Below are 90591 nucleotides of genomic sequence, written 5' to 3' on the forward strand. Positions count from 1 at the left end.
CATGCCTAAAGGCGAGGGCTTTCTCGGCTAAAATCTGTAATTGACGAAAGATTCTTTAGGTACTGCCTGATACAGCAAAATCGCGGGAATATAACTGAGCACGCCCTGCAGCATCCCGAACAAAAACCACCCCCACAATGAGCGGCCGTACGCCGGATGCTTGCGCATCATCGGGAGAGCGTATTTTAAGTAGTACGTTTTGTGATGGGTCGCTGCGGTTTCATCTTTAAACTGTTAGCGGCCGCGAAGGCAAACATCATGAACGCAACCGAATAGACGTACGTGTACCCTTGAAGACCGTCCGACCATTCGACCAGCGCCCCGGCCGCCGCCGGCCCGGCCAGCATCGCGATATTCGTAATGATCAGATTCAAGCCCAGATACCAATGGCGGTTGGCGTTGTCGGTGACGTCCGTGATCATTGTGAAATGGCCTAGCAAATAAAACGAGTTCGAGACTCCCTTGAGCACCGCGAAAGCAATGTAATATTGTACCATTCGCTCCCCGGCGACAACGATCAGTAAATAGAAGACCGCCGTTAAATATATGCCTGCGCGATATGCGAACAGACGGTCTTTCAGCTTTGCGATTTTTCCGATGTATATCAATCGCCAGCGGGGCCGCGCACAGCGTAATGAAATTGTAAGCGCCGTTGATCCATAGATCGTTCGTCAACCGCCATAAATACAAATTTACGAGAATCGCCGACAGCGCGCTGCCGAACTGGTATATCCCGTGATTGAAGCGCGTGATGTTCGCATCTTCGGAAAGCTTCGGCGCCGCGGCCTTTCCGTTCGAATCGCTCATTCCCCGACGCCGGCCCTCTCGATAAACAAATGTCCGGCCGCCTGAAGGTGAGTCGGCGGAAGTCCCGCAAGCTCCCTCAGGGTATACCGGATCAACACCGCCTGCGTGCCCGCATTCATGTCGCCTTCCTTCTCGCCAAGCCCGATCGGCACGGCGGCCGGCATATCGGGATACGTCTCGCCCTCTTTCACTTGCGCCACATTGGGAGCCGGCGGGGAGCGGTCGATTTCCCGCGAAAAGCCGCCGTCCTCGCGTTTGAGCTTCGCCATATTGGAAAGCGTAATGTCCGCAATCTCCTCCATCTCGGCGCCGGATATCTCCGGTTTCATCGACGACAGCAGGCTGATCGGATTGCGGATATAGCACATATCCGTGGCGTCGTCGTTTCGGAGCGCATTGAGCAGGGAACGGTAGATGGCTTCTTTGCGCGGTATCGGAACCTGAAACCGGTTATAGAACTGGTGCAGCTTAAACGTGCCGGATATTTGCACGTAACGCGATCCTTCCCCCCACAGTCCGCTTTCCGGGTGCTGGATGCCGTTTAAATAAGCGAACGCTTCCATCACGTAAGACTCCCGCTCATTCGGGCCGAGCGCCAGTAAATGGGGCGCCGAATTGGACAGCCTGTCGCAGCCGCGCCAGCTGTTGGCCAGGCTCACCGAGCGGAGCCATTGCCCGTAAGCTTCCGAAGAAGCCATATACTCAGGCGTCGCTTCGCTTTGCTCCGGCAGCGGGTAAAGCGGCTTGGCGGTGAATTTGTGAAGCGCCCCCAGGCTGTACCCGATCGCCCGGCCGACCATGACGTCGTCCAAGCGCATATTCGGGTCATCATCATAGAAGAAACCCGTCGCGGGATCTTGCTTGGACTGGAAAAACCGGACCGCCTTCTCCTTCAAGCGGCCGCTCCATCTGTCGAGCAAATTGCTGCGCTCCAATATATTTAACGCCTGCGCGGTCGATTCGATATCCGGCGTAAACTTGCCCGAGCGCTTCGAGCTCCTCGCATAATAAAATCCGCCGCTCGCCTCGTCGTATTGCCCGTCCAGCCATTCGAAGAAACCGTCGAACTGCCGGTCTCCGGCCTCTAATATTTGCTCGAATCTACGTGTCATAGACGATCCCCACCCTCTGCCGACCGGTAAATAAACCGCCGGAAGACAACCTCGCCGCTGCCGGCGGCGTCAAGCCCGATTCGCAAGCTTTGGAATCCCCCGAACGTATTATGATGAAATCCGGATGCGTCGATCACTTTATCGTATTTGGCCCATGACTTCCCGTCGAAGCTGTAGTGAAACGAAACGATGTGACGGTCGTTGCGGATTCGGACCCATGCTTTTCGCCCGTCGCCAGGCACGGTGTAATAATTTTTGAACGAGCGGAAATGCCGCACGCCCCGCGCGCTCACGCCCATCCCGAAATAGGCCGTGTCATTGTAATACAAGAGGACTCTCCCTTCGGCGTCTCCAGCGGCGCTCGCTTCGACTTCGACCTCGGCCTCGTACCGTTCGTGGGAAGGCATGAATAACAGCGGCGAAGAAGGCGCGTCTTCCGGTGCGCCGGCTGCCGTAAGCGCACCGCGCGCGCAGCTGAACCGCTCCTCCCGTCCGACGCCTTCACACTGCCAATGCAGCCCGAGCGCGTCGCCGTCGAACTCGTCGACGAACGGTTCCTCCGGCGGACGACGCTCCAATTCGCTGTCCCCCGTCTTAAACCAGCCGTCCTCCGTCCATTCGATCGGTTGGATCAGCGTTTGCCTGCCGAGCGTATGAAAGCCGTTCAAATAAGCGTGGTAGACGATCCACCACCTTCCGTCCTCCGAATCGATCAGCGAACCGTGCCCTTTCGACCACCACCGTTCGGCGGCGGAGTACGTATGAACGATCGGGTTGTACGGCGAATGCTCCCACGGACCGAACGGGGTACGGGACCGGGACGACACCGCCATATGACTCGTCGGCGGGCCCGCGGTGCCGCCGACAGCGACCGTTAAATAATAGTAGCCGTCACGATATGTCACTTTCGGCCCTTCCAGGCTGTATGCCTCGACTACCCAATCGTCAGGATACCTCCAGCCCTCATACACGCGGCGCGGCTCGCCGGTCACGGACAGACCGTCATCGGCAAGCTCCACGATATAACCTCCGGACATGTGCAAATAGCGCTTCCCGTCCGGGCCGGCCGTATGTCCCGGATCGATGCCGCTTATGCCCAAGTTGACCGGACGGCTCCATGGACCCGTAGGGCTTGGCGCCGTGACGACCCAGTTGGAGCGGTTAGCGGGGAAGTAAATATAATACGTGCCCTTATGCTCAACAAAATCCGGCGCCCATACGTCCCCGAGAAACTCGGTCAACGCGGCGGAAACGGGCTTCCATTGAAGCAAATCGCATGAATGCCAAATAATCAATCCCGGCGTCAGCTTGTAAGAAGAATGAGTCATATAATAGTCTGCGCCGACCCGTATAACGGACGGGTCGGCGTAGTTACCCCCGATAACGGGGGCGTATATGTTCGTTTGCAATGCAGTTCTCTCCCTATGCATATGACTGGACTATCTGTTTTTACTGGTTTAGCGGGACGATTACAGTCTCCTCGACAATCGTCTCGTTGCCCGCGAAGTCTCTCACCGCGTAGCGAATCGTATAGATCCGCCCATTCCCCGTACCGGAACGTTCCGCGCGCAGTTCGAATTCCGTGTCGAACGTTCCGTAATCGGCACCTTGAATATCGTTTTTCATATCCCCGTCTCCCAATCCGTCATCCGGTTCGTTGCTCACGATCGAAAGAAGCGCAATTTCCGCAACGCCTGATTCATCATCTTCCGCAACGACGGTCGCTTGAATCGGAACGAGCTCATGATTCGGCGCCCACAGTTCGGTCTTATCGAGCGTCAGGGAGACATTCGGCTTCACCGCTTCGAGCAGCCGGACCGGACGCACCGGGTTCCAGCCGTCCGCGCCGCCGAGTGTCCGTTCAACGGTGTACAGCTTTGCTTCTTCCACAGTCAGCTGCTTCGACCAACTGAACCGGCCTTGCGGATTCGCGCCGGCGCCGTAGCTGTTGTATTCCCCGTAGGAGGCGGTAGCTTCATTGTCCGGGTTGCCCCAGTTATCCCAACCGGTTGCGGCAATATGGCCGTCCATGTAACTGTTGATGAACGTGACGTTCGAATACGGCCTCCACGGCCGTCCGAGCGCGACCCGTCCTTCCAATCCCGGTTCGGCGGTAATCCGGCTGTTCAGGAATACGTATCCCGGCCGGTCTTTTTCGGTAGAAGCCGCCGTTACATACCCTCCGCTTAAGCTGTGGATCACGCAATTGTCGAACACGACAGCCGCACGACCGAAGATGAAATCGACGTCGCCTTCGATATAGCTGTCTACAAAATACTGCCGGCCGTCGTTTGCGTAGAACGTATCCTGCCATCCGAGCAAGTTGACGCCGCGGAACTCCATCCGTTCGCCTCTCGCGTACAAAGCAACCGCTTGCCCGACATTGTCGCCGGCATCGTTGGCGATCGTCAAGTTTTCGGCGATAAAATCGTCGGCGGTAACCGTCACACTGGCGCTTCTCGATGTGCCGAGCGGGCGGCCGTCCGGTCCCGGCGTGCTTGCGGTATCGTTATATACGAGCAGGGTGTCCTCGCGGCTTTCGCCGATCATTCGAATGTCCCGTTTCGAAGACGGCACATTCAGCTTTTCGCGATATTCGCCGTTTTTGATTTTTATAATGGTTTGCTGTTCGCTGTTGTCCGGTACGGCATTGATCGCGTCCTGCACTGTCGCGAACATGCCGCTGCCGTCCGCGGCGACGGTGAATACAGTGGCCGGAGATTCGTCTACGACGATCGACGAACCGCTCTCTCCGGCATCGTTCACGGCGGTCACGACGTAATAATACGTGTTGCCGTTAGTTAGACCGCTATCCGTATAGCTTGTGCCGTACACGTCGGAAACGACGGAATACGGTCCCTCGACATTTTCGCTGCGCTTGACTTTAAACTTGTCTGCCCCGGTAGAAGCGATCCAACTCAGTTCAATCTCGGTATCGCCCGGCGACGCCTTGACGAGCTGCGGCGGCTGCGGAGTGCCGTCTTCCGCCCGCGGACGCGCAGCCGCAATATTCGAATCGAGGCTGTACGTTACCCCGTTCGACGCAACGATGCGATAATAATAGGGGTATCCGTTCTCGACGCCGGTATCGGTATACTCCGTGTCGCTTACTCCTTGGGCGATGGAAACGAACGGTCCCTCAGGATCGGTTGCCCGCTTCACCTCATATTCGTGAGCTCCGGCGGCTTGCTCCCAGCGGAGCGCAATCTTTCCGTCGCCGCCTTCGGCGGTAATAACCGGGGTGGAAAGCGTACCGTACGGTTTCACGCCGACAGGAGCGGAGTCATCGCCTTCGCCCGCAACGCTCGTCGCGGATACGACATAGAAGTATTCCGTCCCGTTGGTCAATCCTCCGTCCCGATACGACGTATTCGTCAGCTTGTCGGCGACAGTCGTGAACGGTCCTTGCGGATCCGTACCGCGCTTGACGGAATATGAAACCGCATGTTCCACCGCTTCCCACGTCAAATCGGCTTGCGTGCTGCGCGCCTTCGCCTGCAGGCCGCGCGGCGCCTCAGGCTTGACTGCGTTCTCGGACGGAGTAACGATCACTTGGTTCGATGGACCGCTTTCGCCCGTCGGCCCGACCGCGGTCACGACATAATAGTAAGTCGTACCGTTCGTTACCGTCTCATCAATGTAGCTCACATCCGTAATTCCGGAAGCGACCGTCGTATACGGTCCGCCATCGGCTTCACTGCGCTTTACATTGTAAGATGCCGCTCCCGCCGCGGCGTTCCAATCGAGCTTGACTTTTCCGTTGCCCGGCATCGCGATTAGCCCTTTCGGCGATTCGACCGGCTCGACGTACACTTTAATGTTGTCGTACCACATCGTGCCGCTGCCCGTTCCCGGCATATAAGCGATCAATCGGCCGATGCCGTCCGATGTCATATCGTTCTGCAGCGGAATATCGTCGGCCGCCAGCGTATGATCGACATAAATGTCCGCCGTCGATGACGGCACATTGACGACCGCCTTCACATTGATCCATTCGTTCACGGGCGGCGTGTCAACCAGCTTATGGTCGCCGCTGCCGTCGCGATAAACGAAGGTGTAGCTCGTTTCGGGAACCGGCTGCGTCGGCTTCCGGATTTCGAGCGACAATGCGCGCCGGGTGCCCGTATCGTTCTGCAGCTGCATGATGGCGGACGTACCGGGCCAACGTTCCGCCATCATATCGGCTTCTACGACGAACGTGCCGTATTGAGGCGTGAATTTACGGATAAATTGCGTATTGCCCGGAGCCGCATCGTACACGATCAACGCCTGTGCCGAATCGTTGCCGACAGAGCCGGCAGGCACTTCTGCGACCGCAACCTTATGATCGGCGTCCTCGATGCTGCTCGTATATCCCTCCGGCAGCGTATTTAACGGCAGCCCTTCAAAGTCGTCATCCGCCAAATAAATCGTCTCGGCTTCGCCGGTCGGCTCGGCCGACACCTCCGCGGACAAGAAACTTTCGCCGTGAGCATTAACGGCCGAAACGACATAATAGTAGGTTTGCCCCGCCGTCAAGCCGGTATCGGTATAGGAAGTTCCCGTTACGCCCTCGGCAACGACCGCATACGGTCCTCCCGGAACGGCGCTTCTTTTCACATTGTAGCTTTCCGCTACCGGTACGGCGTTCCAGGTTAAGGCAACGCTTTTGTTCTCTCCGGCAGCCGTCACGCCGGTCGGCGCCGTCGGGAAATCTGCCGGCAATGCGTTTACTGCGGCTCCTGTAAAGAATGACGTATTGTATTTGTTAACATCGTCATCCGCTTTCGAAGCATCCGCCGCCAAACCGAAGTAAACCGTCTCGCCCATAGGGATCTGTTGGCTGCCGGCAACCTTCCATTCGGCGCCGTCTTTCGACAGAAGCGCGGTAAATTGATCGCCGATACGGATCAGCTTCACCCAAACGGGAATGTCCGTAAACTCCTCCGGTTCCGTCGTTACCGCATTGGCTCCGTCCGCCGTCCGTGTCATCAATACGCTCTTCATTCCGCCCTTGACGTACCGAATGAAGAACGCGGCCATCGGCGAACTGCCGGTCAATCGTTCCCGGATCATGACGCCGGCTTCGGCACCGTCGTCCGTAGCCGTTATGCGTTCGACTCGCGCAACGACTTCCCCGTTGCCGGTCAACGTTTGATACGCAAAATGGAAATCGTCGCTCGTTCCCGCAATGTCGCCGGCCGCTTTGACCGTCACCCGGTCCGGAGCCCCTTCCAGCTGCGTATGTCCGGCCACGCCCGGACTTCCGATATCGGAGGATGCCCAAGGAGCTGTTTCCCCTGTACGGTTCACATGTACGGCGACATTCGAAGATTGCGTCGAAGTGCCCGTATCGTCGGTCGCTTTCACAATGAGATAATGGGTTCCGTCCTGCACGTTCTCCCATGTAAACTCGTACGGCGCTTCCGTATCTTCTCCCAACCGTTCGTCGTTGCGGTAAAACTCGACTTTCACGATGTGTCCGTCGCTGTCATACGTGTCGGCCGTAATCGTCACATCGGAGCCTTCTTCGACAATGCTGTTATAAGCCGGAGATGTGATCGCAACGGCCGGGTTCGCCGAGCCGTTCCCAACAATGGAGTTCAGATATATTTCGAGATTCGTATACCCTTCCGCCGTTACGCCGTTTCGGTCCGCCGCGTCGTTCGGATTCAATCCGTGCGCCAGCTCCCATTCGTTCGGCATTCCGTCGTGATCGTCGTCCGGAACGTTCGAGACGACGGTTTCGAATTCCAAATAGCCGCCGACTTCCCGTTGGCTGTTTATGTACTGCCCCGTACCGTTCTTTACGTCATTTACGACCCGGGCGTCAATCGCGTCCCGCTTCGGCAAAACGGCCCCCGCTTTCGCCAGAACTTGTTCGTAAGCGCTTTCCGCAGGCTCCGGATTGCCCGGGTATTGCGCAACGGCCGGCGCATCGAGCCGCGCATCGGGGTTGGCGATGGACCGCACCCCTTTCCAGTTATCCGCCGTCACTTCGGGATCGCCGTACATAAAATTGCCGTTAATATAAATTTTCGATTCCGGATTCACGTCGGCAAACACGCTGTTCCGCATGTCCCTAAGCGTGTTCGCTCCGTATTTGTAGTAATTGTTCATCAGGTTGAATTGGCCTTTCTCCCCGCCGTATGCGGACAAGATGCCCCAGTTGTAGATGACGTTGTTATAGCTCTCAACGATGTCCAGCGGATTCGTGCCCGCAAAACGCGGCACCCTGCTCAAGTTGTGCGCAAACAGGTTGTGATGGAACGTTGCATTGACGCCGCCCCAGATGCCACCGTAACCGTGACGTCCTTTCGAATGCGTCGTCATCAGCATCGCTTCCGATATGACGGACCATTGGACGGTCGTATTTTCGTTCTCATACAGACTCAACACTTCATCTACCGACCAACTGAACGAGCAATGGTCGATAATGATGTTTTTATGGTACCGGCCGCCGAACGCATCCGCCTCGGTAAAATTACGGTCACCCAGCCTAAAACGCATATAGCGGATAATTAAATTGTCCGCATCGATCGTCACCGGATAGCCGGCTACTGTAATTCCGTCGCCGGGAGCCGTTTGTCCCGCTATCGTCAAATTCGACCCGGTAATTTTAAGAGGCGATTCGAGATGTATCGTGCCTCCCACTTTAAAAACGACCGTACGGTTGCTGTCGCTCACGGCATCCCGGAACGACCCTGCTCCCGAATCGGCTAACGTCGTTACTTCGTATACGTCGCCGAAACGTCCCCCGGTCGTATACATGCCTCCCCCTTCCGCTCCGGGAAACGCCGGCACCGACGCGACGGTATCCTCCGCCGCTTGCGCCGGAATCATGGAAACAAACAGCGACAATGCCAACAACAAGCTAAAAACCTTCCTCAATTGCAACTCCTCCTATGAATTGAATTGACACTTGGTTGTAGTCGCTGTGCTGTAGTCGTCAAATTGTTCTACTCGCCTAACAAATCGCGTCTTAACGGGGTAAATGCGTCCAAGAGCACAGACGGCTCAAGCGCCTTTACTCCGTGCTGCGCTCCGCCCGGAATGCTGATTGTATCCCCTTGACGAACAATCGTGACGCGGCCGTCGATGGAAAATTCGAAGCTGCCTTTGACGCAATAGCTCATTTGCTCATGAGGGTGGCTGTGCAAATACCCTTCCGCCCCTTCTTCGAAATGAACCTCCATCATCATCAATTGCTCCCCGGGCGCGAACACTTTTCGTTTTACTCCCGGTTCCGCATTTTCCCATTCCCCTACATTAGCCATCTCATTCTCCTTTCCGCTGACCGGCAGCCTCCATTTTAGCCCAATGCAGCGGGGTTTGTATTTTCGTTTCCAATATATCACTCCTCAATATTACGTACTACCCTTTGATCGAACCGAGCAGCGCGCCCTTGGCGAAATGCTTTTGCAGAAACGGATAAACGATAAGAATAGGCAGCGTAGCCACAACGATGACCGCCATCTTCACCGTTTGCTCCGGCGGCCTTACGTAATCGTCTCCGAATCCGGAGGTGTCGGCCGCCAGTCCGCTCGCCAGCACCACGATTTGGCGCAAAATGACCTGCACCGGCCACTTCGACGCATCGTTCAAGTACAATATCGCTTGGAAGTACGTATTCCAATACGTAACGGCGTAGAATAGAGAAATCGTGGCGATCGCGGGCATCGAGAGCGGGATGACGATTCTAAACAATATCCCCCAGTCGCCGCAGCCGTCAATCTTCGCGGATTCCTCCAACCCTTCCGGCAAGTTCTGGAAGAAGTTGCGCATAATAATCAAATTGAACGCATTGATCGCGGTCGGAACGATGAGGGCGGCATAGCTGTCAATCAACCCCATCTCTTTCACTACAAGGAAAGTCGGAATCATGCCTCCGCTGAACAGCATCGTGAACAGCACCATGAACATGATCGTCTTGCGGCCGTCCAAGTCTCTGCGGGACAGTCCGTATGCCATAAGCGCAGTCAAGAACATGCTGAACAGCGTACCGAATAAAGTGACGCCCACGGAAACGCCGAGCGATTTAAAGATGACGTTGGTCGAGAAAATGTACTTATAAGCATCAAGGGACCAAACGGTCGGTATAATAACGAATTGTTTTTGCGCAAGCTCCGTAACGGTCGTGAACGAACCGGCGATGACATGCACGAACGGCAAAATCGTAACCAATGCGATCAAAAGTAACAACGTATAATTGATGCCGTCAAATATGCGGCTTCCCAACGACTTGTCTTGAATCATCGAACCGTCACCTCCTGATGTTCAGATTAATAGATGCCTTCTTCTCCGGCTTTCTTGGCTAACCAATTCGCGGTAATTACCAGAATGAGTCCGACGATCGATTTGAAAAATCCGACGGCCGTACTAAAGCTGAACTGGCCTTGCTTCAAACCCGCCGTGTAGACGTACGTATCGAAAATTTCCGCCACTTCCCGATTCATCGAGTTCAGCAGGAGAAATACATGTTCGAATCCAAGCTCCAGCACGTCTCCGATTTTCAGAATGAGCAGCACCACAATGACGCTTCGAATCGACGGGAGCGTAATGTGCCATATTTGGCGGAGCCGGTTGGCGCCGTCCATGCGGGCCGCTTCATACAGCTGCGGATCGATCGATGCCATGGCTGCCAAATAAATGATGGTCCCCCAGCCCGCTTCTCTCCAAATGATTTGGAAAATGTACATCGGCCGAAACCATTCCGTGCTCATTAAAAAGTTGATTTTTTCAAAGCCCGCCATGACTAACAATTCATTGATCAGCCCGCGGTCCATCGACAGCATGACGAAAGAAATGGACACGATGATGACCCAGGACATGAAATGCGGAATGTAAACTACGGTTTGGACGAAACGCTTATAGAACGAGTGACGCACTTCGTTCAGCATTAACGCGAGAATAATCGGTACCGGAAAAAAGAGTATAAGATTCATAGAAAACAAGACGAGCGTATTGCGAAGAATGGTGAAAAACATCGGCTCGGCGAATAATCGTTCGAAATGCGCGAATCCGACCCACGGACTGTTCAAGATTCCCAAATAGGGCTGGTAATCCTGAAAAGCTATCGCCAGACCTGTCATAGGAATATATTTAAATATCAGGAAATAAAGGAAGCCGGGAAGAATCATAAGATAGATGGCCCGATTTTTCACGACTCTCCCCATTAATGTGCTGCTGCTCATGATATGATACTTCCTTCCCTCGCCTTTAATAGGGGGAGGCTGTTGAACGTTCAACAGCCTCCGATTGAATCCGATTTACAAGCGTTATTTCGATTGCTCGTATGAGGCGTTAAATTCATCGATGATTTGCTGCCCGCCGCTGTTCAGCCAATTGTTTACCGCCGCCTGGAAGCCGGCCTCGTCGATGTCGCTCAGCATGAACTTGTATGTGGCGTCCTTGATGATTTCTTGCAATTGCGCGCCCTTTTCGCTGAACGTCTTGGAATCGAGCGGCGCCGTCGGATCCTGGATCAAATAATCGTTGTTTTGCACAATGAGCTCTTCCGCTTTCGCTTTGGCCGGAAGCACGTGCTTTGCCTCGAGGAACCCGTCGATCGTCAGCGGTCCGCCTACCAGCAGCGATTGATACGGCTTCACTTCGCGGTCGGTCAATTGCGTGTCTTCAGACGGAATGACTTTGCCGTCTTCCATCGTGTAATGCTTGTCTTCGACTCCCCAATAGATCAAGTTCGCCAGCTCGGAGCTCATTAACTGGTCGTAGAATGCAAGCACGTCTTTCAGTTCCTCTTCGGATTTGATGGCCGATTTCGGGAACAGGACTACGGAACCGTAACCTGGAACGGACCAAACCCCGTATCCATTAGGTCCGCCTTCTATTTTGTTTTGTACGTCCAATACGGCGTTAGGGTTGACGTCGGTCAACTTCTTGTCCAAGCTCGAAACGTCTCCCATCGAACCGACATAAACGCCGGCTTTTTCCGTAATCAACAAGTTTTGCTGATCCGTCTTGCTCGTTACCGGGAAGTCTTGGTTGATCAAGCCTTCCTTATGAAGCTTCTGGAAATATTTCATCGTCGCCAAATATTCCGGGAACATGAATTCCGGCATGAGCGTGCCGTCTTTCACTCCCCAATTGTTCGGCGTACCGAACCACGAGCTTACCGTCTTGAATGCGCCGTAAATCAAGTCGCTCCTGTCGGTCAAACCGATCGTGTCGTGTTTTCCGTTTCCGTCAGGATCGTTTTCCTTGAACTGTTTGAGCATATCGTAAAACTCATCGATGGTTGTCGGCGCTTTCAGTCCCAGCGCATCCGCCCAGTCTTTCCGGAAGATGATCCCTTGACGCGACAACGGCACTTCCCGGTACAGGGCATATATTTTTCCGTCGACCGAAGTGTTCTTTAGAACTTCCGGCTTCAACTTGCTCAAGTTCGGATATTGGTCGAGCAGCGGACCGATTTCCCAGAACTGTCCGCTCCGGATGGCGCCGCGCATGTTGAGGAGCGATGCCGCGTTTTTCAAATTCGTCGCTTGCGGCAGCGTGCCCGTTGCGAACGAAGCGTTCACTTTCTCGTCATACGTACCGTCGGGAACCCACTGGATTTCTAGCTGAGTGTTCGTTTTCTCTTCAACCATCTTTTCAATCATGTCGGAAGGGACTTCCGGCGTATGCAAGTTCGCCATCATTGTAATTTTTACCGGCTGTTTCTTTGTTTCCGTTTCCTTCTGTTCCGTCCCGCCGGTTTGACCCGAACTTTGGTTTGACGGTTGCTCATTGCCGGAATCGGTTGCGTTATTGCCGCCGCATCCCGCCAATAAGGCGATTGCCGTTACGATTGCCAGCATGGTGCCGGCCTTCTTCTTTGCCATGTTTACGACCTCCGTTTGTTTAAATCAGTGTCATATGCAGCGTGCGTTGCAACGTCATCGTAAAACAGCGGGCCTCATTACGTACATAATCCTAGGATTAGGGACTCAACAATTCTCCTTCGCGATTACCGGTTACAGGCATATCAAATCTAATGATTATGGATGTTATGCAGCAAAAAAACCGCCCTTTTGCTTTAAAGGAGCGGAAGTGTATAACCGAATTTTCAGTTGGCAGCGTTTGTGTACGAGGCGTTATATTCCTCGATGATTTTGCTTCCCCCTTGCTCCAGCCATCTTTCGATTTCGGATTGGAAGGCCTGCTCGTCGATCAAGCCCAGCATGAACTTGTAGGTGGCGTCTTTTATAGTTTCTTGCAGTCTTACGCCCTTCTCATTATAAGTATCCGATTCGAGAAAAGCCGTCGGGTCGTGGATCAGCATGCTTTCATTGTCTTTAGTAAGCGCCTCCGCCTTCTCCTTGGCCCGAAGCGGAAATTCCGGTTCAAGCATTCCTGAGATCGTGCTTGGGCCGCCGATCAGGAGAGACTGGTACGGTTTCACTTCCTTATGGGTCAGTTTCGTATTATCCGTCGGCACCACTTTGCCCTTCTTCAATTCGTAGTGCGAGCCTTCAATACCCCAATAGATAAGATTGCTGATTTCGGCGCTCATCAACCGGTCAAAAAATGCAAGCACGTCCTTCAATTCGGCTTCCGTGTGAATTGCGGATTTAGGAAACAGCACGACCGTGCCATACCCTTGATTGGCCCACACCCCGTAACCTTTCGGGCCCTTGATCCTGTTATGCACGTCCAAGGCCGCTTCCGGAACGGCCGCCTTCAGTCTCGATTCCAACGATATTACATCGCCCATTGCTCCGATGTACATGCCGGCTTTCCCGTTTAGAAGCAAAGCCTGTTGGTCCACTTTTCCGGTTACCGGGAAATCCCGGTTGACGAGCCCTTCTTGATGGAGCTTACGGAAAAATTTCATCGTTTCCATATACTCGGGGAACATGAATTCCGGCAGCAATTTGCCGTCTTGTTCACCCCAACCGTTCGGAGTTCCGAAGTAGGTGCTCACCGTCTTGAACGCGCCGTAAACCAAATCGCCGCGATCCGTCAAACCGAAAGTATCGTCCTTGCCGTTGCGGTCCGGGTCATTATGCGTGAACTGTTTCAGCATGACGTACAATTCATCGAGAGTCGCCGGCGCCTTCAGCTTCAGAGTATCCGCCCAGTCTTTGCGGTAGATGATACCTTGGCGGGACAACGGCCGCTCCTGGTACAAACCATAGAGCTTTCCGTTGACCGATATATTGTTCAGAACTTCCGTCTTCAACCTGCTCAAATTCGGATAATCGTCGAGCAGAGAGCCTATTTCCCAGAACAAGCCGTTGCGGATTTGATCGCGGAACAGCGGGAAGGAGGCGGCATTTTTCAAATAAAGCGCTTTCGGAAGCGTGCCGGTTGAGATCGCGGCGTTGACTTTCTCGTCGTTACTGCCGTCCGGAATCCATTGTATATCCAGTTCCGTACCCGTCTTTTCTTCAACAAGCTTTTCAATCTTATCCGACGGAACCTCCAGCGAATGAAGATTTGCCATGATCGTTATATGTGTCCGATTCTGTGACGCTGCCGTTCCGGATGTATATGCGCATCCGGCCAATGCGGCGGCAGACATGACGACTGACAGCACGCAAAGTAACAATTTCGCAAACATTTTACCGCCCCCCGGTTCGTTGCTTTATATGGCGATTATAACCTACAATGTTATTATTGAACCTTCTGTTTTTTACCACTAGAATGATAGTACATCATGGATTTGGAAGGTGGAAGGTGGGGCCGCATGAGCAAATACAGCCTTTATACGAAAATGATCATATTCGGATGCGCCATCAGCATCATCCCCCTTCTAGCGCTCGGTTTTTTTTCATATATGAAATCGTCGACATCGATCCAAAACCATGTGAACGAAAGCAACGTTCAAATTATGAGACAAATGAACGGCAACATGGAACAAGTGCTGCGTACGGTAGACTATACTCTTAACTACGTCATCAGCACGAACCAATTGCAGGAAGCGCTATACCGTCCTTTAACTTATTACGATTTCCAGCTATATAACAAATTGAAAGAGGAGCTCAGCCTGCTGCAATCTCCAGATACGAAGGTGACGGACGTCATACTGGCAAATGCGGTTTCGGGCTGGGTCGTCAACAACCGTGGGTTATACGCCTTCGATAAATACGGCTCCAAAGATACTTTGCTTTCATTAATGGATTTTGACGGAAGTACGAAATGGGTCATACTTGAAACGGAATCTCTGGTAGACAGCGACAACCTAAGTTATGCTTGCCCGTACACGATTGCCTTGGTCAAGAAGATGCCTCTCCATACATCCAACACGCGCGGCGTTGCGTTGGCGACCATTCCGAGCTGCAGCATGGCGGACATGATGGACAGCCGGACGGCTTCCCGGGAAGTGATGGTGTTGGATCACGAGTTTCGGATCATCGTTCACTCCGACCAAAGCAAAATCGGAACGCTGTTGACGGATGCGGGGTATGTGAAGAATGACGATCTGTCCCGGTTCGAATCGAAATCCGGACAATTCGAGACGAACGTTGGAAACGCTTCCGTATCGGTCACTTATGTCCGTTCCGCGTTTAACGGCTGGACTTACGTATCCTTCACGGAAATGTCCAAAATTACGGAAGAATCGAGATCGATCGGATGGTTCACCTTCTATGTCTGCATGCTGATCATCGGACTTAGCGTTCTATTTGTTTGGCTGGGCAGCGTCAGGGTATATATGCCGATTCGTCACATATTCCAAAGCATCGCCGAGCGTCTGCCCGAAATGCAAGCAAACAAAAAGAACGAGCTGCAAATCATCGACGAGCATATCCGGGAACTGTTCGCTTCGAACACGAAGCTGCGCAGCGAGCTGCACCAAAACAGCCGGCAAGTCCGCACATTTTTCCTTCATAAGCTGTTTCAGGGTCAAATCGATCCGTTCGAAATCAAGGAGAAGATCGAGCAATTCGGTTACGACGAACAAGTCGAAGCTTGGGAGCATCTCGCCGTATTCACTCTGCAAATCGATATATTGGAAGAAACCCGGTACGATCAGAAAGATCTGGATCTGCTGTTATTTGCGATAAACAATATTATCGAAGAGTCGGTGCCTGCAGCGGACCGGCTGCCTCCCGTCATTCTCGACCAAACCCAAGTCACGCTTATAGGACGCGGCGGCATGACGTTGGATGAATTTAACGACTATATGTACAAGCTGACCGAACAAATCCAAAAAAACATGAGACATTATCTGGATTTGGAGGTCAGCATAGGGATCAGCTTGCCGTTCCAGAGCTTGAGGAAGGCGTCGAGGGCGTACCAGGAAGGCATGGAAGCGCTGAAGCACCGGTTGAAGCTTGGGAAAGGGGTGATCATCCCTTATTTCAGCTTGAACTCAGGCCAGCATTCGCGAGTATATTTCTATCCGATGCAAGCGGAGAACGAACTGATCGATGCGATCAAGCTGGCGGACGAGCCGCGGGCATGCGAGCTGCTGAAACAATGGATTGAAGAAGTTTTCCGCAAAGACCGGACGCCTCACGAGTATCAAATATCGCTCATCCGCTTGTTGAACGATTTGATGATCGTCATGCAAGAAGCCGGAATCCCGCTGGAGCAAATCAAAATCCGGGAAAGCTCTATATACGAAGAACTGCTGCAGCTTTACGTCAGCTCCGAAATCGAGAGTTGGTTTAAGTCCCGGCTTATCTCTCCGATGATTCAGGTTTTCCGGGACCGTCAACAATCCCAGTACCAAAATATATCCGAACAGATCATCGAAATCATCCGGAACGAATATGATACGGATCTTACACTCGAAGAAGTCGCCTCGCGGCTGCATTACAACAATTTTTACTTGAGCAGCGTGTTCAAGAAAGAGACGAATATGTCCTTCAGCGAGTATTTATCGATGTACCGGTTCAACATTTCGAAGAAATGGCTGATCGAAACGGACATGCCGATCAAGGATATCGCGGAGAAATTAACGTATAACAATCCGCAAAATTTCATCCGCTCCTTCCGGAAGCTCGAGGGGATGACTCCGGGGCAATACAGGAGCAAGTACGGAAACGCCAGCGGTTAGCGGCTGTTTTTCCTTGTGATTACGAGTGCCGTCTGCGTTATCCTGTCTCATTGCGGACCTCCTTTGATGACATAAGGGATTTTGCGGTACTTATTTACGATCGTCGAAGCGTCTTGAAAGCGGTTAAGGGATTTTGAGGTACTTATTGTGACATGCTGCCGCTATGTTTGCCCTTTAAGAAGAAAAATAAGTACTCCAAAATCCCCTATCGCCTTTGTTGAAGTCACACACACCAACATATAAGTACGTGAAAATCCCTTATTTCACAACCAAATGTCCCCCGATTCGAACTCGTACTCGAATAAAGCGCGCTCCAGCATCCTTGCGCCCGTCTTGATGAAACTCCGGACTCTTTCGCATTGTTCAAAAGATAACTTCTTCATCTGTTAACAACCTCCAACCCCAATTTTTTCGCAAAAAACGCATACGATTTATTTGACGTGCAGAACTTCTCCAATTCCGTTTGCAGTACTTCCTTTGCTTCGGATACGGAGATCGAAAAATCTTCGTCACTAATCCATGAATCCACTAATTCGTAACACATGCTGCTCCAGCCGGAATCATTTTCATTCCCTTTCGCTCCGGTTATTACAACATCGCCGTAATTTTGAAGCTCGACTAGCGCTTTCTCGTACTCTTTTTTGTGCTCTTTGTCACCCAAACCTGCTAGTTTGCGAAGAGTCCGGGAATCGACGCTGCCGTGCTCCAGTAATATTTTATAAATATGAAAAGCCGTTCTCGACATAAGTCCGACGTTGTACCGATCTTCTGCCGGTCTGCCGGATGTAAGGATGGTCTTTACTAACGGAAAGAGAGAAATATGTATGAAACATGCTTTGCTGCCGAAAAATTTGCCGTATGCCGCAACTCCGTCCTCCACGATACGAACGCGCCATAACCACGGGTCCGATTCCGCCCCCGAATGCCATTGAAGATGTGCGGCAACCGCGGTTAGCGACGGATATTCCGGGACGAAATCCGAAAATGGGAAGATTTTATATTTCTCGAATATTTGGACAAACTCCTGGTAGTTGGAAATCTTCACGTTGTTTTGACTCCTTTCGTGTTCCTGCGTTGATAACGTTCGCACATTTGCACCGCCATATCATGAATGCTCTCCCGCAAAGACTCAGGTTCAACGACCTCCGCTTCCATCCCAAGAGAATAGAAGTAACGAATAAACCATTTCCACTCGGAAGGCGGACAAATAAAATCGAGTTCCCATTCTTCATCGGACACCGCTCGAATACGTTCGCCAATGTGCTCGTCCTGCTCGACTTGAAGCATACCCTTGTAGGTCAATATGGCTCTGATGCGGGTCGGCTGCATTTGCGGTTGTTCCGGGACAACGCGTTCCGTTTCCGGCTGTTCAGGCGGGGCGGTCACTTCGATGGAATCGATCCGGTCGATCCGGAATGTCCGGTCCTCTCCGTGAGTGTGGGAATATGCATCGCAATACCAGAACCCGTTGGCTATCACAACCCGATTCGGCTTAATCTGCAGCCAACGCCGATGACGCTGCGACCGGTAAAAAATGTTCAGCCATTTGCCCTCTGAAGTGTAGTTGAACGGCACGCCTATCTCTGCTAACGACTGCATGTCGCGAAGAATCGTGCGCTTGGACACTTCAAATTTTGCCGCAAGAGATTGCGCCGTTTCTTGCCGCTGCTGCAGCGCCAACAATATCGCAAACAGCCTGTCCTTTCGCTTCACGCTCAGCGCCCCCGTCCGTTTCTTACAATATAGCATAGTATTGGTGACACTTTGTTTGTCACCAATTCGAAAAGCTGCTATCGAACAAAATACTCTTCATAGCGAAGCGGTTTCATAGTACAATTTGTTAAATATCAATGAGGGAGACGGTGACTTTCAGTGGAAACGAAAAAAGAATACAAATTTGCCTTGGTGCAGATGAAAAGTGAAAAAGCGGCCGTCGACCGTAATCTGCAATCGATGAGCGAATATATCGCCGCAGCGCAAGCCAATAATGTTGATTTCATATGTTTTCCCGAAATGAACATCACCGGTTACATTGATCCCGCGAAATTTCCGAATGCCGTTATATCCATTGATCACCAAGCGGTCAGCGAAGTCATCCGTTTAAGCGGCCACTATTCTATTTGCGTCATTGCCGGATTTGTGGAATATAACCCGAACGGCAAGCCGTATATCAATCAATTTGTTGCTCACAACGGGACATTGCTGGGATCGTATAGAAAGAAAACCATTAAAGACGGAGAGGAGTATTGGTTCACTCCCGGCGATCAACAACCGATATTTAATGTATCCGGACTCACATTCGGTTTATCCGTCTGCGCCGACATAGACGATCCGGACATATTTCGTGAATATGCTCGGAAAGGCGCCGATATCGTATTTGAAAGCGCCGCTCCCGGTTTGTACGGGGAACAGGAAACACGGAATTGGTCATCCGGTTTTAACTGGTGGAGAAGCAACTGCATGGAGAAATTGGGGAAGTACGCTGCCGATAATTCAATGTTTATTGGAGTTTCCACACAGGCAGGGCGTACAATCGACGAAGACTTTCCCGGTGGAGGATATCTCTTCGATCCGAGAGGGAAATGTACGGCTGAATCGGGAAACTGGAGTGAAGGCGTTCTTCATACGCAAATTCTAACCTGATCGGATAAAGGCTGCCGGCCGGCAGCCTTCCTGTGTTAGCCAGTTGCTTTAGCGTGAATAAGATAGAAAAAATTCGTAACCTTGATTCCCTTGCCGGCCGCATGCCGTTCAAAGAGGGTATTGACACCGTTAAAACACGTCTCCCGAACGTATTGGGCGAACCGTTCGCTTTGTCCGAAGCTTAACATGATTAGTATGTCTTCGGGTGTCGGTATCCATATAATTTCCTTCAGCTTTCTCAAGCGAATGTCAGATAAGCCGCTTAATTCCAGCCGTTCTTCGATCTTATCCAATATCGGCGTTCCTCTAGCCGGCGGCGGAAACAAGCCGGGAAAGCAAAGTCCAAGTTCGCCTTCTTCGCCGTCGCCGTCTCCGGGATGGTATAACAATATGTCGCCTCCCGGCCGGACAATCCGATTCCCTTCCCGATACCAACTGCTCGGACCTTTCTTCGTATATGCAACGTCGAAATAATGATCCGGAAACGGCAGTCCGTCATGCGTTCGCCCGGTAACAAACCGTACATTCGGTTTTCGGTACCGGTTCGCAGTCGCGATAAATCCTTCCGTCATGTCGTAACCGACCACTTCTTCCGCAGCATCCGCCCATCGGTTCGTGTACTCACCGTGGCCGCAGCCCACATCAAGCACTTTCCCGTGCAACAGCTTCGAAAGCTCTTCGGTCAAAATGTCCTCAGACGCAGTTCCTTCGTGGTAATATTTCCAGGTGAATTCGTACTTCCCGGTTTGAGCGGCCAATTGACTGCACCATTCTTTGGTTTGCCCTCTCAAATAATCCGCATGCAGAGTCAGATCGGGAAACATGTTTTCGTATCAGCACCTCCACAATGGGTTTTGCCGGCCGGCTTATATACAATAAAGAAAATTTTTCCGAAAGTATAGACTTATATTAGCGTCCACACCAAAGGACACCGTTTCGGTGTCTTGTTTGTGTTAAAATTTATCATCGTTTCTTAATCTGATTTTCAGGTTTCTCGTGTATGATAGCGGTATCACAGCAACCGACGACGAAGAAAGGATGGTGCCGGATGATACATGCCAAAAGGATGCTCATGCTCGGTACATTGGCCGTAGCGGTTGCGCTGGGGTCTCAAGTTACGGAGAGGGATACCGCGAAGGCGGATCCGTCTTCGAAGACGATGAACCCGGGCACCGAAGAGGACGAATTTCTCCAAGTGCTGGGGGCATCTTCAGAGGAGGAAGTCAGGGAAGCATTATACAAAGGGGCTACGCTGGCAGAGATCGCCAGAAACAACGACCGCGATCCGCAAGACGTCGTATGTCTGCAGATGCGCGAATTAATGCGGCAGCTGGAACTACGACTCGAGCGCGGGAGCATTTCGCCGGAGACGTTCGCTCTTCAGATGGATGAGATCGAAGAAATCGTCAAACATAGCGTGTACGGTGCGCAACCGGAGATTGCTTGATCGCCGCATTTCGAGCCGGTACATAGCCATCCGGTCATTAACATAGTTTTAAGGGAAATCGCGGTCATATGGATGGCTCAAGCCGGCCAATCGATGAACAATAGAAGATAAAAGCTTGTCATCTTTCTTTGAGGGAGCACTTGAATATTCATTTACGGCGACATATAATTCTTCAACCGCATAGCGCGGATCCCGCTCCCGGTACGGTTCCTCAGAGGCAGGATGACTTACGGCTCCGTTCGTCAGCTTGCTGAAGTCGTCGTCGTTCATCTCGAGGATATACCCCCTAAGTTCGCGTACCTTCTCCTGTACCTGATGAGGTAAGTCATCAATTTTCCCAAGATCATCGAGGATAGCTTTCACTTCATTTTTTTCCATTCGTTGATGTTCTCCTCTAATCGTAGTTCATGTATGTAAACTTTTGATGCGTTCCTTTTTCATCTTTTCCGATATTTTCTAATTATTTCCCAAATCGCCTGTTATGATAAGTCAGAGCAACCATCTTAGATATCAATATTCCCTTTCGCAGGTACTTGTTCTGCGCTCCCTTTCAATCTGTACCGGTACAGATGCATAAAACAATCGAAAATCACCGCAAATTTATCGTTATCTTAAAGATCTGTATCGGTCAACCGCCTATATTTCCCCAATTATTTTACAAAATACAACATTAATTTATAATCTGTACCGGTACAGATTGAAAGAGTCGGGGAGATGAATATCAGGGGAGGACGGTGGCAAGAAATCGGATGAACATTAAGCATGAAATTGCCGTGCTGCCGGATACAGGCAATCAAAAAAGACACCATTTTCGGTGTCTTTTTGTTCAAGGGTTAAGTATTTGTGCTTGTGCCGGTTGCATCGCCGGCGCCTGCATCAACCGGAGGAATTTCGCGGCCAGGACCGCCGAACCCTTTATGTCCCCTGCCGCCCATAAAGCCGGTTCCGTTCACCATGTCTTCCACCTTCTCGGTCAGCTTCGAAATTTGCTCCTCTGCCTGTTCTGCCGTTAGCTTGCCGTCCGTTACCGCTTGATTGATTCGTTCGGTAAGGGCTTTGACCTGCGCGTCAATAACTTTTTGCACTTCAACGCCTTTTTCCTTCGCCACATCAGCGAGCGATTTCCCTGAGATTAACGCCTCTTTCAATTCCTCGTTCGTCAACCCGAGCACTTCCGCCGCCGCGCTCAAATCGCCCCCTCCAAACATATGACCGCCGAATCCCCGATGCTTGCCGAATCCTATTTCCTGAAACTTCGAATCGATCATCGTGTCGAGATTTTCGCCGAACTGTTTCTTCTGCTCCTCGATTTTCGCGTTGAACGATTCGGAGAGCGCCTGTTTTAGGCTGTCGCGGGACACTCCTTGCTCTTCGGCGATTTCGGCGAGCGTTTTGCCCTCTTTCACCTTTGCTTGAAATGCCGCCTGATCAAGCTTCAGCACATCCAGCACTTCTTGGCTGACAATTCCAAAATGTCCCCAGCCGCGGTAGTCGATCTTGCTTTCAACAGTTGCACTGCCGGACTGCGTTCCTGAAGCCGCATCCGAACTCGTTCCAGAGCTCGTGGCCGCGTAGGCGGTAAGCGGGATTACGGCCGCAAGCGCTGCGGCAATTCCAAGGGTCTTGACTGACTTCTTCATCTTCTCATTCCTCCTATATCTGATTGGTATTACAAGATCCAGTATAGGCAGACTTCCTTAAAGTGAGATGAGTCCAAGCTGAAAGAAAAATGAGGCAAAGCTGAAAGTTTGCTGAACGGATGAAAGCCTCCGTTGCGGCTTAGAATATCGAATAAATCAGTTTGGCGGCAAAATAGTTGAACGGAATGCCGATCGAGAGATTGAGCGGGAAAGTGATTCCCAACGCGAGTCCGAGGTATGTGGACGGATTTGCCTGCGGGACGGCCGATCTTAACGCAGCCGGGGCCGCTATGTAGGAAGCGCTGCCGGACAGCACCCCCATTAGCGCGGCGCCTCCAAGCGACAGACCTGTCCATTTGCCGCAAAGCACCCCCAACAAGCCGTAAACTAAGGGAGCCAGCAATGCAAACCCGATAAGTGCAGAGTTCTTTGTTCCCGCTTCCCTTAATTGAGCGCCGCAGACGATCCCCATAGTCAATAAAAACAGGATTAATACCCCTCTGTACAAATCAATAAACAAAGGTTGTATAACGGACCTCGCCTCCACACCGCACGCCCATCCTATGAGCAGTCCGCCAAGAAGAAGCAAGATGCTCTTGCTGATGAGCGTTTCGCGGACGATGCGAAGATCGACATGCTTCATGGATACAGGAATCCACCGGGAATGAAACGTAGCCGAGCTTGCTTGTTTACCCGTCGACGTTCCTGACTTGAAGGCGTTTAGGACCATTAAGGATATCATGATTGCAGGAACTTCCATCACCGCGACAACCGCGCTCATAAATCCTTCGTAAGGCACCCCCGTTCCTTGCAAAAAATCCGCCCCCGCACCATATGTGACAATACTGACCGAACCGTAAGTCGCGGCGATCGCCACAGCATGATATTCGTCAATGTTGCGTTTCAATAAAAACAAGATCGTAACGAGCGGGATAAAGCAGCCGAGCAGTACTCCCCCCAACAGCGGTTTCACCAACTCCGTTACCGGGTATTTCGACAGCTCTATTCCTCCTTTAAGCCCGATCGCCAATAGCAAATAGATGCTTAAAGAATCGCTTAATCCTTTCGGCACGGCCAGATCCGATTTCAAAAGCGAGGCCGCCAAACCAAGCATAAACACTAATACTGCCGGAGAAATAATATTGCTGATCAGAATGTCCGACATGCTCGTTCCCCTTTCTAAATTAAAAACCGGCAATTACCCGAACCGCGGAAGCGAATTCCTTCCATAGTTCCGAATAATTGCCGGTTTATTCACAACTCGTCGTTTTGACGCTTTGTTAGTCTCCTGGCATGCAGCTAATGCAGCTATTTGTTTATTAAGCGTTCTTCGAGGTTGCCGTCCAATATAAATACCATCATCCGTTCGCCGCTGCGTGTCGATATATCCGTATGGAACGAGACGACACGCTGGCCCGTCACCTCAAAAATCAACTCTCCAAGCTGATCGCGGCCGGCCTCCACCAAATCGGAGCGAATCCGCTTGATCGAAAGCATCCCGTCTTTCTCGGAAGAGAGCAGCTTTTCCGCAGGCGTAAGAACGCCCTTGAGCAAGACAACGACCATATTCCGGACGATATCCGCCTTGACCACTACCGATCCGCGGCCGAGAAAGTCCTTCTCCCATTGGGTTAATGCTTTGCTGACTTCGGCTTCAACCATTCCCTTGGTCTTCATCGCATTCCCCCGGTACAAATGTTCTAAGCCATTATACCGAAAAAATTATCTTTGTCAAACTCGCTGCCGCTAGAAACGGAAATATTCCTTCGCGTTGTTATAGCAAATGTTTTGCACAATCTCGCCCAGCAGTTCCATATCGTCAGGGAACTCTCCGTTCTCGACCCATTCGCCGATCAGGTTGCAAAGAATTCTTCGGAAGTACTCGTGTCTCGTGTACGACAAGAAACTTCTCGAATCCGTCAGCATGCCGACGAACCGGCTGAGCAGCCCGACATCGGCAAGCGTCTTGAGCTGCGCGATCATGCCTTCTTTCGTATCGTTGAACCACCAGGCAGAGCCGAATTGCATTTTACCCGGAATGCCGCCGCCTTGATAGCTGCCGATGATCGTCGCAAGAAGATGGTTCTGCGTTGGGTTCAAAGAATAAAGTATCGTCTTCGGGAGCGCGTTTTCTTTGTCTAGCGAATCGAGCAGCCGGGATAACGGATACGCGATCGTACTGTCGTTCATCGAATCGTACCCGGTATCCGGACCGAGTGTTGCAAACATACGGCTGTTGTTGTTCCGGGCGGCGTTGATATGGTACTGCATCGCCCATCCCCGCTCCGCATACAGCTTGCCCAAGAACAACAGCGTATGCGTCTTGTATTTCTGCTCGTCCTCCAAGCTGACGGTTTCGCCTTTCAGCGCCCTGGCGAAAATACCCGCCGCTTCTTCCTTCGTCGATTCCGCATACGGCACATAATCGAGCGCATGGTCGGACACCCGGCCGCCGACGGAATGGAAAAATTCAACTCGCGACTCCAAGGCGGCAAGAAAATCATCATACCCGCCGATCGATAGGGCGGAAACTTCCTCGAGTTTACGCAACCAATCTTGAAATCCTTTGCGGTTGATTTCCAACCCTTTATCCGGGCGGAACGACGGAAGCACCGCTACAGGAAAATCGCCCTCACCTTTGAGCTTTACATGATACTCCAACGAATCGGCAGGATCGTCGGTGGTGCAAACGACCTTCACGTTGGACTTCGTAATCAGGTCACGCGCCCCGAACCCTTCGCCGTTGAGTTGAGCGTTGACCTTGTCCCATATGACAGGAGCGTTCTTTTCGTTAATCAGCTCTTGTACTCCGAAATATGTTCTCAACTCAAGATGCGACCAATGGTACAGAGGATTGCCGATCGTCATCGGCATCGTCTTCGCATACGCCACAAACTTATCGTAGTCGCTCGCGTCGCCGGTAATGTACTTCTCCTCGACGCCGTTGGCGCGCATCGCTCTCCACTTGTAATGGTCCCCGTATAACCATACTTCCGTTATGTTTTTATACGTCTTATTCTCGTATATTTCTTTCGGGCTCAAGTGGCAGTGATAGTCTATGATCGGCATCTGCTTGGCGTAATCGTGATAAAGGGTTTTCGCAGTCTTGTTCGATAATAGAAAATGTTCGTTCATAAAAGCCGCCGTTGCCGTTGCCATATGTTCATCCACCTTTCTTGTATCCGTCTAAATCGTCATCGCTCCGAATCCGCCGTCCACCCGCAAGAAAGTGCCTGTAACGAATCCGGACGCACGTTCGGAAGCGAGATAAACCGCAGCTCCCTGCAGCTCTTCCGGTGCGCCGAACCGGTTCATCGGCGTGTGCCCCATTATGCTGCGGATGCGTTCCTCGGAAAGAATCTTCTTGTTTTGCTCGGCCGGGAAAAACCCGGGAATAATGCCGTTGACGCGCACACGGTGCGGCGCAAATTCGCGCGCCAGAAATTGCGTGACGGAGTTCACTCCGGCCTTCGAGGCGGAATAGGTGAACACGCGCGAAAGCGGCGGCCCGGACGAAACGGAGGAAATGTTGATAATGCTTCCGCCTTCTCCTTGGTCGATCATTTGCTTGCCGAACACTTGGCTCGCAAGGACGACGCTTTTCAAATTGACGTCCATAATGCTGTCCCATTCTTCTTCCGTAATTTCGAAAAATGAGGTGGCGCTGTTTTTGCCGGGGCAGTTCATCAGAATATCGACGCGTCCCGTCCAAGCCAGCACTTCCTCCAATACGCGCTGCAAATCTTCTTTGCTAGTCGCATCCGCTTGGAATACCGCCGCTTTGCCGCCTCCGGCTTGTTCAATGCGCGCTTTCGCAGCCTCCGCCGTTTCCGCGTTGCGCCCGACGACGGCGACATTCGCGCCGTGCGCCCCGAGCGCCTCGCCCATTACGGAGCCGAGCGTGCTGTTGCCGCCGATGATGACGGCGGTTTTGCCCGTCAGATCAAATAAATTCATATTACATTCCCCTCGCTGTCGAATGTCCAATGGTACGGCTCCGACACGATGTCGATGTCGGGATGTTTGCGCGCTTCCTCGAGAAGCGGCACCGATATTTCGATTTCGCCCAGATGCAGCGTGTCGCGGATGCGTACCAAACGGCAAGTGTGAAATTCGAGCACATTGCACGTCTTGACCGCCGCCTTGATCGCCAGCTCGTCGCTTTCCAGCGTCGTGGCAAGCTTCGTCGGAGCGCAGACGGTGGATGTCAATCCGTTCAAATACGTTGCCGTGAAATCCATCTTGTCGGCGAGTCTCCGCGTCGTGAAATCCGCCGTACCGACGCCGTTCGCGTTGCCCTTCGACTCCTTCGTGACGTCGAGGACGACCATCTTGTTCACATCCGGCCCGCCTGACGCATACGGAGTCGGGTACCTGCCGGTCACATTCGGATCCATGCCGTCCCCGCTTATGTTCTTGCCGATATAATCGATGACGAGCACGTCGATTTGATCAAACAGCAGCCGCGGCATGCGCGCTTTTGCCATGCGCAGCAGCTCGACCTCCCGTTCGTACACCAGCTCCGCCGGCAGCACTTCGACATGGCACGTTTCGTCATACGCGTTCTCCACGGCCGCGACCCCGAACACGATCGGCAGCTTCTTCATCATCACCTGCGCCATCTCAGGCACAAACTCGGCCATATATTTGAAGCCGAGCTGATGGCATGCTTCGGCGCCCTTCTGCTTGCCGAGGCCGATCGCGATCATCTTCATGATGCCGCTCTCGATGTTTCCGCGGAATGCGGTATGCGGCTTGACTCGGTTGATGACGATGATCGCGTCGGCCCCTGACGCGATTTTGTCGGCGTACACCGGCAGCCCGTTTGGCAGACGGTCAAGCTCTACCACTTCCATGGAGGACTCGACCGGCGCGCCCATCGTCTGCTCGTCTATGCCCAGATGCTTCAACACCTCCGCCTGTCCTTCCGCCGTCGCGCCGCCGTGGCTGCCCATGCACGGCACGATGAACGGCGCGGCGCCGGCCACTTTCACGGCATCGACCACCGCGCGCGTCATTCCGGCGATGTTCGCCACGCCCCGGCTGCCGACGCAGACGGCAACCCGCTGGCCCGGCCGAATGCGGTCGATCGCGCCCGGATTAGCCAGCTCGGCCCGCAGCACGCCGACCGGGTCTTCCAGCTTCGAGGCGTCGAACCGCTGCCTGATGCGCACTACGGGCGGAATCGGAATCGGCTGCAGCATTCGTCGAATGATTTCACTCATGCGTCTTCACTTCCTTAGTAGGTGCGGATCATTTTCCAAGCAGTTGCAAATGTTTGCCGATATGTGTAATGAGTGCGTCTTCGTACGATTTCTCGTGCTCGCGAAGCGTCCGGTAAAACTCGTCTTTAAACAACAGACGTCCGTTCGCGTCCTTCGCGGTCAGCAATATGCCGTACGTGATATGGATCAACTGCCGCGCGTCGTTGTCGTTCATATACTCGGGTAGCTCGGCGTCGGCTGTATCGGATAACGGGCGAATGCGGCCGAAGTCCGCCGTAATGTGGTAATACTTCAGCGCCTCTTCGACCCGCTCCAGAGCGTAAGCGTGCATTCTCCGGTAAAGATCCGGATTGACGCGCGCCACCGTCCGCACCGCTTCCAGCCAGTTGGTGCCGGCGGTCTTCAAGTGGAAGCGGCCGCCCGTATATTTCGCCACCAACGGGAATACGCTGAACTTGTCGCTTCCGGAATGGACGCTCAGCTTGTAGCCGAAATGATCCGCGATCTTCGCATGAACGGCCAGCTCTTGCTCGAATTGGGCGATGTCGCCGATGTAATCGATGCCCTTCTGAAACTCGCCGCAAAATCTCGGCGCAATGCTGTATACTTGAACGCCTTCGCGGCGAAGCTCGCTTGCGACGTACCAGTGAGCGGCAGGGTCGGTTGGGGTGAGCGTCTCGTCGATCGAAATTTCAAAATCGATATCCCGTCCGGCCGGTTCAATATAAGTACGATAGATGTCGAGCATAAATTGAATCGCTTGACCATATACGAGTGCATAACGCATCAAGCTGGTTCGGGACATTGATATTTCCGTCCCGTCCACATTAAAGGTTCGGTCGGCGTAATCCGACTCCAGGCGCTCCCTGAAATTCGCTTCGAGAGCTCCGTACCTGCGGGACACCTCCGACTCATCGGCGGAAGCGGCGTCGTTGTCGATATGCTCGGAGGCGTCCAGCGTCAGCATCGAAAATCCGAGCCGAAGCGCCATCTCGATGTCCGACGTCGTCTTCAGATGGTCGCCGTCCGCGCCCCAACCGTCCTTGTATCCTTCCTGGAACACCGCGAAAGCGGCCGCGTCAAGCACATCCTCATATGTTCGTTCGGTCAGCGTCAATTCGCGAATGCTTTGCTGCGCCAAGATCGGCCGGACGTCGCGGCCGGCGACCGTCTTAATGTGACCGGGCGAAGCGAGACCGAGGCGGTCACCCAAACCGATCGTCGCAATTTTCGTTCCGAACGCGCGGGGCTTCGTATACTCGAAATACTTGTTGAGCACAAGACGGTTACTGCGGGACAGCGGGCACATTTTGAACGTCGTCTGTTCCTCCGTTCTTTCTTCGCCCTCCAGCTCGGAGTACAGCGATCCGCCGCCGGTAACGAGCAGCTTCCGCTCTCCGTTCTCTCTTACCATAACGATACGGTCAGCGCCGGATTCCGTGAACGACTTGATAAAGACGTTATCCGCCCCGGTTAATGCGCTTCCGCCGGCCAGCAGCCGTGCGACTGCCGGCATGTTTGTTGTAGTAGACATGAGCATTACCTCCTCAAAATAACAACGTTGTTATTAACCATTACAACTATAATAAGTTGAAAACATGCTTTCATCAATGATATTTTTACAATACGAGTCATTTTTTTAGGAAAACGTTTTTCATAGGAGCATCGATGCGATGAACGTAACGATTAAAGATATCGCCCGATTGGCGGGAGTCAGCTATTCCACCGTTTCCAAGGCGCTGAACGACAGCCCGTTGGTGAAACCCGACACGAAGAAACGAATCGTGGAGCTGGCCGCGCAGCTCGGCTATCAACCGAATATCGCCGCCAAGAGTCTCGTCTCCCGCCGGAGCATGACGGTCGGAGTCGTGCTGCCTTCATTGGAGCGGGTCGCTCTATCGGCCCTTGTCGGACGGATTAACGACGAGCTTGCGGGGCGCGGATATGAAGTGATTTTGTCGATTCTTCCGCCTACTTCCGCCGTCAAGCTGTTTCAACGGCTCCAGATGGACGGCATCGTTGTGTTTGAGGATATTTCGCCGGAAGAGAAATATGTCGAACCCGCTGCGACCGAAATCCCCGTTGTCTCGATTGGTTCTTCTCACGTGACAAGCTCCCGATATGCCATCGTTGACGTCAAGCGCAAAGAAGCCTTGAAGGAAGCGGTCCGCTATTTGGCGGGTCTTGGCCATGCGCGAATCGCCTATATCGGGGACGCCAGGGAGTCGGACAGCAAACAGCAGCAAAAGGTGGCGGGTTTCATGGAAGGCGCGTTCGAATGCGGACTGACATCCGAGTCGGCGTTCATTATGAACTCCGACGGAAACACGTGGCGCCACGGATACGAGGCCGGCCGGAGATTGTTGGTGCTGGACAAGCGGCCGAGCGCGGTAATTACCGGCGCGTTCGATGTGACCGCCGGCTTCTTGCGGGCGGTGCAGGACGGCGGGCTTAGCATCCCGGACGATCTTTCGCTGCTCAGCTATGACAATGTTCCTCAGCTGGCCGAACTGGATGTACCGGTTTCGGCCGTAGGAGCGCCTGTTTCGCTATTGGCGGATCGGATCGCCTCAAGGCTGGTTGATATTATGGGATCGGCCAACGCCATCCGGATGTCCGAGCTGCTGGATGCTTGTATCGAGGAGAGAGCTTCGTGCCGGAACGTGTGAGTGCTAACATTATGGCAATGTTTATACAAATAAGGCAAAAAGTTTGCCATATTAAGACCAAACGTTGCCGATCGAACGACCCTTGCGGCTTCATCGTCAACCGTCTATCATAGCGGTACCGAACAAACGGAGGTTAACACGAGTGAGAAATACACTTTTGACCGCAATGTGTTTAATGATAATTTTGGCAGGATGCTCCGCCCCTTCGCCTGCAGAACAAGCTGTGGAGACCCCGCCCGTGACGAATACCGGAAAAGAAGTGACCCTGCCGAAGTCTGAAGAACCTCCGGGTAAAAGTTCCCTTCCGATTTCCGAACAAGCACCGGAAGAAGCTTCTTTCACCAAAGGCATTCTAACGGGGCTGCCCGAATATTTCAGTTTCGTCGATCGTTTGGATGAATACCGAATCTTGGGGCTGGCCGCCGGCAAACCTTTTATCTATTCAGTATCCGAACACAAATACGATATCGTGTCGGAAACCGTATGCTGGAACGTCCGGCTCTCTCCCGATAAACAAAGGATCGGATACAACAACGAAGACGGCATCGGGATTATCAATATTGAAGACGGAACCGGAAGGATCGTTTTTTCAAAGGAACAGAGCGATCAAATCAATCAAGACGGGTCCATGTACTTTCAGTGGGGAACTCTCCCGAACCAACTGCTGTTGATACATCAGGGGGAGTGGGACTCATTTTATTATCTGTTGGATTTGGAAACCGGGAAATATACCCCGCTTCAGGTGAAAATGGACAGCTATTTCTTGTCGGAGCCGATTCAATGGATTGACGAGCATCGGATTTTGTTCAGCTTCCGGGCGAGCAAGAAGAAGGACGGCACGATGGAGTACGGTTCGGGATACCGGTCTGACTTGGCCGTCTATGATTTGAGAACAGGAACAACAGAGAAAGTTACAGATACGGATGACGGATATTTTGTAAATTTTGTTTCCATGCAAGCAGATACGGCGTATTACCAGGAGATGGATCCGGAACAAAGGAGAAGTTACTATTCGGTAGATGTGACAAATAAAAAATCCGAACGTATCGACATTGCCGATGAACATAACGATATATACGTCTTCTGGTCACCGGACACCTACCTGATGGGTAATGTCGACCCCGAGATACAAGAGATGAACCATGTTATGAATGTGAGTTACGTATCCCGCGGTACCACCCGAACCATTGACGCAATTCTTTTCGAATCTTCGACGCCGGCATGGGTCCGCCTGGGGAGCCATCTCGCCGTCTCGTTCGGTCATGCGGAGAAAGCGGACGATAACCTCGGTTATATTACAAAATCACAGGCACATGTGTTCACGTTCAAATGAAAATAAAGGGGCTGCCTCTGTTCAAGATGACTGTGAAGCAGCCTCTCGTTCTAACGGAACATTTACGGAATACGTATGGCTTGAGATGAGGCCGTTGGGAAGCCGCACGCGTTATGCGAACGAAAAAAACGCCCTATAACAGCCCCCAGTACACCTCTGTCTCATAGTCGAAGGACACCGTCCCGTTCCTTTCATTGCGTTCGAACAGTTTCCGCAGCTCCTCCAGCATCGGTTCATAAGTCGGGTGGCCAGGTACGGGACTGTAGGATGAAGACCGCAGCCGTCCGAGCAAACCCTCAAAATCGAACAACTGCTTGTACGGGAACCGGGCTTCCCTCAGCGATCCTTCCTTGAAGAAAGATGCCAGTATCTCACTTGAAATATTCTTGTGATTGACGCTCGCGTAATCGGTGCCGAACGTATGCAGCAGACTTTCATACTGTTCCAGAAACGGTGTGCCGTGCGTCAGCCGTGAATTCCAGATCAGCACCGTCTTCCCGCCTGGCTTCAGAATACGCCCGAACTCGGTTTTAGCCGCATCGCGGTCAAACCAATGAAACGCCTGCGCACAGACGATAAAATCTACGGAATGATCGGGCAATCCGGTCGCTTCCGCTGATCCCGGGATAGCGCGAAACTTCGATTCCCCGCTTAATGCTTTCTCTGCGGCCTCCCTCATCGCCTGATTCGGCTCGACAGCCGTCACGCCGCTCCCCTGCTCCAGCAACAACCGTGAAAAAATACCGGTCCCCGCACCGATGTCCGCTATTTCCGAACCCGCTCGCAAGCCCACGGAATCATACAAGTAATCAATGGCTTCCTTCGGGTAGCTCGGCCTGTACTTCACATATGTATCGACCCTGTCGGAAAATCGTTCCTTACTGTCCATTACGAACCACTCCCATCAAGCTTTTTTTCTCCCAATGTAAAGCAAATGGGATGCAGTGCCTAACAAATACGAATCGGCTGCGGATTTATAAATTAGTTCCATAAGTGAGTCCAGTTCTCCACGTTCTCTCCAATAATTCCAATTCTCAGGCGTTAATCGGGCACCAATGCCGTTTGACGACAATAGCTCCAGTGTCTCAAACCCATTCTGCTCCATGAACGGTCTGATGTCTTCAATTTTGTAAAAATAAGCCCCGGTGAACCTTCCGGGATCCGAATGGTTAAATATCCCGGTCTGCCCGGACCCGCGCCATTATCTAATATTTGCCCTGATTCAGGAAGGTGTTTTTTTATAAAATGCCAATTAACCAGAAATTCCAGAGGTTCTCTCTCAAGCCTTCCCCACTCATCAAATGACGAATAATAATTTACAATGTCTTGCATACGGTCACCCGCCCTACCGTTTTTTCTCCTTGCTCTCCACAACTATATTTCTTCCAACTTATTCCTGTCAATCAACTCAGCATTACTTATAGTCCAAATTCAGCATTTTAATCATATATTCGATGCCATCCACAGGACTGGGTATGCGGACATCCAATAGCTGCAATAAAGCCAGAATAAACGCATGGCGCTCAACTTATTCCGTTAATTACTGCTATTTGTTTGCTTCATATGGAAACAGGCGATAATGATATGTATGCATCGCAAATCTTTTTTCGGTTGATCAGCCCCGAAGGTGGAAATCGCTGCGAAGAATTGGTGGATCGGAAAATATTATGGAAAAGGCGAAAATCAGCGCCGGGCAGTTGTTTGCGTTAATTTTTTTGTTCGAGATGGGTACGGCGCTTGTCGTCAGTTTAGGGTTGAAGGCGGAAAAGGATGCCTGGCTGGCCATACTTCTTGGGTTAGCGGGCGGATTGCTCCTGTTTCTTGTCTACACCTCTTTATACAAGCTATATCCGGCGCTTCCGCTTACCGGGTACTTAAGAGCGATTTTGGGAAAATGGATCGGATGGCCGGCATGCTTGCTTTACATTATATTTTTTCTCTATGGGGCGGCAAGGGATTTACGGGACGGAGGAGAGCTGCTCACCGCTTCATTTTTGGATCAGACACCCGTATTTGTAAATCTTGCAATTATGATCTTATCGGTCGGTTACGTATTGAATAAAGGGATCGAAGTATTCTCAAGAACCGCACAAATCTGCATGGTCGTAATGTTCGCGGCGGGATTCATCAGCAACTTCCTGATGTACGCTTCCGGAATCGCCGATTATCACCAGCTGCTTCCGGTATTGGCCAAAGGATGGGAGCCTGTCGTTAATACGGCTGCGACCCAAACCTTCGAATTCCCATTCAGCGAATTGATTTGCTTTACGATGCTGTTTCCTTATTTGAATGATCCGAAAAACGGTGTTCGCGCGGGATTTGCTGCAGTGTTGTTCAGCGGGCTTACTCTAAGTTTTTCGATTGCCATGTATATCGCCGTACTGGGAGTCGATATTGCCGGAAGAGCAACTTTTCCCTTGCTGTCGGCAATCAGTATGATTAATATCGGTGAATTCATTCAGAGATTGGATGTGTTCGCCGTTCTTACATTGATCATCGGGGATTTTTTTAAGGTCGGAATTTTTTTTTACGCTGCAGTTATCGGTGGGGCCGATCTGTTCCGTATACAGGATTACCGGAAGCTGGTGTATCCGTTTGCTCTTCTCATTTTGATCATTTCGATGATCATCGCGTCCAACTTCGCGGAGCATATCGAGGAGGGAAACTTTGCGCTGCGGACCGTTTTTCTATTGTTCGGCGTGGCGATTCCGCTTTTGCTGTGGGCGGCGGCACGGTTTCGCAGGCTCGTTGAAAAAAAGAATCCCCCGCCTTTCGAGTAATCAACGCAGGCGGGGGTGTCTGTCATGGCTTCCATTCCAATGCTTTGTCCGTATCGACCAACGGCTTGCCGTAATAATGCTTTGCCCTGAAATTATGGATTTCGTCGCAAGCTTTCTCCATCTTTTCCATTACAATGGCTTGAGGCATCCCTTGAGGCGACCAATATAAGATGTGCATCTGATACTGCCTGTTTTCTTCGTCTACTCGCGTATACCGGATAAGATCCGCTTTTTTGAACCCGTTCCTGGCATAAAATGCAAGCCGCTTCTGTGAATCCGTGTCACCCTGAGTTCGAGGTTCCGCTTCGAGGATGATCAGCTTTTCCTTCTCCTTCAGCTTGTCGAGAATCGACGAGCCGATCCCCTTCCCTCTGGATTTGGATGTAACCAATAAGTAATCAATGAAAAGAAAAGTCGGGAATTCCGCATAAAGTAAAATGTAGTCTTCCGTCTCCTCTTTGTGGTAAACATCCTTTTCTTTAATCAGATCTTTCAGATGCTCCCGGTCTTTCATTTCATGCTCCGGAAAATATTCGTTCAGTTTGTCATACCATTCCATCCGCCGTTCCTTCTTCCAGTCATAGTGATGAACATAATTTTCCATGATGGTTTAAAACTTATGCATTCGTTCATCGCTTCGGCTCTTGATTACTGCATGCTGCACGAATATGTTTGTCCCTTGGACATGTAGCGTTCCCAGACACCAGGCTCAGCCTGTGTCCACCCACTGTCCGAAAGACGCTGCGGTTCCGCTATTCTAATTCTGCACACTCCGTCAAAATCAGGCGTAATAACCGCTTCCTTCAACCTGCCCTCGGACCATTCGATGCTTACGGTGAACCCGCCGCGGGCGCGCAAGCCTGTAGCTGCTCCTTTGTTCCAAGCTTTAGGAAGCGCCGGCAGCAGATGCAATTCTCCTGCATGGCTTTGCAGCAGCATTTCGGCGATCCCCGCAGTTCCTCCGAAATTGCCGTCAATCTGAAACGGCGGGTGATTGTCGAACATATTCGGAAGTGTTGATTTGGCCAACAGCGCCATCACGTTCTCATACGCCCGCTCCCCGTCTTCCAGCCTCGCCCAGAAATTGATGATCCACGCCCGGCTCCAACCGGTGTGTCCGCCGCCGTGAGCCAGCCTTCGTTCGAGCGTAGTCCGGGCCGCCGCGGCCAGTTCGGGAGTTTTGCGCACGCTGATTTGATCGCCGGGATGCAGCGCGAACAGATGCGAAATATGCCGGTGCCCCGGTTCCTTCTCTTCGTAATCTTCCAGCCACTCTTGAAGCTGGCGGTACTTCCCGATTTGCGGCTTCGGAAGGCGCGCCCGCTTCTCGATAAGCTCGCCGCGGAAATCGTCATCGACGGCGAGGCGCTCGCTCGCCTCGATACAAGCGCTGAACAACGCGTATATAATTTGGCTGTCCATGGACGGCGCAACGCAAAGCACGCCGGATTGCCCGTTCGGTAATATGTACGTGTTCTCTGGTGAAACGGAAGGACAAGTGACGAGATGCCCGTCTTTGCCTTCGACTAGGTAGTCAAGGAAAAACAGAGCCGATTCTTTCATCGTTTCATACGCCTTCGATAGAAAGACGTCATTTCTATTAAATAAGTAGTGCTCCCACAAGTGCAAACACAGCCAACCCGCTCCGATCGGCCAATACGATGCCGGCAAATAACTGTCCTGAGGCGCGGTGTCCGCCCAAATATCGGTATTATGGTGTGCGGTGAAGCCCCGGCAGCCGTACATCGCTTCCGCCGTGCGCCGTCCCGGTTCCCTCATTCTTTCAATTAATTCGAACAACGGTTCATGGCATTCCGAAAGATTGCATGTTTCGGCGGGCCAATAGTTCATCTGCGCGTTAATATTGATCGTGTATTTGCTGTCCCACGGAGGAAGAAACTTGTCGTTCCATATGCCCTGCAAGTTCGCCGGAAGGGACCCCGGCCTGCTGGACGAGATGAGAAGATATCGCCCGAATTGAAAGTAGAGCTCGACAAGTCCGGGATCGTCGCCGCCGCGCTTCACCCGCTGCAGCCGCTCTTCGACGGTCAACGCGTTCAATTCCTGCTTCGCTTCGCCCAGCGTAAGAGTAAGCCGGTCGTAAAGTGAGCTGTAATCCTCAATATGTTTACTGCGAAGCTGCCGGTAAGGTTGAATTATTGCGGCTCCGGCCGTTTCCCGGCAGTACGCCTCAGGATCATCGAATCGGAAAGAGGTACCGGCGGACAATACGAGCGTAACCGAATCCGCCCCGTCTATCGTCAAATATTCGCCTATTGTCGCTATTGTTCCGCCTTGCGCCGCCCCCTGGAGAACGGCGTAAAAATCGCATCCTCCTTCTCCGCCGCCGTTTCCTCGCATCATAATGCTGTCGTGGCCTTTTTTCTCAACCCGCTCCACATACCTCCATCTCGCCCGGCTCAACCTCGCGCTTAATGACAACGCTTTCGGCCGGTCCGCTCCGAAACGGAACACGATCGCTTGATCGGGGTAGCTTGCGAACATTTCCCGAGTATAGGTCGTTCCGCCCCGTTTATAAGTTATATTCACAATTCCCGTATTCAAATCGAGCTCCCGGCGATATTCGGTTACGGCGCCTTGCTGCTCCGCAAACTCCAGAAACAGTTCCCCAAGCGGCGTGTAGTGTCTCTGCGATTCGGGAAGTCCCGTGAAGGCCATCTTCGCCAGCCTCTCCGCTTCTTTTAATTTACCGGCAAACAACAGCTCGCGTATTTTCGGAAGATTAGGCAGCGCATCCGGATTGTTCCGGTCTCTCGGGCCGCCGTACCAGACCGAATCTTCGTTGAGCTGAATCGTTTCGTTGCCCGGTTTGCCGTAAATCATTGCGCCTAACCGTCCGTTTCCTACCGGTATCGCTTCGTTCCATTCGTCCGCCGGCTTGTCGAACCAATAAGGCGAGACCGCCGTTTTTGTCCCCTTCATCGATCGCTTGCCCCCAAATACAATAATATCGTTCGCCGCATCGCCAACCTTTTGCAGCCCGGTCATGTCGCTGACCCCTTCCCTTCGAACAGCACATTCTTTAGCCAATCGTAAGCATGCCTGCCGCTAATTTCGTGAACGCCCGGAAACAGGTCGGTCTGGAGTTGATCGCCAGCCTCTTCCCTGTCATATATCGCCCGCACCTCCTCCGCCGCCTTCAGGAAGCCTTCCCGAGGGAAGATCGGATCGTCATAACCGGATTCAAGAAATAACGGCTTTGGCGCGAACAACCCGATCAGCTCGGGCAATTCCGCGTGAACAAGCAGCCCCGGCGTGTAGTTGTCGATACAATGATGAACGGCAAAAATGCTGTCTTTAAACGTGTTCGGAAATCCGGTAAGCACCATGGCGCCAATTCGCTCGTCAAGCACAGACAAAGCGTTGGCAATTAATGCTCCGCCGGAGAACCCCATCGCGCCGATCCTGCCGCCGTCAACCTCCGGTCTTGAAATCAAATAATCGAGCGCCCGGCGCACTTCATGCACGCGAAGGCCGGTCAGCGTCTTGCCAAGCATCATGAGCTGTGTGGACAGCTTCTCGCACGAACTCGGCGCGTCGGGTTTCTTCTTCAGATCCGCAGCCAGCCTGCGCTCGCCGAAGCCGATCACATCGGGCGCGATAACCGCCAACCCCCGCTTGACCAGTTGGATAGCAAAATGCTGATGAATCCCCGGTTTGCCCTCGTCCGGCGACCCGTCCGGCAGCAGCCCGACAATTTCCCGGCTGCCGTAACCGTGGCCGTGCAGCGCCAATACGCCCGGCAGCGGCGTACCGGCTCCCTTCGGAAGCAGCACGTAAGCCGCGAATGACAGACCCGGCGTCGCCGACAATTCCACCCGCTCACGAATATAGCCGTCGCATTCGACCCGTTCCAGCAGGACCGGTTCGTGCGCAGGAGTTGATTCGAATTCGCCGATCGCATCGCGAAAAGCCCTTCTCAGCTTCTCTTTGCTCTCCTGCCGGGACTGCTTCGACGCCGATAAGCCGTGCATGCGAATCGCTTCTTCGTAACAGCGCTCCAAAAATGCGTCCCCTTGCCACCTTCCGTTCATCGCCCGCTCTCCTCACCGCAATTCATTTTCATTCAACCTCAATATATATACGTCAAACGGATGAAATTTCCTTGATGTGGGGCGGCCCTATTTTTGAAGTTCCTGTGCCTTTACGAGTCTGTATTTGAGCGGTGTTAAGCCGACGACCTTTTTGAACGTATGTATAAAGTGCGAAGTGTTCGGCAGTCCGACTTCAACGCCGATCCGCTCGACGGGAAGCGCGGAAGTGTCCAACAGATGACAAGCTTGCATAATTCTTCGCGCAGTTAAATATTCCGTTATGCTGCTCCCGGTTTCCTCTCGAAATAAACGGGATACGTAAAACTTTGAAAGATGGAGATCCGCCGCCAACCGGTCCAGGACGAATTCGTCCTGATAGTGGGTGCCCAACCAGTTCATAATTCTCTCGGAATACCTTCCCGGCCTTCGTTCCGTCTGTTTACCGTACTCCGCATCTTGAGCGTCATATTGGATCGAGCTGAGAAGCTGAAGAATAAGGAGACTGATTTCTTCCATTTGGTTTCCTATCCCGTTCTTGCACGCTCTGTCGTATAAGCCGCACAACTCTTCCACGGGGCCGATCCCTTCCGTCAAATCGAACGCCCGATTCGCCGCCGGCGCTTTCCATAATTGTACGAACAAATCGTATCTCCGGGGAAATACCCTGAGATGATTGGCCAAGATGACGGGGTCCAAGTGAATGACGGTTCGCACATACGGCTTGTCCTTCTTTATATGGGCATACACTTTGTGCAGTTCGAACGGTTGGAAGAAGAAAAGCATGCCCCGTCGGATTTCATAGCTTTGGCTGTTTACGCAAACCACTCCGCAGCCTTGATGAACAATCAATATTTCGCAGCACTGATGCCAGTGGTAGTAGCATTGCATCGGTTCCCTGCAAACATTGCCGTAACTCCATACGAGCGGTTTGTTACTGAAAGCAACGGGTTCGAAAAGAAGGCTCATCCCGATCCCCTCTCATTAGCGCAATATAGCGTTATTTTCAGATATTGTACCACAACTCAGTTAAACGGGACGGACCTATAATGTTAACAGCATCCCGATGGTTAACTGCAAGGAGGCAACCGAAGGTTGTCCGCGGATTGATGCTCAGAACGAGCAAGGAGGCAACCGAAGGTTGTCCGCGGATTGATGCTCAGAACGAGCAAAGGAGGCAATTATTATGAAATACAGAAGAGTCGGAAACAGCGGGTTGAAGATCAGCGAAATCGGTTTGGGAAGTTGGCTAACCTATGGGACGGCGGCCGAACAGGAAGCGGCGGACGCATGCATCAGGAAGGCGTTCGATTTGGGCATCAATTTCTTCGATACGGCTAACGCATACAACCGCGGAGAAGGGGAGAAAGCGATCGGCGCGGCGTTAAAACCTTACCGCCGATCCAGTTACGTGCTTTCGACGAAGGTGTTCTTTCCGATGGATTCCGGCCCGAACGACCGCGGTTTGTCCCGCAAACATATTATGGAGCAGTGCGAAGCGAGTTTGCGCCGGTTGGGAACAGACTATATCGACATCTACTTCTGCCACCGCTATGATCAACAAACCCCGTTGGAGGAGACGCTGCGTGCGCTGGACGATTTGCAAACCCAAGGCAAAATATTGTACGCCGCCGTCAGCGAGTGGAGCGCCGCGCAAATTGCGGATGCCGCCGGGATCGGGCGGAGACTGAACCTGCGTCCCTTGATTTCCAATCAGCCGATCTACAACATGTTCGAGCGGTATATCGAGCAAGAGATATTGCATGTTTCCGGACAAGCGGGAATCGGTCAAATTGTGTTTTCCCCGCTTGCGCAGGGAGTTTTGACCGGCAAATATAAGCCGGGGCAGCCGAAGCCCGAGGACAGCCGGGCGGCGAACAGCAACGTGAACCATGTAATCAACAGCTATATGAACGACCGCGTGCTGCAATGTGTTCAAGATTTGAACGATCTGGCGCAGCAAATGGGTGTAACTCTCGCCCAGCTGTCGTTGGCTTGGGTGCTGCGCCATCCGGGGGTCAGCTCCGCGTTGATCGGCGCCACGAAGCCTCATCAGTTGGAAGAAAACGTGAAGGCCGTGAATGTCGTGCTGGATCAGGACACGCTGGAACGGATCGAAAGCATTTTGAAGCAGGTCGAAGGATTCGCCCCATTGCGGTAACGCATCATATCGACGAATTATCGCATTGTGAAACAGGAGGATCTCATGAAGATCATTACATATTCCGCTCCGGCCGTTATTCCGAAGCGGAACGATTTTTCGGTGCGCGTCCGGGTGCCGGGAGGCAAATGGGAACCGCTTGAAGTGTACGAAGTGAAGGTGGACATGCATCAGGTGAGGGAAGCTTCGATGGCTTATTTCGACATGGAAGGCGCCGTTGAAACGGAGATCACATACCATGCGGGAACGGTCGAAAGCGCAGTCATACGTCCGTTGTCGTTCAATATTCCGTTCGAATAAGACGGGAATACGATTCGAATGACGCTTGAGACCGTCCGTGCAAGCTATCCGTCGAGATCAACGGCGAGCGATTCCGTAATTTGCACTTGTTCGCGAATCCGTTGGAGGACAATCCGCCGAACCCGGAAGACGACAATGTGTTCGTCGTCAAGCCGGGCATCCACCGGCTCGAACATCTACTGGATCCACTAACTTCACCGGCGTCGCCGCACGGTAAGGCGCCCGACGTCCTATATTTCGCGCCGGGCATGCATTATATAGAGGAAACAATCCTCCCCATCCCGTCGGGCAAAACGGTGTACATCGCCGGAGGAGCGGCGGTGGCGGGCTCAATGGTGTGCGATTCTGTGGAAAACGTCACGGTTCGCGGAAGGGGGATGCTTTACTTGGCGGATTTTCATCGCTTCTCCGCTTTCCGGGGGGTTCGAATCCGGTTTTCGAAACAGATCGCCGTCGAAGGCGTCATACTTCTGGACCCGCCGCATTACAGCATTTATATCGGCGGCTCGGAGCACGTGAACATCCGGAATTTCAAATCGTTCAGCACGAAGGGCTGGTCGGACGGCATCGATATCATGTCCAGCTCCCATATCGATATCGATGCCGTGTTTCTAAGGACTTCGGACGACTGCATCGCCGTATACGGGAGCCGATGGCAGTATTACGGCGATTCCAAGGATATTACGGTGAGAAATTCCGTATTCTGGGCCGACGTTGCGCACGCCCTCAATGTCGGTATCCACGGCGACCATCACCGGAATGGCGATGTCATTGAAAACATTCGCTTCGAGAATATCGATATATTGGAGCATCACGAGCCTCAACCCAACTACTGGGGAGCGATGGCCATCTGCGCGGGCGACAAAAATATCGTCCGAAACGTGACATTCGACAACATCCGTGTGGAGCATATCGAGCTCGGCCAGTTGTTCGACATCCGGGTCGTGTGGAACAAGGACTACAATCCGGTTGCCGGTAAACGGGTGGAAAATATTTTGTTCAAAAATATCGTATATAACGGCGATAATCCCAATCCCTCGCGGATTTACGGCTTTGACGGGGAACGTGCTGTGGAGGGCGTGACCTTCGTCAATCTGCGGATCAATGGACAGACCGTGATGCAGGCGGATCATCCGGCTCTTGACGTTAACGAATTCGCCCGCAATATCGTGTTTCGGGCGGAATGAGGAATTGAAACCCAACCGAAGAAATTGCTTTGCCCGATCGGGATTCAATATTTGAACAATCGCAACGCGATTTTTTACGTATATCCTTCGGAACGATGGATATACGTTTTTGTTTCGATGGAGGACGCAGCCTAAGCGAAGTGTTTCGTTAGAACTACTCTTGGGCGCGTACCAAGCACAAAAACTGCCGCTCTAACCGGAGTTTCTCCGGTTAGGATGGCGCAGCAGTCCCAAATTCAGCGCTCTATCCGGAGTTCTCCGGTTAGGAGGTCGTAGCAGTCCCAAATTCAGCGCTCTATCCGGAGTTTCTCCGGTTAGAAGGTCGTAACGGGCCGAAATTCAGCGCTCTATCCGGAGTTTCTCCGGTTAGGAGGTCGTAGCAGCCCGAAATTCAGCGCTCTAACCGGAGTATCTCCGGTTAAAAGGGTGCAAAGTGCCAAAAATGAGCGCTGTAACTGGAGTTTCTCCGGTTAGGAGGTCGTAGCAGCCCGAAATTCAGCGCTCTAACCGGAGTATCTCCGGTTAAAAGGGTGCAAAGTGCCAAAAATGAGCGCTGTAACTGGAGTTTCTCCGGTTAGGAGGTCGTAGCAGCCCGAAATTCAGCGCTCTAACCGGAGTATCTCCGGTTAAAAGGGTGCAAAGTGCCAAAAATGAGCGCTGTAACCGGAGTTTCTCCGGTTAAAAGTCGTCCTGGAGAGCCCCCTTGAAATGGTATTCATCCAATTTCAAGGGGGCTTTGTTTTAACGATATAGAATTTATAAGTTTTGTGCCACAACATGAAACGAGTAAATTCTATACCAAGAAAAACTTCCTCTACATCGCGGTCGCTCATCCTTGAATGTACTTCGATAGAAGTTTTTCTTATATTTGCATCGAAGGATAAATTGCGGAATAAGGTGCAAAATAATGAACGACTGCGGTCCTTAACCATACATCTATCGGGAGGTATAACCTTGTCTAAAGAACTGCGTCAAGCTTTGATGCCGATTATGGTCAAAGAAGAAATTGCATCGGAACTGGGCCCTCTACATAGTCAACTGAACCAAATGCAGCAAACCTTGTCGCAGTTTCAAAATCATGAACAAGGTTCGTCTTCTTCTCAAAATCAGCAGCAAAATCAACAGCAACCCAACCAGCTTGTACAGCAAATCAATCAATTCGGCAATCAAATCCAGGACCAGAAAAAACGCGCGTTCCAACAGCTTCAGCAATCCATCCAACAAGCGGTACAAACGTTGAACGACGCGAACCAAAACCTTCAAGCCTTTCAAGTGTTAACACAAATGCAGGATTTGGCGTCTCAAGCGCAGCGGCAGCTGCAGCAAATGGAAAAGCAATCTCAACAGTCACAGCAATCCCAACAACAATCGCAGCAACAATCGCAGCAACAATCCCAGCAACAGCCCCAGCAGCAGTCCCAACAATCTCAGCAATCGCAAAACAACAACAACAACAACTTTGCTAACAATAGTAACAACAAAAACAATAGCAATGACACTAATGCGCTGTTGCAATGAACTGATACTCGAAGCGCCGCCCCCTTGCGAACGTACCCGTATACCGTATCGTGTAGGGGATTTTTTGTGCGTACAAACAAGCCGCTCTTATATCGGCGAGTTGTACTCCGGCCTTCCGCTCTTCCAGGTGCGGTTACGAACCGGCGCAAGCAGCTCGAGCACTTCTTGCAGCAGCTGCTCATTCAGCGGCTCTTCCGTCCAGCGGATGTTCTTAACAATATTGTCCACGCTGGCAGTGCTTACCAACGTAGTTGGAATCCGCTCATCGGCCACCGCATACTGAATTGCCAGTTTTGACAGCTCTTCTCTTTTTCCCGCGCAGTATTCATACGCAAGCTTGCAGCGTTCCCGAATATCCGCCGGCGCAGGATGCCAATCCGGAACAGGTCTTCCGTTCAGCAATCCCATTGATAGCGGAGAAGCGTTAATAAGGCCCACCCTCTTATCTTGCAGCAAGGGCACAAGCTCAAGAAGCGAGCAATCGTTCAAGGCGTAATGACAATATGATAAAATGACATCCAATTCTTCTACCGAAAGCGTCTTACGAAATACGTCCAGCGGCAAGCCCGATACGCCGATAAACCTCGCTTTCCCCTGCTGCTTTATTTTTCTGAGCGCGGGCAATGCTTCGTGAACGACTTGCTCGAACGGAACGAACTCCATATCATGCAGAAGCAGGATGTCGACATATTCGGTCTGCAGCCGCTGCAGACTCTCATCTATGCTTGCAAGGATGCGCGCTTCCGAGTAATCGAATTGATCCGCACCGTACCGGCCGGCTTTCGTCGACAGGATGAAAGAATCGCGAGGAAGCTGACGGATCGCTTTGCCCAACACCGTCTCCGCTTTCGTCAAACCGTAATACGGCGACACATCGATGAGATTGATGCCTCCGTCGACGGCTGCGTGCACGGTCCGTATCCCTTCCCCCTCGTCGATGTCTCTGAATACGGAACCCAGAGAGGATGCTCCGAAACTAAGAACGGAAACGTCTAACCCGGTTTTTCCAAGCTTTCTATACTTCAAGATGCGTCACCCCCGTTTTACCCGTCTATGGAAACCACGGCTTTGATCACTTTCGATTCCGGCTTCAACCATGTTTCGAACGAGTCGATCGCATTCTCGAATGAAGCCCGATGCGTAATATACCGGTCGAGGTCGACCGATTTCGTCTTCACCATCCGGATCACTTGTCGGAAGTCCTCTTTCGTGGCGTTACGGCTGGCCAGCAAAGTCAATTCCTTCTTATGGAAATCCGGATCATGGAAAGTAATGTCCGATTTAACGAGGCCTACGTAGACGAGCTTTCCGCCGTGAGCCGCATAATCGAATGCGCTCGTCATGGAACGGGCGTTGCCCGTCGCATCGAAGACGACGGTAGGCAACTCGCCGCCGGTAACCGACTCCAACTGCTTGAGCGGTTCGTTCGCCGCGTTCACCGCATGCGCCGCGCCGGCCCAATCTTTGCAAAATTGCAGCCGCTCCTCATTAATGTCCATGGCGATAACGTTCGCGCCGCGATCCTTCGCACATGCCATCACGCCGAGTCCGATCGGCCCGGCTCCGATGACGAGCACATTCTCGCCCGGCTCCAAATCCGCCCTGCGCACCGCATGCGCGCCGATGCTGAGCGGTTCAAGCATGGCCGCGTGTTCGATCGGTATACCGCCCGTCTTGATGAGATGATCGGCAGGCACGGCGATGTACTCCCTCATTCCTCCGTCTTCATGAACGCCGAGCACTTTCATCTTGGTGCAGCAGTTCGTCTTCCCTCTTCTGCACGCTATGCAAGTCCCGCATTCCAAATAAGGAATAACCGCCACTTCATCGCCGTTCGCCAATCCGTATTCGTTATCGCCAATGCTCTCTATGACACCCGACAGCTCATGCCCCAAAATACGAGGATAAGTGAAGAAAGGCTGGTTGCCTTGGAATGCATGAATATCCGTTCCGCATATGCCGATCCGCCGGATGCGGATCAGCGCTTCGCCCGGCTTCGTAACCGGACGGTCCGTTTCGGTCATTGCAAACCGAAACGGAGTTTCACAAACAATCGTTCTTGACTTCGTCACTTGCACATCGCTCCCCGACTATCGAATATACAATGTTAACGGTTGAAGCCGAAGCTCCTTTAACCCTTCTACGACGAGCTCGGCCACCTTGATCGCGCCATGCTCTTGGAAGTATGCAGAAGTCGCGGCGCAGTCCCGCTTCCCCAGGCTCTCCGCGGTCCTTCGCCGAAACGCGGGACACGCTATCGAAGCCGAACCCGGTCTCCGCATCATAAACCGTATTCTCCGTCACCTTCACATATCCTTCTTCCGCTTCAGCCGTGCCGAAATCGAATTTATAGCTTTCCGGCATCCTTTTCTCCTCCTCTCCTCTTTCGGAACATTTTACCATTCCCATTATCCGTCAGGAGCCTCGGGTTGACAACGCTTACTTTCGGGTGACATACTTTGGACACATTCCTCTGCTACAAGGAGCCCATCGTAAGATTGGCGCGCAGCGCTCAAACACAAGCATGGAGAAGGTGACACCCTTGCAGTCATGGTTCGATGCCTTTAAGCACATGAAAATCAAAAACAAGATCTCCCTCCTCATCGCATTTATCGTAGCCGTGACCTTCTCTTTTACCGTGATCGTCCAACAATACGCATTTTCCATTTATGACCGTCAATTATATGAAAAATCGTCCCAAGTTTTGAACCTGTCCTCTTCCGCCATCGAAACGGAGCTGAAGCGGATCGGTCAAATTTCGTACAAAATTATCGCCGACGCCCAAATCCAGAAGCTGCTGCTGTCCGTCAAGACGAGCGAATCGGATTACGAGCGGCTCGTCGTCCACCAAGATGTCATCGACCGTCTGTTCAATTATGCCGGCCTGGAGCCGTTCCTTCACTCCATTCATTTGTTCGACTCGCGCGGAACGGAACACGCCGCGGGCAACCTCACCGTTATCCATCCGTCGAAGAAGGAGCGCATCATGCAGGCGGCGAAAGAAGCGAAAGGCGGCATCGCTTGGATATTTCCGGACGAACAAGACAATGCTCTTATCTTAGCGAGGGATATACGTTCGTTTCACAAGACGAACATCTACCTTCAGCATGTGGGAACAATGGCCGTCCGAATCAATATTCAAGAAATCGTGCGCTATATTGCGAAGGAAAAATTCGAAGGCGATCTGGTCATGCTTTCCGGTTCCGAGATCATCCACCCGTTGAACCCGTCGTTCGATCCGGTTCTCGCGAACGGTCCGTTCTCAGGCAGTACCGGATATTTCACGCGTTCCACCGGCTCCAGATCATATTTCATCTCCTACCATAAATCGTCCGGCAGCGGCTGGACGTACGTAAATATGACTCCGTACGATGAAATATTCAAGCGGGTTTTGTTTGTCAAAGAGCTTGTCGTAGCGGTGTTCATAGCGATCTTTGCGGCCGTCATTTTGCTGGGAGTCCGCTTCTCGAGAAGCTTGACTCGTCCGATCGAGCTGCTGATGTGGCGCATGAAGCTGGCCGAGAAAGGCAACTTTGCCGAAGCGAATTTGCTCCAGCCGGATAAATCGCCGATGGCGATGGACGAAATCGGGTTGCTTCACCGGACGTTCCGGCTTATGATCGAGCGGATCAATACGCTCATTACCGAGAATTACGCCAACCGGCTACTGCTCAAGGAAACGGAATTCAAGGCGCTGCAAGCGCAGATCAATCCGCATTTTTTATACAACACGCTCGACTCCATCAACTGGCTGGCCAGGACGAACGGGCAGAAACAAATATCGCAGATGGTCGAATCGCTCGGTTTTCTGCTTCGGAATGCCGTCCAATTGAATGAACCGCTTGTTTCTTTGGCGGAGGAGCTCGAGATCGTTGAAAATTATGTTACGATTCAGAAATACCGCTTCGAGGAACGGCTCGAATTTATTATGGATGTTCCGGAACAACTGCGGCACCGTAAAATTCCAAAGCTCACGCTTCAGCCCTTGGTGGAGAACGCCATGCACTATGCGCTGGAACCCGGAATCGGCACATGCACGATAGCCGTAAGGGCATGGGAGACGGCGGAAGCGATCTGCATCACCGTAGAAGACGACGGTCCGGGTATACCGGAGGATACGCTCGACCGGCTGCGCCGCGGGGAATTGAAGACGAAAGGCAAAGGAATCGGCTTGCTGAACATTGACGAGCGTATCAAGATCGCTTTCGGTGACGATTACGGAATCCGGATCGGCGGCACCGCCGGCGGCGGCGCCCGGATCACGATTGCACTGCCTGTGGAAACGGAGGAAACGAACGATGTATAAAGTGCTTCTGGTCGATGATGAACGAATTATATTGGACGGAATTTCCCGGATGGTCGACTGGTCCGCATACCGGACCGAATTGGCCGGAACCGCAAGGAACGGCCTGGAAGCATACGAGCGAATCGTGGAAGAGACGCCCGATATCGTGATCAGCGACATCAAGATGCCCGGAATGGACGGCTTGGAATTGGTCGCCAAGACGCATGCGTCCAATCCGCACATCAAATTTTTGATTCTTTCCGGCTTCGGCGAATTCAATTATGCCAGCCAAGCGATGCAATACGGCGTCAAGCATTATCTGCTTAAACCGACGAACCAAACCAAAATTGCGGGCGCGCTCGCCGAAATTGTGGAAGAGCTCGACAGGAACGAACGGCGGGAAGCATTCGTCAGCCGGATGAAGGAACGGCTGGATAAAGCGCTTCCGCACGTCAAAGAACAGGTTCTTAAGGAATTTGTCACCAATAAGACGTATGGGAGAAGAGACAGGGAAATCATCCAAGACTTATTCGGAATATCGCTTGACAATCTCAAGGTCCGCTTGCTCGTATTCCAGCCGGAAGGAGCCGTGGAATATGAGCATTTATTCGCCTTAACGAACATTGCGGAAGATATTATGGGAAAGCCCCTTTTGCTGCTGAGCACGACAATCGGCGAACGGGTGCTGCTTCTTATTCGGGACGAATCCGACGAGGACGCTTTGTATGGAATGATCGGAAAGATTCGTGAGACCTTCTTCCAATTTTATAAGACGGATACGACGATCGCGCTCAGCGGCTTCGGCGATATCGCCGAAGCCCGGAGGCTTTACAGAGAAACCCTCGAATGCTTGAATCACCGGTTTTATTTGGGAGAAGGAGGCCTGATCACGAAGCAGGATATCGCGGATCAACCGAAAACCGCCGCCGATTTCATCTTCGACGAGGAAAGGCTCGTGCTGTTGGTTAAATCCGGGCGAGCCGACGATGTGAGCAAAGAGCTCGACGATTTGTTCGAGGCGATGACCGGAATCCGTTTCCCCTCGGAAATGATCAAGTCCCATGTCATTACGATGTATATGGCGATCATCCGTCAAGGCAGCTCGCAGCACTTGCACTCGTATCTTAAGGATTTGGCGAAGCTGATCGGTCTGGACACGTTCCCGTTGATGAAGGAATTCGTCACGTCGGCGGCAATGGAAATCACCGCTTACCATTACGAGACGAATCGGAACAAGCATTCCGCCATCATCGGCAAAGTTCTGGATATTATCCGCGACAATCTCGGCAATCCGATGCTGTCGCTGCATTGGGTCGCCCGCGAAATGTTATACATGAACGCGGATTATTTGGGGAAATTGTTTAAAAAGGAAGTCGGCGACAAGTTTTCCAACCATGTGACGAAGCTTCGAATGGAGAAGGCGATTGAGTTGATCGGCGAGATGGACGACGTGAAGGTGTTCGAGCTGGCCGGAATGCTTGGTTTCGGCGATAACCCGCAGTATTTCAGCCAAGTGTTCAAGAAATACACAGGATGCACGCCAACGGAATATAAGAAAACCTCTTCTTACGACGAGTCCTAGTCCCGGCCGGTTATTCAAAAGAAATTTCGTTATTACCATACCGAATGACCGCCCTTCGCTGCATAGTTGTCTGGCCATTGCTGTACGCACCGCTACAACGGACAATGTAAATTCGGCCACTCTCTAACGGTAACTGTTGCCGCTATACAACCGCCTAATAGCGCTTTTCACACGATCCTTCGAATGCAGAGGTAGTTTTTGCCGTTACAATTCGACGAATATTCGAATTCTTCGTCTAGCGGCAATTTTTGCCGTTGCATTCTTTTCATTGTCGTTAAACTTAATAATTCTAGAGTTATAAAAGAGCCCTTTAATGAACACTCTGTTTTTTGAACAAACACGTCTGATTTTTGCGTTCATTAAGCCTCTCCCTTTTATTTATAATGAAAACGCACACATTAGATACCCAAAAAGGGAGGACAAGCGAAAATGAAAAAATGGATGTTGCTGGTTCTCGCGTTCGCTCTCGTGTTCACGCTTGCCGCTTGCGGCGGCAGCGGCGGCGAGACGCCGGATAACGGTGCAGCGAACGGGACGGCCGGTTCCGGAACCGATACCGGAAACGCGGACGACGCGAAGAAGGAAGAAAAGAAAGAAGACGTCACTCTTCGCATCGCATGGTGGGGCGGTCAGCCTAGACACGATTACACGCTGAAAGTCATTGAAATGTATCAACAGCAAAACCCGCACGTGAAAATCGAACCGGAATACGCAAGTTGGGACGATTACTGGAAGAAGCTTGCACCGCAAGCCGCGGCTAACGAGCTGCCGGACATCGTGCAGATGGACTTGTCCTACTTGACGCAATACGGCGAGAAGGGACAGCTGGCGGATTTGACGCCGTTCATCGGCAGCGAAATCGACACTTCGAACATCAGCCAGGGGATCGTTGACGGCGGCAAGCTTGGCGATAAGATCTACGGCTTCAACTTAGGCGTCAACGCGCTCGGCTTCCAATACGATCCGGCGCTGCTGCAGAAAATCAACGGCCAGACGGCGATCGATCCGAACTGGACGTGGGACGACTACATGGCCTTGGCCGAGAAAGCGAAAGCCGCCAATTTGTACGTCGATACGGGCATGAGACCGGAAGTGTTCTTCAGCTACTATCTCCGCACGCAAGGCAAATCGTTGTTCAGCGCGGACGGAACTTCGCTCGGTTACGAAGACGATCAATTGTTCATCGATCACTTCTCCCGCCTGATCAACATCGTCCATATGGGCGCAGGCATGACGGCGGACCAGAAGGCGCAGTTGAAAGGACCGGAAGACGATCCGGCGGTCAAAGGCGAGGCGCTCGGCATATGGCAGTGGTCGAATCAATTCGTAGGCTACCAACAGTTGGCGAAGCGCGAGCTGGCGATGGCGCCGATGGTCGGACCGAATGCGAAGCAAGGTTTGTTTCTGAAGCCGAGCATGTTCTTCTCGATTTCCGAACACTCGAAGCAGAAAGCCGAAGCCGCCAAGTTCATCAGCTTCTTCGTGAACGACATCGAAGCGAATAAGCTCATTCTCGGCGACCGCGGCGTACCCGGCTCCAGCGCAGTGAAAGAGGCGCTTAAGCCGATATTGTCTCCGCAGCAAGCGCAAGTGTTCGATTATGTGGCATGGGCCGAAGAGAACAGCAGCCAGATGGATCCGCCGGACCCGATCGGTGCGGCACAAGTGTTCGAAGCGCTCAAAACAATCACCGAGGAAGTCGAGTACAAGAAAATCTCGATTGAAGAAGGCGCCAAGAAGTTTAGAGACGAAGCGAACAAAATATTGGCGCAGAACAAAAAGTAATAGCTAATTAACGACTCCATTAATCGTGTACGATAGCTGATCGACGGATCAGCTATCGTACTTTAAAGACATAACAGGCATTCAGAGAGAGTATGGGAGTTGGAATCGATGAGAATGAGCGTTTTCCGGCAAAATTTGACCGGGTATCTTTTTATAAGTCCGTTTATCATCGGATTTCTGGTTTTTACGGCGGTTCCGTTTTTCTCGTCGTTGTATTTGGCTTTTACCGATTTCGACATGTTCAGCACGCCGAGATGGATCGGACTCGAGAACTTCAAGGAAATGTTCACCGCCGACACGAAATATTTTCAATCCGTGAAAGTAACCGCTATGTACGTGCTCGGCAGCGTTCCGCTGCGGCTCGCGTTCGCTTTGTTCGTGGCGATGGTGTTAAATACAGTCTCCAAAGCGGTCGGTCTTTACCGGACGCTGTTATACCTGCCTTCCATCATCGGCGGCAGCGTCGCCGTCGGCATCATGTGGCGCAACGTGTTCGGGGACGAGGGAATCGTCAATCTGCTGCTTGAGTTTCTCGGCATCGGCGCGTTCCGTTGGTTCGGCGATCCGCTGCTCGCGCTCTGGATGATCATTTTCTTGTCGGTTTGGCAGTTCGGGTCGTCGATGCTCATCTTTTTGGCCGGCCTGAAAAACATTCCCGCGAGTTATTACGAGGCTGCCAGTGTCGACGGGGCGAACGCGTTTTCCAAGTTTTTCAGGATCACGCTGCCCCTTCTTACGCCGGTCATTTTATTCAATACGATCATGCAGACGATCGCCGCGTTCCAAAGCTTCGTCCCAGCTTATATCATTATGAAGGGCGGCAACGGGCCGCTCGACGGCACGCTCGTTTATGCGCTTTATCTGTTTAAGCAGGCGTTCGAGTTTTTCAGCATGGGTTACGCGTCCGCAATGGCGTGGGTGCTGCTCATCGTCATCGCGCTGCTATCCGCGGTCATCTTTATGACGTCGAAGTTTTGGGTGCATTACGAATCGAAGGGGGACAACTGATCATGGGCTTGAAATCCGTGAAGTGGGGCATCTACCATCTGTTTGTGGCCGGCTTCTGCCTCTTGATGCTGTACCCCGTCATCTGGCTTATTATGAGCTCGTTTAAACCAAGCGATACAATCTTTCTGACGGCGAATTCATTGATTCCCAATCCGTGGGTTTGGGACAATTATACGATCGGTTGGGCGGGAATCGGCGGCCGGAGCTTTGCCGTATTTATCAAAAATTCCCTGGTGATCGTCGTATTATCGACGATAGGCGCCGTTTTGTCTTCAGCGCTTGTCGCATTCGGCTTCGCACGGCTTAAATTCGCCGGGAAAGCGTTCTGGTTCTCCATCCTGATGCTTACGATGATGCTGCCTTGGGAAGTTACCATGATTCCGCAATATGTGCTGTTCAGCAAGCTGGGTTGGCTGAACTCGATCAAACCGCTCGTAATACCGACTTATTTCGGGCATGCGTTTTTTATTTTCCTGATGATCCAATTCATCCGCACGATTCCCGTCGAGATGGATGAAGCCGCGCATATCGACGGCTGCAACAAATTCCGATTGTTTTATCAAATTATATTGCCGCTCATCATGCCTGCTGTCGCTACGGCTGCCATATTCTCGTTTTATTGGAAGTGGGACGATCTGCTCGGTCCCGTGCTGTACTTGAACAGTCCTTCGAAATATCCGGTGTCCATGGCGCTGAAGATGTTTTTGGACAATGAAACGATTTCCAACTGGGGAGCGATGTTTGCCATGTCGGTCGTCACGCTGCTTCCCGTATTCCTGATCTTCTTCTTCTTCCAAAAATATATCGTCGAAGGCATCAGCACCAGCGGTTTGAAAGGTTAGTTTTTGTATGTTGAAAGGAGAACAACTCATGCCTGCGCTCGTAATTGATGAAAACCGGATCCTCAACGTCATCGACCGGATCGTGGACCGTACTTTCCGGATGGACTTCAGCTGGGACTGGCCCGGCGGCGTCGCATTCTACGGCGTGTGCGAAGCGTATGCGGCCACCGGAAAAGCGGAATATTTGGACCGTCTGAAAGCTTGGGTAGACGAAAACATGGAGGACGGGCTTCCGAAGCTGTCGGTAAACGGCGTCTCGATCGGCCACTCCCTCATGACCTTATATGGAGCAACGAAGGATGAGCGTTACATCGAAACCGCTACGGAGATGGCCGAGTTCTTATTGCATGACGCGGAACGGTTCGGGGACGGTATACTGCAGCATACCGTGAATTCGGAAACGTACAACTTCCCGGAACAAGCTTGGGTGGACACGATGTTTATGGCCGGCTACTTTCTGCTTCGGATCGGGAAGCTGTTGGACCGGAGCGACTATTTCGAGGACGGGTTAAAGCAGTATCACGGGCACGAGAATGTGCTGCAGGACCCGGTAACCAATTTGTACTATCACGGATGGGACAATATAAACCGGAATCACATGTCCGGCATCCACTGGGCGCGCGGTAACGCTTGGGCCGCCTTGACGATGGCGCGGGCGCTGGAGATCGTGCCGGTCACCCACCCGTCGTTCATGATCATCGAAGGCTCGCTGCGCGACCAGCTAAGTGCGCTCGTCCGTCTTCAGAACGATTCGGGCTTGTGGCACACGGTGTTGGACGATCCGTCTTCGCCGTTGGAAACGTCCGGTTCCGCTGGCATCGCCACCGCATTGCTTACCAAAGGGCGTATCTACAACAAGTATACGCAGCGCTCGATTGACGGCATTCTCGCGCGGATTACCGAAGACGGCGCCGTGACCGGCGTGTCGGCGGGCACGGCCGTCATGAAGGACGCCGAAGGCTACAAGAACGTGCCGGACAAGCGTATCCAAGGCTGGGGACAAGGGTTGACGCTGGCGTTCTTATCGGAAGTACTGAAGGTGAAACATAATCCGTATTGATCCATCGAGCGGTGACACGGTGAACTGTGCGCAATAAGCACATTACTGAGGGCATGCCGGCTCAGCTAACAGGAGCTACAGATCATTATGGCAATACGATGTCTATGATCGGCTACCGGATTGCCTTAATTTCGTTCAAGTGTATTAGTTCGCGGCGATTATGGCAATCTTGTGTTCACAAATTGTCGCCCGAACAACGGTTTATGAACAATGTTTCGCCATAATGAATTCGGACCGAAGGCAAACACTAAAATTTCGGCAGTCCAAGCACCATTTGCGTACAAACCTTTTCCAAATGCGACTCTATTCAATCTCTGCAACAAAGTCACAGGACCACCCTTTGAGCGGGTGGTCCTGTAAATATTCCTACAAACATGATTCTTTGCCCAACAATTCGGCGGCAAACCGCTGATCGAATATTTCCGCCAGCGTCTCCAATACCGTCAAATAAATCAGCCCGTTCCCTACAAGCTTCTGAGAATACCCTAACGGTACCGTTCGTTTTGTCAATTGGGCGTAAAGCTCGCTTTCCGTCATATTCCGTTCGAAGCTTGTATTGGCAATAACCTTAATGAGAGCCATCGCTCCGGAAACGTGCGGCGTTGCCATGGAGGTCCCGCTAAAAGCGGCGTATTTCCCGTTCAAGTATGTGGACAAAATATTCTCCCCGGGTCCGACCAGATCTATCTCGTTGTTTGAATTCGAAAAGCGCGATGACCGTCTTTCCAGGTCGATTGCGCCTACGCTAATCACTTCGTTATAGGCGCCGGGATAATCGAATTCGTTCGTCGATTCGTCGCCGTCACCGGCGTTTCCGGCCGCGCAAATGACAAGGATGTCAGAGGCGACGGCTTTCTGAATCGCTTCGTGCAGTTCAGGAACGTCTGCAGGACCGCCTAGCGACATTGAGATTATATCCGCTTTCTGCTCGATTGCATAGTAAATCCCGTTAATGATCCATTCGTATTCTCCGGAACCGTTCTTGTCAAGAACTTTAACGATGAGCAGGTTCGCCTCAGGGGCTACCCCCACGACGCCCGAACCGTTCTGCGATGCCGCGATCGTCCCTGCGACATGAGTGCCGTGGCCATTGTAATCGATGTACATTTCTGGGTTCCCGCAGTCATCGTCCGTGAAATTTTTGCCGCCGACGATCCGGTCTTTGAGATCCGGGTGCGTGATATCGCAGCCGGTATCCAAGATGGCGACCGTTACACCCTTGCCTTTCGTTTGGCTCCATATTTTCGGGGCTTGAATCATCTCTACCCCATTGGGAACTTCATTAACCTCCTCCGCCTGCTCGATAACGCTATACGGGTACACCTTCACTTTGGGCATCATTTGAACTACCTCCCAAAAAGATATTGGCGCAGCTTAAGCGGCGTATCATAATTCTACCAGTTTCGGCCAGGCAGCGATACATACAAATTTGCTAATCTTCATCTATTTCCCTTTTCGCTCCATTCTAATGATTCTTCTTAATTCAGGCATCTTCTTCTCTATCCTGTACTCTTACATTCTCATTCCCTACTCCTTTTAGCGTAATAGCCGTCTTCCCCAAGCCAGCGAATTGTCAACTTAACCATATAATGGATGAATCCGGATGTCCAGAACAGCAACTTTTTCCATTCCATCGGACGCGCAGGAGAAAGAATACCGCTCCGGTTGGATCAATAAATTCGCCGTCGGAAGAAACTTCTTGCTATTAAGCTGCCTAATTCCTTGAGTGAGCGGAGAGAAACCCAGACCTATTCAGGCCTGGGTTTCTCTATATCATCCATTCGCAAGATCAGGGCTCATGAATAAAGGATATGGCATCTTGCAGGTGTTCGGGGCGAACGAGCGATGGAGCAGTGGAGCGGTATTTTTTACCGCTGTATACAAGAATCCGCAATCGGCGGCACTCCAGCGGCAACTTTTACCTCTACAATGTACCTAACCACCTTATTCCTTCGAAGTTCTGAAATGCAGCGGTATCTTCTACCGCTGCACGCATCGAATCAGCAATCGTTGTTCTGCAGCGGCAATTATTGCCGCTAATGGCGACAACATTTTATACCGAGAACGTTTTATCTTGATTCCGTTGAGGATCGACAGGTAGTTCCGGCTGATATTCTTTCGACCAGAATTCAGCGTCCGGTATGCCGGCCTGCACCGGGTCGAATACAGGGTCTATTCCCTCTTTACGCTGTCTTTCATAATCCTTCAATATTTTTAATGCAGGCTTTGTCAGAAGGAGGATCGCGATGATGTTCAGCCACGCCATGCTGCCTACGCCGATATCGCCCAAGCCCCAAGCGAGATCGGCTGTTTTCACGGAGCCGTAAAAGACGATCCCCAGCACCGCAATTTTCAACAGGTACTCGGACCAGATACGTCTCTTCTTGCGATTGAGATACGCGAGATTTGTCTCGGCCTGATAGTAATATGCCATAATAGTCGTAAAGGCAAAGAACAGCAGCGCAACGGCTACAAACGCCGGTCCGAAACCGGGGAACAGCGTTTCAACCGCCTTCTGCGTATACTCCGGACCCGCTTTGACGTCTCCCAGATTGTTGACGATCGGAGCCGCCCCTTCCGGCGTTACATTGTACATGCCGGTAATAAGAATCATAAATGCGGTCGCCGAACAAACGAACAATGTGTCGATATAAACCGAGAAGGCCTGTACGAGTCCCTGCTTCGCAGGATGCGATACCTCGGCGGCCGCGGCGGCATGCGGCGCCGTGCCTTGGCCGGCCTCGTTCGAGTAAATGCCGCGTTTGACCCCCCAGCTGATCGCCGCTCCGAGGATGCCTCCGAAGGCTGCATCCGCACCGAACGCGCTTCTGAAGATAAGAGCGATCATGGCCGGCAGTTCCGAAATATTCACCAAGATAATCAGGATCGCAATCAAAATATACCCTACGGCCATAAACGGCACCGCGAACTGAGCGACTTTCGCGATGCGTTTCACGCCGCCGAAAATAATGGCAGCGAGAATGACGACGAGCCCGATGCCGGTAATCGCGGGATTGATACCGAACGCGTTCTGCATTCCCGCGCCGATGCTGTTCGCCTGCACGCCAGGCAGAAGTACACCCATCGCTATGACCGTAACGAACGCAAATAACACGGCGTACCACTTGAGTCTAAGACCTTTCTCGATATAATAGGCTGGCCCTCCGCGGTACTGTCCGTCTTGTTTGATTTTATATACTTGCCCAAGAGCGGCTTCAACGAACGCGGAGCCGGCGCCCAAGAAGGCGATCAGCCACATCCAGAAAACCGCCCCCGGTCCTCCCATCGCGATCGCGGTCGCCACCCCCGCGATATTGCCCGTGCCCACCCGGCCCGCGAGCGCTATCGATAACGCTTGGAAAGAGGAGACCCCGGCGTCGGAGCTCCTGCCTTGGAACATCAACGCCATCATATGCTTGATGTACCTCACCTGCAGGAACCGGGTCGCAATCGTAAAGAACAATCCGGCCCCTAAACAAAGATAGATTAATGCTTGACTCCAAATGATCCCGTTTAACCAATTCACAAATGCCTCCATTATATACCTCCCATTAAATGTAAAATAACATTCCGTGATCCAAATCACATAACTACAATATATTATATATTAAGATCAACTTCTATAATATATTGCAAATGAAGCGAATTATGTCAATCAAAAAGTAATGTTGATGTTATATATATGTAAATTTAAATCACGTTGTAATTCCATAAGTTAGATCTAAAGCGGCAAGCTGGCGACGGAATACCTATATCCTTTCACATTGTAACAAGATAAAACGGAAATTGAAAGCGTTATCATTAGCCGATATGTGCCATGTTGACGATTTTCCTTAACGGAAATAACCCAGACTACGGTGGTCTGGGTTATTTCATTTACTTTAAATTTTCTTAGCGAAACGCGATTTCAGCAGGTGTCACCCCTTTAACGCTCCGATCATTACACCTTTAACAAAATATTTCTGCACGAACGGATAGACACAAAGAATCGGAACCGAAGCCACCATGATCGTCGCGTATTTAATCGTCTCCCCGATTTGGTGGCGGTCGGCGGCGGCGGCACCCTCGGCCATGCTGTCCGTCGAATTGGCGATCAAAATTTCCCGAAGCGTCAGCTGAAGCGGGAATAAATCGCGGTCCTTAATAAAGATCGAAGCATAGAACCAGCCGTTCCATTTCTCCACCGCATAATACAAAATCATGACCGCGATCACAGGCATCGACAGCGGCAAAATAATGCGGAACAAAATAGTGAAATGATTGGCGCCGTCCATCTTCGCCGATTCTTCCAGACTGTCAGGCACCGCCATAAACGCCGTCCGCATAATAATCAGATTGAACGTGTTAATGGCAAACGGAATGATCGTCGCGAGCAAGTTATCGATGAGGCCGACACCTTTGACGACCAGATAGAACGGAATGAGGCCGCCGTGGAAAAACATCGTAAACACGATAAAGAAAATAAACAGCTTATTCCACATGACCTGTTTCCGGGAAAGGACATAGGCTCCTAGAGATGTCATGAACAGATTGATCGTAACGCCGACAACCAGAATGAACAGAGTGTTGCGGTACCCGGTCAGGATGCCCGGATTTTTAAAGACGCTCTTGTAGGCCTCGAGACTGAATCCAAGCGGTCTGAGCAGCGCTCCTTTATGGGCGATGAGCTGGCCCGGTTCGCTAAACGATGCGAATGTCACATAAAGCAGCGGGTATAACGTAACGATCATTAAGGCTGTGAGAACCGTATAGATCAGAACGTCAAACAATCTGTCGCCGAAACCGGTATGGTTCATCTTAGCTCCTCCTTGCTTCGGTGCTACCTGCGCGGACAACCTTCGGTTGCCTCTTTACCATAAACTGCTCTCGTTCACCTTACGGCTGATATAGTTCGCGGAAATGAGCAGAATGAGGTTAATCACGGAGTTAAACAGACCAACCGCCGAGCTGAAGCTCCAGCCGAACTCCAACAAGCCGACCCGGTAAACGAAAGAGGAAATGACATCCGCCGTTTCATACGTCACCGGATTGTAGAGCAGGATGATTTTCTCAAAACCCACATTCAACAGATTGCCCATACGCAATATAAACAAGATCGTAATGACCGGCATAATTCCAGGCAGGGTAATGTAAAGCATTTGCTTGATCCGCCCTGCTCCGTCCATGCGAGCCGCTTCGTACTGCTCTTGATCGATGCTCATAAGCGCCGCAATGTATATAATCGATTCCCAACCGATCTTCTGCCAAATTTCAGATAAAATGTAGATCGGCCTGAACAGCCCCGGTTTCTGAAGCATGGCCTGTCCGTCGTAACCGAATTGCGTCAGCAACGTATTAATCAGACCGTCACTGTTCGTAAAGTCCGTAATCATGCCGCAGATGACGACAAGGGAAATAAAATACGGCATATAAGTAATTGTCTGTACGACGCGTTTAAACAACTGGTGCCTTACTTCGTTGATAAGCAGGGCCAGCAATATGGGCGCCGGAAATTCAAAAAGCAGAGAATAGATGCTTATCAGCAGCGTGTTCTTCAAAATGCGCCAAAAGTAAAAGCTGCCGAAAAAATCTTGGAAATGCTTGAACCCGACCCAGTCGCTGCCGAGCACCCCTTTCATTGGGGTATAGTCCTTGAAGGCGATGATCGCCCCGTACATAGGTGCGTAATGAAAGATGACATAATACGCAATAACGGGAATCATCATGAGGTATAAATATTTATTCAATATAAAATCCCGGATGAACCGTCTCTTGAAGCTGGGCGTATTTAGTACAACCGTTCCGGCAGCTTTCGCTGCCGGCGCTGATTTTTCCATTCGCCGCTCTCCTTCCCGTTAACGGCTGTTGTACCGGTCCAATGCCGCCTTCTGAATTTCAATCGCGCGGTCCAGCTTCAACGATTTCATCTTAGCGACATAGCCTTCGAAGCTGTCGACCGGATCGGTACCAAGAATGATCTTTAATGTCATTTCATCCACCAGCGTATTAATGTCGGTCATAATTTTCGCATATTCGGAGCTTTCTTCCGGCGTCGGCGTGATCGGCGGCAGCTGGTGTTTATCGATATCGGTCTTCTGCCAGATTTGCACCGCTTCCCGCTGCGTATCCAAAGCCAAATATTGCTCGAGATACCTCTTGTCCTGAACGAACGGTCCGTTATAATTGCCCCGGATGTACAATGACATGGATTGGGCCGGAGCCAGCTTATCCGGGTTTTTCATGATGAGATCGGTATATTTCGGGTAACCGTCCACCATATTGTAGCTGACGCCTTCAGTGCCGAAATTAAAGAACATACGGCCTTCTTCGCTGTAGCCGTAGTCCAGCAGCTTGGCGGCGAGCTCGGGGTCTTTCGACATGGTCGTGATGGCGACCATTCCGCCGGTTGAGAAAGGAAACTCCTTCTGGCCGAATTTCGAGACGTCGCCTTTGTTCAGCACCGGGTATGGAGCGGCCACGAGGACAGCATCCGGATCATGCTCCGACACCATCGGCTGCCATTTGCCGATGCCTCCCCCCGCATTGCCTACCGTAGCGCCGGTTGCACCGGTGGCCATGTTCGCATCCATCGCTTTGCTGTCCAGCGTTGCGATGTTCTTATCGATTAAGCCTTTGGCGTACCAGTCGCGGAACAAGGCCAGAAATTGCTTGTACCCTTCCTCAGCCGGGCCGAATTTGATCTCGCCGTTCTCGAGATAGAACGTTCGGGCAACGCCGTACGCGCCGGAGAACGCCCCGCTGTTGAAATCGTTCAATATTCTCGGCTTGCTGTTGACCGCAAACGGGGCTGCAGCGCCTTTCTTCTCCTTAAAGGCGGTCAGCATCGCCGTCCAATCGTCAATCGTTTCCGGGATCGGAAGACCTAGCTCGTCCAGCCAGTCCTTTCGGACGATCGGGCCTTGGTATACGCGCAAAGAGTCGTCCCCCCGAATAAACGGGAAGGAGTAATAGCTGCCGCTGTCCGTCTTCACCATTTTGTCGATTTCCGGATGCTCCTGCAGATACTTCTTCAGATTGGGCGCGTGCTTATCGATGAGATCGTTCAACTTCAAAATATAACCGTCACTAATCGCTTTCTCCGGCCCGCCCGGGAAACTGAGGAAATTGTATTCGATCATATCCGGAAGGTCGCCGGAAGCGAGCATGACGTTAAGCGTTTCTTTCCCCTGGTTCGTCGGCGGCGCCGTAAACTCCAGCTGTACGCCTGTTTTCTTTTGCCATTCCTGGAAGAAAGGCACGTCGTCATGAGAAGATTTGACGCCGGTCAGGTTGCCCGGCAGTTCACCCCAATACTTCAATTTCTTGTCGGTTTTAATCGGATAAACCGTTTCGCCGCTTTCCGATCCTGTTTCATCCGCGCCATTGTCTGCATTTGACTGCGCAGGCGGTTCATTTTCAGCGGTATTGTCCGTTGGCGTTTCGGAAGAACAGGCCATAACCAGTGAACTCATCAATAGAATGACTAGCATGATGCAAGACCAATACTTCCTCTTTAAGCGTTCCACAATAATTGCCTCCTTTATTGTTCCGTCAAAGCCGGCATCGTATGATGATTTGCCGCTTGCCCACACTTTATGGCAACGCTTACAAAATATCGATCCGCAAAACCTCCATTTCGATCGCGAATTTCGAAATCCGGATATTGAAAATATCCAAATCAATCTTGAAAATATCCACGGCTATTCTTCGCCCAACAACTCTTTATATTTTCCCGGCGTGATCCCTTCATATTTCTTGAATGTACGTATTAGAGCATTGACGTCGTTAAATCCGACATTGCCGGCGATGTGGTTGAGACTTTTATCATTATCGCTTCCGGAGATCAGCTTCTTCGCCTGTTCGACCCTTGTTTTATTAATGAAATCAAGCAGCCCTTCGCCATTGTGATCTTTGAACAGCTTGGACAAATAAGTCGCCTTCATTCCGAACCGGTCTCCGATCATTGAAATATTCAGGTTTGGATCATGATAGTTTTCCGTAATAAAGACGGTAACGGACCGCACCAGCTCATCCAGAGCGCGCTTCTTGGACTGTTGAATATTCAACTGCCTCTTCGACGAGGTAAACTCGCAAACCAAACGAAGCATTTCCGTCATCTGGGCTTGCATCTCATGCACCGTGTCGCACGCAGTCAGGCGTTCGATTTTTTTCGGGTTCCGGATGAGGAAGCTTTCCTGCACATCGCCGATTTCACTTATCGTTTTGATCAAAGTGCTTACCATATTGAGCATCAGGCAACGTGCAATCGGGACGGAGACGACCGGCGGCCGGAAATTGCGTTCGATAACCTCTTCAAGCGTCTGCTTCGCTTTATCGAAGTCGCCGATTTTCACGTAATTCATCAGCTGCTGTTCGACTTGGATCGGATAATAATAATAGCCGGCTTCCGCGTCGTCGTCCGCTTCTTTGCGAATCTGCTCGTAGCTTAGAATTTCTTTGGCTCCCATGACAAGCTTGTACTCCATCGCATCCAGCGCCTCCACGTATGCCTGCGGGATGTCCTCGACACCCTCGTGGATTGCGCTGACGGATAAGGTCAAATATATGCCGAACTTCGACCGAAGGAAAGATTGCGCTTCCCTTGCAATGCGGAGCAAGTCGGCCATACGTTCATCTTCTTCGGAACGGCTGAAATTGATCAGGCACACCATGGAATCGCCAATCTCCGTCACGTATCCCTGGTACTGCTGCGCCGCCAGCTCCTCCACCACATTCGTGATGATAAAATGCAGCAGCTTCAGCACCTCGTCCGCTTGCATCCCTTCATAGCGCTCGAAGAAAGGCTCGCTTTCCTCGACATACATCAATAGAACGGCGAAGGCATTGGACTGAAACCGGATACGGTGGGTAGTCAACGCTTCATCGAACGGAATCCGGCGGTCAAGCCTTCCCTTTAGCAGCTTGGCAATAAAATTCGCTTGCAGCAGATGATGCTGCTGATCGATTTGAAGCGCTATTTTTTCCATTTCGGACAATGTGGTATCCACTGCGTACTGAAGGTAATGGAATTCGTTGTCCGGAACGGTGGTTCCGATGTGGGACTTGCCGGAAAAAGTCTGAACGAGCCTGCGGACCGGATTATAGTTTCTCCTGAGAAAGAAGTACGATAATACCATGCCGCCTAGCAGGCTGATGCCTATGCTCATATAAGTCAGTTTCCGGATCCGTTCCGCCTTTTCCCAATACAGGCTGCTGGGTATGACTGAAACGTATTTCAACGGAGAATGTTTCGATGACAGATAGAATACCTCGTATTTCCGACCTCCCTGAACAATATAGAAAAAACCCGAGGAACGGTCCAGTTTCCCGAAAGGAAAATCATCAATCCACGTATCCGAAGAATTGGTAACGAGGAGTTGGTTGTCTTCATTCAAAATACCGACGTGGCCCTGATTGAACAGCTCCATATTTTCGATCGCATGGAATATTCTCCGGTTATCGATCATAATGACGTTCGTGGCGACAGGCGTTCCTTTGTCTGATTCATAGGAGCTGATATAAGCGGCGGTTCGGTGAATTTTGCCGTCGTCATCGATCCGCGTCATCGGAATAAAACCTTTGGCATCTTTTCGCTCTACGACGGAGAGCCATTGCTCGTACCTGAAGGAATCGGTTTTGTGCGTCAATTGATAGGCGAACCGCCCCTCCCGATAAACATTCGGCTGGATGACGATATTGTCCGGTGCGTAATAAATATAGAAATGATCGATCGAGGTATAAGCGGTTTGGAACAGCTTCAAATCCTGCGTAATCATATGCAAATCATAGCGGAATTCGTTCGGATACGTTTCATACTTATTGGAATATAACAATTCGCGTACCCGGACATTCCATGTCAGCTCGAGATTTAACCGTTCCATTGCCTGGAACTGGTTGTCCATCGTTTCACGCAGCTGCTTCAGCAGGGATTTGTTCGCTTCGTGTATTTCGGCCTCAAGCGTACGGCTGGATTCGATGTATACGATAATACTCATCCCGATGGGGAGAAACAGGATGCACATATAGGTGATAAACCAAGTCAATAAAATGCTGTGGCGGTTGAAGCGGAGCTTGCCTAGAAACAATAGATTTCGCCTCCCGAAGCATTATAAAGTAATTTTTTACCAGACTCGCCTAAACATTTGTATTCGCGCTTGCCTCCGAATCCCCTCTTCATCGAACAAAAGGACCAGGCCGCAGCTGCGGCCTGATCCTTCGAGCAATAGTTTCGTCTTATGCGGACACACCGGGTACAATGGGTGCATATCTGGCGAAGCCTTCCTCCTCATACCTGTATCTTTCGCCGATGATGTACAATGCGCTGCCTGCTCCAATTTTCAGCCCCTTCTCCTGCACATACCGATCGATGATTGAACCGGCTTCGTCCCAATTGCCTTCGTTATTTGCGACGGCAACATATTCACGCTGCGGCAATACGGTTTTAAAAAACCACTCGGGAATACCTTCAAAAGAATCCACTTCCACACACAGTAAATAGGCATGAGTTTCCGGATTGTCTTGCGACTCCGTTTGAGGGCACACTCCATAGTGCACATTCCGGTTGACAACATTGGGCAAATATTTGCTTGCCGACAGAAGCCCTTCTTTGGCGTGCCGATATTTGCTCCCCATCTCGTTCAAGCCGATGCAAGGGATGCCGATCAGCTTCATCTCATCATGTTTAACAATGTACGGTTTCATGTTTTCCAGCATAGAAAATACACCTCTTTGCACCAAAATTAACATCTATTTAGTCTGATGCTAACCGGCAGCCGATTCTCCCATGTTTTTCGAAAAAATTTATCCGAACGATTACCAGTTAGTTTGCCGATTCATCCTCACGGTCGTAATCTCTTCTTGCCTGTTCGACAAGCGGATAATAACCGTCTGCCCACTCCTTCATCTGATGCAAAAGCGGAACTAACGTTTCACCCAACGGGGTCAAAGTATAATCGACGGTTGGAGGTACCGACGGGTGAACGTCGCGCTTGACGAGGCCTTCTCGTTCCAGATGGCGAAGCGTTTGGGTCAACATCTTCTGGGAAATGCCGAAGATGCGCCTCCTCACTTCCCCGTAACGCATGCTCCCGTTTGCCAACGCGGTAATGACTAGAACCGTCCACTTGTTGGAAATGATCTCGAGAACTCGCCGGTACGCACATTCTTCTATTGAAAGATCGGGTTTTAGTTTTTTGGATTTCGTCATATGAACCGCTCCTCCTGCGCACCTTTAGGTTCGTATTGCACCCGAAAGTGCCTTCTTACCTAATCTTAGTGCGTGTATTATTGTATGTCTATCACTTATATGAGGAGAGATGGAAATATGAAAGCATTCGAAATCCGAAACGGCTTCGGCCTCGATCATATCGTAATGACGGAGAGGCCGGTTCCCGTTCCCGGACAAGGCGAAGTGTTGGTCAAAATGCGCGCGGTATCGCTCAACAGCAGAGATCTGGGCGTTATCGACGGGTTTTATTATCCGAATCTGAAGCTGCCGCTCATCCCGGTCTCCGACGGCGTCGGCGAGGTTGTCGCGACAGGTGAACAGACGTCCCGGTTTCAGGTCGGCGACCGTGTAAGCGGCACTTTCTCACAGAAGTGGATTTCCGGCGAACCGACCGAAGCGTGGCTGCACGGATTGCTTGGCGGCCCGTTGGACGGTATGCTTGCGGAATTTGCCGTTTTGCATGAAGACGGTCTTGTTCGAGTACCGGAGCACTTGACGGATGAAGAAGCCGCGGCTCTCCCTTGCGCGGGAGTGACGGCTTGGCAGGCGATCGTTACGGAAGGCAAAGTGAAAGCCGGCGACACCGTCGTCGTCCAAGGAACCGGCGGCGTCGCGTTGTTCGCGCTGCAATTCGCCAAGCTTCACGGCGCCAGCGTGATTGTTACTTCAAGCAGCGACGAGAAGCTGGAACGGGCCAAGCAGCTCGGCGCCTCTTACGGCATCAACTACCGGCAAATCCCGGATTGGGACAAAGCGGTGCTCGAATGGACGAACGGACGCGGAGCGGACCATGTGGTGGATCTCGGCGGCGCATCCACGCTGAACCGCTCGATTGCCGCCGTCCGGATCGGCGGCCGCATTAGCTTGGTTGGAATCTTATCGGGCCCGACAGTGGAGGGAGTGAATTTAATTCCGACCTTTCAGAAAAGAATTCGACTTCAAGGAATCAACGTCGGCAACCGCGACATGTTCGAAGCGATGAACCGAGCGATCACCCATAACAAACTGCGCCCCGTCATCGGCCGTATTTTCCCGTTCGACAAGTCCGTTGAAGCGCTGAATTACATGGCAAAGGGAACTCATTTCGGAAAAGTATGCATTACGCTATAACTCTTCGACGATATCGCCGGCAATTAGAGAAGCCGGTGCCGTCCTTCGTGCTGCGGCCCGGGCTCCCGCCGCTCCGTGCAGCCAAACGCCGAAGGCTGCGGCTTGCTCGGCGGACAGGCCTTGCGCGCATAAGCCGCCTATAAGTCCGGCGAGCACGTCTCCCGCTCCGGCGGTGGCCATCCCTGCGTTCCCAGTACTGTTGACGTACACATCGCCTGCCGGCGTCGCCACCACGGTTCGGGCTCCCTTCAACACGAGAGTTACGCCATGTTGAACGGCATAATTGCGTGCTGCGCTGATTCGGTCCCGTTGAACCTCTTTCACGGGGATGCCTGCAAGGCGGGCCATTTCCCCCGGGTGCGGCGTGAACACCGGCATGCTTTGCCGCCGCGGCCACTCTGCGAAATCTGGCGCGTCCGCCATCAGGTTAAGGGCGTCGGCGTCCACGACAAGCGGCACGCTTCCGTCGGCGGCCGTCCACAGCTCGCGCAGCCAGGCAGTGCCTCCGTCCCAGCGTCCGAGACCAGGCCCGATCACGAGCGCGTCTTTACCGGCGGTGATCCGAGCCACGTCTCCGGGTGCGACTTTGCTCCACTCGCAAGTGCCTCCGTCCGGCAAACCGGCAAGCATCGCCTCGGGGAAGCGACCCGATAACGGATCGACGAGCCGGTCGGGCACCGCCCACGTGACGAGACCGCAGCCGCCGCGCAGCGCCGCCCGGGCGCTCAGCAAGCCCGCCCCGCTCATCGGGCGGCTGCCGGCGGTGATCAACACGTGGCCGTAAGTACCCTTATGCGTGTCTTCCAACCGGGTCCGCTCCGGATCGACGCCGAGGCATTCGCGCAAAGTCCGCTCATTGAGCTCGTATGTACGTACTCCGCCACTTTTAGCCAGCGCAGCGGGGATGCCGATCGACCGAACGACAACCTCGCCGGCGATCCCCGCTCCAGGGTGCTGCACGAGACCACGCTTGGTAAACGCGAGCGCTACCGTACGCACTGCTCTTATACATGGGTCGTTGATTTCGCCGGTGTCTGCGTCAAGCCCGCTCGGGATGTCGACGGAGACGATCGGCAGATCGCTGTTGTTTGCTTGGCGGATCAGCTCGGCGTAGACGCCTTGCGGCGCACCGCGGGTTCCCGTGCCTAGCAACGCGTCGATAATGCCGTCGAATCGGCCCCAGTCGATTGTTCCGCTTCCGGGTCCGCAAGCGGCAGACGGCAGTCCGAGCCGCGTTGCGATATCGCGCTGCACCGCCGCCTCTCCGGCAAACATTGCGGGAGAGGCGGCATACAGTACGAACGGCTCATAACCCGCTTCCGCCAAGTGCCTGGCCGCGACGACACCGTCCGCTCCGTTGTTGCCTTTGCCAGCCAGAATAAGCCACCGTTTCATAGCTGAACCTGCCGGAGCATTCTTGACCAGCGCGATAACTTCCTCGGCTACCGCCCGTCCTGCATTCTCCATCAGCACGAGGGCAGGGATGCCGATTTGTTCGATAGCCGCCCGGTCGATGCGGCGCATTTCCTCCGACGTGACTATGTACATACTCATCCTCCCCGCTTGAATCCGCTAAACGAGTTTCAACGAACGATAGTTATTTCTTATGTAGTTATAGCCCGAATACACGGTAATGATCAGTGCAATGTACATTAGTATTTGATCTATCTGGACGCCCGACGTGATGTTTGAATGGCCGTTACTCAATAGCATCGCTGCAACTGCCGCAACTTGAAATGCCATCTTAATCTTGCCGTAGCGGTCAGCTTGCAAAGCAATTTTTCGGGATGAAGCGACAAGCCTAATAGCAGTTATAATGATTTCTCTACTTATTATGACCATAGCAATCCAGGCCGGTAGCCACTGCTGGCTAACCATGAGAATGAGCGCCGTTGAAATAAGCAATTTATCCGCCAAAGGATCGAGCAGCTTGCCCAGGTTCGTAATTTGATTGTATTTTCGGGCAATATAGCCGTCTAATTTATCTGTGGCGGATGCAAGGAGGAACACCGCTGCCGCATAATACGGGTTTGTCGGGAAAAGCAGGATTAATAAAGGAATCAATAATATCCTTGCAACGGTGATCTTATTAGCAAGATTCATCGGTGTCCTCCCTAATCGGCGTATCTGCCGTTCTTATTGATTATTTCGCGCCGTATTCCTCAGGTTCCTTCCACGTAAAACATAGAAAAGAAACTTCTGCAAAATACATTCAAGGATGAGTGACCGTTTTGGATCCACTTGCGCACACTATCCCGTTTACTCATATTTGTAAATTAATATAGTCATATCACAACTTTTCGATCATGGACGCTCTTTGCGCAATCTGTCCTATGAGGCTAGGAGAAACTAGATCCTGGCTTTTTTTCCATACTTCCTTCGTGTCGGCTGCGGCCATTGCCTTTTTCTGAACGAGGGGGAGGGTAGTTGCTAGGCTTGCATTATCTGAACCAGAAGGATAGTGCGCGCAAGAGTGTTAGAATTGGGACGGAGCGGCCGCCACGCCAAATATTTTTAGGCCCTGCTGACGGGAGTCGAAATAGTGGTCATGATCCAATCGGTCATTCGGTTTATCTGAACCATGGGTATAGTGCACGCAAGTGAGTCGGAACGGATTTGTCTCACCTTTCTGTAATTCTCCCTCAAGCCACGCCCTAATAACAAAAACCCGTCTTGCGACAGGTTCTCGTCCTTGTATCGGCCATATTCCCATGAGCCGTATTATGAATCTTTAAGTCCCGATCCAAATCCGATAACATATCCGTCAGGGTCTTTAACCGAGAACTCTTTCCATGCGCCCCAGTCGTGCTCGGTTAGCTCCGGTTCCTGCGCAATGAACGCTCCATTCGCTTTAAACTCTTCGTATAGAGCATCCAATTCCTTGTGCGTCTTTACATATGCGTAAGTATTCCATGTGTTTTTGTTCGGCTTGACATCAGCGGGGTCGTCAGCCTGAATTAACTTGAAACCAAGGCCAAAATTGTCTCGAACCGCCCACCACTCGTTAACATCGCACCCTAGCACATTTTGATAGTAGGATTTGGACTTTTCAAAGTCGGAAACCAACAGCACCGTCAGACTGTTTTCAATTTTTGCTTTCACTTCATGATTCGACATCTAATCCGCTCCTTATTAAGAAAGCTAATTTTGATTAGGCGGTAAATTCTAACTATGAACTTGCTATTCTCCTTACATTCTTTGAGTTGCCAACAATCTATTCCCACTCGAGTCCATGAACCAGAATTCTTTTCCTATTCCATTTGTTCGCACCTGATCTTCAACAATTACGCTATTATTTGACAGAACCCTATGTAATTTTTCAGCGTCATCAACTCGAAAGGATAAAATCGCACACTCATTCCCATTTACGTCTTTGAAATTCCAATTACCACTTGATTCGACAAAAAATAATGGAGCTCCGTTGAATATGGTAACATCAATTGTTTCCTACCGGCGTTCGATCAAGCCGAATTCCCGGCCTTCAGGATCAACAAACGCGAATGTACGCAAACCGTCCGTTTCCGAAAAATCAGTAACCGCGACGCCTTTTTCCAATAAGTATTCATAATCCGCCCGTGCGTCGCTTGTCAGGAAATCACAATATCTGCCGTGGACAACGGAAGCCGGAGAGTCGAAAACCGTGACCGGAACACCGCGGAGGCAGCACATACGCGCTTCCGGAGAAGACGGGGTCTCCACCGTAAAATCGTACTCAATTTCCGTCCCCAACACGTCCTGAAACCACGCCAGCGTCGAATCGAATGACGCGGCTCCAAGGAATATTCCGTCAAGCCGAAAATAGTTGTTCGGATGCGGCGCCCATGCCGGATCGCTGATCACGCCAACCCGGTTACCGTCGGGATCTTTAAAGCCGAAATCGACGTAATGGTGCCAGTTCACCGGCTCCGTCGCGAAGACATCGCTTTTGTCCAATTCGGCGTGGGCCTTGCGGGCATCGTTACATTTAAGATGAAACGGGTTGCATTCATAGGTGTTCAGCCGCTCCGACTCCACCAAAACCAATGAAGCCCCTTCCTCCAGACGCAATGTGACTTGCCCGGCGGTTCTTGCAATCTCTTGGAATCGAAAATGCCGCTTATACCAATCCGCCGATTTGCCTGCATCGCGCACGGGCACAAACATCTCATGAAGCGAAATGATGTGCAGCTTCGGTCCTGCATCTGCCATGAAAATCTACTCCCTTATTCTTTCAAATGTATGAGTCATGACGGGAACCATCAGCGTATAACGATCATTCGCCGACGGTATGATTTTTCTCAGTTCGTTTTCGATGTTCGTTGAATCCAGGTTTAATAAATCGGAAGAAATATTGAGCAGTTGCCGGTCATACAGGTTGAAAGCCAGACTTAACGCGGCCATGGAAAGCAGAAAGACGAATAAAATAATCCCGGTTAATATCCAGATTAGCTTCCATTTAATTGAAAGCCGACGATAATACGACCGCAATACCATCTTGAGAATACCTTCATCCTATTACCACGCGCAGACACATAACCGTAATTTATAAGCTTTCTATTTTTCGAGTTGGTTGTCAATATAAAAAACCTGGGGATTGGTTAAAATGAAGTCCGCCTGAGTATGGAGGATGCCAAGATGCACCAAAGAGCCGCTTATAGCTGCTAATTGGCAGCATGCTCGTTATCTTCCCTACGAAAAACCCGAACCGTTATTCGGTCCGGGCTTCCACTAATTATCTATTACTTTTTGCGTCCATCGTCCGCAGCCGCCATATATGGCTATTGAAATCCCCGCGCTTCGCCGGCACACGAAGCCCTACCGCCATCAACTCGTCGCCGCCGAACGTTTCCCCGCTCTCGACCAGTTCATAATCCGCGTCCGAGTTCAGTCCTTGCAACCGGACCGAACGAAACCCCGAATTCGGCTGCTCCAACACCTTGCAGTAGAAAACGATGGCTTCGGAGCGATTATCCGATACGATCATCCATGCCGCTTCGTTCCCCTCAAACGGACTCAGCAGACGATACAAGTCGCCGAATTGGATCAATTTCCGCACTTCCTTAAACCATGCGACTTGTCCTTTAGCGATACCCATATCCTGTTCGGTGAACCGGGTCAAATCCAGCTCGTAACCGAACGCGCCAAAGAACGCTACATTCCCCCGCGTCTCCAGCGACGTTACTCGCCCGACCATGTGATTCGGAACATCCGATACATGCGCCCCGATCGTGCTGACCGGGTAGACGATGCTGGTTCCGTATTGAATCTTCAGCCTGCTGATCGCATCCGTGTTATCGCTGGCCCATGTCTGAGGCATGTAATAAAGGATGCCGGGGTCAAACCGTCCGCCGCCGCTGGAGCAGCTCTCGAACAGAACATGAGGGAAGGCCGTTGTCAGCCGCTCCATCACCTGATATACCCCAAGCATATACCGGTGGGCCGTCTCGCGTTGGCGCTCCGAAGGAAGCGCTTCGGAACCGACCTCGGTCATATGCCGGTTCATATCCCATTTCACATACGCAATCGGCGTACTTCCTAGAATGTCCGACAGCTGCTCCACAATTGCATCGCATACTTCCTGCCGCGAAAAATCGAGAATCAACTGGCTCCGGCTCAACGTACGGTGCCGCCCTTTGACATGGATGCACCAATCCGGATGTTTCCGGTAGAGCTCGCTATCCTCGGAGACCATCTCCGGCTCGAACCACAAGCCGAATTGCAAGCCGAGCTTATTGATCCGTTCTGCCAAATTATCCAGACCGCCCGGAAGCTTCTCCCGGTAAACGAACCAATCGCCAAGCGAGCTTTTGTCGTCGTTTCGTTTGCCGAACCAACCGTCGTCCAATACTAGCAACTCGATGCCAAGCTCACTCCCTTTGGCTGCGATCTGCTCGATCTTATCCGCCGTGAAGTTAAAGTAGGTACCTTCCCAGTTGTTGACAAGCACAGGTCTTTCCTTATCCCGATACTCCCCTCTGCACAATCGGGAACGATAGAGTCTGTGGTATATCCGGGACATCCCTCCCAACCCCTCGTCCGAGTATACCATCACCGCCTCCGGCGTCTGAAAGGCTTCACCCGGCTCCAAAAGCCAAGAAAAGTCAAACGGGTTAATCCCCATAACGACACGCGTCGTATCGTATTGGTCCACTTCCACGTTCGCAATGAAGTTCCCGCTGTATACGAGACTGAAGCCGTACACTTCCCCCGCCTGCTCGCCAGCTTCCTTCCGCATGAGCGCAAGGAAGGGGTTGTGCTGCGGGCTGCTTGCTCCCCGCTTGCTCTCGACGGACTGGTTCCCCGGAAACAACGGTCTCCGGTACATATTTCGTTCGTTCGCCCATGCTCCGGAGAGGTGAAGCATGTCATAATCCGCATCGTCGAAGTCCATACTTAGACTTGCCGCCTGAAGTAGCTTCACCTTTATTTGGTCCTTGTTGACGAATCTGACGGAACGCGTCATCGCGTCCCATTGATGAAATACGGTGTACGAAAGAATCACGTGAATATCCAACAGAGTGTCCCTGAGTTCGATTTCCAGCGTTTCGGCTTCATCATCGCTTTCCGTATATGTGGCGGGAAGCCCTTCCAGCTTTGGCTTCCCTTGCACGATCCGATAGGAATGAAACCGCAAATCGCATGTCGTCGAGCCGTCCTCCTGACTGATCTGAAACGCCGGTGTGCGGAAATCGCCCGTACCGAAGCTCGGATACTCCTGCGGCAGCATATCTAACGAAAAATTCCAATCCCCGTCCGGGTTAGGCGATAGTGGACGGCCCTTAAAAACAATCGGCCTTGAATCTCGAAACCTGTTGACCCTCTTACCCCAATAGCGATGCGTTACATATCCTTCCCGTACAATTTGCAGCACATAGCTAGTATTCTTGGTCGTTAAGTGAAATATTCGGCTCTTTTCGTCGTAATGAATCGTCATTTTACCTAATCCTCCCTAAGTATTGTACTTGATACGCTAATCTTATAAACTGTTGAGTCGGAGTTGCGACAGGATGTACCGCCTGTGCATCTTCAGGAACAATATTGGCTGTCACATCCCGATCCAGCACATTAACCGCTTTAATAATAATATCCCCTGTAACATAATCATAGCGTCAGCGTTGAACGTCGATCCCAACCCGTTCTGGGCATATGGCGATACAGGGAAGCGGCGTTCAACGCGCTCCTGGATGAGCCGTTCCGTTCTAGTATAACGGCAAGTACCTCCCGACAACTTCCGAAAGAGCCTCTCAATACAAGAGGCTCCTGCGGCTTAATCCGTTATTTCGTAATCGAATCACGGTGTCGGAAGACTAATTCCCCAGAACTAAATAATCCACATTGCCGCCGCTTGATCCGATTGCGGTTGCTCGAACGGTATTATTTCCAGCGTTCAAAGAAGCAGTAAAACTTACCGTCGACCATGTGCTCCAGCTGCCTGTTGGCGGAAAGGACAAGCTGCTGACGACTACATTTCCATTCACCTTGATTTCCAGTGGACGATCCGTGCTGCCGCCGTTGGCATAACCGATGGTGATCGTATAAGTTCCGGCTGTGCTTGCATTTACCGTCCATTCCACATAATCTCCGCTTGCATTGGTATAGTCTGCATACCCTGTTCCTGAATACCCGGAATTCTGGTTCGATACAACGGCTCCGCTTAATACTGCATCTTCTGCTTCATAAAACGTTGTCGCAGTTGCGGTAATGCTCGCCTTTGACAAGTTTCCTTCGGCGTCATACGCTTTTACCGTGTAGTTGTAAGCCGTTGATGCGGCAAGTCCGGTATCGCTGTAAGACGTCGTCGTCGAAGACCCGACTTCCACGCCGTCACGGTACACCTTATAGCCGGCAACGCCCCCATTATCCGTTGAGGCATCCCAAGTCAAGTCGATTTGGCTGCTGGAAACGGCCGTAGCAGACAGATTGGCCGGTGCCGTCGGGGCTTCGGTGTAAGAAGCCAAATAATCCACATTACCGCCGCTGTATCCGATTGCGGTTGCTCGCACCGTATTATCTCCAGCGTTCAAAGAAGCTGTAACACTTACCGTCGATATTGTGCTCCAGTCGCCTGTCGGCGGGAAGGACAAGCTGCTGTCGACTACATTTCCATTCACCTTGATTTCCAGTGGGCGATCCGAGGTGCTGCCGTTGACATAGCCGAAGGTGAGCGTATAAGTTCCGGCTGCGCTTGCATTTACCGTCCATTCCACATAATCCCCGCTAGCATTAACGTAGTCTACATACCCTGTTCCTGAATACGAACTATCGGTTACTACCATGGCACCGCTTAATACAGCATCTTCTGCTTCATAAATCCATGAGGGGTCCATCAACGTTGTCGCAGTTGCGGTATTGCTCGCCATTGACAAGTTTCCTGCGGCGTCATACGCTTTTACCGTGTAGTTGTAAGCCGTATATGCGGCAATTCCGGTGTCGCTGTAAGACGTCGTCGTCGAAGACCCGACTTCCACGCCGTCACGGTACACCTTATAGCCGTCAACGCCCTCACTATCTGTTGAGGCATCCCAAGTCAAGTCGATTTGGCTGCTGGAAACGGCCGCAGCGGACAGATTGGCCGGTACCGTGGGGCCTTCGGTGTAAGAACCCAGAACTAAATAATCCACATTGCCGCCGCTGGATCCGATTGCGGTTGCTCGCACGGTATTATTTCCAGCGTTCAAAGAAGCTGCAACCCTTACCGTCGATATTGTGCTCCAGTCGCCTGTCGGCGGGAAAGACAAGCTGCTGTCGACTACATTTCCATTCACCTTGATTTCAAGTGGACGATCCGAGGTGCTGCCGTTGACATAGCCGAAGGTGAGCGTATAAGTTCCGGCTTCGCTTGCATTTACCGTCCATTCCACATAATCCCCGCTGTCATTGACATAGTCTGCGTACCCTGTTCCTGAATACGAACTATCGTTTACTACCTTGGCACCGCTTAATTCAGCATCTTCTGCTTCATAATACGCTTGCACGAGCAGCTCTCCCCCCTGCGCAAGCTCAGCCACAAGCTGCCCTGACATCGATCCTCCAGCGACCTCTACCTTATAATAGTAACTCGTATTTAGAGTAAGTCCCGCGTCTGTATATGATGTGCCAGTAACTGGCGCATCTGTAATTTTTGTAAAGCCCGAGTCTGGCGACGTAGTTCTGTAAATGTTGTAGCCCAATGCATCCGGTACGGCCGTCCAGCTCAAGTTTATCGCATTCGAATCTGCTTTGGACGCTGTCAGTCCTGAAACCTTGCCCAAGACGATCCTGTTGCTCAACCCGTCGGCCTTGGCTGCATCCGGTGTGTACAACAAAGTCGCAAGCGGATAGTCCTTCCCGGAGACTTCCGGCATTCTCGTCTCGTAAGCATAGGCTAAGTATTTATATTTTTCCTGGGTCATATCCTGTGGATCAATATATTTGTAATAATTGTACAAAACACTTAAGTAAGGATCGAATCTACCCCTGCCCGGCCATGGGTTGATCTTCTCAAAATATTGAATAGTGCTGCTTTGGTTTGCCCATGCAGGCGTCCATAACACTTCATACCCCAGATGATATTTTAGAGCATAAGTCGTCCCTTCCAGCAAGCGGTCATCGAGGAAATTGAATGCATTCACCGCATTAGCGGCAGTAGACATCGCTCCGGTTACCGGGTCAACCTTCGTGCCTTGGGCATTGATGGTTTGCGCCAATGTAGACAGTCCGGCGATATCGGCGTACGTATGTCCCTGATCGCGTCCCATTTCTACTAACTGCACATGGTAATCCGACGGGTCGAGCGGTTCTCCTGTCATTTCATTTTCCGTCATCCATCGCATCTGATGCTTGATCGAACCATTTCTTCCTCCATCATTGCCTTGTGCATTCACTGTCGCCGCTTCTACGGCCTCCGCATACAGTTCCAGGTCATTGGTGAAGATGGCTCTTCCTATCGTTCCCATCACGGTAAACTGGTGCTGGTTCATGAAAAAAGAATGCGCGTTATAAGTGACCGAGCAAAGATCCATCATATTGGTCAGATTCTGAGTATCGCTTTCCGTCCATTTCTCACTTTCCGTTGGCGTATCGGAATAACGCAAAATTTCTGCCGCTGCCGCCAACAAATACGTCACCGTTGCAAGGCGAAAATTCGTATGCTCAACAACAGACTGGATGCCGGAATAAGCTCTTATGATATACATCGCTTTCGAACGATACGTTTCATCACCGGTAATATACCACATAATGGCTTGATGAAAAGCCGTTTTAGCATCCGTATTCGCGCGCGTTGTTGCATATTCGCTGGGATTTTCATAATATACGCCGTCTACCGTTTCAGGCCAAGGACCGCGAATATTGATGAAGATGTCATTTCCTTCTTCGTAATATATGCGTGGGTCTTTACTGGATTGAGAGTCGCTGGCAAAAGCGTTAAATGCCGTATTCCAGGGCTCATCCCCTGCTCTTACATGATCACGCATATTGTCCAAATCCACCTGTCTCATTGCAATGCCCGGATGGTGGATGGTGGCCGTAATCGTATTCCCGTTAGCATCCGTATAGGAAGCCTCGACATCGGTGTTCACCACCTGCGGTTTGTACGACGTGATCAACGGAGAAATTTCCGCTCTTGCTGTCTCAACAGGCCCAAATCCGATAAAACCTGTCATTGCTACCATGAAACAAAGAATACTGAAAAGAATCGTTCTACCGTGGCTTCCTTTTTTAAAGTAATCCATTAAAATTTCCTCCTTATAATTGACCCTTTTCGCTGTAACTCTACAGGAGTTCACCTTAGTTGTCGGATTGATCATGAGCACTATGACGGTATTTCGCCGGTTGGCGATTCAATGTCTTAGATTTGTGGACTTGGCCTCACCTCCATAACAATTTGGTTGCGAAACGTCATGAATTATTTCGCTTGCACCACCTCCTTTGTGCCCACAAATGTTGGTAATTTTGTAAACGCTCCCAATGATGATCTGTGGAAAGGCCGACAAAGAGCTTTGTCGGCCTTCACTCTTGCTGTTATGATTTGATCAAATTACAATTTCTGCCCACCGGATCAGAATAGCAGCTTGCTCGGAAGTGAAGAATTTCCCAGCTTGGTCCTTTACCTGCTCGATATAGTCGGCCATCATGCTCTTCGCAGCGTCTATTTTTCCATCATCTGCAGCAGCTTTCGCCTGATCCAGCTTTTGATTCAGCGAAACGGCCATCGTTTCCCACGTCTTGGTATTCGTCTCCTGCAGGAACGCATTCGTCACGGTCTTTAAGCTGTCGAACGTTACCGTCACCGTAAACGTATGACTGACCGTCGTTTGCTGGCCTGCCGCGTCCTCCGCTGTCGCTGTTACCGTATGCTGTCCGGACTCCAGCGTATACGCCTTGGTCTGAAGCAGCGGTACGTTGCAAGGCGAATACGTTATGCCCGACACAGTGTCGGCTGCGCTGCACGTAATCAAGATGTCTTGATCAATCAAGAAGTACGTGTCCCCGGTAACCGTTACTTCAGGAGCCGTCAAATCAATGTTAATCGCAAGCGTTCTCGTTTCTCCCGTATCCACGGAACGGCGGTACTGAACCTGATGCGTTCCCTCTTGGTCCAGAATCACAGGCTCACTGTAAGCTAACCAGGTGTTTCCGCCGTCCAGACTGTATTCCGCAATTTTCGCAGGAGATAGCGTTACCGTGACAGGAGACGTATACCATCCGTTCTTGCCGTTGGGCACCTCAGGGTCCAGGGATGCGGTGATGTCTTTCCACTGCAGTCCTTCGAGCGCCGCAAGCAGACTTGCTGATGCCGCATCGATCTCCGCCTGGGTTGCCTCTGCATTGTTGTACACCGATTGAGCGTTCGATACTTCCGTTAGAAGCGCTTGTACGCTTTCCTCTTTGTACAGCTCGGTGTCGATCGCCGCGGCTTCTTCCAGCAGCAGCGTGATCAAGCTATTATCTAACCATGTTAACGTATGATTATAAAGCGCTTTGATTTCGTCAGCGCTCAAGACGGAGTTCTTAATGCGGAACTCGTCAATTTTGCCGCTAAACAACGGATCTGCTGAATTGTTGCTCTCGCCGATATAGTTGTTTCTTGGCTTGAAGTCGCTTGGTTTGATCGTCAGGTTATTACTCTCATCCTTTAGTTCCCCGTTCACGTACAGCTTCGCCGTACCGCTTCCCAGCGTTACCGCCACATGCGCCCAGTCGCCTACCGGAAGCTCCGGCGCCTCCAATTCCAACTCACTGCTTCCGTTTTTGATCTTGAAACGCAACTTCTTATCATCCCTCGAGCTTGGTGTCAGTATCAAGTATTGCGACGCACTGTTTCCAAAGTCGAAGATCCGCTGCCACATTTTTCCGCCACCCCAGTTCACCCAGGCAGCAATCGTGATGTCATCGGCATCGGACAAATGAGACGTCGAAGGAAGCGTGACATAGCTGTCCGTGCCGTTCAGTTCGATGGCTTGCCCGATCTTCCCGTCCGAATATGCAGGCGATCCGGTGACGGTACCGCCGGTTGACCCGAACGTATTGTTCGCATCCCCCTCAAACGAATAAAGCGACATTGTATACGGAACAAGCAAATTCTCGGCTTGATCGAGCTCGGCCGCAAGCCCGGTCTTATCTGCACCCGGTTCGCTCATGGCCGCTTCGATCCGCGCCACTTCCTTCATGTACAGGTAGTAGCTGCCCTTCGTGTAGTCCGCAGCAGGAAGCACATGCAGCTTGACGTTAACGTTCACCGTCTGGCTCGCTTCGAAGCTTCCGTTGCTCACCGTGAAGGTTACCGGATTGGTGCCATAATCCGCTTGGCTCGGAGTCCAAGTGAGGATGCCATTCGCGGAGTCGAACGACGCGCCCGCCGGCAAATTCTCTACGCTGTAAACGAGCAAAGCGCCTGACGGATCGGATGCATCCACCTGATAGCTGAACAACTCCTTCGCCGTAGCGTCCACTGTCGTATCGGGGCCGATTTCCGGCTGCCCTTTGACGGTGATCTTGATCGTTTGGGAAGTAGACAAGTCCCCGGAAGCGACGGTAAACGTAACCGGGTAAATGCCGCCTTGTTCCAACGCCGGGGTCCAATCGAACGTCCGGGTTTCCGCGTCGAACGTTGCGCCGTCCGGCAAACCGGTTGCCCCGTACACAATGTCTTCCGCGTTCGTTGCGTGAACCGTGAACGCAAGCCGCTCGCCGGCCAGGACGTATTTATTGCCGATCGGATCAAGCACCGGCAATCCCGCAATATATTGCAATCCGTTCAGCGCCGTCAGCAGCTCTGCGGAAGCCGCATCCACATCCTCCTGCGTCGATTGATCTCCCGCCTGAACCGCTTGCGCATTCGCAACCGCCGCTTGCAACGCTTCAAAACTTTCGGCTGTGTAATAATCTTCGACAGCCGCCGCAGCCTCTTCTAACAGAAGCGTGAGCAAGCTATTATCAAACCATGTTGATGTTTTATTATAAAGAGCCTTGATCTCGTCAGCGCTCAAGACGGAGGTCTCAATGCGGAACTCGTCAATCTTGCCGCTAAACAACGGATCATTTATATTGTTGCTCTTGCCGATATAGTTGTTGCTTGGCTTGAAGTCGCTCGGTTTGATCGTCAGGTTATTACTCTCATCCTTTAGTTCACCGTTCACGTACAGCTTCGCCGTACCGCTTCCCAGCGTTACCGCTACATGTGCCCAGTCGCCTGCCGGAAGCTCCGGCGCCTCCAATTCCAGCGAATTGCTGCCGTTTCTGATCTTGAAACGCAACTTCTTATCATCTCTCGAGCTTGGTGTCATCATCAAGTATTGCGACGTACTGTTTCCAAACTCGAAGATCCGCTGCCATATTTTTCCACCACCCCAGTTTACCCAGGCGGCAATCGTGATGTCATCGGCATCGGACAAATGATGCGTCGAAGGAAGCGTGACATAGCTGTCCATGCCGTTCAGTTCGATCGCTTGCCCGATCTTACCGGTCGAATATACAGGCGATCCGGAGACGGTGCCGTCAAATGAACCGAATGTATTATTCACTTCCCCTTCAAACGAATAAAGGGATGATGTATACGAAACAAGCAAATTGCGGGCATCGTAGATTTCGTCAATCAGGATCGCCTCGTCGGCATCCGGCTTAGCCATCTCCGTCTTGATGCACTCCAGTTCCTTTTGGTACAGGTAATAGCTGGCCTTCGTATACCCCGAAGCCGACAAGCTCTCCGCGTTCTGCATCACAACTTCAATCGGATCCGCGGTAACCGATGCGGCATAGAACGGCTGTGGCGATCCGTCCCCGTGAACCGGCAATATCCTGTAGTACACGCTGCCGGTCCGCAGGCCCTCTTCCACGTACGAAGTTGCTCTCGTCTCCGCGAGAACGAGCGTCCAGGGGGAACCGTCTGCCGGCTCCGCCGTACCCGGCTTCAATTCCGGATCGGTCATACCCGCTGCATCGTCCGTGGTGCGGTACAGATGGAACCAGGAAGCCTGCTTCGGTTTATTCCAGTACAGCGTCGCTGTATCCTGCTCTTTGACAACGAACGGATTGACACTGCCTTGCGGCGTTTCCGTTACCGTGACTTCGCTGAACTGCGCTTGATCGGATGCGACAACGCCGGTATAGTACGCATAAGTCAGCAATGTAGACATCTTCGTCACATACGTCCAATTCGTTCCGTCTTTGGATACGAAAGCGTACACCGTCTGCGAGTCATGGTCGCGCATCAGTTTGACGTACGGATACTCCAGAGCGGTGTAGCCTTGAATATTCGCATTCAACGGGCTTACGACCGCCTGGTTCGTAAATTGATGGATCGAGATCCTCGTGCGGTTTTGCAGCACAAGGTCGCCGTTCTCGTCCGCGCCGAAATAGATGTAGCGGGCTTTGCCCTCAGTGAGCCGGTCGCGCATCATGATGCCGCCCGCTTCTCCCGAAGTACTGTCGATCTTCGCACTGACGGAGCTGTTGCCGGAAGCGACCCGGCTTACAAAATGCAGCGAATCGAAAATATCCCGCTTGTAAATATTGGAGTCGTCGCCTTCGCCGAAGCCTGTCCCGTCTACAGCATCGATCGATATCGAAGAGCCGTCGATGACAGCGTTGCCTGCCGTGGTCCCGATCCGGTCGTCGCGCCACGCCGCATCGGCATTACCGGATACCGGCGCCGTCAAATCAACCTTAGCGCGCCAGGAATCCCAGCCTGTCCCGTTTGCGTTTACGCCAGCGACTTTGTAATAGTAAACCTTGCCGTTTTGGACCGCCCGATCCTTATAATAATTGCCAATTACTCCTGTCGCGATCGTCTCGTAAGGACCGTCTTCCGCTTCTGAACGTTTAATCGTGTAAGATTGCCCGCCCGAAGTCGTTTTCCAGGAGATGCCGACATAACCGTTGCCTGCAAGCGCATTGACAAAGTCAACATGGAACGGCTTCGGAGCAAGCTCCATATCCGACGTTAATTTCAGCACCATCGCGGTTTTGGGCGCAATGGTCACTTTGCCGTTCACGACCGGAACGTTCGTCCCCGATACGAGATCAAGTACCTCGTTTCCGGTAAAGTCGGCCGGCAATTCAACGTCAAACGTCTGTTTATTGCCGTATTCATCGCGAGTTGTGTTGAAAATCATGAAATATTTGCCGTACCTTGACGTTTGCAATTCCGGATAACCGGAATAAGGATTGTCCACTTCAAAGTTATCACGGTTGATCGTTCCTACGCCCGGCTGATAAGAAGCCGGAGCAACTTCGCCGGCCAGCGCCTGCGGAGCCCCGCTCCAATTGTTCGCCCGGCCGTTAAAATGAAAATCCCAGTCGATGTAGGGCGCCCGCAAGTAGTAATCTTCATACCGGAACTTGTTGTTAGTCGCGATCTGAACGATATGGTGGTAGCCGTCTTTCACCACACGAAGCCGTCCGTTGCTTGTCATACCGCGATTTCGGTAAAACAGCGAGCCGAACATTCTGAAATCGCCGTCTTTTACCGACACGTACATATTGTCGATATCCGTCCATGCAAACTGCTCGTAGTCGTCCGGATTGACGCCAAGCGCGGCAATTTCTTCCGGCTTGTAAACATCGAAATCCGAATGCGGAAGGACAACCCCAGCCATAACATTGCCGTCAAACCGGCTGTAGTTGGCCCGATCGGAAGTCACATAATCATAGTCATCCGCTAAACTGTAATTCGGTCGGCTCATCGAAATTCTACTTCCGAAGTCTCTCGTATGCAATAGCTGGTGATCCGCAAGCTGCTGCTGCACGAAACCGACCGCTTCTCTCGCGTACTGCCAGTACTCGTCCCATTCCGGACTGCTGTATCTTTGCTCGTTCTGAGCCATCACCTTTTCCAAGGATGCAAACTGCATCCCCATTCCAAAGCCCACTCTTGCGCCATACGCGTGAAGCCCGTTTATGGACTGGTTTCGCTCGTCCGTGACTTGCTCCGCTCTCATCACTCGTTTTCCGTCATCGGTTAGTGACGGGTAACGGACAAATCCGCGGGCGTGGACCGATTTCAATGCCGCTTTCAGAATTTCGTCATTCATTTCTTCGTCGCCGGCATGGTTCAACGTTTTATAGAAATAAGTCAAAAGATAGTTGGCGGCCTCACCGTAGTTCGCTACATAGCCGTTTTCCCTTGTAAGTCCCGCCTCCGTCAAGCCGGTATAATGCTTACCGTAAGGCAGTCTTCTAACAACGTTGCCTTCCGCATCCAGCTTGCTCTTGGCAAGCCCTTTGCCGACAATGTGAACGAAATCGTCCGTGAACTGCGCCTCCCTATCGTGATAGAACAGCGAATGGTACAAATCCAATTCTTCGCCGCTGGGACCGACCAACACCTCTTCTCCCAAGAATGGCCTGATCCCCAGTGATTCCAGAAGGATTTGATTGCTGCGCTCTTTGCCTTCGTAGAAGCTTGAGCCGATCAAACGCAGCCCTTCATGAGCCTCCCACGCGCCTACGTATGTATAGTACACCTGGTTATAGATATAAGAAAGCCGTGTACGGGCAAAGTCGAAGTTCGCCTTCAGCACCCGTTCCCATGCTTCGCGGCGCGTCAGCTCGCCGCCTTCCCAGTCCACGCCCGCCAGAGAGAATTCGCCTTCGGTCGTTCCGGTGACGAACGGCTCGTCCAGAAATGCGCCCCACGCCGCTTCCCCATAGATCGTATCGTCCTTGATCAGGTTCTCGACAATGTACAGCGCTTCTCCAAGCGCTCCGTAGTAGCCGCCCCAGTCGCCCTGGTGTCCGCCGCGCAGCACCAGCCTCGTATTGCCGTAATAATCTATGACATGGTTGTCGATCGTTTTGAAAATGCGCTGAAGCGCCGCCCTTTTCTCTTCCGGCGTCTTCGCCGGAGACCAACTTTGTTTCAGAACGTCCGCGTAAAACATCAGTTCGTCCTGATATTTGACGATCGACATCTTGCCTCCTGCGCTTGAATCCACTTTATTCGATAATCCGTTGAAAAAGTCGATATGGCTTTGCATGTAGTCGTCGATCAGAGCCTGCTTCTCCGCATCCGTCAGATCCGGCGTAAGCATCGTATCCGGATTCTGATCGGGCTTGAATTTGTAACCCTGTGTCTCCCCATCCACGTTAATATAGGCTTGCGTATGGGTGTAGGCGCTATAATAGCCCCTTGTATCGGATGTCATGTTACCCCAAGGGTTGAACGATTTGATCGTGATCTCGACCGTTTCCTTCCCAACCGTTGATTCCAGCGGAAGCATGATCGTATTGTATAAGAAACGGTTCGGCAGTACCCAGCGTTTGTTAATCGTTTCATAATCGCCGTACGAGATATATCCGATCTGCTCGCCGTTAATATTGATCATGCCAATGTAACCGGCCGAGCTTTCATCCCCAAATTTCAAAGTCAAATAGTTGCGCAAATACGGATCGACTTTCATTGTAAACGTCAGATCCCCGCCTTGCCCTTCAGCCGGAATACGAGGATTCGATACCCGGGCAGACTCGCCCATAAAGCCGGTGATTACGCTTGTAAATTCACCCTTGAAATTGTGAACGTTTTCAGACTCAGCATTGCCGAATATGATTTTATCCAGATAACCGTCGGCTGACGGCTCTTCCGCCGCATGCGCCACCTTGCCCGGCACAGGTCCGAACGCCGGCAAAATCAATGCGGCGATCAGGCAAATAATCAAGACCTTTCCGGCTTGTCTTGGCGTTTTCTTTACTTGTTTGAATTTAGACTTGATGCTGCTTTGCATTAACATTTCTCCCTCCCGAAACATGTTGGAACAAAGATGTTGGAACAGTCTCTCCTTTAGGGCTAAATTACAAATTCGGTTTTGAAATCGCTCGCAACTTTAGATCATGGAACTCACCTCCCGATCTAATGTACACATATAAACTAGTAGACCGTTCCATAAATATCGATCATCGACCTGCTAGACACCGATTTTCAAGTTCAGCTTGCCGATGGCATCGGCCGCCATTTGCGCGACAGCCTCCGCACCTTGTTCATTCAAGTGCGTATTGTCTTCGATCCCCTCCGGGTAATTCGGACTTTCGCCCGGGCGCAACCATGTCAGCCACTCTCTCGATTTCGCGTATCCCATTTCCTTGAATGCGACGGCGCTTCGGCCGCACAAATCGATGAAAGGCACATTTTCCTCAATGGCCAATGCTTCCATCGACCGCGGATAATCGCCGTGCGTGTTGATCAGTAGTCCGTCAACCCTTGCATGGGGTACGATTCAGGCGGATAATCCGCCATTGTCGAATCACCAGCCAAGTAAATTGTTTATTTTTCCAAAGGATCCACCTCAATCCTGCGGTATCTAAATCGTGAAAATTCAGCCTCTCCGTTACCTGCCGCATAAACACCTAGACGAAGGCTAATAAATTCGCCAAAGTTATTATGGTTATAACCTGAAACCTCCAGCGCTGAAGGATGCCGATTCCACCCAATACCATCGGTACTGTAAAACATCGTCACTGTATGGTGGTCGTTCCTAAGCTTCAAATGAAGCCGGCAGCCCAGGCCTTGTACAGGATAGCCTTTGATACCTCGCCGATGTCGATAAATTGCACGCTCCGTAAAGCTGATCCCGGCATAACAGCGGTCGTTATAAAAGAGCACAAGTCCTGCTTCAGCTTCAGGCCCGACCTTAATCTCCACTTCAGCTTCATAGGCCCGGTCGGGTGGAATGATGACGAGCGGTCCTGAATCCGCCGGTGAATCCCCTTTGGCCTTCAGCTTCAAGACGCCTCCGCCTACTTCATAACGTTCAGGATCCAGTTCCTTGTAAAATCGCCATTGCCAACCGAGTGCAGCACCTTGGAAAGCGTCGGATAGCTCCGGACAATTCCCTTGCACCGGCTTCGTCTCTCCGTCCGAATCCTGCGATACGATACGGCCAGCCGTCTTCTGTCCACTCGATCGGGTCCAGCAAGGTTTGCCTTCCAAGCGTGTAATAATCCTTTTCATAGGCATGATAGACGAAATACCATTTTCCATCAGGTGTATCGATAAGCGTACCGTGCCCCTTGGACCACCAGCGTTCTTCCTTCGACCAAGTATGCACAAGAGGATTATAGGGAGAGTTCTCCCAAGGCCCTAAAGGATGTTTGCTCCTGGCTGCAACCGCCATATGGGTCGTCGCAGGACCAGCCGTTCCGCCTTGTGCGCAAATCAAATAATAATAATCGCCTCGAACAAGCAGTTTTGGGGATTCGAGAGCCATCCCCTCCACCACCCAATCCTCAGGGATAGGCCATCCTTCATAAACCGTTTGTAAGTCGCCGGTAACGGAAAGGCCGTCGGGGGCTAAGGAAATAGCCCTTCCGTAGTTTACGTACAGGTACCGCTGCCCATCCGGCGTTAGCAGGTGCCCCGGGTCAATTCCGTCTAGTCTTAGATCAATCGGATCGCTCCATGGACCTTCCGCTTTCTCTGCATAGATAACATAATTCGTTCCGTTAGCGGGAAAGTAAATATAATAGAGCCCGTTCACATAGACCAGATCCGGCGCCCAAATATCTCCCATATAATTCTGGAGAGCATGGCAAACGGGGACCCAGTCGGTCAGGTTGCGGGAATGCCATACGAGAAGCCCTGGCGCATACATGAAAGACGAGTGTGTCATGTAATAGTCTTGACCTACCCGCACGATGGAAGGATCGGGATAATCGCCCCTTAGAATATCGATCGGTTGGGTTGCGTTTAATTTCGAATTGGACATGGTCAAATCCCCAACAGGTTCAGCTTGATAATGGCATCGGCCGCCATTCGTGCGACTGCCTCTGCACCTTGTTCATTCAAATGCGTATTGTCTTCGATCCCTTCGGGGTAATTCGGATGCTCGCCCGGTCGCAGCCAGGTCAGCCATTCTTTCGATTTGGCGTCACCCATTTCCTTGAAAGCAACGGCGGTTCGGCCGCACAAATCAATGAAAGGGACTTTCTCCTGGGCAGCCAGCGCTTCTATCGATCGGGGATACTCCCCGTGCGTGTTGATCAGAAGTCCGTCAATGTCAAAGTGCCTACGGCAAATGGACGAGATGAGCACGGGATAAGCCCCCTTCGCTCTCGCTCCGTCGATATATTGCCGCAAATAGTGATGGTACGTGCTCCAGGGACTAGTATGTCTCTCCGCATCTTCCTTACTGTCGTTGTGACCAAATTGAATGAACAAGTAGTCGCCCGGCTTGACCATTTGTAAAATTTCTTCGAGCCTTCCTTCCTCGATAAAGCTCTTGGAACTTCTCCCGCACACAGCCTTATTTACAACCCGAACGGAATCGGGGATAAATAAATAAAGCTTATTCCCCCATCCTTGCATGGGGTACGATTCAGGCGGATAATCCGCCATTGTCGAATCGCCAGCCAAGTAAATCGTTTGTTTTCCCATAACAAACACCATCTTTTCATGATTTCATTGATGACGCTCATACGCCGANGCCAGCCAAGTAAATCGTTTGTTTTCCCATAACAAACACCATCTTTTCATGATTTCATTGATGACGCTCATACGCCGAACTTATCCGCCAGCCTCTTGGCCAACTCGTCATCCGAAAGAGGATTGCGGTGCGTGTTTTCCAAATAAATATACTTTTCCGTTTCCGGCATCAGAAACTGCTTGTACCACGCGAAGAAATCGGGGCTGTCGCCGTGCATGCGCAGCCAGCGGCGAAGCGTGTCCATATTTTGTACCGTACTCTCGATATTCGTCAGCCAGTCCGCCCGGAAGAAATGAGCCCACTTCCCATGCTCGGCCAGCTTTAACGCGATTAGGCCCTTCTCATACTTCCACATCGCCTGAGAAGCATAAACAAATGCAAGCGGGTAGTTTTGTTCCCGGTAAGCGGAGTATGATTTTCCCAATGCCTCAAAGCCCTCGCAGCCGGATAGATGCAGCTCTACGTGCAGCAGCAAATGATCCTTCAGCCGAAGGCGGTCCGGCTCCGCAAGCTCAGGAAGCAACCGTTCGATTCGTTCCTTCAGCTCAAGCCAGCCCGGAATGGCATCGGCGCACAATCGGCGAAAGCATTCGACTTGCTCCGGAAAATCGGTTAACCCCGTCGCCCAATACAAGCGGCGATCCGGATGTTCCGATTTCCCCTGAAGCCAGTGTCCGACGATGATGCGTGCCGGATGATGATAGAACTCATCCCCCGCCCGATCGTCTTCGTTCGGACCATACGGAATCGTCCTCCGTGCATAGTCGCGGAACAGCTCGGCGATTTCCGGAGAACCTGAGGGAAACATCCGGCGGACAAACGACCCGAGATGCTCTTCCGTATCCGCCTCCCCCCGCGTCCACAGCTCACGCAGCAAGTCCAGCGTGTAGACATGCGGCCGGATGTTGCCGCAATTGACGAGCACGTAATCTTTTGCGCCAGCCCGAAACGCCTGCTCCACCTCTCCGCTGATCAGACTGGCCGGTGCCGGGAACAAAGCCAAATGATTCGATGCTTGAAGATCATGAAACGTCACATGGTAGTAAATGCCGTGCTTCCCTTTTTCATGCGGCTCGGGCAAAGCCGGTACCCGCAGATTCAGGTTGCCGTGGCGCCGGGACACCATCTTGCCGTATCCATTGTCCGCCCACACCTTGATAACGTCGTTTGGTACATGGACATGACCTGCTTTATATAATTCCGAGATCTCCCCATACAATGCCACGCAATACTGCGGATCGGCCACCTTGCTGCGAACCATCTCGTATTGTTTGCGCACGACTCGGCTGATCATTTCTCCGCGCTTCTCAGGCGTGTCGAATGCGGGATCGTTTATCCAGAAGGGCTGGTCTCCTTGTCCGCGGAAAGATAGAACCCAAACAATGTTGCGGTCCTTCTGCCTCTCGATCGCTTCTTCCCATAATACTTCGAACATCTCCGGGTTCTCTTGATAGCTCGCTTTCTTTCCTTCATACGCTCTCAGAAACATCTCAGCGCCCAACGGCTCTGCATGGTGGTGAGTAATCCATAATCCCATCTCTGCGGCCACATCGGCATGCACGCCGTGCCTCGGCAGGTCGGTGCCTGGAATGACCATATTCCCTCCGCAGCGCAGAAGCGCTTCAAAGACCGGCTGCCATACCTCGCGGGTCGGCGGGTACTCTTCCTTCCAGCCGATCAGGCACACCTCGTCGTTGACGAACCAACCGCGGAACCGGACGAACGGTTCCGGCGAATCGTAATCGCTCTCCGGAATCTCGACGCGGCTTCGCCGCTCGGGAGGAAGATCCGCCCAGAACCAGAACGGATCGACGCCAAGGTGCTTTCCGCTGTATTCGAGCATGCCATAGACCAGACCAAGATCGTCGCCCGCAATAATGTGAAGCTCCGTTTTGCCGCCGTACTTGACGAAACGGAAGCAAAACGCCTCCTGCCTGTCCGGGCACCGGTCTTCGGGCTTCGCATATCGGATGACCACGTCGGCCGGCTCATCCTCCGCCGTGATGAGCCTTGGAACAGCACCAAAAACCTGTTCATGGTCCCGCTGCACCATGTCCCAAGCGTGGCGGATCGGTGAAGCCGGATTGTTCGGAATGCGGTAAGTCGTATTGCGGTCAATAATAAGCACCAACTTATATTTCCTCCCAACTGACACATACTGAAATGCAATGCACTAAGTCACATTGATAACAAGTCGGGCCGAATCCATTCCTTCGGACACCGCGAAACATTCAACTCGCCCTTTTTTACCTGTAAGCCGAATCACCGTACTGACACATCCACGATACATATGCATCCCATTATTGTCGTATGGCTCACTTGATGAGAGATCTCCATTATCAACGGCAACGACTTCTGCCGGTCCAGTCACACTGAAGACGACCTTTGCACTTTCGTGGAATACAGGGATCCCCTCCATGTCCTTTGCCCGAACGGTGAATAATTTTTCATAACCTTCATTTGCATCCAGATTGATTTCCTCATAATCAAAGTCAAGTCTGACCGCAGTTCCTGCTGTTCTTAACGTATACTGGCATACCTCTTTGCCGTTAATTAAGCCCCTTACTATTACTGTACCTGGTTTATACGGCAGATAGCCTGTGATCATTCGATTCGGATAGGAGCATGGTTTTTTTACATAAATCGGGTTATCGTTCAGCTCAATGGTTACTTCTTCACAATTCGTTGCGATCATATATGGAATGACCGCCTTGTTAAACTGGGGAAAGTTCCAATGACTTGCGTATCTTGGGGCACCCCAGTGATCCTTCATTCCCTCATCCTGCAATGAATTGTCCATTACCGCCATATATACCATCGGTTCCTCTGACCAATAGCTTTGATACAGATAAGACATCGGCTTGCGCTCATTATTTGTCCAGAACAATGAATTCGTCCGTCCTTTGGATGGATATCCCATCGATTCTCCCAAATAATCAATCCCCGTCCAAAGCATACCGCCGATGACATAATCATATTT

The 90591-nt window shown here is 51.7% G+C and carries 68 protein-coding genes; 17 read left to right on the plus strand and 51 right to left on the minus strand.

Annotated elements, in window-relative coordinates; translation table 11 throughout:
- Window positions 1-185: 185 nt before the first annotated feature.
- From JET16_RS30270 to JET16_RS23480, 9 genes are all read right to left on the minus strand, one after another.
- Entirely contained in the window at window positions 186-608 is a 423-nt protein-coding gene (locus JET16_RS30270; RefSeq protein ID WP_233532148.1) for an MFS transporter, read from the minus strand.
- Window positions 609-803: 195 nt separating this feature from the next.
- A complete protein-coding gene (locus JET16_RS23445) occupies window positions 804-1919 on the minus strand; it encodes a prenyltransferase/squalene oxidase repeat-containing protein (protein ID WP_199621097.1) in 1116 nt (371 codons plus the stop codon).
- Window positions 1916-3328, minus strand: coding sequence for a family 43 glycosylhydrolase (locus JET16_RS23450; protein ID WP_233532150.1), 1413 nt, complete (start codon window positions 3326-3328; stop codon window positions 1916-1918). The genes JET16_RS23445 and JET16_RS23450 overlap by 4 nt, the downstream gene beginning before the upstream one ends.
- A gap of 40 nt (window positions 3329-3368) precedes the next feature.
- Complete coding sequence (locus JET16_RS23455; protein WP_199621103.1) at window positions 3369-8789, minus strand: pectinesterase family protein; 5421 nt, start codon at window positions 8787-8789, stop codon at window positions 3369-3371.
- A gap of 68 nt (window positions 8790-8857) precedes the next feature.
- Window positions 8858-9175, minus strand: coding sequence for a cupin domain-containing protein (locus JET16_RS23460; protein ID WP_199621105.1), 318 nt, complete (start codon window positions 9173-9175; stop codon window positions 8858-8860).
- A gap of 97 nt (window positions 9176-9272) precedes the next feature.
- Window positions 9273-10154 carry a carbohydrate ABC transporter permease gene (locus tag JET16_RS23465; protein WP_199621107.1) on the minus strand — a complete coding sequence of 294 codons (882 nt, stop codon included), beginning with the start codon at window positions 10152-10154 and terminating at the stop codon, window positions 9273-9275.
- Window positions 10155-10180: 26 nt separating this feature from the next.
- Window positions 10181-11092, minus strand: a complete 912-nt coding sequence (locus JET16_RS23470; RefSeq protein ID WP_199621109.1) for an ABC transporter permease — start codon at window positions 11090-11092, stop codon at window positions 10181-10183.
- 84 nt (window positions 11093-11176) lie between these two features.
- On the minus strand, window positions 11177-12742 hold the full coding sequence (locus JET16_RS23475; RefSeq protein ID WP_199621112.1) for an extracellular solute-binding protein: 1566 nt from the start codon (window positions 12740-12742) through the stop codon (window positions 11177-11179).
- Window positions 12743-12966: 224 nt separating this feature from the next.
- Complete coding sequence (locus JET16_RS23480; protein ID WP_199621115.1) at window positions 12967-14463, minus strand: extracellular solute-binding protein; 1497 nt, start codon at window positions 14461-14463, stop codon at window positions 12967-12969.
- A gap of 126 nt (window positions 14464-14589) precedes the next feature.
- On the opposite strand from JET16_RS23480, the gene JET16_RS23485 reads away from it, so the two are divergent.
- Entirely contained in the window at window positions 14590-16905 is a 2316-nt protein-coding gene (locus JET16_RS23485; protein ID WP_199621119.1) for an AraC family transcriptional regulator, read from the plus strand.
- 379 nt (window positions 16906-17284) lie between these two features.
- Here the strand turns inward: JET16_RS23485 and JET16_RS23490 are convergent, their stop codons facing one another.
- Both JET16_RS23490 and JET16_RS23495 read right to left on the minus strand, forming a co-directional pair.
- Entirely contained in the window at window positions 17285-17950 is a 666-nt protein-coding gene (locus tag JET16_RS23490) for an AlkZ-related protein (protein ID WP_199621122.1), read from the minus strand.
- Entirely contained in the window at window positions 17947-18618 is a 672-nt protein-coding gene (locus JET16_RS23495; RefSeq protein ID WP_199621124.1) for a helix-turn-helix transcriptional regulator, read from the minus strand. The genes JET16_RS23490 and JET16_RS23495 overlap by 4 nt, the downstream gene beginning before the upstream one ends.
- A gap of 159 nt (window positions 18619-18777) precedes the next feature.
- On the opposite strand from JET16_RS23495, the gene JET16_RS23500 reads away from it, so the two are divergent.
- On the plus strand, window positions 18778-19548 hold the full coding sequence (locus tag JET16_RS23500) for a carbon-nitrogen hydrolase family protein (RefSeq protein ID WP_325176763.1): 771 nt from the start codon (window positions 18778-18780) through the stop codon (window positions 19546-19548).
- A 35-nt stretch (window positions 19549-19583) separates the two neighbouring features.
- Here the strand turns inward: JET16_RS23500 and JET16_RS23505 are convergent, their stop codons facing one another.
- Complete coding sequence (locus tag JET16_RS23505; protein ID WP_199621126.1) at window positions 19584-20372, minus strand: class I SAM-dependent methyltransferase; 789 nt, start codon at window positions 20370-20372, stop codon at window positions 19584-19586.
- A gap of 224 nt (window positions 20373-20596) precedes the next feature.
- On the opposite strand from JET16_RS23505, the gene JET16_RS23510 reads away from it, so the two are divergent.
- Window positions 20597-20995, plus strand: a complete 399-nt coding sequence (locus JET16_RS23510; RefSeq protein WP_199621128.1) for a hypothetical protein — start codon at window positions 20597-20599, stop codon at window positions 20993-20995.
- A 48-nt stretch (window positions 20996-21043) separates the two neighbouring features.
- Here JET16_RS23510 and JET16_RS23515 read toward each other — a convergent pair whose 3' ends face one another.
- The 8 genes from JET16_RS23515 to JET16_RS23550 all read right to left on the minus strand — a co-directional run bounded on the left by JET16_RS23515 (window position 21044) and on the right by JET16_RS23550 (window position 29394).
- Entirely contained in the window at window positions 21044-21373 is a 330-nt protein-coding gene (locus JET16_RS23515; RefSeq protein ID WP_199621131.1) for a hypothetical protein, read from the minus strand.
- Window positions 21374-21828: 455 nt separating this feature from the next.
- Window positions 21829-22635: a sigma-70 family RNA polymerase sigma factor gene (locus JET16_RS23520; RefSeq protein WP_199621133.1), complete on the minus strand. Its 807-nt coding sequence runs from the start codon at window positions 22633-22635 to the stop codon at window positions 21829-21831.
- A gap of 139 nt (window positions 22636-22774) precedes the next feature.
- Window positions 22775-23800 (minus strand): sodium-dependent bicarbonate transport family permease, encoded by a 1026-nt coding sequence (locus JET16_RS23525; RefSeq protein ID WP_199621134.1) that lies wholly within the window; start codon window positions 23798-23800, stop codon window positions 22775-22777.
- A 143-nt stretch (window positions 23801-23943) separates the two neighbouring features.
- Entirely contained in the window at window positions 23944-24312 is a 369-nt protein-coding gene (locus JET16_RS23530; RefSeq protein ID WP_199621135.1) for a DUF2294 domain-containing protein, read from the minus strand.
- A gap of 69 nt (window positions 24313-24381) precedes the next feature.
- Window positions 24382-25770 (minus strand): glucuronate isomerase, encoded by a 1389-nt coding sequence (gene uxaC, locus JET16_RS23535; protein ID WP_199621224.1) that lies wholly within the window; start codon window positions 25768-25770, stop codon window positions 24382-24384.
- A gap of 51 nt (window positions 25771-25821) precedes the next feature.
- Window positions 25822-26592, minus strand: a complete 771-nt coding sequence (locus tag JET16_RS23540) for an SDR family oxidoreductase (RefSeq protein ID WP_199621136.1) — start codon at window positions 26590-26592, stop codon at window positions 25822-25824.
- Window positions 26589-27860, minus strand: coding sequence for a nickel pincer cofactor-dependent isomerase, group 22 (locus JET16_RS23545; RefSeq protein WP_199621137.1), 1272 nt, complete (start codon window positions 27858-27860; stop codon window positions 26589-26591). Before JET16_RS23545 ends, JET16_RS23540 begins: the two co-directional genes overlap by 4 nt.
- A gap of 28 nt (window positions 27861-27888) precedes the next feature.
- The gene (locus JET16_RS23550; RefSeq protein WP_199621138.1) at window positions 27889-29394 is read right to left on the minus strand and encodes a tagaturonate epimerase family protein; all 1506 of its coding nucleotides are present in this window, start codon (window positions 29392-29394) and stop codon (window positions 27889-27891) included.
- 139 nt (window positions 29395-29533) lie between these two features.
- Between JET16_RS23550 and JET16_RS23555 the strand changes: the two genes are divergently transcribed.
- A complete protein-coding gene (locus tag JET16_RS23555; RefSeq protein WP_199621141.1) occupies window positions 29534-30529 on the plus strand; it encodes a LacI family DNA-binding transcriptional regulator in 996 nt (331 codons plus the stop codon).
- A gap of 238 nt (window positions 30530-30767) precedes the next feature.
- Window positions 30768-31862, plus strand: a complete 1095-nt coding sequence (locus JET16_RS23560) for a hypothetical protein (RefSeq protein WP_199621145.1) — start codon at window positions 30768-30770, stop codon at window positions 31860-31862.
- 133 nt (window positions 31863-31995) lie between these two features.
- Here JET16_RS23560 and JET16_RS23565 read toward each other — a convergent pair whose 3' ends face one another.
- Together JET16_RS23565 and JET16_RS23570 are read right to left on the minus strand one after the other, a co-directional pair.
- Window positions 31996-32751, minus strand: coding sequence for a class I SAM-dependent methyltransferase (locus JET16_RS23565; protein ID WP_199621147.1), 756 nt, complete (start codon window positions 32749-32751; stop codon window positions 31996-31998).
- 152 nt (window positions 32752-32903) lie between these two features.
- Window positions 32904-33194, minus strand: coding sequence for a hypothetical protein (locus JET16_RS23570; RefSeq protein ID WP_325176764.1), 291 nt, complete (start codon window positions 33192-33194; stop codon window positions 32904-32906).
- Window positions 33195-33529: 335 nt separating this feature from the next.
- On the opposite strand from JET16_RS23570, the gene JET16_RS23575 reads away from it, so the two are divergent.
- Window positions 33530-34642 carry a GerAB/ArcD/ProY family transporter gene (locus JET16_RS23575; RefSeq protein ID WP_199621149.1) on the plus strand — a complete coding sequence of 371 codons (1113 nt, stop codon included), beginning with the start codon at window positions 33530-33532 and terminating at the stop codon, window positions 34640-34642.
- A gap of 22 nt (window positions 34643-34664) precedes the next feature.
- Here JET16_RS23575 and JET16_RS23580 read toward each other — a convergent pair whose 3' ends face one another.
- From JET16_RS23580 to JET16_RS23595, 4 genes are all read right to left on the minus strand, one after another.
- The gene (locus JET16_RS23580; RefSeq protein WP_199621151.1) at window positions 34665-35201 is read right to left on the minus strand and encodes a GNAT family N-acetyltransferase; all 537 of its coding nucleotides are present in this window, start codon (window positions 35199-35201) and stop codon (window positions 34665-34667) included.
- A gap of 89 nt (window positions 35202-35290) precedes the next feature.
- Complete coding sequence (locus tag JET16_RS23585; protein WP_199621225.1) at window positions 35291-37585, minus strand: glycoside hydrolase family 95 protein; 2295 nt, start codon at window positions 37583-37585, stop codon at window positions 35291-35293.
- Between the two features lie 62 nt (window positions 37586-37647).
- Window positions 37648-38697, minus strand: a complete 1050-nt coding sequence (locus tag JET16_RS23590; protein WP_199621153.1) for a dienelactone hydrolase family protein — start codon at window positions 38695-38697, stop codon at window positions 37648-37650.
- An 87-nt stretch (window positions 38698-38784) separates the two neighbouring features.
- On the minus strand, window positions 38785-39663 hold the full coding sequence (locus JET16_RS23595; RefSeq protein ID WP_199621154.1) for an AraC family transcriptional regulator: 879 nt from the start codon (window positions 39661-39663) through the stop codon (window positions 38785-38787).
- Between the two features lie 217 nt (window positions 39664-39880).
- On the opposite strand from JET16_RS23595, the gene JET16_RS23600 reads away from it, so the two are divergent.
- From JET16_RS23600 to JET16_RS23610, 4 genes are all read left to right on the plus strand, one after another.
- Window positions 39881-40855 (plus strand): aldo/keto reductase family protein, encoded by a 975-nt coding sequence (locus JET16_RS23600; protein WP_199621155.1) that lies wholly within the window; start codon window positions 39881-39883, stop codon window positions 40853-40855.
- 45 nt (window positions 40856-40900) lie between these two features.
- Window positions 40901-41155, plus strand: a complete 255-nt coding sequence (locus JET16_RS30275) for a hypothetical protein (protein ID WP_233532152.1) — start codon at window positions 40901-40903, stop codon at window positions 41153-41155.
- Between the two features lie 80 nt (window positions 41156-41235).
- Window positions 41236-42342, plus strand: coding sequence for a glycosyl hydrolase family 28 protein (locus JET16_RS23605; protein WP_233532154.1), 1107 nt, complete (start codon window positions 41236-41238; stop codon window positions 42340-42342).
- Window positions 42343-43296: 954 nt separating this feature from the next.
- Complete coding sequence (locus JET16_RS23610; protein ID WP_199621156.1) at window positions 43297-43860, plus strand: hypothetical protein; 564 nt, start codon at window positions 43297-43299, stop codon at window positions 43858-43860.
- Between the two features lie 87 nt (window positions 43861-43947).
- Here the strand turns inward: JET16_RS23610 and JET16_RS23615 are convergent, their stop codons facing one another.
- The 3 genes from JET16_RS23615 to JET16_RS23625 are packed head-to-tail and all read right to left on the minus strand — an operon-like array spanning window position 43948 to window position 46224.
- A complete protein-coding gene (locus JET16_RS23615) occupies window positions 43948-44886 on the minus strand; it encodes an aldo/keto reductase (protein ID WP_199621158.1) in 939 nt (312 codons plus the stop codon).
- Window positions 44887-44903: 17 nt separating this feature from the next.
- Window positions 44904-45884 (minus strand): zinc-binding alcohol dehydrogenase family protein, encoded by a 981-nt coding sequence (locus tag JET16_RS23620; RefSeq protein ID WP_199621227.1) that lies wholly within the window; start codon window positions 45882-45884, stop codon window positions 44904-44906.
- 19 nt (window positions 45885-45903) lie between these two features.
- On the minus strand, window positions 45904-46224 hold the full coding sequence (locus tag JET16_RS23625; RefSeq protein ID WP_199621159.1) for a hypothetical protein: 321 nt from the start codon (window positions 46222-46224) through the stop codon (window positions 45904-45906).
- Between the two features lie 178 nt (window positions 46225-46402).
- Between JET16_RS23625 and JET16_RS23630 the strand changes: the two genes are divergently transcribed.
- The 6 genes from JET16_RS23630 to JET16_RS23655 all read left to right on the plus strand — a co-directional run bounded on the left by JET16_RS23630 (window position 46403) and on the right by JET16_RS23655 (window position 54422).
- Window positions 46403-48166, plus strand: coding sequence for a cache domain-containing sensor histidine kinase (locus tag JET16_RS23630; protein ID WP_233532157.1), 1764 nt, complete (start codon window positions 46403-46405; stop codon window positions 48164-48166).
- Complete coding sequence (locus JET16_RS23635) at window positions 48159-49727, plus strand: response regulator (RefSeq protein WP_199621162.1); 1569 nt, start codon at window positions 48159-48161, stop codon at window positions 49725-49727. Before JET16_RS23630 ends, JET16_RS23635 begins: the two co-directional genes overlap by 8 nt.
- A gap of 429 nt (window positions 49728-50156) precedes the next feature.
- On the plus strand, window positions 50157-51512 hold the full coding sequence (locus JET16_RS23640; protein ID WP_199621164.1) for an ABC transporter substrate-binding protein: 1356 nt from the start codon (window positions 50157-50159) through the stop codon (window positions 51510-51512).
- A 108-nt stretch (window positions 51513-51620) separates the two neighbouring features.
- A complete protein-coding gene (locus JET16_RS23645) occupies window positions 51621-52520 on the plus strand; it encodes a carbohydrate ABC transporter permease (RefSeq protein ID WP_199621166.1) in 900 nt (299 codons plus the stop codon).
- Between the two features lie 2 nt (window positions 52521-52522).
- Entirely contained in the window at window positions 52523-53362 is an 840-nt protein-coding gene (locus JET16_RS23650; protein WP_199621168.1) for a carbohydrate ABC transporter permease, read from the plus strand.
- A gap of 28 nt (window positions 53363-53390) precedes the next feature.
- A complete protein-coding gene (locus JET16_RS23655) occupies window positions 53391-54422 on the plus strand; it encodes a glycoside hydrolase family 88/105 protein (protein WP_199621170.1) in 1032 nt (343 codons plus the stop codon).
- Between the two features lie 366 nt (window positions 54423-54788).
- Here JET16_RS23655 and JET16_RS23660 read toward each other — a convergent pair whose 3' ends face one another.
- From JET16_RS23660 to JET16_RS23695, 8 genes are all read right to left on the minus strand, one after another.
- A complete protein-coding gene (locus tag JET16_RS23660) occupies window positions 54789-55763 on the minus strand; it encodes a S8 family peptidase (protein ID WP_199621173.1) in 975 nt (324 codons plus the stop codon).
- Window positions 55764-56475: 712 nt separating this feature from the next.
- Window positions 56476-57960, minus strand: coding sequence for an alanine/glycine:cation symporter family protein (locus JET16_RS23665; protein WP_199621176.1), 1485 nt, complete (start codon window positions 57958-57960; stop codon window positions 56476-56478).
- A gap of 379 nt (window positions 57961-58339) precedes the next feature.
- On the minus strand, window positions 58340-59218 hold the full coding sequence (locus JET16_RS23670) for a carbohydrate ABC transporter permease (RefSeq protein ID WP_199621179.1): 879 nt from the start codon (window positions 59216-59218) through the stop codon (window positions 58340-58342).
- A 54-nt stretch (window positions 59219-59272) separates the two neighbouring features.
- Complete coding sequence (locus tag JET16_RS23675) at window positions 59273-60238, minus strand: ABC transporter permease (protein WP_199621181.1); 966 nt, start codon at window positions 60236-60238, stop codon at window positions 59273-59275.
- A gap of 18 nt (window positions 60239-60256) precedes the next feature.
- Complete coding sequence (locus JET16_RS23680) at window positions 60257-61927, minus strand: extracellular solute-binding protein (RefSeq protein ID WP_325176765.1); 1671 nt, start codon at window positions 61925-61927, stop codon at window positions 60257-60259.
- Between the two features lie 174 nt (window positions 61928-62101).
- Window positions 62102-64486, minus strand: coding sequence for a helix-turn-helix domain-containing protein (locus tag JET16_RS23685; RefSeq protein ID WP_199621183.1), 2385 nt, complete (start codon window positions 64484-64486; stop codon window positions 62102-62104).
- 148 nt (window positions 64487-64634) lie between these two features.
- Window positions 64635-65114, minus strand: a complete 480-nt coding sequence (locus JET16_RS23690; RefSeq protein ID WP_199621186.1) for an effector binding domain-containing protein — start codon at window positions 65112-65114, stop codon at window positions 64635-64637.
- Between the two features lie 106 nt (window positions 65115-65220).
- A complete protein-coding gene (locus JET16_RS23695) occupies window positions 65221-65607 on the minus strand; it encodes a winged helix-turn-helix transcriptional regulator (protein ID WP_199621189.1) in 387 nt (128 codons plus the stop codon).
- 117 nt (window positions 65608-65724) lie between these two features.
- On the opposite strand from JET16_RS23695, the gene JET16_RS23700 reads away from it, so the two are divergent.
- Entirely contained in the window at window positions 65725-66738 is a 1014-nt protein-coding gene (locus tag JET16_RS23700) for a zinc-dependent alcohol dehydrogenase family protein (RefSeq protein ID WP_199621192.1), read from the plus strand.
- Here the strand turns inward: JET16_RS23700 and JET16_RS23705 are convergent.
- The 14 genes from JET16_RS23705 to JET16_RS23765 all read right to left on the minus strand — a co-directional run.
- The gene (locus JET16_RS23705) at window positions 66733-68286 is read right to left on the minus strand and encodes an NAD(P)H-hydrate dehydratase (protein WP_199621195.1); all 1554 of its coding nucleotides are present in this window, start codon (window positions 68284-68286) and stop codon (window positions 66733-66735) included. The two genes, JET16_RS23700 and JET16_RS23705, sit on opposite strands and share 6 nt — an antisense overlap.
- A gap of 24 nt (window positions 68287-68310) precedes the next feature.
- Window positions 68311-68841 carry a CDP-diacylglycerol--glycerol-3-phosphate 3-phosphatidyltransferase gene (gene pgsA / locus JET16_RS23710; protein WP_199621197.1) on the minus strand — a complete coding sequence of 177 codons (531 nt, stop codon included), beginning with the start codon at window positions 68839-68841 and terminating at the stop codon, window positions 68311-68313.
- Window positions 68842-69459: 618 nt separating this feature from the next.
- Window positions 69460-69855, minus strand: a complete 396-nt coding sequence (locus JET16_RS23715) for a VOC family protein (protein WP_199621200.1) — start codon at window positions 69853-69855, stop codon at window positions 69460-69462.
- Window positions 69856-70185: 330 nt separating this feature from the next.
- A complete protein-coding gene (locus JET16_RS23720; protein ID WP_199621203.1) occupies window positions 70186-70926 on the minus strand; it encodes a VOC family protein in 741 nt (246 codons plus the stop codon).
- Between the two features lie 6 nt (window positions 70927-70932).
- Window positions 70933-71211, minus strand: coding sequence for a hypothetical protein (locus tag JET16_RS23725; RefSeq protein WP_199621206.1), 279 nt, complete (start codon window positions 71209-71211; stop codon window positions 70933-70935).
- 238 nt (window positions 71212-71449) lie between these two features.
- Window positions 71450-73651: an alpha-galactosidase gene (locus tag JET16_RS23730; RefSeq protein ID WP_199621209.1), complete on the minus strand. Its 2202-nt coding sequence runs from the start codon at window positions 73649-73651 to the stop codon at window positions 71450-71452.
- A gap of 373 nt (window positions 73652-74024) precedes the next feature.
- Window positions 74025-77429, minus strand: coding sequence for a CBM35 domain-containing protein (locus JET16_RS30950; protein ID WP_199621212.1), 3405 nt, complete (start codon window positions 77427-77429; stop codon window positions 74025-74027).
- Window positions 77430-77729: 300 nt separating this feature from the next.
- Window positions 77730-84917, minus strand: coding sequence for a LamG-like jellyroll fold domain-containing protein (locus JET16_RS23740; RefSeq protein ID WP_199621215.1), 7188 nt, complete (start codon window positions 84915-84917; stop codon window positions 77730-77732).
- Between the two features lie 180 nt (window positions 84918-85097).
- Window positions 85098-85343, minus strand: a complete 246-nt coding sequence (locus tag JET16_RS23745; RefSeq protein ID WP_199621217.1) for an SGNH/GDSL hydrolase family protein — start codon at window positions 85341-85343, stop codon at window positions 85098-85100.
- A 110-nt stretch (window positions 85344-85453) separates the two neighbouring features.
- The gene (locus tag JET16_RS30295; RefSeq protein ID WP_325176766.1) at window positions 85454-86029 is read right to left on the minus strand and encodes a beta-xylosidase family glycoside hydrolase; all 576 of its coding nucleotides are present in this window, start codon (window positions 86027-86029) and stop codon (window positions 85454-85456) included.
- Complete coding sequence (locus JET16_RS23750) at window positions 85941-86894, minus strand: family 43 glycosylhydrolase (protein ID WP_233532159.1); 954 nt, start codon at window positions 86892-86894, stop codon at window positions 85941-85943. Before JET16_RS23750 ends, JET16_RS30295 begins: the two co-directional genes overlap by 89 nt.
- Before the next feature lie 2 nt (window positions 86895-86896).
- Window positions 86897-87562, minus strand: coding sequence for a rhamnogalacturonan acetylesterase (locus JET16_RS23755; protein WP_199621220.1), 666 nt, complete (start codon window positions 87560-87562; stop codon window positions 86897-86899).
- A 116-nt stretch (window positions 87563-87678) separates the two neighbouring features.
- Window positions 87679-89739: a glycosyl hydrolase 115 family protein gene (locus tag JET16_RS23760; RefSeq protein WP_325176768.1), complete on the minus strand. Its 2061-nt coding sequence runs from the start codon at window positions 89737-89739 to the stop codon at window positions 87679-87681.
- 45 nt (window positions 89740-89784) lie between these two features.
- Window positions 89785-90591: DUF4982 domain-containing protein (locus JET16_RS23765; protein WP_325176767.1), on the minus strand; the 807-nt coding region annotated here is incomplete at its 5' end.

Origin of the sequence: Paenibacillus alkalitolerans (genome assembly GCF_016482785.1) — a bacterium.
GTDB classification, from domain to species: Bacteria; Bacillota; Bacilli; order Paenibacillales; family YIM-B00363; genus Paenibacillus_AE; species Paenibacillus_AE alkalitolerans.

Coding starts and splice junctions, on each gene's coding strand:
- JET16_RS23755 (WP_199621220.1), bottom strand. CDS start 87,562: ATGGGAAAACAAACGATTTACTTGGCTGGCGATTCGACAATGGCGGAT.
- JET16_RS23485 (WP_199621119.1), top strand. CDS start 14,590: ATGAGCAAATACAGCCTTTATACGAAAATGATCATATTCGGATGCGCC.
- JET16_RS23700 (WP_199621192.1), top strand. CDS start 65,725: ATGAAAGCATTCGAAATCCGAAACGGCTTCGGCCTCGATCATATCGTA.
- JET16_RS30950 (WP_199621212.1), bottom strand. CDS start 77,429: ATGGATTACTTTAAAAAAGGAAGCCACGGTAGAACGATTCTTTTCAGT.
- JET16_RS23530 (WP_199621135.1), bottom strand. CDS start 24,312: ATGAAGACCAAGGGAATGGTTGAAGCCGAAGTCAGCAAAGCATTAACC.
- JET16_RS23670 (WP_199621179.1), bottom strand. CDS start 59,218: ATGAACCATACCGGTTTCGGCGACAGATTGTTTGACGTTCTGATCTAT.
- JET16_RS23660 (WP_199621173.1), bottom strand. CDS start 55,763: ATGATGCCCAAAGTGAAGGTGTACCCGTATAGCGTTATCGAGCAGGCG.
- JET16_RS23740 (WP_199621215.1), bottom strand. CDS start 84,917: ATGCAAAGCAGCATCAAGTCTAAATTCAAACAAGTAAAGAAAACGCCA.
- JET16_RS23525 (WP_199621134.1), bottom strand. CDS start 23,800: ATGTCGGACATTCTGATCAGCAATATTATTTCTCCGGCAGTATTAGTG.
- JET16_RS23445 (WP_199621097.1), bottom strand. CDS start 1,919: ATGACACGTAGATTCGAGCAAATATTAGAGGCCGGAGACCGGCAGTTC.
- JET16_RS23505 (WP_199621126.1), bottom strand. CDS start 20,372: ATGTTTCCCGATCTGACTCTGCATGCGGATTATTTGAGAGGGCAAACC.
- JET16_RS23545 (WP_199621137.1), bottom strand. CDS start 27,860: ATGAGTGAAATCATTCGACGAATGCTGCAGCCGATTCCGATTCCGCCC.
- JET16_RS30275 (WP_233532152.1), top strand. CDS start 40,901: ATGAAGATCATTACATATTCCGCTCCGGCCGTTATTCCGAAGCGGAAC.
- pgsA (WP_199621197.1), bottom strand. CDS start 68,841: ATGAATCTTGCTAATAAGATCACCGTTGCAAGGATATTATTGATTCCT.
- JET16_RS23475 (WP_199621112.1), bottom strand. CDS start 12,742: ATGGCAAAGAAGAAGGCCGGCACCATGCTGGCAATCGTAACGGCAATC.
- uxaC (WP_199621224.1), bottom strand. CDS start 25,770: ATGAACGAACATTTTCTATTATCGAACAAGACTGCGAAAACCCTTTAT.
- JET16_RS23565 (WP_199621147.1), bottom strand. CDS start 32,751: ATGGACAGTAAGGAACGATTTTCCGACAGGGTCGATACATATGTGAAG.
- JET16_RS23690 (WP_199621186.1), bottom strand. CDS start 65,114: ATGCTGGAAAACATGAAACCGTACATTGTTAAACATGATGAGATGAAG.
- JET16_RS23520 (WP_199621133.1), bottom strand. CDS start 22,635: ATGAAGAAGTCAGTCAAGACCCTTGGAATTGCCGCAGCGCTTGCGGCC.
- JET16_RS23640 (WP_199621164.1), top strand. CDS start 50,157: ATGAAAAAATGGATGTTGCTGGTTCTCGCGTTCGCTCTCGTGTTCACG.
- JET16_RS23570 (WP_325176764.1), bottom strand. CDS start 33,194: ATGCAAGACATTGTAAATTATTATTCGTCATTTGATGAGTGGGGAAGG.
- JET16_RS23730 (WP_199621209.1), bottom strand. CDS start 73,651: ATGACGATTCATTACGACGAAAAGAGCCGAATATTTCACTTAACGACC.
- JET16_RS23460 (WP_199621105.1), bottom strand. CDS start 9,175: ATGGCTAATGTAGGGGAATGGGAAAATGCGGAACCGGGAGTAAAACGA.
- JET16_RS23555 (WP_199621141.1), top strand. CDS start 29,534: ATGAACGTAACGATTAAAGATATCGCCCGATTGGCGGGAGTCAGCTAT.
- JET16_RS23720 (WP_199621203.1), bottom strand. CDS start 70,926: ATGGCAGATGCAGGACCGAAGCTGCACATCATTTCGCTTCATGAGATG.
- JET16_RS23585 (WP_199621225.1), bottom strand. CDS start 37,585: ATGAAGGGGACAAAAACGGCGGTCTCGCCTTATTGGTTCGACAAGCCG.
- JET16_RS23635 (WP_199621162.1), top strand. CDS start 48,159: ATGTATAAAGTGCTTCTGGTCGATGATGAACGAATTATATTGGACGGA.
- JET16_RS23580 (WP_199621151.1), bottom strand. CDS start 35,201: ATGGAATGGTATGACAAACTGAACGAATATTTTCCGGAGCATGAAATG.
- JET16_RS23655 (WP_199621170.1), top strand. CDS start 53,391: ATGCCTGCGCTCGTAATTGATGAAAACCGGATCCTCAACGTCATCGAC.
- JET16_RS23540 (WP_199621136.1), bottom strand. CDS start 26,592: ATGAATTTATTTGATCTGACGGGCAAAACCGCCGTCATCATCGGCGGC.
- JET16_RS23510 (WP_199621128.1), top strand. CDS start 20,597: ATGATACATGCCAAAAGGATGCTCATGCTCGGTACATTGGCCGTAGCG.
- JET16_RS23595 (WP_199621154.1), bottom strand. CDS start 39,663: ATGAGCCTTCTTTTCGAACCCGTTGCTTTCAGTAACAAACCGCTCGTA.
- JET16_RS23695 (WP_199621189.1), bottom strand. CDS start 65,607: ATGACGAAATCCAAAAAACTAAAACCCGATCTTTCAATAGAAGAATGT.
- JET16_RS23625 (WP_199621159.1), bottom strand. CDS start 46,224: ATGCCGGAAAGCTATAAATTCGATTTCGGCACGGCTGAAGCGGAAGAA.
- JET16_RS23515 (WP_199621131.1), bottom strand. CDS start 21,373: ATGGAAAAAAATGAAGTGAAAGCTATCCTCGATGATCTTGGGAAAATT.
- JET16_RS23550 (WP_199621138.1), bottom strand. CDS start 29,394: ATGTCTACTACAACAAACATGCCGGCAGTCGCACGGCTGCTGGCCGGC.
- JET16_RS23575 (WP_199621149.1), top strand. CDS start 33,530: ATGGAAAAGGCGAAAATCAGCGCCGGGCAGTTGTTTGCGTTAATTTTT.
- JET16_RS23750 (WP_233532159.1), bottom strand. CDS start 86,894: ATGTCCAATTCGAAATTAAACGCAACCCAACCGATCGATATTCTAAGG.
- JET16_RS23620 (WP_199621227.1), bottom strand. CDS start 45,884: ATGACCGAAACGGACCGTCCGGTTACGAAGCCGGGCGAAGCGCTGATC.
- JET16_RS23645 (WP_199621166.1), top strand. CDS start 51,621: ATGAGAATGAGCGTTTTCCGGCAAAATTTGACCGGGTATCTTTTTATA.
- JET16_RS23675 (WP_199621181.1), bottom strand. CDS start 60,238: ATGGAAAAATCAGCGCCGGCAGCGAAAGCTGCCGGAACGGTTGTACTA.
- JET16_RS23745 (WP_199621217.1), bottom strand. CDS start 85,343: ATGGAAGCATTGGCCATTGAGGAAAATGTGCCTTTCATCGATTTGTGC.
- JET16_RS23600 (WP_199621155.1), top strand. CDS start 39,881: ATGAAATACAGAAGAGTCGGAAACAGCGGGTTGAAGATCAGCGAAATC.
- JET16_RS23480 (WP_199621115.1), bottom strand. CDS start 14,463: ATGTTTGCGAAATTGTTACTTTGCGTGCTGTCAGTCGTCATGTCTGCC.
- JET16_RS23465 (WP_199621107.1), bottom strand. CDS start 10,154: ATGATTCAAGACAAGTCGTTGGGAAGCCGCATATTTGACGGCATCAAT.
- JET16_RS23725 (WP_199621206.1), bottom strand. CDS start 71,211: ATGGTATTGCGGTCGTATTATCGTCGGCTTTCAATTAAATGGAAGCTA.
- JET16_RS23590 (WP_199621153.1), bottom strand. CDS start 38,697: ATGAACGGAAGGTGGCAAGGGGACGCATTTTTGGAGCGCTGTTACGAA.
- JET16_RS23715 (WP_199621200.1), bottom strand. CDS start 69,855: ATGTCGAATCATGAAGTGAAAGCAAAAATTGAAAACAGTCTGACGGTG.
- JET16_RS23470 (WP_199621109.1), bottom strand. CDS start 11,092: ATGAGCAGCAGCACATTAATGGGGAGAGTCGTGAAAAATCGGGCCATC.
- JET16_RS23705 (WP_199621195.1), bottom strand. CDS start 68,286: ATGTACATAGTCACGTCGGAGGAAATGCGCCGCATCGACCGGGCGGCT.
- JET16_RS23665 (WP_199621176.1), bottom strand. CDS start 57,960: ATGGAGGCATTTGTGAATTGGTTAAACGGGATCATTTGGAGTCAAGCA.
- JET16_RS23650 (WP_199621168.1), top strand. CDS start 52,523: ATGGGCTTGAAATCCGTGAAGTGGGGCATCTACCATCTGTTTGTGGCC.